This window comes from Kutzneria sp. NPDC052558 (genome assembly GCF_044547355.1).
Lineage (GTDB): Bacteria > Actinomycetota > Actinomycetes > Mycobacteriales > Pseudonocardiaceae > Kutzneria.
The window spans coordinates 1-112,218 of sequence record NZ_JBIUAG010000002.1; the positions used below are offsets into that span (position 1 = coordinate 1).

114 protein-coding genes, 1 tRNA gene, 1 pseudogene and 1 riboswitch (1 of these 117 only partly in view) are annotated in these 112,218 nt (G+C 71.1%); of the genes and pseudogenes, 45 read left to right on the plus strand and 71 right to left on the minus strand.

Going from position 1 to position 112,218, the window contains the following annotated elements; genetic code table 11:
- The 3 genes and pseudogenes from ACIG5F_RS02945 to ACIG5F_RS02955 form a co-directional block, all read right to left on the minus strand.
- Positions 1-560: pseudogene (locus tag ACIG5F_RS02945) on the minus strand (IS1380 family transposase); the annotation flags it as partial.
- 215 nt (positions 561-775) lie between these two features.
- Positions 776-2,710 carry a YhgE/Pip family protein gene (locus ACIG5F_RS02950; protein WP_396515689.1) on the minus strand — a complete coding sequence of 645 codons (1,935 nt, stop codon included), beginning with the start codon at positions 2,708-2,710 and terminating at the stop codon, positions 776-778.
- Positions 2,710-5,382 (minus strand): MMPL family transporter, encoded by a 2,673-nt coding sequence (locus ACIG5F_RS02955; RefSeq protein WP_396515690.1) that lies wholly within the window; start codon positions 5,380-5,382, stop codon positions 2,710-2,712. Before ACIG5F_RS02955 ends, ACIG5F_RS02950 begins: the two co-directional genes overlap by 1 nt.
- 97 nt (positions 5,383-5,479) lie before the next feature.
- Here ACIG5F_RS02955 and ACIG5F_RS02960 point away from each other — a divergent pair, with 97 nt between their 5' ends.
- From ACIG5F_RS02960 to trpS, 3 genes are all read left to right on the plus strand, one after another.
- On the plus strand, positions 5,480-6,121 hold the full coding sequence (locus ACIG5F_RS02960; protein ID WP_396515691.1) for a TetR/AcrR family transcriptional regulator: 642 nt from the start codon (positions 5,480-5,482) through the stop codon (positions 6,119-6,121).
- Positions 6,118-7,089, plus strand: coding sequence for an amidohydrolase family protein (locus ACIG5F_RS02965; RefSeq protein WP_396515692.1), 972 nt, complete (start codon positions 6,118-6,120; stop codon positions 7,087-7,089). Before ACIG5F_RS02960 ends, ACIG5F_RS02965 begins: the two co-directional genes overlap by 4 nt.
- Before the next feature lie 149 nt (positions 7,090-7,238).
- Positions 7,239-8,267 (plus strand): tryptophan--tRNA ligase, encoded by a 1,029-nt coding sequence (gene trpS, locus ACIG5F_RS02970; RefSeq protein WP_396515693.1) that lies wholly within the window; start codon positions 7,239-7,241, stop codon positions 8,265-8,267.
- On the opposite strand, the gene ACIG5F_RS02975 is transcribed toward trpS, so the two are convergent.
- Entirely contained in the window at positions 8,264-8,758 is a 495-nt protein-coding gene (locus ACIG5F_RS02975) for a divalent metal cation transporter (protein WP_396516362.1), read from the minus strand. The two genes, trpS and ACIG5F_RS02975, sit on opposite strands and share 4 nt — an antisense overlap.
- Positions 8,689-9,936: an NADH:flavin oxidoreductase/NADH oxidase family protein gene (locus ACIG5F_RS02980; RefSeq protein ID WP_396515694.1), complete on the minus strand. Its 1,248-nt coding sequence runs from the start codon at positions 9,934-9,936 to the stop codon at positions 8,689-8,691. Before ACIG5F_RS02980 ends, ACIG5F_RS02975 begins: the two co-directional genes overlap by 70 nt.
- A 55-nt stretch (positions 9,937-9,991) precedes the next feature.
- Here ACIG5F_RS02980 and ACIG5F_RS02985 point away from each other — a divergent pair, with 55 nt between their 5' ends.
- Positions 9,992-10,669 (plus strand): TetR/AcrR family transcriptional regulator, encoded by a 678-nt coding sequence (locus tag ACIG5F_RS02985; protein ID WP_396515695.1) that lies wholly within the window; start codon positions 9,992-9,994, stop codon positions 10,667-10,669.
- A gap of 83 nt (positions 10,670-10,752) precedes the next feature.
- Here ACIG5F_RS02985 and ACIG5F_RS02990 read toward each other — a convergent pair.
- Positions 10,753-10,825 (minus strand) — tRNA-Asn (locus tag ACIG5F_RS02990).
- A gap of 144 nt (positions 10,826-10,969) precedes the next feature.
- Between ACIG5F_RS02990 and ACIG5F_RS02995 the strand changes: the two genes are divergently transcribed.
- Positions 10,970-11,137, plus strand: a complete 168-nt coding sequence (locus ACIG5F_RS02995; RefSeq protein WP_396516387.1) for a hypothetical protein — start codon at positions 10,970-10,972, stop codon at positions 11,135-11,137.
- Here the strand turns inward: ACIG5F_RS02995 and ACIG5F_RS03000 are convergent, their stop codons facing one another.
- From ACIG5F_RS03000 to dnaG, 3 genes are all read right to left on the minus strand, one after another.
- Positions 11,138-11,905, minus strand: coding sequence for a trans-aconitate 2-methyltransferase (locus tag ACIG5F_RS03000; protein ID WP_396515696.1), 768 nt, complete (start codon positions 11,903-11,905; stop codon positions 11,138-11,140).
- A gap of 93 nt (positions 11,906-11,998) precedes the next feature.
- Entirely contained in the window at positions 11,999-12,493 is a 495-nt protein-coding gene (locus ACIG5F_RS03005; protein ID WP_396515697.1) for a hypothetical protein, read from the minus strand.
- Positions 12,490-14,394 carry a DNA primase gene (gene dnaG / locus ACIG5F_RS03010; protein WP_396515698.1) on the minus strand — a complete coding sequence of 635 codons (1,905 nt, stop codon included), beginning with the start codon at positions 14,392-14,394 and terminating at the stop codon, positions 12,490-12,492. The genes ACIG5F_RS03005 and dnaG overlap by 4 nt, the downstream gene beginning before the upstream one ends.
- 43 nt (positions 14,395-14,437) lie before the next feature.
- On the opposite strand from dnaG, the gene ACIG5F_RS03015 reads away from it, so the two are divergent.
- On the plus strand, positions 14,438-15,334 hold the full coding sequence (locus ACIG5F_RS03015; protein ID WP_396515699.1) for a sigma-70 family RNA polymerase sigma factor: 897 nt from the start codon (positions 14,438-14,440) through the stop codon (positions 15,332-15,334).
- A 172-nt stretch (positions 15,335-15,506) separates the two neighbouring features.
- On the opposite strand, the gene ACIG5F_RS03020 is transcribed toward ACIG5F_RS03015, so the two are convergent.
- The 8 genes from ACIG5F_RS03020 to ACIG5F_RS03055 all read right to left on the minus strand — a co-directional run bounded on the left by ACIG5F_RS03020 (position 15,507) and on the right by ACIG5F_RS03055 (position 23,416).
- Positions 15,507-16,073 carry a carboxymuconolactone decarboxylase family protein gene (locus ACIG5F_RS03020; RefSeq protein WP_396515700.1) on the minus strand — a complete coding sequence of 189 codons (567 nt, stop codon included), beginning with the start codon at positions 16,071-16,073 and terminating at the stop codon, positions 15,507-15,509.
- Positions 16,074-16,109: 36 nt separating this feature from the next.
- Positions 16,110-17,303 (minus strand): serpin family protein, encoded by a 1,194-nt coding sequence (locus ACIG5F_RS03025; protein WP_396515701.1) that lies wholly within the window; start codon positions 17,301-17,303, stop codon positions 16,110-16,112.
- A 317-nt stretch (positions 17,304-17,620) separates the two neighbouring features.
- The gene (locus tag ACIG5F_RS03030) at positions 17,621-18,877 is read right to left on the minus strand and encodes a deoxyguanosinetriphosphate triphosphohydrolase (protein ID WP_396515702.1); all 1,257 of its coding nucleotides are present in this window, start codon (positions 18,875-18,877) and stop codon (positions 17,621-17,623) included.
- Positions 18,874-19,518, minus strand: a complete 645-nt coding sequence (locus ACIG5F_RS03035) for a YdcF family protein (RefSeq protein ID WP_396515703.1) — start codon at positions 19,516-19,518, stop codon at positions 18,874-18,876. The genes ACIG5F_RS03030 and ACIG5F_RS03035 overlap by 4 nt, the downstream gene beginning before the upstream one ends.
- Positions 19,519-19,522: 4 nt before the next feature.
- Complete coding sequence (locus ACIG5F_RS03040; protein ID WP_396515704.1) at positions 19,523-20,128, minus strand: DNA-binding response regulator; 606 nt, start codon at positions 20,126-20,128, stop codon at positions 19,523-19,525.
- A complete protein-coding gene (locus ACIG5F_RS03045) occupies positions 20,125-21,201 on the minus strand; it encodes a histidine kinase (RefSeq protein ID WP_396515705.1) in 1,077 nt (358 codons plus the stop codon). Before ACIG5F_RS03045 ends, ACIG5F_RS03040 begins: the two co-directional genes overlap by 4 nt.
- Positions 21,198-22,283: a sensor histidine kinase gene (locus ACIG5F_RS03050; RefSeq protein ID WP_396515706.1), complete on the minus strand. Its 1,086-nt coding sequence runs from the start codon at positions 22,281-22,283 to the stop codon at positions 21,198-21,200. Before ACIG5F_RS03050 ends, ACIG5F_RS03045 begins: the two co-directional genes overlap by 4 nt.
- Positions 22,280-23,416 carry a sensor histidine kinase gene (locus tag ACIG5F_RS03055; protein ID WP_396515707.1) on the minus strand — a complete coding sequence of 379 codons (1,137 nt, stop codon included), beginning with the start codon at positions 23,414-23,416 and terminating at the stop codon, positions 22,280-22,282. Before ACIG5F_RS03055 ends, ACIG5F_RS03050 begins: the two co-directional genes overlap by 4 nt.
- A gap of 80 nt (positions 23,417-23,496) precedes the next feature.
- Here ACIG5F_RS03055 and ACIG5F_RS03060 point away from each other — a divergent pair, with 80 nt between their 5' ends.
- Positions 23,497-24,222 carry a Type 1 glutamine amidotransferase-like domain-containing protein gene (locus ACIG5F_RS03060; RefSeq protein WP_396515708.1) on the plus strand — a complete coding sequence of 242 codons (726 nt, stop codon included), beginning with the start codon at positions 23,497-23,499 and terminating at the stop codon, positions 24,220-24,222.
- A gap of 1 nt (position 24,223) precedes the next feature.
- Here the strand turns inward: ACIG5F_RS03060 and ACIG5F_RS03065 are convergent, their stop codons facing one another.
- Positions 24,224-25,453 (minus strand): MFS transporter, encoded by a 1,230-nt coding sequence (locus ACIG5F_RS03065; RefSeq protein ID WP_396515709.1) that lies wholly within the window; start codon positions 25,451-25,453, stop codon positions 24,224-24,226.
- Between the two features lie 234 nt (positions 25,454-25,687).
- Between ACIG5F_RS03065 and ACIG5F_RS03070 the strand changes: the two genes are divergently transcribed.
- Positions 25,688-26,686, plus strand: coding sequence for a hypothetical protein (locus ACIG5F_RS03070; protein ID WP_396515710.1), 999 nt, complete (start codon positions 25,688-25,690; stop codon positions 26,684-26,686).
- Here the strand turns inward: ACIG5F_RS03070 and ACIG5F_RS03075 are convergent.
- From ACIG5F_RS03075 to ACIG5F_RS03085, 3 genes are all read right to left on the minus strand, one after another.
- A complete protein-coding gene (locus tag ACIG5F_RS03075; protein ID WP_396515711.1) occupies positions 26,656-28,041 on the minus strand; it encodes a glycine--tRNA ligase in 1,386 nt (461 codons plus the stop codon). The two genes, ACIG5F_RS03070 and ACIG5F_RS03075, sit on opposite strands and share 31 nt — an antisense overlap.
- Before the next feature lie 235 nt (positions 28,042-28,276).
- Positions 28,277-28,903, minus strand: a complete 627-nt coding sequence (locus tag ACIG5F_RS03080) for a class F sortase (RefSeq protein WP_396515712.1) — start codon at positions 28,901-28,903, stop codon at positions 28,277-28,279.
- 116 nt (positions 28,904-29,019) lie between these two features.
- Positions 29,020-29,403, minus strand: a complete 384-nt coding sequence (locus ACIG5F_RS03085) for an antibiotic biosynthesis monooxygenase (protein WP_396515713.1) — start codon at positions 29,401-29,403, stop codon at positions 29,020-29,022.
- 119 nt (positions 29,404-29,522) lie between these two features.
- Between ACIG5F_RS03085 and ACIG5F_RS03090 the strand changes: the two genes are divergently transcribed.
- The 3 genes from ACIG5F_RS03090 (at position 29,523) to ACIG5F_RS03100 (ending at position 30,818) form a co-directional block, all read left to right on the plus strand.
- Entirely contained in the window at positions 29,523-29,825 is a 303-nt protein-coding gene (locus ACIG5F_RS03090) for a hypothetical protein (RefSeq protein ID WP_396515714.1), read from the plus strand.
- A gap of 235 nt (positions 29,826-30,060) precedes the next feature.
- Complete coding sequence (locus ACIG5F_RS03095) at positions 30,061-30,405, plus strand: ArsR/SmtB family transcription factor (protein ID WP_396516363.1); 345 nt, start codon at positions 30,061-30,063, stop codon at positions 30,403-30,405.
- The gene (locus ACIG5F_RS03100; protein WP_396515715.1) at positions 30,402-30,818 is read left to right on the plus strand and encodes a Fur family transcriptional regulator; all 417 of its coding nucleotides are present in this window, start codon (positions 30,402-30,404) and stop codon (positions 30,816-30,818) included. Before ACIG5F_RS03095 ends, ACIG5F_RS03100 begins: the two co-directional genes overlap by 4 nt.
- A gap of 291 nt (positions 30,819-31,109) precedes the next feature.
- Here ACIG5F_RS03100 and ACIG5F_RS03105 read toward each other — a convergent pair whose 3' ends face one another.
- The 17 genes from ACIG5F_RS03105 to ACIG5F_RS03185 all read right to left on the minus strand — a co-directional run bounded on the left by ACIG5F_RS03105 (position 31,110) and on the right by ACIG5F_RS03185 (position 44,373).
- On the minus strand, positions 31,110-31,487 hold the full coding sequence (locus ACIG5F_RS03105) for a YciI family protein (RefSeq protein ID WP_396515716.1): 378 nt from the start codon (positions 31,485-31,487) through the stop codon (positions 31,110-31,112).
- Between the two features lie 122 nt (positions 31,488-31,609).
- Positions 31,610-32,734, minus strand: coding sequence for an epoxide hydrolase family protein (locus ACIG5F_RS03110; protein ID WP_396515717.1), 1,125 nt, complete (start codon positions 32,732-32,734; stop codon positions 31,610-31,612).
- A gap of 65 nt (positions 32,735-32,799) precedes the next feature.
- Positions 32,800-33,714: a TIGR03943 family putative permease subunit gene (locus ACIG5F_RS03115; protein WP_396515718.1), complete on the minus strand. Its 915-nt coding sequence runs from the start codon at positions 33,712-33,714 to the stop codon at positions 32,800-32,802.
- Complete coding sequence (locus ACIG5F_RS03120; RefSeq protein WP_396515719.1) at positions 33,711-34,721, minus strand: permease; 1,011 nt, start codon at positions 34,719-34,721, stop codon at positions 33,711-33,713. Before ACIG5F_RS03120 ends, ACIG5F_RS03115 begins: the two co-directional genes overlap by 4 nt.
- Before the next feature lie 199 nt (positions 34,722-34,920).
- Entirely contained in the window at positions 34,921-35,340 is a 420-nt protein-coding gene (locus ACIG5F_RS03125) for a hypothetical protein (protein ID WP_396515720.1), read from the minus strand.
- Positions 35,337-36,167 carry an isoprenyl transferase gene (locus ACIG5F_RS03130; RefSeq protein WP_396515721.1) on the minus strand — a complete coding sequence of 277 codons (831 nt, stop codon included), beginning with the start codon at positions 36,165-36,167 and terminating at the stop codon, positions 35,337-35,339. The genes ACIG5F_RS03125 and ACIG5F_RS03130 overlap by 4 nt, the downstream gene beginning before the upstream one ends.
- 12 nt (positions 36,168-36,179) lie before the next feature.
- Positions 36,180-36,794, minus strand: a complete 615-nt coding sequence (locus ACIG5F_RS03135) for a GNAT family N-acetyltransferase (RefSeq protein WP_396515722.1) — start codon at positions 36,792-36,794, stop codon at positions 36,180-36,182.
- Positions 36,775-37,602, minus strand: coding sequence for a DNA repair protein RecO (gene recO, locus ACIG5F_RS03140; RefSeq protein ID WP_396515723.1), 828 nt, complete (start codon positions 37,600-37,602; stop codon positions 36,775-36,777). Before recO ends, ACIG5F_RS03135 begins: the two co-directional genes overlap by 20 nt.
- 12 nt (positions 37,603-37,614) lie before the next feature.
- Positions 37,615-37,995, minus strand: coding sequence for a DUF2752 domain-containing protein (locus ACIG5F_RS03145; protein ID WP_396515724.1), 381 nt, complete (start codon positions 37,993-37,995; stop codon positions 37,615-37,617).
- A complete protein-coding gene (locus ACIG5F_RS03150) occupies positions 37,992-38,864 on the minus strand; it encodes an RDD family protein (protein WP_396515725.1) in 873 nt (290 codons plus the stop codon). Before ACIG5F_RS03150 ends, ACIG5F_RS03145 begins: the two co-directional genes overlap by 4 nt.
- Before the next feature lie 125 nt (positions 38,865-38,989).
- Positions 38,990-39,904: a GTPase Era gene (gene era / locus ACIG5F_RS03155; RefSeq protein WP_396515726.1), complete on the minus strand. Its 915-nt coding sequence runs from the start codon at positions 39,902-39,904 to the stop codon at positions 38,990-38,992.
- Positions 39,905-40,056: 152 nt separating this feature from the next.
- Entirely contained in the window at positions 40,057-40,392 is a 336-nt protein-coding gene (locus ACIG5F_RS03160) for a cytidine deaminase (RefSeq protein ID WP_396515727.1), read from the minus strand.
- The gene (locus ACIG5F_RS03165; RefSeq protein ID WP_396516364.1) at positions 40,385-41,650 is read right to left on the minus strand and encodes a hemolysin family protein; all 1,266 of its coding nucleotides are present in this window, start codon (positions 41,648-41,650) and stop codon (positions 40,385-40,387) included. The genes ACIG5F_RS03160 and ACIG5F_RS03165 overlap by 8 nt, the downstream gene beginning before the upstream one ends.
- A 37-nt stretch (positions 41,651-41,687) precedes the next feature.
- Complete coding sequence (gene ybeY, locus ACIG5F_RS03170) at positions 41,688-42,260, minus strand: rRNA maturation RNase YbeY (RefSeq protein WP_396515728.1); 573 nt, start codon at positions 42,258-42,260, stop codon at positions 41,688-41,690.
- Between the two features lie 5 nt (positions 42,261-42,265).
- Complete coding sequence (locus ACIG5F_RS03175; RefSeq protein WP_396515729.1) at positions 42,266-43,312, minus strand: PhoH family protein; 1,047 nt, start codon at positions 43,310-43,312, stop codon at positions 42,266-42,268.
- Positions 43,313-43,417: 105 nt separating this feature from the next.
- Positions 43,418-43,768, minus strand: a complete 351-nt coding sequence (locus tag ACIG5F_RS03180) for a histidine triad nucleotide-binding protein (protein WP_396515730.1) — start codon at positions 43,766-43,768, stop codon at positions 43,418-43,420.
- Positions 43,765-44,373: a TetR/AcrR family transcriptional regulator gene (locus tag ACIG5F_RS03185; RefSeq protein ID WP_396515731.1), complete on the minus strand. Its 609-nt coding sequence runs from the start codon at positions 44,371-44,373 to the stop codon at positions 43,765-43,767. Before ACIG5F_RS03185 ends, ACIG5F_RS03180 begins: the two co-directional genes overlap by 4 nt.
- Before the next feature lie 49 nt (positions 44,374-44,422).
- Here ACIG5F_RS03185 and ACIG5F_RS03190 point away from each other — a divergent pair, with 49 nt between their 5' ends.
- Positions 44,423-44,980, plus strand: a complete 558-nt coding sequence (locus tag ACIG5F_RS03190; RefSeq protein WP_396515732.1) for a hypothetical protein — start codon at positions 44,423-44,425, stop codon at positions 44,978-44,980.
- Between the two features lie 199 nt (positions 44,981-45,179).
- Here ACIG5F_RS03190 and ACIG5F_RS03195 read toward each other — a convergent pair whose 3' ends face one another.
- From ACIG5F_RS03195 to hrcA, 3 genes are read right to left on the minus strand one after another with little or no spacing between them, the layout of a single operon-like run.
- The gene (locus ACIG5F_RS03195; protein ID WP_396515733.1) at positions 45,180-45,911 is read right to left on the minus strand and encodes a 16S rRNA (uracil(1498)-N(3))-methyltransferase; all 732 of its coding nucleotides are present in this window, start codon (positions 45,909-45,911) and stop codon (positions 45,180-45,182) included.
- On the minus strand, positions 45,908-47,077 hold the full coding sequence (gene dnaJ, locus ACIG5F_RS03200) for a molecular chaperone DnaJ (protein ID WP_396515734.1): 1,170 nt from the start codon (positions 47,075-47,077) through the stop codon (positions 45,908-45,910). The genes ACIG5F_RS03195 and dnaJ overlap by 4 nt, the downstream gene beginning before the upstream one ends.
- Before the next feature lie 57 nt (positions 47,078-47,134).
- Positions 47,135-48,157, minus strand: a complete 1,023-nt coding sequence (gene hrcA, locus ACIG5F_RS03205) for a heat-inducible transcriptional repressor HrcA (RefSeq protein ID WP_396515735.1) — start codon at positions 48,155-48,157, stop codon at positions 47,135-47,137.
- Positions 48,158-48,519: 362 nt separating this feature from the next.
- Between hrcA and ACIG5F_RS03210 the strand changes: the two genes are divergently transcribed.
- A complete protein-coding gene (locus tag ACIG5F_RS03210; RefSeq protein WP_396515736.1) occupies positions 48,520-48,699 on the plus strand; it encodes a hypothetical protein in 180 nt (59 codons plus the stop codon).
- Between the two features lie 40 nt (positions 48,700-48,739).
- Here ACIG5F_RS03210 and hemW read toward each other — a convergent pair whose 3' ends face one another.
- Positions 48,740-49,957: a radical SAM family heme chaperone HemW gene (hemW, locus tag ACIG5F_RS03215; RefSeq protein ID WP_396515737.1), complete on the minus strand. Its 1,218-nt coding sequence runs from the start codon at positions 49,955-49,957 to the stop codon at positions 48,740-48,742.
- A gap of 167 nt (positions 49,958-50,124) precedes the next feature.
- Between hemW and ACIG5F_RS03220 the strand changes: the two genes are divergently transcribed.
- The 11 genes from ACIG5F_RS03220 to ACIG5F_RS03270 all read left to right on the plus strand — a co-directional run bounded on the left by ACIG5F_RS03220 (position 50,125) and on the right by ACIG5F_RS03270 (position 59,412).
- Positions 50,125-50,214: a putative leader peptide gene (locus ACIG5F_RS03220; RefSeq protein WP_396515738.1), complete on the plus strand. Its 90-nt coding sequence runs from the start codon at positions 50,125-50,127 to the stop codon at positions 50,212-50,214.
- A gap of 114 nt (positions 50,215-50,328) precedes the next feature.
- Positions 50,329-52,011 carry a nitrite/sulfite reductase gene (locus tag ACIG5F_RS03225; RefSeq protein ID WP_396515739.1) on the plus strand — a complete coding sequence of 561 codons (1,683 nt, stop codon included), beginning with the start codon at positions 50,329-50,331 and terminating at the stop codon, positions 52,009-52,011.
- Positions 52,008-52,154 (plus strand): Insertion element protein, encoded by a 147-nt coding sequence (locus ACIG5F_RS03230; RefSeq protein WP_396515740.1) that lies wholly within the window; start codon positions 52,008-52,010, stop codon positions 52,152-52,154. The genes ACIG5F_RS03225 and ACIG5F_RS03230 overlap by 4 nt, the downstream gene beginning before the upstream one ends.
- Positions 52,151-52,837, plus strand: a complete 687-nt coding sequence (locus tag ACIG5F_RS03235; RefSeq protein WP_396515741.1) for a phosphoadenylyl-sulfate reductase — start codon at positions 52,151-52,153, stop codon at positions 52,835-52,837. The genes ACIG5F_RS03230 and ACIG5F_RS03235 overlap by 4 nt, the downstream gene beginning before the upstream one ends.
- Entirely contained in the window at positions 52,830-53,771 is a 942-nt protein-coding gene (gene cysD / locus ACIG5F_RS03240; protein ID WP_396515742.1) for a sulfate adenylyltransferase subunit CysD, read from the plus strand. The genes ACIG5F_RS03235 and cysD overlap by 8 nt, the downstream gene beginning before the upstream one ends.
- Positions 53,771-55,099, plus strand: coding sequence for a sulfate adenylyltransferase subunit 1 (locus ACIG5F_RS03245; protein WP_396515743.1), 1,329 nt, complete (start codon positions 53,771-53,773; stop codon positions 55,097-55,099). Before cysD ends, ACIG5F_RS03245 begins: the two co-directional genes overlap by 1 nt.
- Before the next feature lie 17 nt (positions 55,100-55,116).
- On the plus strand, positions 55,117-56,196 hold the full coding sequence (locus tag ACIG5F_RS03250; protein ID WP_396515744.1) for an ABC transporter substrate-binding protein: 1,080 nt from the start codon (positions 55,117-55,119) through the stop codon (positions 56,194-56,196).
- Positions 56,197-56,225: 29 nt separating this feature from the next.
- Positions 56,226-57,011 (plus strand): ABC transporter ATP-binding protein, encoded by a 786-nt coding sequence (locus tag ACIG5F_RS03255; protein WP_396515745.1) that lies wholly within the window; start codon positions 56,226-56,228, stop codon positions 57,009-57,011.
- Entirely contained in the window at positions 56,998-57,876 is an 879-nt protein-coding gene (locus ACIG5F_RS03260) for an ABC transporter permease (protein WP_396515746.1), read from the plus strand. The genes ACIG5F_RS03255 and ACIG5F_RS03260 overlap by 14 nt, the downstream gene beginning before the upstream one ends.
- Before the next feature lie 3 nt (positions 57,877-57,879).
- Complete coding sequence (locus ACIG5F_RS03265; protein WP_396515747.1) at positions 57,880-58,629, plus strand: sirohydrochlorin chelatase; 750 nt, start codon at positions 57,880-57,882, stop codon at positions 58,627-58,629.
- A gap of 159 nt (positions 58,630-58,788) precedes the next feature.
- Complete coding sequence (locus ACIG5F_RS03270) at positions 58,789-59,412, plus strand: cyclase (protein WP_396515748.1); 624 nt, start codon at positions 58,789-58,791, stop codon at positions 59,410-59,412.
- A gap of 70 nt (positions 59,413-59,482) precedes the next feature.
- On the opposite strand, the gene ACIG5F_RS03275 is transcribed toward ACIG5F_RS03270, so the two are convergent.
- Positions 59,483-62,434, minus strand: coding sequence for a protease pro-enzyme activation domain-containing protein (locus ACIG5F_RS03275; protein ID WP_396515749.1), 2,952 nt, complete (start codon positions 62,432-62,434; stop codon positions 59,483-59,485).
- 316 nt (positions 62,435-62,750) lie between these two features.
- On the opposite strand from ACIG5F_RS03275, the gene ACIG5F_RS03280 reads away from it, so the two are divergent.
- Entirely contained in the window at positions 62,751-63,527 is a 777-nt protein-coding gene (locus ACIG5F_RS03280) for an enoyl-CoA hydratase family protein (RefSeq protein WP_396515750.1), read from the plus strand.
- Here the strand turns inward: ACIG5F_RS03280 and ACIG5F_RS03285 are convergent.
- From ACIG5F_RS03285 to ACIG5F_RS03295, 3 genes are read right to left on the minus strand one after another with little or no spacing between them, the layout of a single operon-like run.
- Positions 63,515-63,802, minus strand: coding sequence for a barstar family protein (locus ACIG5F_RS03285; RefSeq protein WP_396515751.1), 288 nt, complete (start codon positions 63,800-63,802; stop codon positions 63,515-63,517). The two genes, ACIG5F_RS03280 and ACIG5F_RS03285, sit on opposite strands and share 13 nt — an antisense overlap.
- A complete protein-coding gene (locus ACIG5F_RS03290; protein WP_396515752.1) occupies positions 63,799-64,245 on the minus strand; it encodes a ribonuclease domain-containing protein in 447 nt (148 codons plus the stop codon). The genes ACIG5F_RS03285 and ACIG5F_RS03290 overlap by 4 nt, the downstream gene beginning before the upstream one ends.
- Positions 64,246-64,255: 10 nt before the next feature.
- Positions 64,256-64,504, minus strand: a complete 249-nt coding sequence (locus ACIG5F_RS03295; protein WP_396515753.1) for a hypothetical protein — start codon at positions 64,502-64,504, stop codon at positions 64,256-64,258.
- A gap of 24 nt (positions 64,505-64,528) precedes the next feature.
- Here ACIG5F_RS03295 and ACIG5F_RS03300 point away from each other — a divergent pair, with 24 nt between their 5' ends.
- Positions 64,529-65,503, plus strand: coding sequence for a zinc-binding dehydrogenase (locus ACIG5F_RS03300; RefSeq protein ID WP_396515754.1), 975 nt, complete (start codon positions 64,529-64,531; stop codon positions 65,501-65,503).
- Here the strand turns inward: ACIG5F_RS03300 and ACIG5F_RS03305 are convergent.
- Both ACIG5F_RS03305 and ACIG5F_RS03310 read right to left on the minus strand, forming a co-directional pair.
- Entirely contained in the window at positions 65,484-66,536 is a 1,053-nt protein-coding gene (locus tag ACIG5F_RS03305) for an NAD(P)H-dependent flavin oxidoreductase (protein ID WP_396515755.1), read from the minus strand. The genes ACIG5F_RS03300 and ACIG5F_RS03305 overlap by 20 nt on opposite strands.
- Before the next feature lie 10 nt (positions 66,537-66,546).
- Positions 66,547-67,251 carry a M50 family metallopeptidase gene (locus tag ACIG5F_RS03310; protein ID WP_396515756.1) on the minus strand — a complete coding sequence of 235 codons (705 nt, stop codon included), beginning with the start codon at positions 67,249-67,251 and terminating at the stop codon, positions 66,547-66,549.
- 43 nt (positions 67,252-67,294) lie between these two features.
- On the opposite strand from ACIG5F_RS03310, the gene ACIG5F_RS03315 reads away from it, so the two are divergent.
- The 3 genes from ACIG5F_RS03315 (at position 67,295) to ACIG5F_RS03325 (ending at position 68,720) form a co-directional block, all read left to right on the plus strand.
- Positions 67,295-67,744, plus strand: coding sequence for an HD domain-containing protein (locus ACIG5F_RS03315; protein WP_396515757.1), 450 nt, complete (start codon positions 67,295-67,297; stop codon positions 67,742-67,744).
- A gap of 15 nt (positions 67,745-67,759) precedes the next feature.
- Entirely contained in the window at positions 67,760-68,152 is a 393-nt protein-coding gene (locus ACIG5F_RS03320; RefSeq protein WP_396515758.1) for a DUF3224 domain-containing protein, read from the plus strand.
- 91 nt (positions 68,153-68,243) lie between these two features.
- The gene (locus ACIG5F_RS03325; RefSeq protein WP_396515759.1) at positions 68,244-68,720 is read left to right on the plus strand and encodes a hypothetical protein; all 477 of its coding nucleotides are present in this window, start codon (positions 68,244-68,246) and stop codon (positions 68,718-68,720) included.
- Here the strand turns inward: ACIG5F_RS03325 and ACIG5F_RS03330 are convergent.
- From ACIG5F_RS03330 to lepA, 3 genes are read right to left on the minus strand one after another with little or no spacing between them, the layout of a single operon-like run.
- On the minus strand, positions 68,708-69,316 hold the full coding sequence (locus ACIG5F_RS03330) for a hypothetical protein (RefSeq protein ID WP_396515760.1): 609 nt from the start codon (positions 69,314-69,316) through the stop codon (positions 68,708-68,710). The two genes, ACIG5F_RS03325 and ACIG5F_RS03330, sit on opposite strands and share 13 nt — an antisense overlap.
- Before the next feature lie 3 nt (positions 69,317-69,319).
- Entirely contained in the window at positions 69,320-69,976 is a 657-nt protein-coding gene (locus ACIG5F_RS03335; RefSeq protein ID WP_396515761.1) for a hypothetical protein, read from the minus strand.
- Between the two features lie 7 nt (positions 69,977-69,983).
- Positions 69,984-71,825 carry a translation elongation factor 4 gene (lepA, locus tag ACIG5F_RS03340; RefSeq protein ID WP_396515762.1) on the minus strand — a complete coding sequence of 614 codons (1,842 nt, stop codon included), beginning with the start codon at positions 71,823-71,825 and terminating at the stop codon, positions 69,984-69,986.
- 87 nt (positions 71,826-71,912) lie between these two features.
- Here lepA and ACIG5F_RS03345 point away from each other — a divergent pair, with 87 nt between their 5' ends.
- Positions 71,913-72,338, plus strand: coding sequence for a type II toxin-antitoxin system PemK/MazF family toxin (locus tag ACIG5F_RS03345; protein WP_396515763.1), 426 nt, complete (start codon positions 71,913-71,915; stop codon positions 72,336-72,338).
- A gap of 216 nt (positions 72,339-72,554) precedes the next feature.
- Here the strand turns inward: ACIG5F_RS03345 and ACIG5F_RS03350 are convergent, their stop codons facing one another.
- The 7 genes from ACIG5F_RS03350 to ACIG5F_RS03380 all read right to left on the minus strand — a co-directional run bounded on the left by ACIG5F_RS03350 (position 72,555) and on the right by ACIG5F_RS03380 (position 81,406).
- Positions 72,555-73,703, minus strand: coding sequence for a Fic family protein (locus ACIG5F_RS03350; RefSeq protein ID WP_396515764.1), 1,149 nt, complete (start codon positions 73,701-73,703; stop codon positions 72,555-72,557).
- A 77-nt stretch (positions 73,704-73,780) separates the two neighbouring features.
- Entirely contained in the window at positions 73,781-74,623 is an 843-nt protein-coding gene (locus ACIG5F_RS03355) for a transglutaminase domain-containing protein (protein ID WP_396515765.1), read from the minus strand.
- Positions 74,620-75,567 carry an alpha-E domain-containing protein gene (locus ACIG5F_RS03360; RefSeq protein WP_396515766.1) on the minus strand — a complete coding sequence of 316 codons (948 nt, stop codon included), beginning with the start codon at positions 75,565-75,567 and terminating at the stop codon, positions 74,620-74,622. The genes ACIG5F_RS03355 and ACIG5F_RS03360 overlap by 4 nt, the downstream gene beginning before the upstream one ends.
- A gap of 10 nt (positions 75,568-75,577) precedes the next feature.
- The gene (locus ACIG5F_RS03365; protein WP_396515767.1) at positions 75,578-77,176 is read right to left on the minus strand and encodes a circularly permuted type 2 ATP-grasp protein; all 1,599 of its coding nucleotides are present in this window, start codon (positions 77,174-77,176) and stop codon (positions 75,578-75,580) included.
- Between the two features lie 96 nt (positions 77,177-77,272).
- Positions 77,273-78,850, minus strand: coding sequence for a hypothetical protein (locus tag ACIG5F_RS03370; RefSeq protein WP_396515768.1), 1,578 nt, complete (start codon positions 78,848-78,850; stop codon positions 77,273-77,275).
- The gene (locus tag ACIG5F_RS03375; protein ID WP_396515769.1) at positions 78,835-79,647 is read right to left on the minus strand and encodes an ABC transporter ATP-binding protein; all 813 of its coding nucleotides are present in this window, start codon (positions 79,645-79,647) and stop codon (positions 78,835-78,837) included. The genes ACIG5F_RS03370 and ACIG5F_RS03375 overlap by 16 nt, the downstream gene beginning before the upstream one ends.
- A gap of 196 nt (positions 79,648-79,843) precedes the next feature.
- Positions 79,844-81,406: a peptide-N4-asparagine amidase gene (locus ACIG5F_RS03380; RefSeq protein ID WP_396516365.1), complete on the minus strand. Its 1,563-nt coding sequence runs from the start codon at positions 81,404-81,406 to the stop codon at positions 79,844-79,846.
- Between the two features lie 453 nt (positions 81,407-81,859).
- Here ACIG5F_RS03380 and ACIG5F_RS03385 point away from each other — a divergent pair, with 453 nt between their 5' ends.
- Positions 81,860-84,178: a glycoside hydrolase family 3 N-terminal domain-containing protein gene (locus ACIG5F_RS03385; RefSeq protein ID WP_396515770.1), complete on the plus strand. Its 2,319-nt coding sequence runs from the start codon at positions 81,860-81,862 to the stop codon at positions 84,176-84,178.
- Positions 84,179-84,285: 107 nt separating this feature from the next.
- On the plus strand, positions 84,286-84,549 hold the full coding sequence (rpsT, locus tag ACIG5F_RS03390) for a 30S ribosomal protein S20 (RefSeq protein WP_211762775.1): 264 nt from the start codon (positions 84,286-84,288) through the stop codon (positions 84,547-84,549).
- Between the two features lie 73 nt (positions 84,550-84,622).
- On the opposite strand, the gene ACIG5F_RS03395 is transcribed toward rpsT, so the two are convergent.
- A complete protein-coding gene (locus ACIG5F_RS03395) occupies positions 84,623-87,304 on the minus strand; it encodes a hypothetical protein (protein WP_396515771.1) in 2,682 nt (893 codons plus the stop codon).
- A 352-nt stretch (positions 87,305-87,656) separates the two neighbouring features.
- Positions 87,657-88,628 carry a DNA polymerase III subunit delta gene (gene holA, locus ACIG5F_RS03400; RefSeq protein ID WP_396515772.1) on the minus strand — a complete coding sequence of 324 codons (972 nt, stop codon included), beginning with the start codon at positions 88,626-88,628 and terminating at the stop codon, positions 87,657-87,659.
- Positions 88,629-88,737: 109 nt separating this feature from the next.
- Positions 88,738-88,852, plus strand: a riboswitch (SAM riboswitch).
- A gap of 10 nt (positions 88,853-88,862) precedes the next feature.
- Between holA and thrC the strand changes: the two genes are divergently transcribed.
- Positions 88,863-90,125, plus strand: a complete 1,263-nt coding sequence (gene thrC, locus ACIG5F_RS03405) for a threonine synthase (RefSeq protein ID WP_396515773.1) — start codon at positions 88,863-88,865, stop codon at positions 90,123-90,125.
- 13 nt (positions 90,126-90,138) lie between these two features.
- Here the strand turns inward: thrC and ACIG5F_RS03410 are convergent, their stop codons facing one another.
- Complete coding sequence (locus ACIG5F_RS03410) at positions 90,139-90,870, minus strand: cache domain-containing protein (protein WP_396515774.1); 732 nt, start codon at positions 90,868-90,870, stop codon at positions 90,139-90,141.
- A gap of 13 nt (positions 90,871-90,883) precedes the next feature.
- Positions 90,884-91,678 (minus strand): FadR/GntR family transcriptional regulator, encoded by a 795-nt coding sequence (locus tag ACIG5F_RS03415; RefSeq protein WP_396515775.1) that lies wholly within the window; start codon positions 91,676-91,678, stop codon positions 90,884-90,886.
- Positions 91,679-91,813: 135 nt separating this feature from the next.
- Between ACIG5F_RS03415 and ACIG5F_RS03420 the strand changes: the two genes are divergently transcribed.
- The 7 genes from ACIG5F_RS03420 (at position 91,814) to ACIG5F_RS03450 (ending at position 100,278) form a co-directional block, all read left to right on the plus strand.
- Positions 91,814-93,235, plus strand: coding sequence for a gamma-aminobutyraldehyde dehydrogenase (locus tag ACIG5F_RS03420; RefSeq protein ID WP_396515776.1), 1,422 nt, complete (start codon positions 91,814-91,816; stop codon positions 93,233-93,235).
- Positions 93,236-93,387: 152 nt separating this feature from the next.
- On the plus strand, positions 93,388-94,464 hold the full coding sequence (locus ACIG5F_RS03425; RefSeq protein WP_396515777.1) for an ABC transporter ATP-binding protein: 1,077 nt from the start codon (positions 93,388-93,390) through the stop codon (positions 94,462-94,464).
- A 10-nt stretch (positions 94,465-94,474) separates the two neighbouring features.
- Entirely contained in the window at positions 94,475-95,674 is a 1,200-nt protein-coding gene (locus ACIG5F_RS03430) for an ABC transporter substrate-binding protein (RefSeq protein WP_396515778.1), read from the plus strand.
- 93 nt (positions 95,675-95,767) lie between these two features.
- Positions 95,768-96,619, plus strand: coding sequence for an ABC transporter permease (locus ACIG5F_RS03435; protein ID WP_396516366.1), 852 nt, complete (start codon positions 95,768-95,770; stop codon positions 96,617-96,619).
- 136 nt (positions 96,620-96,755) lie between these two features.
- Complete coding sequence (locus ACIG5F_RS03440) at positions 96,756-97,562, plus strand: ABC transporter permease (protein WP_396515779.1); 807 nt, start codon at positions 96,756-96,758, stop codon at positions 97,560-97,562.
- A gap of 106 nt (positions 97,563-97,668) precedes the next feature.
- A complete protein-coding gene (locus ACIG5F_RS03445; RefSeq protein WP_396515780.1) occupies positions 97,669-98,973 on the plus strand; it encodes an epoxide hydrolase family protein in 1,305 nt (434 codons plus the stop codon).
- 51 nt (positions 98,974-99,024) lie between these two features.
- The gene (locus ACIG5F_RS03450; protein ID WP_396515781.1) at positions 99,025-100,278 is read left to right on the plus strand and encodes an epoxide hydrolase family protein; all 1,254 of its coding nucleotides are present in this window, start codon (positions 99,025-99,027) and stop codon (positions 100,276-100,278) included.
- 14 nt (positions 100,279-100,292) lie between these two features.
- On the opposite strand, the gene ACIG5F_RS03455 is transcribed toward ACIG5F_RS03450, so the two are convergent.
- Entirely contained in the window at positions 100,293-100,820 is a 528-nt protein-coding gene (locus ACIG5F_RS03455; RefSeq protein ID WP_396515782.1) for a MarR family winged helix-turn-helix transcriptional regulator, read from the minus strand.
- A gap of 67 nt (positions 100,821-100,887) precedes the next feature.
- On the opposite strand from ACIG5F_RS03455, the gene ACIG5F_RS03460 reads away from it, so the two are divergent.
- Positions 100,888-101,796 (plus strand): alcohol dehydrogenase catalytic domain-containing protein, encoded by a 909-nt coding sequence (locus ACIG5F_RS03460; RefSeq protein WP_396515783.1) that lies wholly within the window; start codon positions 100,888-100,890, stop codon positions 101,794-101,796.
- Between the two features lie 431 nt (positions 101,797-102,227).
- Here the strand turns inward: ACIG5F_RS03460 and ACIG5F_RS03465 are convergent, their stop codons facing one another.
- Complete coding sequence (locus tag ACIG5F_RS03465) at positions 102,228-102,608, minus strand: hypothetical protein (RefSeq protein ID WP_396515784.1); 381 nt, start codon at positions 102,606-102,608, stop codon at positions 102,228-102,230.
- A 17-nt stretch (positions 102,609-102,625) separates the two neighbouring features.
- Complete coding sequence (locus tag ACIG5F_RS03470; protein ID WP_396515785.1) at positions 102,626-103,873, minus strand: helix-turn-helix transcriptional regulator; 1,248 nt, start codon at positions 103,871-103,873, stop codon at positions 102,626-102,628.
- A 183-nt stretch (positions 103,874-104,056) separates the two neighbouring features.
- Here ACIG5F_RS03470 and ACIG5F_RS03475 point away from each other — a divergent pair, with 183 nt between their 5' ends.
- From ACIG5F_RS03475 to ACIG5F_RS03490, 4 genes are all read left to right on the plus strand, one after another.
- The gene (locus ACIG5F_RS03475) at positions 104,057-104,647 is read left to right on the plus strand and encodes a DUF4254 domain-containing protein (RefSeq protein ID WP_396515786.1); all 591 of its coding nucleotides are present in this window, start codon (positions 104,057-104,059) and stop codon (positions 104,645-104,647) included.
- 4 nt (positions 104,648-104,651) lie between these two features.
- A complete protein-coding gene (locus tag ACIG5F_RS03480; protein WP_396515787.1) occupies positions 104,652-104,906 on the plus strand; it encodes a hypothetical protein in 255 nt (84 codons plus the stop codon).
- A gap of 497 nt (positions 104,907-105,403) precedes the next feature.
- The gene (locus ACIG5F_RS03485; RefSeq protein ID WP_396515788.1) at positions 105,404-105,856 is read left to right on the plus strand and encodes a glycine-rich domain-containing protein; all 453 of its coding nucleotides are present in this window, start codon (positions 105,404-105,406) and stop codon (positions 105,854-105,856) included.
- A gap of 77 nt (positions 105,857-105,933) precedes the next feature.
- The gene (locus tag ACIG5F_RS03490; protein ID WP_396515789.1) at positions 105,934-106,560 is read left to right on the plus strand and encodes a class I SAM-dependent methyltransferase; all 627 of its coding nucleotides are present in this window, start codon (positions 105,934-105,936) and stop codon (positions 106,558-106,560) included.
- A 61-nt stretch (positions 106,561-106,621) separates the two neighbouring features.
- Here ACIG5F_RS03490 and ACIG5F_RS03495 read toward each other — a convergent pair whose 3' ends face one another.
- The 6 genes from ACIG5F_RS03495 to ACIG5F_RS03520 all read right to left on the minus strand — a co-directional run.
- Positions 106,622-108,919, minus strand: a complete 2,298-nt coding sequence (locus tag ACIG5F_RS03495) for a DNA internalization-related competence protein ComEC/Rec2 (RefSeq protein WP_396515790.1) — start codon at positions 108,917-108,919, stop codon at positions 106,622-106,624.
- Positions 108,912-109,169 carry a hypothetical protein gene (locus tag ACIG5F_RS03500; RefSeq protein ID WP_396515791.1) on the minus strand — a complete coding sequence of 86 codons (258 nt, stop codon included), beginning with the start codon at positions 109,167-109,169 and terminating at the stop codon, positions 108,912-108,914. The genes ACIG5F_RS03495 and ACIG5F_RS03500 overlap by 8 nt, the downstream gene beginning before the upstream one ends.
- Positions 109,166-109,912 carry a helix-hairpin-helix domain-containing protein gene (locus tag ACIG5F_RS03505; RefSeq protein ID WP_396515792.1) on the minus strand — a complete coding sequence of 249 codons (747 nt, stop codon included), beginning with the start codon at positions 109,910-109,912 and terminating at the stop codon, positions 109,166-109,168. The genes ACIG5F_RS03500 and ACIG5F_RS03505 overlap by 4 nt, the downstream gene beginning before the upstream one ends.
- Before the next feature lie 197 nt (positions 109,913-110,109).
- Entirely contained in the window at positions 110,110-110,970 is an 861-nt protein-coding gene (locus tag ACIG5F_RS03510; RefSeq protein WP_396515793.1) for a DegV family protein, read from the minus strand.
- Between the two features lie 11 nt (positions 110,971-110,981).
- A complete protein-coding gene (gene octT, locus ACIG5F_RS03515; RefSeq protein ID WP_396515794.1) occupies positions 110,982-111,698 on the minus strand; it encodes a diglucosylglycerate octanoyltransferase in 717 nt (238 codons plus the stop codon).
- On the minus strand, positions 111,695-112,218 hold the 3' portion of the coding sequence (locus ACIG5F_RS03520) for a histidine phosphatase family protein (RefSeq protein ID WP_396515795.1). It continues 85 nt past the right edge of the window; 524 of the gene's 609 nt are visible here — the last part of the coding sequence; the start codon falls outside the window, past its right edge; the stop codon is at positions 111,695-111,697. Before ACIG5F_RS03520 ends, octT begins: the two co-directional genes overlap by 4 nt.

Consider the following 112,218-nt stretch of genomic DNA (forward strand, 5'->3'; position numbering starts at 1 on the left):
AGGGAACGGGTGGCGAACGAGGTGATCTTGCGGCGGGTGTCGGCGTTGCCGCCGCGGAGCCGGGTCGCGACGATCACCGGGGCGGCGGTGGGGGTGGACAGGGTCGCGGCCAGGAAGTCCAGGCCGCGGATCTTCTTGTGGCCGAAGCGAGCGCCCTGTTTCTTACGGCCGTGGACCCGGGTGGTTGTGGAGTCCAGATCGAGGAACGCCAGTTGTGGTAGGCCGGGTAGCAGCGGGGTCTGGGCGGTCAGCCGGGTCAGGCAGGTCGCGGCCAGTTTCTCGAGTTGGGCGTTGTGTCTGACGGTGAACCAGCGCAGGAACGTGCCGATGGTGGACGGGGCCCGGATGCTGGTGAACAGCCTGTGCGTCGCGCCGTGGCGGAGCTGGTCGAGATCGTCGATGCTGTCCGCGCCGGCGGCCATCCCGGCCAGGATCGTGGTGATTTTCGCGCCCGGGTTGGCCCCGGCCGGGCCGCCGAGCCGGACCAGGTCGTCGGCCAGGCCGGGCAGGTCGATGGTCTCGGTCAGCCGGATCAGGGGCACCAGTCCGGCGTGCGACACGAGGTTGGGGTCGTCAAAGGTCGCGGCGGTTCGGGCGGGGGTATGGGAGGATCGCATCCAGCAGATGCCCTCTCACTCGGGTCCGGTTGGTTCTGTCGCAAGAACAATCGTCCCAAGTCAGAGGGCATCTGTGTGTCTAGGACACGGTCACACCATCAAGATTTTCGGTGGATCCAGGTTGAACGTGAGGAAGGGGCCCTTCATGACGGTGGGGGTCAGGCCAGTCGGAGTTGGCGGGTGGAGAGGTACCGGCGGCGGTCGGTGACGAGGATCGTCGCCAACATGCCGACGATCAGCCACCCGAAGAGCTCGGCGATTCCGGTGTAGAGGCCGGCGTCGCCGGTGACGGCGGCGCGAAGGGCTAGCACGGCGCCGTGGGTCGGCAGGTAGTCGGCGAGGGCGTAGAACGGGCTCGGCAGCGTGGAGACGATGCCGGTGGCCGCGCCGAGGACAAGCACGGCAAGGGAAGCGAGCCGCCCGGCACGGCCGAAGATGGCGGTGACGGCCTGGTTCAGTGACACGAAGGCGAAGGCCGCCAGCAGGGCCACGCCGAGGAACTCGAACGAGCCACCAACTCCCAGCCCCAGCGCGGGAATGGCCATAGCGGTGATGGCCACCGCGGCCAGCGCGGCGGCGGTCGCGCCGGGCAGGGCGGCGCGGGCGATGATCTGCCACGTGGGCTCACGGGCGGTCAACACGGCGTCGGGGACGGCCCGGGTGACCAGGTAGGTGGCCAAAGCCAAGGCCCACAAGGCGAGGACGGCGAACAGCGTGATCGCCAACGCTCCGGACGAGGCGCTGTCGGCGGCGAGCGTGGTCGGGTCGGCGGCGATCGTCTTGAGGTGGCTGCGTTCCGCGTCGGTGTAGTTGGGCACCTGGTCGCGCCCCTTGTCCAAAGAGGACGAAAGCTGCTGGGCGCCGTCGTTCACCTTGCCGGCGCCGGCGCTGAGCTGCTGTGATCCGCTGGCCAGCTGCTGGGCGCCGGAATTGGCCTGTTGCACGCCGGTGTTCAGCTGCCGTGCCCCGTCGGCGGCGGTGGCGATGCCGGACGCCAGCGCGCCGGATTGCCTGGCCAGTTGGGCGTTTCCGTTGGCCACCTGCCGCGCCCCGCCGGCCAGCGCCTGGATGCCGTCGCGTACCTGCACGGCCTGGGCGCGAATGCCGGCCTTGGCTCCGTCGATCTGGTCGGCATCGGCGGTGAGACGGGCGGCGGCCTGTTTGAGGCTGTCGCAGAACTGGGCGTCGCCGCCGCATTGGTCGGCCAGCTTCTGGACATCGGCTGCTGCGGCAGCAGCCGAGGGCAGCGCGTCGATGGCGGCGATGATCTTGTTGGCCAGCGGCACGATGGCGCCGGCCAGTTTCTCGTTGCCCTGCGCCACTTGCTCGGCCCCGTCGGCGAGCTGCCTGGTCAGCGCCGGCAGCTGCGCGGTCTGCTGCTGGGCCTGGGTCAGGCCGCTGGACAGCTGGGCCGAGCCGGTGGCCAGCTGCGCGGTGCCGCTGGCCAGCCTGGCCGCGCCGTCGGCGACCTGTTGCGCGCCAGGCACCAGCTGCCGGGTGCCGTCGGCCAACTGACCGGCGCCGTCGGCGGCTTGGTTGATCTGGCCGTGGATGGTGGAGAACCCGACGTAGATGTTGTCCAGGTAGGTCTCGACGATCTGGTTGTTCAGCGTCTGTTGGGTGCCGTCGGCGATGCGTTGGGACAGCGCGGGATCGACGACGCCGGAGCTGGCCGAGGTCTTGATGTCGACCACGGCCCGACTGGCGTCCAGAGGCTTGCCACTGGCTGAAGACGTTGCCCGGGCGGAGAAGTCGGACGGGATCGTCACCACTGCGGCGTAGGTTCCGTTGTCCAGCCCCGAAGCGGCGTCGGAGGCGTCGGTGAGCACCCACTTGTAGGCCGAGTCGGAGCTGTGCGTGAGGTCGCCGGTGAGCTGGCGCCCCAACGGAATCAGCTGTCCGTTCACCTTGACCGGCTCGTCGTTGTTGACCACGGCCGCGGTGGCGGTGCCGTGATCGGTGTCCGGGGACCACAGCGCCCAGGTGAGCAGACCCATGATCAGCACCGGCACGGCGATCAGCCCGGTCCAGGTCTTCCAGGTGAGCGGACCGGCGGCCAGCGCACGCGCGGAGTTGGCGAACGGCTTGAACATCAGTGCACCTCAACGGGCTGGGCGAGGGAGAACAGGCGGGCGTCGGCCGGCAGCAGGTCGGCCAGGCGGTCCGGGTCCTGGCAGGTCAGCACGAACGTGGCCGGCCGGCCGGAAGCGGTGCGGCGACGGGAGATCAGGTCGCGCAGCACGTCGCGCTCATCGGTGCGCAACACCAGATCGGCGTCGTCGACCAACACCAGCTCGATGTCGTCGGCGAGCGCGGCGGCGACCTCGGCCGACGGCGCGGTGACGTCCCGGCAGCCGATCACCGTGACCTCGCGGCGCAGGGCGTGCACGTGCTGCGGCAGGACCCGGCCGAGCACCTTGAGATCGCCGGTGAGCTTGGTGACGCGGCCGCCGAGCGTATACAGCAGCGCGGTCTTTCCCTGACCGTGCACCACAAGCACGCCACCGCGCGGCAGGTGCAGCTCGATGTCGCGGTACACCGGCCGGCCCCGATCGTCCTCCACGCCGAGGCCGTGCGCGCTGATCGCCTCGTCCACGCCCGGCCAGTCGGCCAGCCGCAGCTCGTGCACCAGGGAGTCGCCCTCGGCGTCGAACACCGGCAGCATTCGGTCCAGCTTCGGCGGCAGGCCCCAGGCCCGATGTCCGAGCAGCGCCAACACGGCCGGCACCAACGTCATCCGCACCACGAAGGCGTCCACGAACACGCCGACGGCCAGGCTGAAGGCGATCGGCTTGATCGTCGCGCTGCCCTCCGGCACGAACGCGGCGAACACCGCGAACATGATCACCGCCGCCGAGACGACCACCCGGGACGCGGCGACGAAGCCCGACTCGATGGCCTCGTCCGGATCGCCGTTGTGCACGTAGTGCTCACGGATCCGGGACACCAGGAAGACCTCGTAGTCCATGGCCAGTCCAAAAAGGACACCCATCAGGATGATCGGCAGGAAGCTGATCACGCTGCCGGTGTGGGACACCCGCAGCGCGTCGGCCAGATGCCCCTGGTCGAAGACGAACGCCGTGGCGCCGAAGGCCGCGCCGACCGACAGCAGGTAGCCGACGGTCGCCTTGATCGGGACCCAGATCGACCGGAACACCATGGCCAGCAGGATCAGCGACAGGCCGACGACGAGAAGGCCGAACGGCAGCAGGGAACTGCCGAGCTGGGCCGACACGTCGATGCCGACCGCGGTGATGCCGGTGACTGCGGTCTGCGTGCCGTAGGCGGACAGGAAGTGGGCTTCGGCGTCGCGCAGCCGGTGCACGAGGTCGTCGGTCTGCGGTGAGTCCGGCGCGGTGGTCGGCACCACCTGGATGATGCCGGTGTCCCCCTTGGGGTTGGGCGTGGCCAGCGGCACGGCGGCGACCCCGGGCATCGCCTTGATCTCGTCGGCGATCTTGTTGACCAGCCCGATCGGGTCGGTGCTGGTGACGATGTCGGCGGTGACGATCAGCGGCCCGTTGTAGCCGGGGCCGAAGTGCTCGCTGACCACGTCGTAGGTGTCGCGGGCCGGGCTGCCCGGCTCCTCGGTGCCGTTGTCGGGCAGGGCCAGCCGCAGGTCGGCCGCCGGGAGCGTGGCCACGGCCAGCACGCCGACCACCAGAACCACCGTGAGCAAAGGAATCTTCGTCACGGTCCGGACCCACCACCGGGCGATCTGGGGCTTGGCCCGGCGCTTCTTCCGGCGGGAAACGCGTGGCCGCAATCGCTGCCCGGCCAACGCCATCAGCGCCGGCACCAACGTGATGGCGATGCAGACGGCCAGCGCGACCGCGACCGCGGCGGCGATGCCCATGGTGGTGAGGAAGGGAATCCCGGCCACCGCCAGGCCGATCAGGGCGATGACCACGGTCAGCCCGGCGAAGATCACGGCCGAGCCGGCGGTGGCGGTGGCGCGGGCGATGGACTCCTCGACGTCGAGCCCCTCGGCCAGCTGGTCGCGATGTCGTGACAACAGGAACAGGGCGTAGTCGATGCCAACGGCCAGCCCCAGCATCACCGCGAGCATCGGGGCGGTGGAGGAGATCGGCACGACCAGGGTGGCGGCGTAGACGAGGCTGATCGAGATGCCGACGCCGAGCACGGCGGTGAGCAGCGGCATGAACGCGGCGATGATCGACCGGAACATCAGCAGCAGCACCATGAGCGCGATGACCAGGCCGATGCCCTCGGTCGGGCTGAGCTTGGGCACACGGTTGGAGAAGGCGTCGCCGCCGGTGTAGACGTGCGTGCCGGTCTTGGCCGCGAGATCGTCGGCGATGGCGGTGAGCTGGGTCTTGGTCGACGGGTTGAGCTGAGCCTGTTGGACGGTCAGCGGCACGGCGATCAGTGCCGCCCGGCCGTCGCCGGAGACCCCGGCCGACTTGTCGAACGGGTCCACGGCCGTCGCGACCTGGTCCACCTTCGTGATCCGGTTGATCGCATCGGCCACGGCCTGCTTGGTCGTCGCGGTGTCGACCCGCTGCCCGGCCGGGGCCAGCACGACCAGCTGGGCCGAGACGCCGGCGGTCTGCGGGAAGACCCGCTTGAGGTGGTCGAGCGCGTCCTGCGACTGCGAGCCGGGAATGGCGAACGTGTCGTCGGTCCCCTGGTTGAGCAGCAGCGCACCGCCGCCGGCGGCGGCCAGCACCGCCAGCCACAGGGCCAACACCAGCACCCGGGCCCGGGCGGCGGCCCGGCCGAGGCGGTAGAGGAACGAGGACACGATCGGTTCTCCCGTCGGGTTGGATACGTGATGTATCGTAATACGCGGTGTATCCGATGCACTGTGTATCCTCAGTCACGCGATCGGGTGAGACAACATGGCAGGTGTGACCCGGAGACGGGCGCAGACACGGGAACGGCTGGTCGAGGCCGCGTACGAGGTGTTCGCCGAGTTCGGCATCCGGGACGCCCCGGTGGAGCTGATCTGCGAGCGGGCCGGCTTCACCCGCGGCGCCTTCTACTCCAACTTCGCCAGCAAGGAGCAGCTGTTCCTGGCCGTGCACGAGGTGCAGGCCCAGGAGCGCGTCGACCGGCTGCGCACGGCCGTGGCGTCGGCGATCAACAACGCCGACATCGCCGATCCCGACGTCGCCACCCGGGTGCTGCGGCACACCGGCGAGCTGTTCATGGCGGCGCTGGCCTCGGACCGCACGTGGTACCAGCTCAACGTCGAGTTCAGCGCCCAGGCCCTGCGCCAGGACGAGCTGCGCCCGCTGACCGCGGCCGCCGACGAGCGGTTCCAGGAGGCCCTGGCCGAGATCCTCGTCGACACGCTGGCCAAGCTGGGCCGGCGGTTGACCGTGGACGTGGACAGCGCCGTCCTGACGATCATCGCCCTGTACGAGGCCACCTTGAAGCGCGCCATCCTGCGGGGCGCCGACGACCGGCACTACGTGACCGAAGTGCTGCCGCGGCTGTTCGCCGCCCTGATCGTGCCCGCCGAGGAGGAAACCCGATGACCCGCGCCCGCCGCATCGACACCCACCAGCACGTGGTCCCGCCGCGTTACGCGGAATGGATGCGCGAGAAGGGAATCCGGCCCGGCAGCATCGACCTGCCGTCCTGGTCGGAGTCCGCGGCGCTGAAGTTCATGGACGGCCAGGACATCCAGACCGGGGTGCTGTCGCTGTCCACGCCCGGCGTCTACTTCGGCGACGTGCCCGAGGCCCGGTCCTGGGCCCGCGAGATCAACGAGTTCTGCGCCGCCCTGGTCACACGGCGGCCGGACCGGTTCGGGTTCTTCGCCACGCTGACGCTGCCCGATGTCGAGGGCGCGCTGGACGAGGCGGCGTACGCGCTGGACGAGCTGCACGCCGACGGAATCGTGTTGCTGGCCAACAACGACGGCCGCTATCTCGGCGACCCGGCGTTCGAGCCGCTGCTGGAATTCCTGAACCGCCGGCAGGCCGCGGTGTTCGTGCACCCGGGCGAACTGCCCGCGCCCGAGGTGCCAGGAATTCCCACCTTCACCGCGGACTTCCTGCTCGACACCACGCGGACGGCGATCAGCCTGATCCTGTCCGGGTCGATGGAGCGCTACCCGGACATCAAGTTCATCCTGGCTCACGCCGGCGGCTTCGTGCCCTACATCTCCTACCGGATCCTGCTGACCATGCTGAACGCCAAGAACAAGGCGCAGCAGCTGTGGACCCTGGTCGACCAGAAGCACCAGGTGCCCAAGCAGCTGGCGGTGATGCGGCAGTTCTACTACGACGTCGCCCTGTCGGCCACGCCGGCCGCGCTGCCCAGCCTGCTGGAGGTGGCCGACCCGGACCACATCACCTACGGCAGCGACTTCCCGTTCGCGCCGGCGCCGGCGATCGGGTTCATCACCAAGCAGTACGAGGACTTTCGCATGCACAGCTCACTGCGGGCGGCGATCGACCGCGGCAACTCGGAGGCGCTGTTCCCACGACTGAAGGTATGATGACCTGGTGACCTCGTCAGCGTGCCTGAACTGGTGGCGTCCCGCTTAGGGACGGCCACCTCGCACGCACACGCGCCGTCCGTCCGGACGGCGCGCCTCTCCTCGGAGCGGTTTGTCCGTCGGACGCCGATTCCGTTGGGAGACAAGACATGGACGCCATCACCCGCAGCGCCGAGCTGGAACTGGAGATCCAGGCCGACCCGGCCCGGTTCCGCGTGCTCACCGGGGACCGCCCGACCGGGCCGCTGCATCTCGGGCACCTGTTCGGCACGCTGCGCAACCGGGTCCGCATGCAGGACCTCGGCGTGGAGCTGTTCGTCATCGTCGCCGACTACCAGGTGCTGACCGATCGGGACGTGGCCGACCGGTTGGCCGAAACCGTCGAGGGGCTGGTGCTGGACTACCTGGCCGTCGGCATCGATCCCGAGCGGGCCACGGTGTTCACGCACAGCGCCGTGCCCGCGTTGAACCAGCTGCTGCTGCCGTTCCTCAGCCTGGTCACCGTGCCCGAGCTGCAACGGAATCCGACCGTGAAGGACGAGATCGCGCATTCGCGGCAGTCGTCGGTGAGCGGGCTGATGTTCACCTATCCCGTGCACCAGGCGGCGGACATCCTGTTCTGCAAGGGAAATCTCGTGCCGGTGGGCCTGGACCAGCTGCCGCACGTGGAGATCACGCGGACCATCGCACGCCGGTTCACCGAGCGCTACGGCCCGGTGTTCCCGGAGCCGGACGTGCTGTTGTCGGCCGCTCCGGTGCTGCTCGGCACTGACGGCACGAAGATGAGCAAGAGTCGGAACAACGCGATCACCCTTGGTGCCACCGCGGATGAGACCGCCCGCCTGCTCAAGGGCGCCCGCACCGACGCCGACCGGCACATCACCTACGACCCGGTCAACCGCCCCGAGGTGTCGAGCCTGGTGCTGCTGGCCGCCCTGTGCCAGGGTCGGGATCCGGTCGCGGTGGCCGCCGAGATCGGCGACGGCGCGGCGGCCCTGAAGCGCACGGTCATCGAGGCCGTCAACGAGTTCCTGGCCCCGATCCGCGCCCGCCGCGCCGCCTACGCCGCCGACCTGGCCTACGTGCGCAAGATCGTCCAGGTCGGCAACGAGCGGGCCAACGCCATCGCCGAGCAGACGCTTTCCGAGGTCCGCCGGGCGATGGGCACCGTCTACTAGACCGTGCTCCAGATCAGGGCCAAGTTGAGCCCGATCACGGTGGCGGCGATCGCCGAGGCCGCCACCGTGAGGCCGGCGCGGTTGGCCCAGCGGCCCATCAGCCGCCGCCGCGCCGCGAACACGATCAGCGGCACGAGGGCGAAGGGGATGCCGAACGAGAGAACCACCTGTGACCACAGCAATGCCTGGTCCGGATCGACGCCGGCGGCCAGCAACGCCACGGCCGGCAACGCGGTCAACGCCCGGCGGGCCAGCATCGGGAGGCGGTAGTCGAGCAGCCCGTCCATCGCGGCCGCCCCGGCGTAGCCGCGGTTTCGACCGGTTCGGAAAGCGCTTGCTCCTCCCGATCGTGTGACGAGAGCGGGCGGCGACCCTGCTGGCCATGACGACCACGCCGGTCGGTTCCGCCGCGGGACGGCCGTTAGCCCCGCCTGGGCCGCAGCGCGCCGAATCCGTTGCGGGCCAGCATGACCAGGGCCGCCCGGTGCCAGCTGCGCTCCGGATCGGGGTCGAGGCCACGGCCCATGCGGTGCAGCTGATCGGTGTGCCAGTTCAGGCTCAGGGCACCGTCCAAAGCGGACAGTTGCCCGAAGCGCCGCAGGATCGAACGGGCGCCGAACCGGACCGACGGGGCCTCCAGCCGTTCCCGGCCACGGTCGAGCAGTTCGACGGCCGCGTCGGGGTTGACCACCGTCGGCCGGCCGAGGCCGACCAGGTCGCAGTCGCGCTCGCCCACGGCGGCCGTCATCGCCTCCAGGGAACGGAAACCGCCGGTGACGGCGATGGGCACGGCGCCGGCCAGGCTCATGACCGTCCGCGCGTAGTCGAGGAAGTAGACCTCACGGGCGGCCGTGGACGCGCGGACGGCACCCATCATCGCCGGGGCCTCGTACGAGCCGCCGCTGATCTCGATCAGGTCGATGCCCTCCGCGACCAGGGCCCGGACCACGTCGCGCGATTCCTCTTCGGTGAAGCCACCGCGCTGGAAGTCGGCCGAGTTGAGCTTGATGCCGACCGCGAAGCCCGGCGAGACCCGGCGTCGGATGGCACGCAGGACCTCCAGCACGAAGCGGCGGCGGCGCTCGGCATCGCCGCCCCAGTCGTCGACGCGCCGGTTGGAGCGTGGGGAAAGGAACTGGGTCACCAGGTAACCGTGCGCGCCGTGGATCTGGACGCCGTCGAAGCCGGCCGCCTCGGCCACGGCCGCGGCGGTGCCGTAGCGCTCGATGATCTCCAGGATCTCCGGCTCGGTCAGGGCGCGCGGCCGGGCCATGCCGCGGATGTCGAGGGCCACCGCGCTCGGGGCCACCGGCCGGCTGCGACCGGCCAGCGGGTTCGCCTGCCGGCCCGGGTGGTTGATCTGCATCCACAGCGGCGAGCCCTGGTAGGCGTCGGCCCAGCGGCGCAGGCCGGCCAGGTGCCGGTCGTCTTCGATCACCACGTTGCCCGGCTCGCCCAGCTGCCGGCGGTCGACCATCACGTTGCCGGTGACGACCAGGCCGTAGCCGCCCGCGCCCCAGCGCCGGTAGAGCCGCTCAAGGCGGTCCGACGGGCCGTGGTCGCGGCCGGCGAGGGCCTCGCTCAAGGCCGACTTCATCAGCCGGTTGGGCAGGACCTGGCCGTTGGGGAGCGTGACGGCGTCGGCCAGTCGGCGGGTGGCGCTGAGCATGGGCACCCCTCCATAAACACCACAGTTTCCGATATAAACGGTACTGTTTCTGAACATGGAGGCAAAGTCAAGCTCTCCCCTCCGACCGAGGGTGTGGAGCCTGCCCGCCGGGCGGCACGGCCTGGCCCGCGAGCTCGTCAGCGGATCACAGCGCGAACGGCTGCTCTACGGCGTCATGATGGCCGCCGCCGAGCTTGGCTACGCCGCCACCACCGTCGCCGACGTCCTGGAACGCGCCGGCGTCTCGCGCAAGACCTTCTACCAGCACTTCACCGACAAGCTGGAGTGCTTCCTGGCCGCCCACGAGGTCGGCCGCGACGCCATGATGGCCGCCGTCTTCGCCGTCATCGAGCAGCCCCTGGCCGACCCCGTGGCCCAGCTCCGGGCCGTGAACCTCGCCTATCTCTGCGCCGTCGCCGACGAGCCGGCGTTCGCCAAGGCCTTCTTCATCGAGATCTACGCCGCCGGCCCCGAGGCCCGGGACCGCCGCGTCGAGTGCCGCCGCCAACTGGCCGACCTGCTCCGGCTCTGGCACTCCAGCCTGCCCGGCCGCCACCCCGAGTACCGCCCCGTCCCCGCCAGCGCCTTCGACGCCGCCATGGGCGCCGCCGACACCCTGGCCACCGACTACCTTCGCGCCCACCCGGCCGACGGCCTCGCCGCCCTCGAACCCGACATCAGCTACGCCATCCTGGCCGTCCTCGGCCTCCCCGAGGCCGCCGCCGCCCTGTGACCATCCCTATAGGAGCCCACCGATAAATCCCGACAACAAGCAAGGCCCCATCCATTGTGGATGGGGCCTCACCTGGTTAAACGCTCCTCCAGCTGGACTCGAACCAGCAACCCTGCGATTAACAGTCGCATGCTCTGCCAATTGAGCTATGGAGGAATGTTCTGTTGTTCTTCGCCTCGCGGTCTCCCGCTCGACTGGTGATAACTGTAGCGCATGCGGGCGAGGGGGTTTCACACACCCCCCTCCAGCGGGTACGCACAGGGGGTCAGGACGGCGGGCGGCGATGCGGAGGAACCGACCATGAAGACTTTCCTGCTGGGCGTTGCTGTCGGCTACGTGCTGGGGACTCGCGCTGGTCGGGAACGGTACGACGAGCTCGTGCGGGTCTACCGCCGGCTCAAGGACCACCCCGCGGTGCAGGGCGTCGCGGGGGTGGTCAGGGCCAAGCTCGGCGGCCAGGAGGCGTGATCAACGTCGCACCCGGGCCACGGCGAACACCCGCCGGAACGGGAACCAGGTGGCGCCGTCGGCCCGGGGCGGATACTGCTTGCGCAGCTCGACGGCGAGTTCGGCGCGGAATTCCGTCCACGCGTTCTCGTCGAGGGCTGCCCTGATCGGGCGAAGGGCCGTTCCCGTCACCCATTCGAGGACGGGATCGGGCCCGGACAGCCGCTGGAGATAGGTCGTCTCCCAGGCGTCGACCTCGCAGCCGGCCTCCACGAGCACGTCGGCGTAGCCGGCCGGGTCGAGCACCGCCAGAGGTTCGCGCAGCGCCAGCTCGGCCAGCTCGCGCTGCCACCTCGGCCGGCCCACGACCTCCCGGATGGTGGTGTGCGACGGCGACGAGAAGTTGCCCGGCACCTGCATCGCCAGCCAGGTCCCGTCCGGCAGCGCACGGGCCCACCGGCTCAGCAGCGCCGCGTGGCCCGGGACCCACTGGAGCACCGCATTGGTGACCACGACGTCGGTGTCGGGCTGCGGCGTCCAGTCGTTGACGTCGACGACCTCGGCGTCAATCCCCCGCTCACGCGCGGCCGCCACCATCTCCGGCGAGGAGTCCGAGGCCTCCACCACCGCCTCCGGCCAGCGCTGCCCCAGCGTCACGGTCAGATTGCCCGGCCCGCAGCCGAGATCGACCACCCGGCGCGGCTTCTCGGCCGCCACCCGGCCGACAAGATCGTGGAACGGACGCGCCCGGTGATCGCCGAACGCGAGGTACTTGGCGGGATCCCACATCGTCAGCCTCCCTGCAAACCGTACGTACGTCTTTTATAGCGCCTACGGGGGTGCGCCACCAGACCTCGTGCCCGTTGGTGCGGCCGGCCGGGCTCAGGACAGCCGGGCCGCCACCTTCTCGGCCAGCCTCGCCACCGCCGCCGGATCAGCCCCGACATCGGCCCTGACCTGGAGAATCGTGCCGTCCTGGCCGGGCACCCGGCGCCGCACGAACCACGCGCCGCCGCCCGCCAGCTCGTGCCGGTGCCGATCGACGATCGACTGCGTGACCCGCCGCTGCACCGCCTCGGGCAGCTTGCCCGGCTGCTCCAGCGGGTACCGGCGCGGCGGCTGGTCGGTCAGCAACACGGCCGCGCCGGCGGCGCCGCTCTCCACCGCCGCGATCACGGTCAGCGCCGCGCCGTCCCAGGTCGCCTTGCTGACGAGATGCCAGCCCAGCCGCTCCTCACCGGGCAGCCACAGCCCCAGCGACGTCGCCACCACCGGCTCGCCGCCGGAAGTGCAGCTCGCCGCCACGCTCTCGTTCTCGGCGAGCCGGCCGGCGAACCCCTCCGGGGCCCCGGTCAGCCGTCGGCGCAGCCAGCTCAAAAGCCACCGATCCCCTGCTCACGCAACGCCTTCTTGTACTGCTCCAACGCCACCAGGTCGCCGAACAGCTCCCGGTACTCGTCGGGCTGCTCCACCGGCGACAGCCGCTGCAACCGGGACTTGAGGTCGGCGACCTGCTTGCCCACCAACGTCTCCTGCAACCTCGCCACGATCACCTCGACGTAGCGGATGTCCACTTCGGACTTCACCTGGAGCGGCTCCACCGCGAGCTCGGTCAGCAGCGACTTGAGGCTCTGGTGCTGCAGCCCCTGCCCGACCGCGTCCACGAACGCCGGCCCGGAGATCCCGCAGGACGCCCCGCCGGCCGCGATCACCGCGCGGTGCAACTCCAGGTAGGCCGGATCGCTGAACGAGTCCTCGGGCAGCGAGTCGTAGTACGGCCCGGCCAGCGCCGGCGCCTGCAAGGCGACCTTGAGCGCCTCACGCTGCGTCCACAGCGCCGGGTCGTCCCGCCGCGGCCGTGCCGGCCCGGAGACGTCCAGGCCGAGGGCGCCCTGGCTCGGGTCGGCCTGCTGCACCCGACGGCCCCGCCGCGCGGGCTCACCGCCGCCGCCCGCGGACTCTCGCACCCGCCGCACGACGGTGTTGGTGTCCTCCCAGCCGACCCAGCCAGCCAGCTGCCGCGCGTACTCGTCCCGCAGCGAGACGTCCTTGATCTGGGCCACCATCGGCACCGCGCGGCGCAGCGCGTCCACCCGCCCCTCGGCCGTGTCCAGATCGTGCTCGGCGAGCAGGGCCTTGATGGCGAAGGTGAACAGCGGCTGTCGCCGCGCCACCAGATCGCGCACCGCCGTCTCGCCCTTGTTCTGCCGCAGCTCGCACGGATCCATGCCGTCCGGCGCGATGCAGACGAAGGTCTGCGCGGCGAACTTCTGCTCGTCCTCGAACGCTTTCAGCGCCGCCTTCTGTCCGGCCGCGTCGCCGTCGAAGGTGAAGATGACCTCGCCGCGGAACGCGTCGTCGTCCATCAACAGCCGCCGCAGCACCGAGATGTGGTCGCTGCCGAACGCCGTGCCGCACGCCGCCACCGCCGTCGGCACGCCCGCGGCGTGCATGGCCATCACGTCGGTGTAGCCCTCGACCACCACCACCTGGTGCCGCCGAGCGATCTCCCGCTTGGCCAGGTCGATGCCGAACAGCACCTGTGACTTCTTGAAGATCGGCGTCTCCGCCGTGTTGACGTACTTCGCCTCGATGCGGTCGTCGTCGAACAGCCGCCGCGCGCCGAAGCCCACCACGTCGCCGCCGAGATCCTTCAACGGCCACAGCAGCCTTCGGTGGAACCGGTCGATCGGCCCGCGCTGCCCCTCCCGGGACAGGCCCGCCTTGTACAGCTCCTCCAGCTCGAACCCGCGCCCGAGCAGATGCTTGGTCAGCAGATCCCAGCCGGCCGGCGCGAAGCCGCAGCCGAACGTGCTCGCCGTCGCCTCGTCGAAGTCCCGCTCGGCCAGGTACTCCCGCGCCTTGAGGGCGTCCGGCGTGCGCAACTGCTCCATGTAGAACTCCGACGCCGCCCGATGCGCGTCCAGCAGCCGGCTGCGCGTGCCGCGGTCGCGCTGCACGCTGGCGCCGCCGCCCTCGTAGGTCAACTGGATGCCCACCCGCTCGGCCAGCCGCTCCACCGACTCCACGAAGCTGAGGTGATCGATCTTCATCACGAAGGCGATCACGTCGCCGCCCTCGCCACAGCCGAAGCAGTGGAAGGTGCCGTGCGTCGACCGGACGTTGAACGACGGGGTCTTCTCGTCGTGGAACGGGCACAGCCCCTTCAGCGCGCCGCCGCCGGCCCTGCGCAGGGCGACGTACTCGCCGACCACCTCGTCGATCCGGTTGCGGTCGCGCACCTCGGCGATGTCACTGTCCCGGATGCGTCCTGCCACAACAGTCGAGTGTAGGCGGCCGTCCATGCGGCAGGATCGGCGCATGTCCGTCGACCTCGCCGCCGAGTTCAGCACGCACCGCACGCACCTGCTCGGCGTCGCCTACCGCATCACCGGGCGCTTCGGCGACGCCGAGGACGCCGTGCAGGAGGCGTGGCTGCGGCTGGCCGCGCACCCCGACGGCATCCGCGACCTGCGCGCCTGGCTGACCACCGTCGTCGGCCGGATCTGCCTGGACCAGCTCAAGTCCGCCGCCGCCCAGCGCGAGCGCTACGTCGGCTCCTGGCTGCCCGAGCCCCTCGTCACCCCGCTCGACGGCGGCGACCCCTTGGACCTCGTCGTGCGTGACGACGGCGTGCGGATGGCCGCCCTCGTGGTCCTGCACACCCTCACCCCTGAACAGCGCGTCGCCTTCGTCCTGCACGACGCCTTCGGCGTGCCCTTCCCCGAGATCGCCGCCACCCTCGGCTGCACCCCCGCCGCCGCCCGCCAGCACGCCTCACGGGCCCGCCGCATCGTCGAGGACGCCGACGTGCCCCCTCGGGCCGAGCTCGACACCCAACGCGCCGTGCTGACCGAGTTCATGGCCGCCGTCGCCTCCGGCGACATCGACCAGGTCCTGCGGGTCCTGCACCCCACCGCCATCGTCGTCGGCGACGGCGGTGGCCAGGCCCGCACCGCCATCAACGTCATCACCGGCCACGACAAGGTCGCCCGCTTCCTCCTCGGCCTGCGCACCATGTACGGCCCGCAGGCCCTCGCCGCCTTCCGCCTCTCACTCGTCAACGGCGACCTGGGCCTCGTCCTCCCCGCCGGCCACGGCCCCGCCGCCCGCGTCGCCACCTTCGCCCTCCGCGACGGCCGCATCGCCGCCTTCTACGACGTCGCCAACCCCGACAAGCTCACCCACCTCGCCCTGGACACCCCGCCCCAGCCCTGAACCCCTGCCGCCAGTTGCCCGACTTGTCCACAGCCCCCGAGTTGTCCACAGGCACCCCGCTATCAAGATCGACTAGCCCCCGCCTCGGGTAGGCTGGCGACGGGGCGGCCACCCCAGGGAGTGGCGGGGGATGCCTGGTCATAGGTGAGATATGCCTATTTGTGAGCAATCCTCACACGCGCGGCACCTGGCAGGCCTCGCCCGAGGTGAAGCCCTGGTCGACCAGGCCCAGGGCGTGGTTGAGGCGGCTGCGCTGGTTCTCCAGCGCGATCAGGTAGGTCAGCTCGATCACACCGGCGTGCCCCAGTTCGGCGTCGAGCTCCGCCACCTGCTCGTCGGTGACGGTGCCCGGCGTGGCCGTCATCGCGTCGGCGTAGGCCAGAGCCTTGCGCTCGAGGTCGGTGTACCGGGGCGACGTCGGGTAGTCGTCGATCTCCCGCAGCCGGTCGATGTCCAGCCCGTCCAGCCGCTGGAGCATGGTGCCGAAGTCCACGCACCACGAGCAGCCCAGCACCACGGCCACCCGGAACTGCACCAGATGCCGAAGGCTCACCGGCAGCTTCGTCGCGGTGCGCTCCACCGCCAGCTCGTGCACGCCGGCCGCCTTGAGCAGGCCTCGGTGCTGGGCGAAAACCGCGTAGGGCTCCGGCACCGCGCCATAGCGCCGCTTCGCGTACCAGTACATGCCCCGCACCAGCAGGCCGGCCTTGTCTTTGCTCACCACAGGAATCCTCGTCATGCCCATGGGACGAGCGAGCGGCCGCCGGTGTGACAGCTACGGGTGCACAACCCTCGCGACGAAGTACGGCACGCCCGTCTCACGGTGCAGCACGACCACCAGGAACGGCCGGTCCACGTCCACGACGACCGGCTCGGTCGGCGCCGCCATGGACATCATCCGCATCGTGACGGCGGTCGCCGCGGCCCCCTCAAGGCCCTCCTCGTCGAACTTGAGCACGGACTCGTGCAGCACGTCGTCCACGTACAGCCGCGGATCCGGGCACAGCCGGGTCAGCCCCGCATGCCCGGCCACGAACGGCGTCCGCACCCCGAGGTCCAGCAGCGGATGCTTGAAGCTGGCCCGCGTGCTGACGTTGATCTTCGGCATGGTCAGCTGCACCCGCTGCGAGGACGTGGTGTCCAGCAGCGCCCGCAGCTTGGCGGCGTTCAGCTCCGGCTCCGCCACGGTCAGCGGCTCGTCCGGCAGCAACACCACCGCGTCCACGCCGCCGGCCGCCGGCAGCGTCACGATCTGCCATCCGTCCCGGTGCGCATAGCCGAGGCGCTCGGTCTGCCGCATCGTCGCCGGCTTGTACGTGCCCGTCGGCGCGTGAAACGGCCGCGGCTCCGTCCCGCCCTCGGCGAACCGATGCCGCCACGCCACCTTCAGGTACAGCGCGTTCACCAGCGCCGCCACCGTCGTCGGCCGAATGCTTCCCGGCGGAATCAGCTCGGGGATCAGCCCCCTGGTCGTCTCGGCCACATCGGTGTTGATCAGCTTCCGGGCGTCCTCCGGGGCGTCGCCGAACGGCGCCCCCTTCACCGCGCCGTTGGGCCACCGCCCGAGCTCGTCGGCGAACTCACGCCGGATCGGCAGCTCCTCGGCCGCCCACAGCGTGTTGGACACCGCCAGCACCGGCGCCTCGCCATGCCCGGTGTCGGCCAGTTCCGCGGCCGCCGCGAGCAGCGCGGCCTGCGACTTCAGCCGGCCGTCCCGATCGCCACCGACCGATGCGACGCCTTCCGCGCGTTCACTCCCGGGACTCCCACCCACCGCCGCCGCGCCACCCGCGACGACTGCCGGGCTCTCGCCGAGCAGCGCGCCGACGAGCTCGTCCCGGCTGGCGCCCTCGGCGCCCTCCGCGGTCAGCCCGAGCGCGCTCAGCACCGAGAACGGCGACCAGCACAGGTCGTTGTCCGGGTCCGGATCGACCGCGCGGTGCAGGGCGAGGGTGAACGCCAGGTCCACGACACCTCCTGGGGTGGGGGTGTCCCGAGTCTGCCATCCGCCCGCCGCTAACGCCGGGGGTCGCGCAATTTGACGTCCGCAGATTCCTCCGGAAGTGGACGCGCCCCGGCCCCGCGCGGCCCGTTCGGCAGCGGCACGCGCGGCTCACGCACGCCGGCGGCGCCACCACCGTCCGACCAGCCGTCCCCGCGGCCACCCCGTCGACCGACGCCGGCCGACACCCGGCGGCGGAACAGCCGCCGCAGTCCCTGTCGCACTGCTCCAGCTATGCCCATGGGACCGAGGGTCCCACCGGAAACACCGGCAACGCAGGCGGTTCACCCCAGGCAGAACCGGTCGTACCAAGCGACTGCTTGAGCATCGGTCAGCGAGGCCAACTGGTCGACAACCACCCGCAGCCGAGCGGCGTCGTCCCCGGCCGCCAGCCACGCGGGCCGGAACGCCGGGTCCAGCGCGTCCGGCGCGCCCGCCGACAGCACCTCGGCCAACTCGACGAGCTGCTGCCGCTGCACCCGCTGCAAGGCCAGCCGGTGCGGATCGCTCATCACGTAGTGCAGGGCGACGGCCTTGAGCAGCGCCACCTCGGCCGCCACCAGCGGCGGCACGGCGAGATCGGCGGCGTACCGGTTGAGCGGCCCGTAGCCGTGCAGCCGCCGGGTCTCGGTGATCGCAGCCGCGGCGAATCGGCCGACCAGCTCGCTGGTCAGCACCTTCAACGCCACCTGCGCACCCAGCGAGCCGTCGTAGTCGTGCTCGGCCAACTCGGCGACGGCCGGCAGCCGCAGCAGCTCGGTCGCGGCATCCTCCAACGCGCCGACCGGCTCGTCGGAGAAGTGCTTGGCGGCCAACTCGGCCACCGCGGCCCGCTCCACCGGGCTGGCCAGCTCGCTGAGCGAGATGCGCCCGGACAGCACGCCGTCCTCGACATCGTGCACCGAGTAGGCGACATCGTCGGCCCAGTCCATGACCTGCGCCTCGAGACAGCGCCGACGCTCCGGCGCTCCCTCGCGCACCCAGTCGAAGACGGCCAGGTCGTCGGCGTACACGCCGAACTTGACCATGCCGGCGGTCCGCGGCCACGGGTACTTGGTGGCAGCGTCCAGCGAAGCCCGGGTCAGGTTCAGCCCGTAGCCACGCCCGTCGGCCAGCACCTTCGGCTCCAACCGGGTCAGGATGCGCAGCGTCTGCGCATTGCCCTCGAAACCGCCACACGGCTCGGCGATCGAGTGCAGCGCCCGCTCCCCGTTGTGGCCGAAGGGCGGGTGCCCGATGTCGTGGGCTAGGCCGGCCGTGTCGACCACGTCCGGATCACAGCCCAGCTCGGCGCCGATGCCCCGGCCGATCTGCGCGACCTCCAGCGAGTGCGTCAGCCGCGTCCGCGGCACGTCGCCCTCGCCCGGCCCGACCACCTGCGTCTTACCGGCCAGCCGGCGCAGCGCCGCCGAGTGCAGCACGCGGGCCCGGTCCCGGGAGAAGGCACTGCGCTGCTCGGCCAGCGACCCCGGCAGGGCCGCGCGTTTCGGCGTGTCCGGCAGCAGCCGCGCGGTGTCGTGCCCGGTGTAGCCGCCGGTCAACTGGCGCTCGCCCCGAACTCGTCCGCGGGCGCCTTGGACAGCCGGTAGAACAGCAGCGCCCCGGTCTCCCGGACGATCTGGCTGAACTGCGTCTCCCTGGTGCGCACCATCGGACCGGTGTGCGTGGGCGACACCCCGGCGTCGATGCCGGTGTCCCGCGCCATGGTCTGGGCCCGGAACGAGTGCCACGGATCGCTCACCAGCACCGCCGAGGTCCAGCCGTGGTTGCGGTACACCGGGGCCACCGCGCGCAGACTCTCCAGCGTGTCGCTGCCGGTGCCCACGGAGACGATCCGATCCTGCGGAACCCCGTTGTCGGCCAACCACATCTGGCCCGACTCGGCCTCGGTGTAGTGGTCGCCCGGCTGCCGGCCGCCGACAGTGAGCACGTACTTCACCACACCGTCGTCGTACAGCGTCTTCGCGTGCTGGAGCCGGGCCTCGAGCGCGTCCGACGGCGTGCCGTCGTACTGCGCGGCGCCGAGCACGATCGCCACGTCCACCGGTGACCGGTCGTCCAGTCGCGCCACCTGCCAGACCCGCACGGCGGTGCCGCCGATCACCAGTCCGACCACTAGAAGCGCGCCCAGCACGACCCGCAGGAACATCCGGCGCACGGTCGACCCAGTCACGAGCCCCATCGTGTCACAGCCAGCCGCGGTCCTCCGCGAGACGGGCCGCCTCGGCCCGGGTCCTGGCCCCGGTCTTGCCGATGGCCGACGACAAGTGGTTGCGCACCGTGCCCTCGGACAGATGCAGGGTCCTGGCCACGTCCGACACCGTGCCGCCGTCGCTGGCGGCGAGCAACACCTCCCTCTCCCGTTCGGTCAGCGGGCTCGCCCCGCTGGCCAGCGATTCCGCGGCGAGCGCGGGATCGACCACCCGCAGCCCGGCGTGCACCCGCCGGACCGCTTCGACCAACTGCTCCGGCGGCGCGTCCTTGACCACGAAGCCGGCCGCGCCCGCGGCCATCGCCCGCGCCAGGTAGCCGGGCCGGCCGAACGTGGTGCACACCACCACCCGGCAACCGGGCATCGCCTTGCGCAACTCGGCCGCCGCGGTCAGCCCGTCCTTGCCGGGCATCTGCACGTCCAGCAGCGCGACATCCGGACTGGTGCGCCGCGCCGCCGGCACCACGTCGTCGCCCGAGCCGACCTCGGCGACCACCTCGATGTCCGACTCGATGCTGAGCATCGCGGCCAACGCGCCGCGCACCAGCGCCTGATCGTCGGCGAGCAGAACCCTGATCACGACGGCACCGCCACTCTCAACCGGAATCCCCCTTCGGCGCACGGCCCGGTGTCGATCCGACCACCGATGCCCGCAACCCGTTCGACCAGTCCACTGTCCATCGCACACCCGTCCGTCGACGGCCCGCCCACGGTGCCGTTGTCCCGGACTTCCAGCCAGGATTCCCCCAGCCGGACCTCGCACCGCGTCGCGCCGCTCGCGCGCCGCAGCACCGCCGTGACACCGTCGCGCAGCACGTACGCGAAGGTCTCGCGGTAAGCGGGGGCCACCCGGTCCACGGCGGCCGGCAGGTCGGCCATGATGCCGGCGGCATCCAGCGCGGCCCGTGCTCCGACGACCTCGGCGGCCAACGATGCCGTGCGGTAACCAGACACGGTCGCCCGCACCTGTGTCACCGCTTCGCGGGCCAGGTCCTCGACCTCGCGCACCTGCGCCACCGATGCGCCACCCCGCTCCAGCTCGGCGCACACCGTGCCGGCTCGCGCGGTGATCGCGGCCAGGCTGTAGCCGAGATCCTCGCGTAACTCCTCGGCCAGCCGCGCCCGCTCCTCGGCGGCGGCCAGCCGTGCGATCTCCTCCTGCGCCGTCGCCAGCGCGTAGTTGGCCCGGATCAACCGGCCCATGAACCAGGTCGCCGCGAACACCGAGGCGAGCACCACCCAGTCGCTGAACAACTGGTCGAGACCCTCGTACACGAGGATCAGCACGGCCGTCACGGCCAATGTCGGCAGCCCCACCGCGAACGTGATCGCGGTCGGCAGCATCATCGAGATCACCGACAGGCCGTAGACGAACACCCAGGTGGACGACAGCCCGAGCAGCAACACCAGCACCGTCGGCACCGCGAGCATCACCGCTGTCAGCACCAGCTTCGCCCGCAGGCCCAGCTCCCACATCCTGGTCGAGGCGAACACGTAGAGCGCGGCGTAGCCGGCGAACACCACCAGCCCGCTCGTGATCCGCCAGGTCGGCGCCCCGCTGGTGACCAGCTGATACAGGCTCGGCAACGCGAACAGCAGGAAGAAGCAGCTGACCTTCCAGCCCATCCGGCGGTCGAACTGGGGTCGGATCACGCCGCCACCTCCACCCGCAGCCGGAAACCCTGGCTGGGCAACGGTCCTGCCTCCAGGCGGGCGCCGATTCCGCCCAGCCGCTGGGAAAGTCCGCTCAGGCCGTTGCCACCGCCGTTCACCCGGGACGGCGCGGCCGCGGCCGGCCCCGGGTCGCCGTCGTCGCGCACCTCCAGCCAGCGGTCGCCGAGCCGAACCTCGCACCGGGTCGCGCCCGCGCTGTGCCGCAACACATTCGTGACGCCTTCCCGCAGCGCGAAGGCGAACGCTTCCTGATAGGCCGGCTCGACGTCGTCCACCGCGAGCGGGAAGTCGGCGTCGATGCCGGCGGAGCGCAGCGCCTCCTTGGCGCCGACGAGTTCGGCCGCCAGCGACACCGCCCGATCACCGGACACGGTGGCCGTGATGTCGGCCAGGGCCTGTCGGGACAACCGCTCCACGTCGCGCATCTCGGCCAGCACCCGATCGGTCGCCACCCCGGATTCGAGCATTCGTCGCGCCAGCCCGGCCTTGACGGTGACGGTGGTGAGGCTGTGTCCCAGCACGTCGTGCAGGTCCCGGGCGACGCGGCCGCGCTCGTCGGCCACCGCCAGCGCGGCGACCTGGTCGCGGACCAGCCTGAGGGCACGGTTGACGTCGATCATGTGCACCACCGACCGGCACAGCACGGCGACCGAGAGCAGGATGACCAACAGCCCCAGGTAGTCGCCAGTCAGCGCCGCCGCCAGCACCACGAACGCCGCGCCGTCGACCACGACGAACCACCAGCCCGGCACGGTCACCGCGCACAGCGCGAAGGCCCAGATGAAGACGTACGGCGTGCACACCGGCGACAGCGCCGCCGCAAGCCCCATGTAGGCGATGCCGCAACCCAGCTGCCAGGTCAGCGACGAACGCCACAGCATCACCGGCAGCGCGATGTAGCCGGCTCCGTAGACCACGATGCCGCCCACAGCCAGCGCCGTCGACCATCCCGGCCGGCCCGCGTCGAACTGCATGACCAGCATCGGCAGCATGAACAAGGCGAAGAAGGACGCCGAGAACACCCAGCCACGATGGATGATCCGGTTGATGTCGTCGGTCATGCCGGCACCGGCCTCGCCACGCTGGCTCTCAGCAGGAAACCGCCGCCCGGCACCGGACCCGCGTCGATCCGGCCACCGATCGCGGCCAGCCGGTCGGCCAGCCCGGTCAGGCCGGCGCCACCGCCGTTCGCCCGCGACTCCCCCGCGTCGCACGACGCCGAACCGTTGTCCCGCACCTCCAGCCAGGACTCCCCCAGCCGCACCTCGCAGCTGGTCGCACCGCTGTGCCGCAACACGTTGGTGACCCCCTCTCGCAGCACGTAGGCGAACGACTCCTGGTACTCGGGCAGCACGTTGTCCACCGCCCGGGGCAGGTCGGCGGCGATGCCGGCGGAAGCCAGCGCCGCCCGCGCCCCGGCGACCTCGGCGCTCAACGAGGCACTCCGATACCCGGACAGCGTGGCCCGCACCTCTGACAACGCCTGCCGTGACAACTGCTCGGCCTCCCCCACCTCGATGATCAACCGCTCCACCTCCCCCGGTTTCGTCTCCAGCAGCCTGCGGACCAACCCCAGCTTCAGGGTCACCGTGGTCAGGCTGTGCCCCAGCACGTCGTGCACGTCCCGGGCCACCCTGGCCCGCTCCTCGGCCACCGCGAGCCTGGCGACCTCCCGGTTGGCCGCCCGCAGGTCCCCTCCGACCTTGGCGAAGTTCGCGATCCCGACGGTCAGGATCACCATCAGCACCAGGTCGGCCCAGTCGGGGCCGGTCCGGGTGAGCCAGGAGGCGCCGAACGCCACGACCGTGACGCACCCGGCGAACACGAACGCGACGCGCCTGGTCAACATGATGGCACCGAGCGCGAGGACGTAGATCAACATGACGCTGGAGTCCGGTCCGTCCAGCCCCAGCACCGCCAGGCCGAGGGCCGTGACCACGGCCACATACCACACCTTCGGCCGGGGTCCGATCGCCGACGACAGCCAGATGCCGAACGGGTAGCTGAGCAGATAGGCGATCGTCACCGCGAGCTGCGCGACCTTCAGGCCGACGGGAGTGCTCGCCGAGACGATGTCCCCGAGGCCCGGCACCGCCCAGGCCAGGAAGATGCTGGCGAAGGCGGTCGCGCCCCAGCGCTGACGGCGTTCGGCCCGCTCGCCGTCCGCCCGCGTCGAAGTGCGTCCGTCCACCATGGCCATCACCGTAGGACAGGAACCTGGCAGTCCCCCATGACAACTGGCACGGGTGCGGCCGCGGCTGCCAGGATCCGGGCATGGCAGCCGATCAACCGACCATCGTGGCGACCTCGGGCGGGTGGGTCCGGGGCGAGCGGACCGAACTGGAGTTCGGGCCGCTGATCCGGCTCGCGCTGGACCTGTCCGGGGCGACCGGCCGACCCCGACTGTGCCACGTGGGCACGGCCAACGGGGACAACCGCACCATGAACGCGATGGTGACCGAGGCCGGGCGGGTCGCCGGCGTCGAGGTCACGCACCTGAACCTGTTCCCGATGCCGCCGGCCGCCGACCTGGCCGGCTTCGTGCTGGACCACGACGTGGTGTGGGTCAACGGCGGCTCCGTGGCCAACCTGCTCGCGGTCTGGCAGGTGCACGGCCTCGGCGAGGTCATGCGCGCCGCCTGGGAGGCCGGCGTCGTGCTCGGCGGCGTCTCGGCCGGGTCCATCTGCTGGTACACCAGCGGTGTCACCGACTCGTTCGGCCCGGAGCTGCGGGTCGTCGCCAACGGCCTGGGCCTGCTGCCCTACGCCAACGGCGTGCACCTGGACTCGGAGGAGCAGCGTCGGCCGACGATCCACGAGGCGGTGGCGGCCGGCAAGCTGTCGGAGACCCACTGCACCGACGACGGCGCCGGCCTCGTCTACCACGGCACGACGCTGGTCGAGGCAGTCTCGGAGCGGCGACGTGGCGGTGCCTATCTGATGCGGCGCGACGAGGCCGGCGAGGTGGTCGAGACGGCTCTCGACGTCCGCCGGCTCTGACTCAGGATCGTGCCGGCTCGGCGACCCGCTGCGCCGAGGCCGGCACGATCCGCTCCAACATCAGCATCCCGGCCAGCGCGGCCAGGTTGAGCGCGCCGAGCGCCAGCCAGGGCAGCGAGCGGTGCAGCGCGAACAGGATGGAGAAGAAGGCCGGCGCGATCATGTTGGCGATGGTGAAGGAGTACTGGAAAACCGCCAGGTAGCGGCCACGGGCGGCAGCCGGCGACAGCGCCGTGGCCAGCCCCATCGACACGGGCGCGTGCATCACGTCCGCCGCCGTGTACAGCAGAGTGGCCACGATCAGTGCCGGAATCACCCATCCGAGTTGATTCGGCGGCAGCAGCGCGAAGGCCAGGCACCAGGCGGCCCACAGGCCCCCGGCCGCGACGAGCACCCGGGTCCGCCGGTACGGCGCGACCCGCTTGATCACCGGCGCGCCCAGCAGGGCCAGCAGAATCGTGTTGCCGGCCAGCACCGGCGGCGTCAGCCACGTGGGGCCGCCGAGACCCTGAGTCACGAACAGCAGCAGCCCGAGCGAGAGCATGCCGGTCGAGACAGCGAAGACGGTATTGATTGCGGTGAACGCAACGAAGGGCCGATCTCGCAGCATGGTCGCGTAGCCGACGGCCTCGCCCGTCTCATGGGCGCGGCGCGGGGCCCGCACGAACACGGCGATCGCGACGGCGGCTGCCAGAAAGCACGCGCCGGAACTGTTGGAGATCACCCGATAGAGGGCGTCGCTGCCGCCGGCGACGGCCAGCGTCGTGATCAGGCCGCCGATGCCCAGTCCACCCGTTCGGGTCATGTTGGCCCAGGCGTACCAACTGTCCTTGCTCATCGTTGACGTGCTGCCGTCGGAGAAGTCGGCGATCGCGGTGAACACGGTCGACCAGAAGAACCGCACGCCGATCGAGACCAACGAGGACGACAGGAAGATGCCGACCGGGCCGTGCACCTGGCCGAATGTGAGGTAGCCGATGCCCTGCGCCACCTGCGACGCCACCACCAGCGGCAGCGGGCCCACCCGGTCGGCCAGCCACCCCGCCAACACCGGAACCGGGAGCGTCAACACGGTCGCCAGGCTGACCAGCACGCCGATCAGAGGCAGCGACACCGGCGTCAGCTTGAAGAAGTAGAAGAGCGACAGCGGCTGGAACATGCCGTTGCCCGTCGAGTCCAGGACCAGTGCGGACAGCAGCACAACGCCGCCACGGCTGCGGTTGACTGACACGAAATCCCCCTTGGTGGCGCCTCCGGCCACGAAGTCCGCCTTGACAGCCCACCATCGCGACAACGCCGAGCCAGCGTCAACTCGATTCCGGCGAACCCTCCAGAGTAGCGCGGCCTGTCCGGAAAACCGTCCGATGTGGATCTTCCAGACCCGAGTTGTCCACAGGGCCCGAGTTGTCCACAGGTGGGGCCGAATCGGCCCCCGCCGCGAGGGTGCATGGCGCAGGCTTGCCCCATGCGCACTTGCAGCCCGAGCGGGACACACATCCAGCTCGACAAGCTCAGCAACCTCTTCCCGCACCACGTCGCGCGGGCCGAGCAACTGGTCGAACTCGGTCTCTGCGGCAGCTCCGTCTACCGGAGATGCCAGCCCGGCGGCCCCTGGCAGCGATTCCTGCCCGGGGTGCTGGTGCTCGGCAGCTCGCCGCCGACACTGGCGCAACGCATGCAGGCCGCGCTGCGCTACGCCGAACCCGACGGCATGCTCACCGGGCGACATGCCCTGCTGCTGCACGGGATGAAGACCGTCCCGCCCATGCCGTACAGCCCCGTGCACCTGCTCGTCCCGAAAGGACGGTCGCTACAGGGCTCCCCCGAGGTGCGGGTCGAGCGCACCACGAGGATGCCGAAGCCCTTGATGCGCAAGGGTTTCCTCGTCGCACCGCTGGAGCGGGCGCTGCTGGACACGGTTCGCCACTTCCGCGTTGCCGAGCACGTCCGGGCCCTGGTGACCGAGGCGATCTGGGAGCACGGTCTATCGCCCGAACAGATCAAGGCCGAGCTCGTCGCCGGCAACGGCCGTGGCAGCGCGCTGCCGCGGCGGGTGCTGGCCGAGGTGGCGAACGGCATCCGCACCGAGGTCGAGGCGCTGGCCGCCTCGCTCATCGGCACCGCCCGACTGCCCAGGCCGAAGTGGAACATGCAGCTGGATGACGAGGAGAACGCCTACCTGGGGCCGGTCACCGCCTGGTGGGACGACGTGGCGATGGCCCTCGACATCGACATGGGCCAGGACCCGCTGGAGCACACCGCCGACCGACACGCCGCGCTCACCGCCGCCGGCGTGGTGGTCGTGCGCACCTCACCGCAGCGGCTGCGCGACCACCCCGGCCTGTTCGTCCAACGGCTCAAACAGGCCCACGTGTGTGCGGCCAAACGCGACCGCCCGCCGGTGACCGCGAACGCGCGGCACCCCGTGGTGGCTCAGCAGCCGAGGAGCTGCGGTGCCAGGTAGGCCTCCAGGCGGTCCATCGACACCCGCTCCTGGGTCATCGAGTCGCGCTCCCGCACCGTCACCGCGTGGTCGGTCAGGGAGTCGAAGTCCACCGTCACACAGAACGGCGTGCCGATCTCGTCCTGCCGACGGTAGCGGCGGCCGATGGCGCCCGCGTCGTCGAAGTCGATGTTCCAGTTGCGCCGCAGCGCCGCCGCGAGGTCCCGGGCCTTCGGCGACAGCTCGGCGTTGCGGGACAGCGGCAGCACCGCCACCTTGACCGGGGCGAGCCTGCGGTCCAGGCGCAGCACCAGCCGCTTGTCCACGCCACCCTTGGCGTTGGGCGCCTCGTCCTCGGTGTAGGCGTCCAGCAGGAACGCCATCATGGGACGGCCGACGCCGGCCGCCGGCTCGATCACGAACGGCCGGTAGCGGGAGTTGGTGGCCTGGTCGAAGTACGACAGGTCCACGCCGGAGTGGTTGGCGTGCGTGGTCAGGTCGAAGTCGGTGCGGTTGGCGATGCCCTCCAGCTCGCCCCACTCCTGGCCGGCGAAGAGGAACCGGTACTCGATGTCCACGGTCCGCTTGGAGTAGTGCGACAGCTTCTCCTGCGGGTGCTCGTACAGCCGCAGGTTGTCGCGGTTGACACCGAGGTCGGTGTACCAGCGCAGGCGCTCGTCGATCCAGTACTGGTGCCATTCCTCGTCGCTGCCCGGCTCGACGAAGAACTCCATCTCCATCTGCTCGAACTCGCGGGTGCGGAAGATGAAGTTGCCGGGGGTGATCTCGTTGCGGAACGACTTGCCGATCTGGCCGATGCCGAACGGCGGCTTCTTGCGGGAGGTGGTGATGACGTTGAGGAAGTTGACGAAGATGCCCTGCGCGGTCTCCGGCCGCAGGTAGTGCAGGCCCTCCGCCGACTCGACCGGGCCGAGGTGGGTCTTGAGCAGGCCGTTGAACATCTTCGGCTCGGTGTACTGGCCGCGGTTGCCGCAGTTGGGGCAGGGCACGTCGGACAGGTCGTTGTCGATCGCCGGCTTGCCGGTGCGCTCGGCGTACTCCTCGGCCAAGTGGTCCGCGCGGAACCGGCGGTGGCAGGAGTTGCACTCCACCAGCGGGTCCACGAACGCGTCGATGTGGCCGGACGCGGCCCACACCTCACGCGGCAGGATCACCGAGGAGTCCAGGCCGACCACGTCGTCCCGGCCCTGCACCATGGTGCGCCACCAGGCCCGTTTGATGTTGTCCTTGAGCTCCACGCCCAGCGGCCCGTAGTCCCACGCCGACTTTGTGCCCCCGTAGATCTCTCCGCACGGGTACACGAAACCCCTGCGCTTGCAGAGGCTGACGACGGCGTCGATGCGGTCCGCGGGCACGCCAAACTCCATCCGGCCGAGACTCGAACTGACAGGCAATTCCTGGGAAGGGAGCAAGAATAGTCGGTTCCGCCACCGCGCGGGCGAGGCAGGGCCACAACTGCCGCGGGATCCAGCCGGCGATCACGGCCCCGGTCGATGAGCGCCGCGGCGCCACGAGTCCCTGAGCCGCTGGCCTGTGCTCCTGTGGCAGGCCCTCAACAGCGGGCCACTCGCCAGGCGGTTGCCCTGGCGGCTATGGACGAGTGACCAGCGTGGCCACCGCGAAGCGGTTGTCGTCGTAGCCCTCCGTGCCGCCGACGAACTCGCCGCCGCAGGTGGCGAGGACCAGCCGGTGGTCGCCGTCCAGGCCGTAGAGCTGCTTGGCCCGGTTGGGCAGTTCGGCCTTGGGGACCGTCACCAACTGGGTGATCCGGTACACCCAGTCGCGGCCGGCGTTGTCCACCACGGTGACCTGCTGGCCGACCTGGTCCTGCCACAGTTCGGCGAACGGCCCGGTGCGGCCCTGCCAGTTCACGTGGCCGGCGAGCAGGGTGGCTCCTTGCGGGGCCCCGAGGGTGGCGCCCCACCAGGTGGCCTGGTCGAGCTGGTCCGGCACCGACATCGTGCCGTCCTTGCTCACCTGGGCCGCAATCAGCTGGGCCGTGCCGCCGTCAGGCAGGTGCACGGAGCCGGTGGTCGGCACGCCCGTGGGGTGCACCGCGGTCGTGGAGTCGGCCGCCAGTGGTGCGGAGCTCGCGGTCGCCGGCGCGGCCGTGGAGGTCGACGTTGTGTCCATGGGAACGAAGAACAGGAGGCCGACAAGGACTACGACAACGGCAGCGGCCGCGGAGGCGAGCAGAATGATCCGTCGTCTCGGCATGGTCCGTTCCCTTCGTGCCGGCTACCACCGATTGTCCCTCGGCGGGCGAAGGACGGCGGGCCAAGGGCGGGGCCAAGGCGGGCGGGGGCGGGGGCGGGGGCCAGTGTGATCTCTCGTCAGCGGGGGCTGGCGGCGGGGCCGGCGGCTTCGCCCAGGCGGACCGTGCCGGCGTCGCCGGCCAGCAGGCTCACGTGCGCGTCGGCGACGCCGTCGGCGGCAGAGACCGCCAGCTCGAAGGCGGCGGGCTCGTCGGCCAGCGCGCGGGACAGTAGCGGAACCACGACCTCGCGGACCGGGAAGGGCGACATGGCGCGTCGGTAGGCGACGACGGACTCGAACTCGATCACCAGGACCCAGCGGTCCGCCTCGTCGGTCGCCCGGCCGAGCCGGCCGGTGCGGCAGCCGGGCTGGGCGGTGAGCAGCTCCAGGGCATGGCGGGCGGTCGCGGTGAACTCGGCCGCCTCGGCCTCGGGCACCTCGAACCGGCAGACCAGCAGCACGGTCGGACTCCTCGGGTGGTTCCGGCGGTCGGTTATGGTGGCGCATCCTCGCACCAGCGGGGACCCGCCCGCCGCCGGGGTGCGGCTCGGGCGTCGGCGTCGGCGGATCGAGTGGGGACATGGCCGGAGGACAGCAACCGGGTCGCGGACGTGGTCGGCGCGACCTGAAGGCGCCGCTGCTGCCGGGCAACGGGCCGTTGGCCCGGGTGCCGGCGGCGGCCGTGTTCGGGCTGGTGCTGGTGCTGTTCGTGGTGGGCGTGGTGGTGCGCGGGCCGGTCGGCGCCGGTCTGCTCGGCGCCCTCGTGCTGATCGTTCTCGGGCTGCTCGGCGCCACCTGGCGGGTGCTGTCCTCGGCCGACCGGGTGGTTCGGATCGTGGTGCTGGCGGTCCTGGTCGCCGTGCTGGTCTCGGTGCTTCGCTAGCAGGTCCGATAGCATCTGCTTCGATAACCATTGTCAGGACCGCCGGCACCGGAGGACATCGTTCACCTACCATGGTGGTGACGACCGACTGTTCTTCCGCCCTGTTGCCTGCCGTGTCGGAGAGGACGATGCCCCAGTGAGCCCGGACGCCGCGAGTCCCGTCCCGGAGCGTCCGGACGGCCGGGCCGGTTCCGGCACCGCGCTGGCGGACTCCCCTGAGCACGCGCCGCGCGAGCTGGCGACCACCAGTGCCCCGCGCCGCACCGCCGGCACCCTGACCGCCGCCGGTGACCTGCTGCGGGCGCTGGCCGCGCCGGTGCGCATCGCCATCGTGCTCCAGCTGCGCGAGGGCGAGCGGTGCGTGCACGAGCTGGTGGACGCCCTAGCCGTAGCCCAGCCGCTGATCAGCCAGCATCTGCGGGTGCTCAAGTCGGCCGGGGTCGTGCACGGCGAACGACATGGCCGGGAGGTCATGTATCGGCTGGTCGACGAGCACTTGGCGCACATCGTGGTCGACGCCGTCACTCACGTCGAGGAGGGCGGCTCCGCCGCCCGGGCCGAGCACCGGGAGGAAGCGTGACCACCAGCGAGCGTCCCTCGGCGACCGTGCCCGGCCTTCGGGCCACCAAGCAGCGGGCTGCCGTGTCCAAACTGCTCGACCAGCTCGACGACTTCCGCTCCGCGCAGGACCTGCACGAGGAGCTGCGTCGGCGGGGCGAGGGCATCGGCCTCACCACCGTCTACCGGACCCTCCAGTCGCTGGCCGACGCCGGCGAGGTCGACGTGCTGCGCACCGACAGCGGCGAGGCCATCTACCGGCGCTGCTCCAGCCATCACCACCATCACCTGGTGTGCCGGGCTTGCGGCCGAACCGTCGAGGTCGAGGGCCCGGCCGTGGAGAAGTGGGCCGATCGCATCGCCGCCGAGAACGGCTTCAGCGAGGTCAGCCACACCGTGGAGATCTTCGGCACCTGCGCCGGCTGCACCGCCTGACCGCGCGCCCCCGCCGAGGCCGACCGGACAAGCGCCATCTGGATCGCATCGCCGAGCCGGGCCGCCTGGTGCAAGCCCACACGGCCCGCAGCAACCGGGATGAACCAGTCGGGTCGAGCAAGCGCGCGCAACCCACAGACCGCACGAACCACATTGGGTCGAGCAGGCGCACGCCCGCCTGGCAAACCGGAGGGGCCACCCTGGCCATGAGGACAGGGGAGGCGCGCCGGATCGGGCAGGCACGCGTCGACATGGGGAAGCGAGTGGGCCATGTCGGGCGTGCGGGCGATCTCACTCCATGATCGGGCGGACCTCCACCCGGCCGAAGCGGGCGTCGGGGAAGCGGGCGGCCAACTCGGTGGCGCGGTCGATATCGGCACAGTCGAGGACGAAGTAGCCGGCCATCTGCTCCTTGGATTCGGCGAACGGGCCGTCCGTGGTCACGGTGGCGCCGTCCTGCACGCGGACCACGCGGGTGGTGTCGGGGGCGGCGAGCGGGGTGCCGGAGACGAGTTCGCCGGAGGTCGACATCTCGCGCATCAGGTCGGCGAACTGGGCGTCCATTTCGGCGCGCTCGGCCGGGGACGCGTCGCGGTAGTAGTCGGTGTGCTCGAAGGTTGGGTGCGCCCAGCTGGTGGGATTGCTGTAGATCAGGACCAGGTACTTCACGGGAGCTCCTCGGCGAGATGGGCGTCAGGCTAGCGCCGGGTGGCGAGTCGCTGGCGATCGGCGATGTCGGGGACCAGGGGTGGCAGCTGGGCGAAGCATCGGTGGGCGTCGTCGTGGCGGGATCAGTGGCGGAGTTGGGCGAAGAACTGCTGGAGGTCGGCGACGTACAGGTCGGGGGCCTGCTGGGAGCCATAGTGGCCGCCACGGTCGAAGAGGTGCCAGGACACGATGTTGGCGTGGTCCCGGCGGGCGTAGGTCCGGATGGCCTGCGCGTCGTCGGGGAACTGGGCGAGCCCAAGGGGCACGGTGGTGGGCGTGGTGGGCACGGGGTGGCGGAAGTCCTCAAGGTAGATCCGGGGCGCGGTGCCGGCCGTGCCGGTGAGCCAGTGGATGGAGACGTGGGTGAGCAGCGCGTCGGGGTCCAGACCGCCCATGACCTGGCTGTTCCAGGCGAGCAGCCCGACCGGGGAGTCGCTGAGGGCGTAGGCGAGCGTCTGGGGCTGCTCGGCATGCACGTGGTGATACGAGGCCATGGTGCGCTGAAAGTGGCGCAGGCCTTCGACCAGGGCGCGTTCGTCGGGAGGCAGGGCGGCGACGCTGGCGGGCTCGACGGTGGGCGGATGGAAGGGCACGTCGCCCTCGGGGCCGGAGAAGATCTGGGTGACGTGCACGCCGACGACGGAACTGGCGGCGACGCGGCCGACCTCGGGTGAGATGACGGAGCCCCAGTCGTTGCCGGCGGCGCCGTAGCGGCGATAGCCGAGCCCCCGCATCAGCACGGCCCACGCGGCGGCGATGCGGCACGGGCCCCAGCCGGGCTCGGTGACGGGGCCGGACCAGCCGAACCCGGGCAGCGACGGGATCACCAGGTGGAAGGCGAGGGCGGGGTCGAGGCCATGGGCCCGGGGATCGGTGAGGGGGCCGATGACGTCCAGGTACTCGGCGACGGAGCCGGGCCAGCCGTGGGTGAGGATCAGCGGCAGGGCGTCCGGTTCGGGCGAGCGGACGTGCAGGAAGTGCACGTTGGCGCCGTCGATGGTGGTGGTGAACTGCGGATGGGCGTTGAGCCGGGCCTCGACGGCCCGCCAGTCGTAGCCGTCACGCCAGTGCTCGACGAGCTTGCGGATGGACGAGCCGGACACGCCGTAGCCGTCGGCGGGCGGCTCGGGCGCCCAGCGGATCCGGGCCAGCCGGTCGCGGAGATCGGCCAGCTCGGCGTCCGGGACCTCGATGCGAAACGTCTCCATGGCCGGCTCCTCGGCGTCGGGGGCTCTCACACCCCATGGTCGGAGCCGCCGGCGGCGTCTCTACATCAGTACTCGTAGGGATCGCTGGGCGTGCCGATCTTCTTCACGGTGGTCACGTCGAACTCGGGCACGTAGTTGTCGGCCTGCACGGCGGAGTCGGGCCGCACCTGGCCGGTGACGGTGATCCACTCGTCGTCGGCCAGGCCCTCGGCGCCGACCAGGCGGGCCTTGACCGGCATGGCGTCGGCGGCGCAGCAGGTGATCACCAGCCGGGCGACGTACACGCCCGCGGCGTCGTGCACGACGAAGCCGGTCAGCTCCAGGGTCCGGCCGTTGAGGGAGTTGGTCGAGTCCCAGGCGGCGCGGGTGGCGACGTCGGCCATCCGCATCGGCACCACCGAGCCGGCCGGCAGCGGCGGGAACTTGGTCTTGACCACCTGGTCCTGCCGCTGCTCGCTGGCCACGGTCCGGCCGCCGGCCCGGTTCACCGAGTCGGCGCCGAGCGCGGGCGGGGCGATCAGGAAGATGGCCAGCACCGGCATCAGCAGCATCCACGCGCTGCGGGCAGCCCCGTGCGAGTGGCCGTGGCCGTCGTCGTGGGAGTGGGAGTGGGGGTCGGAGCCGCCGGCGTGTGCGAGAGCGAGTTCACGGTCAGGGGCATGGGCGGTCGCAGCGGCGGGGTTCGAGGCGGGATCGGCGTCGGCAGCCGCGGTCGACACGGCGGATACCGCCGTGTCGGAAGCCGAGGGAACAGCGACCGGGTCGGAAGAGACCGGGGTGCTGGGAGCCGAGGCGCGGCGGGCCTTGAGGATGTCGGTCACGATGGCGACGCCGGCCAGCAGGACCATGATCGCGCCGGAGAGGATCAGCCAGGGTTGCAGGGCGGGCTTGACGTAGTTCAGGTACGTGCCGTTGAGGGCGATCTTGAGCAGGGCCCCGCCGAGCAGGACGAGCAGGATGTTCTGGGTTTCCCGCCTCACGAGACGCCTCCCAGGAGCACGAGGCCGGCGACGGTGCCGGACACGACGGCGACGGTGAACGCCAAGGGGGCGAACCGCAGGGCGAAGGCCTTGCCGAAGGTGCCGACCTGGAGGGCGATGAGCTTGACGTCGACAGCGGGGCCGACGACCAGGAACACCAGGCGGGGCAGCAGGGGCAGGGCGGACAGGGAGGCGGCGACGAAGGCGTCGGCCTCGCTGCAGATGGCCAGCACGACGGCGAGCAGCGCCATCACGAGGATGCCGAGGACCCACTGGCCCGACAGCGATTCCAGCAGGGACGAGGGCACCAGCACGTTCAGGGCGGCGGCGGTGAGGCCGCCGATGACGAGGAAGCCGCCGGCCTCGACGAGGTCGTGACGGGCGGTCTCGGCGAAGACGGCCCACTTCGGCCGGCCGCCGGCGGGAAGTCGTTCGAGGGCACGGGCGGCGATCCACGAGGCCTTGCCGAAACGGGCCCACAGCCAGCCGGTGACGACGGCGGTGAGCATGGAGCCGCAGAACCGGGCGAGGACCATCTCGGGCCGGCCGGGGAAGGCGACGGCCGTGGCCACCAGCACGACGGGGTTGACCGCCGGGGCGGCCAGCAGGAAGGCCAGGGCCACGGAGGGGGCGACGCCCTGCTGCATGAGCCGCCGCGCCACGGGCACGGAGGCGCACTCGCAGCCGGGCAGGGCCACGCCGGCCAGGCCGGCGACGGGCACCGCCAGCGCGGACCGCCGGGGCAGCACCCGCCGCAGGACCTCCGCCGGCAGGAAGGCGGCGATGGCCCCGCTGATCAGCGTGCCGAGCACGAGGAACGGCATGGCCTGCACGCAGACGGCCACGAACACAGTGGCCCCGGTCCGCAGCGCCGGAATGTCCAACGCGTCGACGAGCTGGCTCTGGAGCAGCAAGGCCAGCACCAGCACGACACACAGCACCTCAAGGGAGCTGATGCGCCGGCGCTGGGGCCGCTCGACCGGCCGGACCTCGGTGTCGGCGGTCATCGCGCACCACCCGACGCAGGCACGGACGCCGCCTTCGAGGCAGGGAGCCGCTGGCGATCGGGCCGCGCCGGAAGGCGGGTGCCTGAGGCGGCGGCCGCGTGGGCCGTCCCCAGGGCGAGGCCCCGCGGCGGCGCGGCGAGACGGGACCCGGCGCCGGCCAGCGGGGGTGGGGTGACGCGCCGGGGCGCCGGGGCGGGGGTCATTCGACGCTGGCCAGGAGGTCGGCTCGGAGCTGGGAGGCGGTGGAGACGACCAGCATGAGGATGGTGGACAGGGGCGCGGGCTCCAGGTTGTCGGCGGGGAAGGCGTACCGGAGGGTGACGTCCATGCCCCGCTCGGTGTGCACGACGCCGAGGGTGCCGAACAGGCCCTGACCGGCGCGTTCGGCGGCGGAGACGGCGAGGGCGGGATCGTCGGGCAGGTCCCAGGCGACGACGCAGGTGAGGCTGAGCAGGGTGAGCCCCTCGGCGATCTGCATGGCCTGCACGGCGCAGGGCACGTCGCCGTGGCGGAAGCTGAGGGCGCCGTCGTCGTCGACGTGGACCTCGTGGAACATCTCCAGGGCCTCGCGGGCGGCGGTGAGCAGCCGGGCGGTGGTCTGCGCCTCGTCGTCGGTCATCGGCCCGCCTCCTGGAGGTCCTCGCTGGGAGCGTCCTCGGCGCCGCCGAAGCGGCGGTCCCTACGGGCATACGCCTCGCAGGCGGCCCAGAGGTCACGCCGGTCGAAGTCCGGCCACAGGATGTCCTGGAACACCAGCTCGGCGTAGGCGGACTGCCAGAGCATGAAGTTGGAGATGCGCTGCTCGCCGGAGGGCCGGATGAACAGGTCCACGTCGGGCATGTCGGCCTGGTAGAGGTGCTTGGCCAGGGTGCGCTCGTCCACCTTGTCGGGGTTGAGCTTGCCGGCGGCGACCAGGCGGGCGACCTCGCGGGCGGCGTCGCCGATCTCGGCGCGGCCGCCGTAGTTGACGCACATCGTCAGGTTGAGCACATCGTTGTTCTTGGTGCGCTCCTCGGCCTTCTGCAGCTCGTTGACCACGCTGGGCCACAGCCGCGGCCGACGTCCGGCCCAGCGGATGCGCACGCCCATCTCGTCGAGCTCGTCGGTGCGCCGGTGGATCACGTCCCGGTTGAAGTTCATCAGGAACTTCACCTCGTCGGGGCTGCGCTTCCAGTTCTCGGTGGAGAAGGCGTACAGCGAGATCCACTTGACGCCGAGCTCGATGGCCCCCTTGGCCACGTCGAGCACGACGGCCTCGCCGCGCTTGTGCCCCTCGACCCGGGACAGCCCCCGCATGTTGGCCCAGCGGCCGTTGCCGTCCATAACCAGGGCCACGTGCTTGGGCACGAACTCCAGCGGAATCTTGGGCGGACGGGCGCCGCTGGCATGCGGGTCGGGCGGCCGCACAGTGGGGTCGTTGCGTCCGCGCAGCTGCCTACGCAGCATCAGGCCTGCTCCTCACGATCGGGACGGGGATGACTCCATCCTGCCCGAACCGTCGAAGCGCAGTCCCATCACGGTCCCTTCGTCGGGCTGATCCAGCACTTCGAAACCGAGAGTGTGGTAAAAGGCGATGGCCCGGGTGTTGCTGGTGGACGTGGTCAGGTGCACGCCCGGCGACCCGGCCGCCCGCTGCCGGTCGAACAGCTCGGCCAGCAGCTTGGTGCCCCAGCCCTGCCGCCGCGCCCGGGCGTCGAGGTTGATGTGCAGGTGGGACGGATACTCGGCGACCGCGGCCGGCAGGAACCGGTCGGGGTTGTGCAGCGCCGACACCAGCGACTCGAAGCGGTTGGTCTCCTGCGCCGGTTTCGGGTAGCGGTCGGCGAAGCGCGGCGTCCACTCGGCCCGCCAGCGCCGGTAGAAGTCCACGGTGTCGGCCGCGCCGACGGTGAAACCGGCGACGCCCTCGTCGTCGGCGATGACGAAGCACATCTCCGGCGCCAGCGTGAGGTACGGGTCGGCGAAGATGTAGCCGATCAGGTCCAGGTCGTCGAGGTCGCGCTGGGTGGCCGTCTCGACGCAGATGTCGTGCACGGCCTGGAGGTCGCCGGGCTCAGCCGGTCGCAGGATCAAGGTTCTCCCCCACTGGTTGACGATCCGCCACCACGGTGCGGATCTGGGCGGCCAGCCGGTCGATGGCGGTGGCCGACACGCGGCGCTCCACCAGCGGCAGCGAGTGCAGCTGCCGTTCGAGGTGCCACTGGAGGTGCGCGGCGACCAGGCCGCTGGCCTCGCGCTTGCTGGACGCCTGGGTCCGGTCCACCAGCTCCCAGTCGCCGTGGGTGAGCGCGTCGAGCAGGCCGAGCGTCTCGCCGGCCGGGCTGGCCGAGCCGGGCGGGCGGCAGGTGCCGCACACGGAGCCGCCGGCGGGCACGCTGAACGCGGCGTGCGGTCCGGGCGTGCCGCAGCGGGCGCATTCGGTGACGGCCGGGGCCCAGCCGGCGAAACCCATGGCGCGCAACAGGAAGGCGTCGAGCACCAGGCCGGCCTCGCGCTGCCGGCCGGACAGCGCCCGCAGCGCGCCGACGACGAGCATGTACAGCCGCAGCACCGGCTCGCCCTCCTCGGCGGTGAGCCGGTCGGCGGTCTCCAGCACCGCGCAGGCGGCCGTGTACCGGGCGTAGTCGTCGACGAGGCCGACGCCGAACGCGTCGACCGTCTCCACCTGGGTGATCACGTCCAGCGTGCGCCCGGTGTAGAACTGCACGTCGACATGCCCGAACGGCTCCAGCCGGGCGCCGAAGCGGGAGGACGTGCGGCGCACCCCCTTGGCAACGGCGCGGATCTTGCCGTGCCGCTGGGACAGCAGGGTGATGATCCGGTCGGCCTCGCCGAGCTTCTGCACCCGCAGCACGACGCAGGTGTCTCGGTACAGGCTCACGCGTCCATTGTCTCAGACCTGGAGTCCGGGAAACGCGACGTCGCGGACCAGCCACCAGGCCATCGCGGCGACGGCCAGCAGAATAAGCGCCGTGCGGCGGACCGGCCAGGACGGGATGCGCAGGCCCAGCTCGACACGGGCCAGCAGCACCAGGCCGGCGACGGCGGCCGGCAGCAGCAGGATCACGGCGAAGGCGTTGAAGCGCAGCGCGCCGGCCAGGTCGCCGTGCAGCAGCGCGCCCAGCGCCCGGCTGCCGCCGCAGAACGGGCAGTCGGCGCCGGTCAGCGCGTGGAACCAGCACGGGATGCTGACGATCCCGGTGCCCAGCAGGGCCCCGGCCGCCGCCGTCACGGCGACGACGGCCGGGGTCACCCGCAGCCGTGTGAGGATCACCTGGTCGCGATCACCAGGGTCTTGACCGCCTTGTCGTGCCAGCCCTGACGGCGCTGGTTGTCGAACAGCGGCGAGAGGTAGCACAGCAGGATCCAGATGCTGCCCAGGCAGGGCACGATCCACGGGCCGAACATGGTGCCGACGCGGCCGAAGCCCTTGCCCATGCCGGGGATCTGGCCGCTGTCCTCGCGGACCACCCGCACGCCCATGGCCATCTTGCCCAGGGTGGCGCCCCTCAGGCCGAGCATGATCGCCTCGTAGAGGCACTGGAGCACGACCATGATCACCGGGGACAGGATCAGGATGGTGAAGAAGCCGAGGCCGGCCGACGCGACCGCGTTGGGGTCCCCGACGTACTGACCGGTGTTCGGGTCGTAGTGGTACTGGCTCTGGATGTCCGCCGCCGTGCTGGTGGCCGTCGAGGTGATGATGATGAACAGGATGATGCCGAACGGGATGCCGACCACGAAGGTGTCGATCAGCCGGGCCACGAAGCGGCTGCCCATCGAGGCCAGCGGCACGGTGCCCAGGCCCGGGATCTGGGCGTAGATCCCGCCGGCCTGGTACTGGAGCGGCTGCTGGCCGTAAGGCTGCTGCTGCGCGCCGTACGGCTGCTGACCGTAGGGCTGCTGGCCGTAGGCCGCCTGCTGGTTCGGGTCGTAGGGCTGCTGCGGCGTGCCGTAGGGCGGCGAGGCCTGACCGTAGGGCTGCTGGCCGTAGGCCTGCTGCTGGTTCGGGTCGTACGGCTGCTGCGGCGCACCGTACCCCGGCTGGCTGAAGCCCGGCGGCGGGGTCTGCGGCTGCTGGCCGTAGGGCTGCTGCTGACCGTAGGGCTGGTTCGGGTCGAAGCCGGGGGGCGGTGTGGTCACGAAGTACTCCTGGACTGGGATTTACCTGCCAAAGCGCGAGGAACTATAGGGCGCTCGGTGGCTCCAGCCCGGCTAATTGGCGCAACTCGCGGCCTGATCTTTATTGATCCGCCCCAACGTGTGACCTAGAAGCCCAGCCGGCGGAGCTGTTTGGGGTCGCGCTGCCAGTCCTTGGCGATCTTCACGTGCAGGTCGAGGTAGATCCGCGAGCCCAGCAGGCGCTCGATCTGGCGGCGGGCGGTGGTGCCGACCTGCTTGAGCCGCTCGCCCTTGTGCCCCAGGATGATCGCCTTCTGGCTGGTGCGCTCCACGAACAGGTTGGCGTGCACGTCGATCAGGTCGTCGCGGCCCTCGCGCGGGCGCATCTCCTCCACCACCACGGCGATGGAGTGCGGCAGCTCGTCGCGCACGCCCTCCAGCGCGGCCTCCCGGATCAGCTCGGCGACCAGGGTGGCCTCGGGCTCGTCGGTCAGCTCCCCGTCCGGGTACAGCCGAGGGCCCTCGGGCAGCCGGGCGACCAGCAGGTCGGCCAGCGTGTCGAGCTGGTAGCCGTCCTGGGCCGACACCGGGATCAGGTCGGCGAAGTCCATCACCTTCTGCAACGCCAGCAGCTGCTCGGCGACCTGCTGCTGGGACACCAGGTCGGTCTTGGTGACGATGCCGAGCACCGGGGTGCGCTTGGCCACCTTGGCCAGCTCGCCGGCGATGAACTTGTCGCCGGGGCCGACCTTCTGGTCGGCCGGCACGCACAGGCCGACCACGTCGACCTCGGACCAGGTCTCCATGACCAGGTCGTTGAGCCGCTGGCCGAGCAGGGTGCGCGGCCGGTGCAGGCCGGGGGTGTCCACGATGATCAGCTGCGCGTCGGTCCGGTGCACCACGCCGCGGATGGTGTGCCGGGTGGTCTGCGGCTTGCTGGACGTGATCGCCACCTTGGCGCCGACCAGCGCGTTGGTCAGCGTCGACTTGCCCGCGTTGGGCCGGCCGACGAAGCAGGCGAAGCCGGAGCGGTGCCCGGCAGGGATGCTGTCGCTGGTCATCCTGCCATTCTCGCTGGTCGCCCCGAACCCGCTCAGCGGGGGCCGCCCACCGCCCCGAACCGGCTCCGACGCTTGGAAGGGGGCTTTCCTCCACTCGGAGTGAAGGAAAGCCCCCTTCCAAGCGGGGGATCGGGGTTGCGGGGGGTCGGGGGTTAGGGGAGGGGGTCGAAGAGGGTGCCGGTGGGGTCGGCGATCAGGATGTGGGCGGACTCGGTGAGGTCGCGGACGGCGGCCCGGGATTCGTCGTCGACCTTGCCGGCCTCGGTGACGACTGCCGCCGCCTCGAGCCCGGGGGCGCCGCTGGCCACGGCGGCGGCCACGGCGGCCTGGAGCGCGGTCAGCTTCAGCGACGGCAGCGAGACGGTGCAGGCGGCGTAGGTGCGGCCGTCGGTGTCGCGGACCGCGGCGCCTTCGGCGGCGCCGGTGCGGGCGCGGGCCGACCGGGCAAGGGTCACGATCTTGGCGTCCTCGGGGTCCAGTTCAGCCACGCTCGCCGTTCCTCTCACGTTCGCCGCGCCGGGCCACCACGGTGGTGATCCGGACCCGGCCCCTGTTGTCCTTGCCGCCCTCGGCCCGCAGCCACAGGCCGGCGATCTCGGCCTCGGCCCCGGGCAGCGGCACCCGGCCCAGCCGCTGGGCCATCAGCCCGCCGACGGTCTCCACGTCGGAGTCGTCCAGCTCCACGCCGAACAGCTCCGCGAAGTCCTCCACCGGCAGCCGGGCGCTGACCCGGTAGGTGTCCTCGTCGACCTGCTCGACCGGGGGCCGCTCGTCCTGGTCGTACTCGTCGGTGATCTCCCCGACGATCTCCTCCAGGATGTCCTCGATGGTGAGCAGGCCGGCGGTGCCGCCGTACTCGTCGACGGCGATGGCCAGGTGGTTGTGGGTGACCTGCATCTGCCGCAGCAGGTCGTCCAGCCGCTTGGTGTCGGGCACGAACACCGCCGGCCGCATCAGCTCGCGCAGGGTGGCCGCGCCGCCCTCGACGGTGGCCCGGGCCAGGTCCTTGATGTTGACCACGCCGACCACGTCGTCGACGCTCTCGCCGATCACCGGGACGCGGCTGTAGCCGGTGCGCAGGGACAGGGCCAGCGCCTGCCGCACCGACTTGGCCTGCTCGATCCAGATGATCTCGGTGCGCGGCACCATCACCTCGCGGGCGATGGTGTCGCCCAGCTCGAAGACGGAGTGGATCATCTCCCGCTCGTCCTCGTCGACCACGCCGCGCTCGCCGGCCAGGTCGACCAGCTCGCGCAGCTCGACCTCGGTGGAGAACGGGCCCTCGCGGAAGCCGCGGCCCGGGGTGATCGCGTTGCCGATCAGGATCAGCAGCCGGCTCAGCGGCCCGAGCACCCGGCCCAGCACCCGCACCGGGCCGGCGGCCAGCAGCATCACGCCGTACGGGTGCTGCCGGCCGACCGTGCGCGGCCCCACGCCGATCAACACGTACGAGACGATGACCATGGCCACGCCGGCGACCAGCAGGGCCAGCCAACCCGGGGTGACGGCTTGCAGGCAGAACGCCGTGATCAGCACGGTCGCGGCCAGCTCGCAGCCCAGCCGCAGCAGCAACAGCAGGTTGATGTGCCGCGGACGGTCCTCGATCAGCAGCTGGAGCTGGTGGGCGCCGGCCCGGCGCTGCCGCACCAACTCCTCGACCCGGGCCCGGGACACGGTGCCCAGCGCGGCGTCGGCGCCGGCGAACGCGCCGGCGGCCAGCACGAGCACGACCGCGCACAGCAGCATTGGCACGGCTCCCCCGAAGCTCATCACCCGGCGCCCTTCAGTCGGTGTCGGGGCTGTCCGCGACCGCGGGCTTGTCCTCTTCCTCGGCCAGGCCGACGGCGCCGAGCACCCGGTCGTCGTTGCTGCGCTGCTGGGCGGCCCGGGCCGCCGACTCCTTGGTGTCCCGGTAGTCGGCCAGGATGCGGTTCTGGAGCGTGAACATCTCCCGCTCCTCGGCCGGCTCGGCGTGGTCGTAGCCGAGCAGGTGCAGCACGCCGTGCACGGTGAGCAGGTGCAGCTCCTCGAGCAGGCCGTGGCCGGCCTTGCGGGCCTGGTCCTTGGCGAAGGCCGGGCACAGCACGATGTCGCCGAGCAGGGCCGGGCCGACGCCGGCGGCGTCGGGGCGGCGGGCCGAGTCCAGCTCGTCCATCGGGAACGCCATCACGTCGGTCGGACCGGGCAGGTCCATCCAGCGCTCGTGCAGGTCGGCCATCACGTCCAGGTCGACCAGCAGCACGGACAGCTCGGCGAGCGGGCTGACGCCCATCCGGTCCAGCGCGAAGCGGGCGACGGCGACGATGCTGGCCTCGTCGACGCCGACGCCGGCTTCGTTGGCGATCTCGATACTCACGGGCCCTATCGTCCCCGGCCGCCCTGCTTGGCCTGCACACCGGGTCCGGCGTCCTGGCTGGACTGCCACTTGTCGTAGGCGTCCACGATGTCCCCGACCAGCCGGTGGCGCACCACGTCCTGGCTGGTCAGCACCGAGAAGTGGATGTCGGGCACGCCGGCCAGGATCTCCTGCACCACCCGCAGGCCGCTGCGCTGCCCGCCGGGCAGGTCGACCTGGGTGATGTCGCCGGTGACCACGATCTTGGAGCCGAAGCCGAGCCGGGTGAGGAACATCTTCATCTGCTCGGGCGTGGTGTTCTGCGCCTCGTCCAGGATGATGAAGGCCTCATTGAGCGTGCGTCCCCTCATGTACGCCAGGGGCGCCACCTCGATGGTGCCGGCCTGCATCAGCCGCGGGATCGACTCGGGCTCGACCATGTCGTGCAGCGCGTCGTAGAGCGGCCGCAGGTAGGGGTCGATCTTGTCGAACAGGGTGCCGGGCAGGAAGCCCAGCCGCTCGCCGGCCTCGACCGCGGGGCGGGTCAGGATGATCCGGCTGACCTGCTTGGCCTGTAGCGCCTGCACAGCCTTGGCCATGGCCAGGTAGGTCTTGCCGGTGCCGGCGGGGCCGATGCCGAACACGATGGTGTTGGCGTCGATCGCGTCGACGTAGCGCTTCTGGTTGAGCGTCTTGGGGCGGATCACCTTGCCGCGCCGGGACAGGATGTCCAGGCTGAGCACCTCGGCCGGGGACTCGGCGTCGCCGCCCTCCAGCATGGCGATGGTGCGGCGGACCGCGTCCGGGCCGACCTGCTGGCCGCCGCGGGCCAGGGTGACCAGCTCGGCGAACACACGCTCGGCGAAGGCCACGTCGGCCGGGCGGCCGGTCAGCGTCACCTCGTTGCCGCGGACGTGCACATCGGCTTCCAGCAGTTCCTCGGCCTCGCGCAGGCTCTCGTCGCGGGAGCCCAGCAGGGCCAACACCGCCTCGTCGGGCACGGTGAACCGGGACTGGGCGTCCGTGTCGGCGAGGGAAGCCGGCGACGAACCGTTCTTGGGTGTTGACGGCACCTGGCCTCGGGCCTGCTTCCTGCGCGGCGCGCGCTGTCGGTGGACGTGGTCAGTCGCTTCCGATGCTAGTCGGGGGCACCGACAACGCGCATTCGAGTTGACTCCTTAGAGCTTGCCGAACAGACCCAATTGTTCTCCGCCGAGCACGTGCAGGTGGGCGTGGAACACGGTGCGGCCGGCGTCGTCGCCGGTGTTGAACACCAAGCGGTAGCCGCTGTCGGCGATGCCCTCGGCCTTGGCCACCTCGGCCCCGGTGCTGATCACGTCGGCCAGCAGCTGGGGATCGGCGGCGGCCAGCGCGGCGGCGTCGCAGTGGTGCTGCTTGGGCACGACGAGCACGTGCACCCGGGCCTGCGGGTTGATGTCGCGGAACGCGAGGGTGCGTTCCCCGTCGTGGACGACGGTCGCCGGGATGTCGCCGGCGACGATCTTGCAGAACAGGCAGTCCGCGGTCATGCGGGCAGGGTAGACGCCGGGCCGAACAGGTCGTCCAGATGCCGGTCGACGGCCGCCATCGCGAGGTCGTCGCCGATCCACTCCGCGGAGTAGACGCAGGCCAGGGTGAGGCCGTCGATGGCGGCGGCCAGCCGGACGGCCTCCAGGTCGGGGTCGCGGCCCTCGGTCAGCTCCCCCTTGGCGGCGGCCCGCCACAGCAGGCCGGACAGGGCGGTGAGCAGGTCCTCCCGGTTGCGCCGCTCGGCCCGCCGCAGCTCGGGGTCGACCTGGGCGCGGGCCAGCAGGGCCAGCCACACCTCGACCTCGACGCGGACCTCGGACGTGCCCGGCAGCAGGATCTCGGCGAACCGGCGCAGGACGGCCCGGACCTCGGTCTCCTCGATGGCCGCGAGCCGGGCCCGGGTCCGGTCGGCCAGCAGTTCCATGGCGAAGACCAGCAGCGCGTCCTGGGTCGGGAAGTAGTGCCGCAGCGAGCCGGTGGACCAGCCGGACTCGGCGGCCACGGACCGCACCGACACCCGGTGCACGCCGTCCGTGCTGACCACCCGCCAGACCGCTTCGGCCAGCTCGCGGCGGCGGGCTTCGTGATCGACAGCCTTGGGCACGGCACCGTTTTAACACACCTGGTATAAATACACTCGTACTAACACGGTTGTGTCAGAACGGGGGAACGGTGTGCTGCTCACGCTCGTGATCGGCTCGGAGATCGGCTTCTTCGTGCTGCTGCTGGCCGGCCTGGCCGTGCGATACCTGGTGAAGATGCCGAAGACGGGCGCGGTGCTGCTGGCGCTGTCCCCGGTCGGCTACGTGGTCGTCCTGATCGTCGGGGCGGTCGAGCTGGCCCGCGGCGGCGCCGCCGACATCGCGCACGTGTTCGGCGCGATCATCATCGGCATCGTGGCCGTCTCCGGGCGGCACCACCTGCACACGATGGACGGCTGGGTGCGGCGCAGGCTGGCCAAGCAGCCCAAGCCGCGGCTGCACGGCCGGGAGTTCGCGCACAAGCAGCGCACGGACTTCTACCGGCGGACCGGCGAGTGGGCGGTGGTGGTGGCGCTACTGGCCGGCGGCTACGCGCTCACCGGCTTCGACCCGGCCCGCGGCGGACAGCTGCTCGGCGGCGCCTGGTTCTGGACCGTGGTGCTGATCATCGACTTCTTCTGGTCGTTCAGCTACACGGTGTTTCCCCGGGCCGAGAAGCAGACGGCCTGACAACAAAGCGCCGCGCCGCAGCGGAGCCTGGGGGTCACTCCGCTGCGGCGCGGCTCCCGTCGGACCGAGGGGGGAGGTGTCCGACGGTTGGCGCCAACACCCTGTCGGGTGTCGGAAATTCTTGGTTGCCAAAGGGTAGACCCTGCTCACGGCTTCGCGCCATACCGGATTGACCCCTCAACCATCTTGATCGCTCTGGTCAGCCCCATCGGGTAGAGAGCGCGCCAATGGCCCCCAAGGCGACCGCGGCCGCGGTAGAAGCCCGCAGCACCGACGGCCCCAGCCGGACCGCGACGGCCCCGGCGTCGGTCAGCACGGCCAGCTCCTCGTCGCTGATGCCACCCTCCGGACCCACCACGAGCAGCAGATCTCCGTCGGACGGCAGATCGGCGAGCCGTCCGGCGGCCGACTCGTGCAACACCATCGCCTTCGCCGCCTTGCCCGCCAGCGCGGCCAGTTCGGCCGTGCCCACCGGCTCGGAAACCTCCGGAACCCAGGCCCGCCGGGACTGCTTGGCCGCCTCGCGAACCGTGTTGCGCCACTTGGTCAGGGCCTTTACGCCGCGGGGACCTTCATCCCATCGGGCTACACACCGTGCGGCCCGCCAGGGGATGATCGCGTCCGCGCCGGCCTCGGTGGCCATCTCCACCGCGAGCTCGCCCCGGTCGCCCTTCACCAACGCCTGGGCCACGACCACACGCGGCTGCGGCGGCGGCACCACCGTGCGCTCCCGCACCGCGAGGCGGAGCGTGTCCCGCTCCACCGCCTCGATGCCGCAGCGCACGCGGCCACCGCGTCCGTCGGCCAGCACCAGCTCCTCGCCGACCCGCAGCCGTCGCACCGACGCGGCGTGATGGCCCTCCGGGCCGTCCAGCACGCCGTCGTCCCCCGCCGGCAGGCTGTCGACCAGGAAGACCGGCAGCGTCGTCACCGGCGGTTGCTGCGCAGGCGCGAGAACAGGCCGCCGTGGCCGCGGCCGTTGGTGGAGGCCAGCTCCGGCTCCTCCTCGCCCCGCAGCGCCGCCAGCTCGCGCAGCAGGTCCGCCTGCTTCGGGTCCAGCTTCGTGGGCACCTCGACCTGGAGGTGCACGTACATGTCGCCGCGGCCGTCGACCCGGCCCGACGAGCGCAGCTTCGGCATGCCGCGGCCGGTCAGCACCAGCTCCGTGTTCGGCTGCGTGCCCGGATCGATGCGCAGCTCCTCGGTGCCGTCCAGCGTCTTGAGCTGGAGCACCGCGCCCAGCGCCGCCGTCGTCACCGGGATGCGCAGCGTGCCGTGCAGGTTCGCGCCCTCCCGCTCGAACGTGTCGTGCGGCAGCTCGTCCACCTCGACGTACAGGTCGCCGGCGGGGCCGCCGCCCGGGCCGACCTCGCCCTGGCTGGCCAGCCGCACCCGCATGCCGTCGGCCACGCCGGCCGGGATCTGCACCGTGATCGTGCGGCGGGCCCGGATGCGGCCGTCGCCCGAGCACTGCTGGCACGGGTCCGGGATCACCTCGCCGTAGCCGCGGCACACCGGGCACGGGCGGGCCGTGACCACCTGGCCGAGGAACGAGCGCTGCACCGACTGGATCTCGCCGCGGCCGTGGCAGGTGTCACACTGCTGCGGCTTCGTGCCGGGGGCGCAGCCGCCGCCCTGGCACTGGTCGCACAGCACCGCCGTGTCCACCGTGATCTCGCGGCTGACGCCCGTGAGGCAGTCCTCCAACGTCAGCTCCATGCGCAGCAGGGCGTCCGAGCCCGGCTGCACGCGGCTGCGCGGCCCGCGGCCACCGCCGCCGCCCGTCGCCGCGCCGAAGAAGGCGTCCATGATGTCGCCGAGGCCGAAGCCCGCGCCGCCGAACGGGTCGCCCATCCGACCGCCGCCACCACCGGCGCCGCCGCCCAACGGGTCGCCGCCGAGGTCCACGATCTTGCGCTTCTGCGGGTCGGACAGCACCTCGTAGGCGGCCGTGACCTCACGGAAGCGCGCCTGCGCCTGTTCGTCCGGATTGACGTCCGGGTGCAGCTCCCTTGCGAGCTTGCGATAGGCGCGCTTGAGCTCCTCGGGGGTCGCGTCCTGGCTGACCCCCAGCGTCCCGTAATAGTCCCTGGCCACCTGTTTTCCAGTCCTCCTGCCGGTGTCCCCCGGACCCGGCCCGTTGCCTGTGCCGGGCTAGCGCCCGGTCAGGATGTCGCCCACGTAGTTGGCCACGGCGTGCACGGCGGCCATGGCGCCCGGATAGTCCATCCTCGTCGGCCCGACAACGCCCATCCCCCCGAGCAGGGTTCCCTTGCCGCCGTAGCCGATCGACACCACCGAGGTGCTGCGCAGGTCCTCGGCCTCGTTCTCGTTGCCGATGCGCACCGTCACCGTGCCCGGGTCGCGCACCGCCGCCAGCAGGCGCAGCACCACCACCTGCTCCTCCAGCGCCTCCAGCACCTGGCGCAGCGAGCCCGGGAAGTCCGCCACGTTACGCGTCAGGTTCGCCGTGCCGCCCAGCAGCAGGCGCTCCTCCGGGTGCTCCACCAGTGTTTCCACCAGCACCGTCGACACCCGCAGCATCGCGTTGCGCAGCTCCTCGGGCACCTGGCCCGGCAGCTCCGCCACCCGGGCCGAGGCGTCGGCCAGGCGCTGGCCGCACATCGCCGCGTTGAGCAGGCCCCTGATCTGCGCCGCGCCCTCCTCGTCGATCACGTCGCCCAGGTCCACCATGCGCTGGTCCACCCGGCCAGCGTCGGTGATCAGCACCAGCATCAGCCGAGCCGGTGTGAGCTGCACGACCTCGAGGTGGCGGACCGTCGAGCGGGTCAGCGTCGGATACTGGATCACCGCCACCTGGCGCGTGAGCTGGGCCAGCAGCCGGACGCTGCGCCGCAGCACGTCGTCCAGGTCCACCGCGCCTTCCAGGAAGCTGTCGATCGCCCGCCGCTCCGCCGGCGACAGCGGCTTCACCTCGCTGAGCCGGTCCACGAACAGCCGGTACCCCTTGTCCGTGGGCACCCGCCCCGCGCTCGTGTGCGGCTGCGTGATGAATCCGTCCTCCTCCAGCACCGCCATGTCGTTGCGCACCGTCGCGCTCGACACCCCCAGGTTGTGCCGCTCCACCAGCGCCTTGGACCCCACCGGCTCCTGGTTGGAGACGTAGTCCGCGACGATCGCGCGCAACACCTCGAAGCGGCGCTCATCAGCGTTCACGCGGCGTCACCTCCGGGCCGGTCGACAACGGTGCTCACGACAAGTTTACGGAGCGGACCGGGCTCAACGGTCACCTGTTGCCGACTTCGCAGCTCAGCCGTAGTAGACACGGGCGATCGAGGACACGCCGGCGAGGTCGACGGCTCCGGTGCAAGCGTCCGGCACACTGCGGTCCATGGGGATCGAGGCTTGGCGGGACCGGGCGCGTGAGGACGGATACCGGCAGCTGGCGACCGACGCTGACGACACGGTCGCGGTCCGGACCGCACGCCGTCGGCAGATCGTGAACTGGGATGAGGAAGGATCCCGAACCGGTCCATGTCCGCCCAGCGAGTCCACCACACGAGCGACGAGGGCCCGACATGAACCAGAACGACGTGGCGGCCAAGCCGCGCGCCGAGATCGAGGACCTTCGGGCGCAGGCGGCGGCCGAGCTGGATCCGGTACGCCGGGCTGACCGGCTTCGCCTCGCCGATGCGCGGGTGGCCGTGATCGAGGACGAAGCCGAGGCCATCGCCGCGGAGCTCGCCGGGCGGGGGTGAATCCGCTGGGGCTGAGCCCCCGGCCGGCGCATCTCGCGGGTCAGGGCAGGAGGCGGTGGACTACGGCGTCGGCGAGGAGGCGGCCGCGGGGGGTGAGGACGCAGCGGCCGGTGGCGAGGGCGGCGGGGTCGAGGAGGCCGTCGGCGGCGCACTGCTGGGCGGCGGCGAGGCCGGCGGGGTCCAGGGCCGAGGCGGGGAGGCCGGTGGAGAGGCGGAGCTCCAGGAGGACGCGTTCGACGCGGCGGTCCTCCGGGGTGAGGGTCTCGCGGCCGGCGGCGGGAGAGCGGCCGGCGGAGAGCTCGGCGGCGTACTTGGCGGGGTGTTTGACGTTCCACCAGCGGACGCCGCCGACGTGGCTGTGGGCCCCGGGCCCGGCGCCCCACCAGTCGCCGCCCTGCCAGTAGATGAGGTTGTGCCGGCAGCGGGCGGCGTCGGAGGAGGCCCAGTTGGAGACCTCGTACCAGTGCAGCCCGGCGGCGGAGAGCGCGGCGTCGACGGTCTCGTAGTACGACGCCAGCACGTCGTCGTCGGGGGCGGGGAGTTCGCCGCGGTTGACCCGACGGGCCAGGGCGGTGCCGTCCTCGACGATCAAGGCGTAAGCGGAGACGTGGTCGACGCCGGCGGACAGGACGGCGTCGAGGGAGGCCGACAGGTCGGCGGGCCGCTCGCCGGGAGTGCCGTAGATGAGGTCGAGGTTCACGTGCTCGAAGCCGGCGGCGAAGGCCTCGCGGGCGGCGGCGACGGGACGGCCGGCGGTGTGCTTGCGGTCCAGGACGGCCAAGACGTGCGGGGCGGCGGACTGCATGCCCAGGGACACCCGGGTGTAACCGGCGTCACGGATGCCGGCGAAGAACTCGACCGAAGTGGACTCGGGGTTGGACTCGGTGGTGACCTCGGCGTCGGCCGACAGACCGAACGAAGTGCGCACGGCGTCCAGAACCGACGAAAGCCCGTCCACGCCGAGCAAGGACGGCGTGCCGCCGCCGACGAAGACGGTGTCGACCGCGGGCGCGGAGCCCAGCACGGAGGCGGCGAGGTCGAGCTCCCGGCGCAGGCCCTCCAGCCAGCTCTGGGGAGAGGCGGAAGACCCGAGTTCCCCGGGCGTGTAGGTGTTGAAATCGCAGTAGCCGCAGCGCACGGCGCAGAACGGAACATGTACGTACATTCCGAACGGGCGGCGACCGAGACCGTCCAGTGCGGACGCGGGCAGGCAGCCGTCGGCGGGGGCGGGATCGGCTACGGGCAGAGCTGAGGGCACACCCCCAGTCTCCCCGACGACGCTGGGCGATCGGGCCGTCACCCAAGGAAATCGGACTGCCATATGTCGGGAACCGCCATATAGCACCTCACCAGGGGCTTAGCGAACCACGTCCCACCATCCGGTTGGCGGTGGACCACACCGTGGACGCGTGGCACGCTGGGAGCATGTCTGCGCTGGAGCTCCGTCTCGTGGTTCGCCGCCACGTCGACTTCCAGCGCGTCTCCAGCGCGATGTGCGGGTCTGCCGACAGGTAGCCCGTCGCCGTTCGTTTGATCCTCGCCGGCGCGGGTCACGCCGGCGGATGTCCCCCACCACAATCCGGGACCCGTTCGTCGTGCCCAGCGCCCCGAACCCCGGAGGACGCCAGCATGGTCCCCCCAGCAGCACCCCCGAAGCGCGGTCACGCCCGCCGGGGCGAGGGGCAGTGGGCCCTTGGCTACCGCGAGCCGCTCAACCCGAACGAGCGCAGCAAGAAGGACGACAACCCGCTCAACGTCCGGGCCCGCATCGAGAACATCTACGCGCACGGCGGCTTCGACTCCATCGACCCGGCCGACCTGCGGGGCCGGTTCCGCTGGTACGGCCTCTACACCCAGCGCAAGCCCGGCATCGACGGCGGCCGCACGGCGGTGCTGGAGCCGGAGGAGCTCGACGACCGCTACTTCATGATGCGGGTGCGCATCGACGGCGGCGCGCTGACCACCGAGCAGCTGCGGGTGGTCGGCGAGGTCGGCGAGCTGTACGCCCGGGACACCGCGGACATCACCGACCGGCAGAACATCCAGTACCACTGGATCCGGATCGAGGACGTGCCGGCCATCTGGCAGAAGCTGGAGGCGGTGGGCCTGTCCACCACCGAGGCGTGCGGCGACTGCCCGCGTGTGGTGCTGGGCTCCCCGGTGGCCGGCATCTCCAGCGCCGAGATCATCGACGGCACCTGGGCCATCGAGGAGATCAACCGCCGCTACATCGGCGACCCCAAGTACTCCAACCTGCCGCGCAAGTTCAAGACGGCCATCTCCGGCCAGCAGGACATCGTGCACGAGATCAACGACGTCGCCTTCGTCGGCGTCGTGCACCCCGAGCACGGCCCGGGCTTCGACCTGTGGGTCGGCGGCGGCCTGTCCACGAATCCGATGCTGGGCAAGCGGCTGGGGGCCTGGGTGCCGCTGGAGGAGGTGCCGGACGTGTGGGAGGGCGTGGTCAGCGTCTTCCGCGACTACGGCTACCGCCGGCTGCGCCACCGCGCCCGCATCAAGTTCCTGATCGCGGACTGGGGCCCGGAGCGCTTCCGCGAGATCCTCGAGACCGAGTACCTCAAGCGCGCGCTGGTCGACGGCCCCGCGCCGGAGGCGCCGCCCATCCCGATCGACCACATCGGCGTGCACGAGCAGAAGGACGGCAAGCGCTACGTCGGCGCGGCCCCGGTCGTCGGCCGGGTGTCCGGCTCGATGCTGGTCGAGTTGGCCAAGGCGGCCGAGCGGGCCGGCTCCGGCCGGGTTCGCCTGACGCCGCAGCAGAAGGTGGTCGTGCTCGACGTCGCCGAGAGCGAGGTGGAGCAGCTCAGCTCCGACCTGGTCAAGCTGGGCCTGCAGAGCAACCCGTCGCCGTGGCGGCGGTCCACGATGGCCTGCACCGGCATCGAGTTCTGCAAGCTGGCCATCGTCGAGACCAAGAAGCGCGCGGCCGACCTGATCACGGCGCTCGAGGAGCGGCTGGCCGACCTCAACTCGCGGCTGGACGTGCCGGTGAGCGTGCACATCAACGGCTGCCCCAACTCCTGCGCCCGGATCCAGACCGCGGACATCGGCCTCAAGGGCCAGATCGTCACCGACGCGAACGGCAACCAGGGCGAGGGCTTCCAGGTGCACCTGGGCGGCGGTCTCGGCCTGGACTCGGGCTTCGGTCGCAAGCTGCGCGGCCACAAGGTGACCGCGGCCGAGCTGAACGACTACGTGGAGCGGGTGGTGCGCCGCTTCGTGGAGCAGCGCGCCGAGGGCGAGCGGTTCGCGCAGTGGGCCGCCCGGGCCGAGGAGAGTGACCTCCGATGACCGAGCGCGCGGTGCCCATGTACTGCCCGTACTGCGGGGACGAGGACCTTCGTCCCGAGGAGGAGCCGCACTCGGCGTGGCGCTGCGCGGCGTGCTGCCGGGTGTTCACCGTGAAGTTCGTCGGACTGGTGGTGACGAAGTGAGCGCGGATCTCAGGCAGTTCGCCGAGAAGGCGTCGGTCGAGCTGGCCGACGCGACCGCGGCCGAGGCGCTGGCCTGGACGGCGGAGAACTTCGGCGACTCGTGGATCGTGGCCTCCAACATGCAGGACGCGGTGCTGATCGACCTGGCGGCGCAGGTGAAGCCGGACGTGGACGTGCTGTTCCTGGAGACCGGCTACCACTTCCCGGAGACCATCGGCACCCGTGACGCGGTGGCCACCGTGTACCCGAAGCTGACCATCGTCAACGCCGAGGCCGAGCAGTCGGTGGCCGACCAGGAAGCCGAATTCGGGCTGCTCAACCAGACCGCCCCGGACCGCTGCTGCTTCCTGCGCAAGGTGGTGCCGCTGCGCACCACGCTGGCGAAGTACGACGCCTGGGTCACCGGCGTGCGGCGGGTCGACGCGCCGACCCGGGCCACCACGCCGATCGTGCAGTGGGACGACCGCAACGGGCTGGTGAAGGTGAACCCGATCGCGCCGTGGAGCGACGACGAGTTCAACGCCTACATCGCCGATCACGGCATTCTGGAGAATCCGTTGGTGAGCGAGGGATATCTGTCCATCGGCTGCGCGCCGTGCACGGCCAAGCCGCTGCCGGGCGCGGACCCGCGCAGCGGACGCTGGGCCGGCCAGTCCAAGACGGAGTGTGGTCTGCATGGCTGAAACCCTGGCTGTCGCCGACAACGACAATGGCCCCATCCTGCAAGCAGACGGCGCGTTGGACGCGCTGGAGTCCGAGGCCATCCACATCTTCCGTGAGGTGGCCGGCGAGTTCGACCGGCCGGTGATCCTGTTCTCCGGCGGCAAGGACTCCACCCTGCTGCTGCACCTGGCGATCAAGGCGTTCTGGCCGGCCCCGGTGCCGTTCGCGCTGCTGCACGTGGACACCGGCCACAACTTCCCGGAAGTCATCGAGTTCCGGGACAAAGTGGTGGCCGAGCACGGTTTGCGGCTGGAGGTCGCGGCCGTGCAGGACTGGATCGACGACGGCCGGCTGACCGAGCGCCCCGACGGCACCCGCAACCCGTTGCAGACCGTGCCGCTGCTGGACTCCATCACCACGCACAAGTTCGACGCGGTCTTCGGCGGCGGCCGCCGCGACGAGGAGCGGGCCCGGGCCAAGGAGCGCATCTTCAGCCTGCGCAACGCCTTCGGCCAGTGGGAGCCGCGCCGGCAGCGCCCGGAGCTGTGGAACCTCTACAACGGCCGGCACCGCCCGGGCGAGCACGTGCGGGTGTTCCCGCTGTCCAACTGGACCGAGCTGGACGTCTGGCACTACATCGAGCGGGAGAACATCGAGCTGCCGGCCATCTACTACGCCCACCAGCGCGAGGTGTACCTGCGCGACGGCATGTGGCTGGCCGAGGGCCCGTGGGGCGGTCCCCGCGACAACGAGGCACTGATCAGCAAGACCGTGCGTTATCGCACCGTGGGCGACGGCTCGTGCACCGGGGCCGTGGAGTCCACCGCCGCCACCATCGCCGAGGTCATCGCGGAGGTCGCCGCCTCGCGGCTGACCGAGCGCGGCGCCACCCGCGCCGACGACCGCATGTCCGAGGCGGCCATGGAGGATCGCAAGCGGGAGGGCTACTTCTGATGTCGCAGCTGTTGCGATTGGCCACTGCGGGCAGTGTGGACGACGGGAAGTCCACACTGGTCGGACGGCTGCTGTACGACACCAAGTCGGTGCTGGCCGACACCCTGGACGCGGTGCACCGGGCCTCGGCCGACCGCGGACTGTCCACTCCGGACCTGTCGCTGCTGGTCGACGGCCTGCGCTCGGAGCGGGAGCAGGGCATCACCATCGACGTGGCCTACCGGTACTTCGCCACGCCGAAGCGGTCCTTCGTGCTGGCCGACACGCCCGGCCACGTCCAGTACACCCGCAACACGGTCACCGGCGCGTCCACCGCGCAGTTAGGCGTGCTGCTGGTCGACGCCCGCAACGGCGTGGTCGAGCAGACCCGCCGGCACGCGGCGGTGCTGGCGCTGCTGGGCGTGCCGCAGCTGGTGCTGGCGGTGAACAAGATCGACCTGGTCGGCTACGACGAGCAGACCTACACCCGTATCGCCAAGGAGTTCTCCGCGCACGCCACCGAGTTGGGCTACCCGGAGGCCAACGTGGTGACCATCCCGGTGTCGGCGCTGGTCGGCGACAACGTGGTGGACCGCTCCGAGCAGACCCCGTGGTACACCGGCCCAACCCTGTTGGAGCACCTGGAAACCGTGCCGGTGCATGCCGACGCCGAAGACGCGCCGTTCCGGTTCCCGGTGCAGTACGTGATCCGGCCGCGCACCGCGGAGTTCCCGGACTACCGCGGCTACGCCGGCCAGATCGCCGCCGGGCAGATCAGCGTGGGCGACGAGGTGGTCGTGCTGCCCTCGGGCATCTCGACCACGGTCACCGGCATCGACACGCCGCACGGCCCGAAGCAGTCGGCCGAGTCCGGCGAGTCGGTGACATTGTTGCTGGCCAACGATGTCGACATCAGCCGCGGCGATCTGATCGCGGCGGCGGCCGCCCCGCCGCGGCTGTCCGACGAGTTCGACGCGACGCTGTGCTGGCTGGGCGACAAGCCGCTGCGAGCCGGCGCACGGGTGCTTGTCAAGCACGGGGCCCGGACCGTCCAGGCCTTGGTCACCCAGTTGCGGACCCGTTTCGACGAGCAGACCCTGTCCAGTGTGGACGCACCGAAGTCCTTGTCACTAAACGATATCGGTCGGGTCGTCGTGCGTAGCGCGGAGCCGCTGCCGATCGATGACTATGCGGACAGCCGGCGCACCGGGGCCTTCCTGGTTATCGACCCGGCCGACGGCAGCACGCTGGCCGGCGGTCTGGTCGGCGCGCCGCTGAACCAGCTGGACCAGCCTGAGATCACCGAGGCCGAGCCGGCCGCCCAAGACCTCGTCTCCCCCGGCCCCTGAAAGGGACTGAATCCGCCATGCGCAGCAGCAGAAGAAGCCTTGCCCTGATCGCCGGTGTCTCCGCGTTAGCCCTGCTGTCGGCCTGCTCTCGGGCCGGCGGCAGCGACGCCCAGGCGCCGGCCGCCGCCGACCAGGGGGCGGCCACCGAGATCCACCTCGGCTACTTCCCCAACGTCACGCACGCGGCCGCGCTGATCGGCCTGGAGAAGGGCTTCTTCGCCAAGGAGCTGGGCAGCACGAAGCTGTCCACCCAGCAGTACAACGCCGGCCCGGACGAGGTCGGCGCGCTGCTGGGCGGCTCCCTGGACGCCGCGTTCATCGGCTCCGGCCCGGCCATCAACGCCTACGCCAAGTCCGAGGGGGCGGGCGTGCGGCTGATCGCCGGCGCGACCTCGGGCGGCGCGCAGCTGGTCGTGCGGGACGGCATCAGCTCGCCGGCCGATCTCAAGGGGAAGACGGTGGCCACCCCGCAGCTGGCCAACACCCAGGACATCGCGCTCAAGAAGTGGTTGGCCGACAACAAGCTCACCGTCGGCACCGGCGGAGGCGACGTCAAGGTGACCAACGCCGACAACGCCACCACGCTCGACCTGTTTAAGAAGGGCGACATCGACGCGGCCTGGGCGCCGGCGCCGTGGTCGTCCCGGCTGGTCATCGAGGGCGGGGCCAAGGTGCTGGTCGACGAGCGTTCGCTGTGGCCGGACGGCAAGTTCCCGACCACCGTGCTGGTGGTGCGCACCCAGTTCCTCCAGCAGCACCCGCAGACCGTGCAGGCGCTGATCAAGGGCGAGCTGGACGCGGTGGACTGGGCGAGCGCCAACAAGGCCGACGCCGAGACCGCGGTCAACAGCCAGCTCAAGAAGCTGACCGGAAAGTCGTTGGCGCAGAACGTGATCGACGACTCGTGGGGCCAGATCCTGCTCACCACCGACCCGCTGCCCGCGCAGTTCCCGCAGCTGGCGAAGGATCAGGTGACCGCGGGCGTGGTCAAGACCGCGCCGGCGGTGAAGGGCTTCGCCGACTTCACGTTGCTGAACAAGGTGTTGCAGGCCGCGGGCAAGCCGGCCGTCGACGCCGCCGGACTCGACCAGAAGTAACTGACCGGACTCTAGGCAGGGGCGAGGACATGACCGCGACGCTGGAGACCTCCGCCATGACCACAGCCGTGCGACTGACCGGCGTGCACAAGAGCTTCGGCTCCGGCCGGTCCGCCGTGGCCGCGCTGGAGGGCGTGGACCTGTCGGTCGCGCCGGGCGAGTTCGTGTGCCTGCTCGGCGCGTCCGGGTGCGGCAAGACGACGCTGCTCAACCTGGTGGCCGGCCTGGACCGGCCGACCGCCGGGGACATCACGCTGCGCACCTCCCGGCCGGCGGTGATGTTCCAGGAGGCCGCGCTGATGCCGTGGCTGACCGCCGCCCGCAATGTGGAGCTGGCGCTGCGCTTCAGCGGCGTGCGGCGGGCCGAGCGCCGCGAGCGGGCGGCCGAGCTGCTGGAGCTGGTGCGGCTGTCCGGTCTCGGCGACAAGCGGCCGCACGAGCTGTCCGGCGGCATGCGGCAGCGGGTCGCGCTGGCCCGGGCGCTGGCCTCGGCCGTGCAGGGGGCCGGCGACGGCTCGCCGGCGCTGCTGCTGATGGACGAGCCGTTCTCCGCGCTGGACGCGATCACCCGGGACGTGTTGCAGGGCGAGCTGCTGCGGGTGTGGCGGGCCACCAACACGGCGGTGCTGTTCGTGACCCACGACGTGCGCGAGGCGGTTCGGTTGGGGCAGCGCGTGGTTCTGCTGTCCTCGCGGCCCGGCCGGGTGGTGCGCGAGTGGCCGGTCGACGGGCTGAGCCCGGCCGACGAGCTGGTCGCCGTGGACGAGATCAACACGAGCCTGCGTGAGGTGATCAGCAGCCATGCCGCAGCCTGACGTCGTCGACGAGTCGGTCGCGGCGGTCGAGGCGGGCCTCGACGCGCTGGACACGCCGACTCAGCGGCACGGGTGGTCGTGGCGGCGGGCGGCGGCCGTGGTGGCCCCGCCCGTCATCGCCGTCGTGCTGCTGCTGGTGGTGTGGCAGGCGCTGTGGGCCGCCGCGTTCTGGCCCGAGTACCAGCTGCCCTCGCCGGCCTCGGTGTGGGCCGTGATCGCCGAGAACGCGCGGAACGGCCAGGCGTTCGAGGTCCTGTGGAACTCGGTGCACCGCGCCGTGCTCGGCTTCCTGGCCGGCGTGCTGATCGGCACACCGCTGGGACTGGTCGTGGCCAAGGTCCGGGTGGTCCGGGCGGCGATCGGGCCGCTGCTGTCGGGCTTGCAGAGCCTGCCCTCGGTGGCCTGGGTGCCGGCCGCGGTGCTGTGGTTCGGCGTCACACCGTCGACGGTGTACTTCGTGGTGCTGATGGGCTCGGTGCCCTCGATCGCCAACGGCCTGGTCGCCGGCATCGACCAGATCCCGCCGATCCTGCCGCGGGTCGGCGCGGTGCTCGGCGCGTCCCGGCTGGCCTCGGCCCGGCACATCCTGCTGCCGGCCGCGCTGCCGGGCTACCTGGCCGGGCTCAAGCAGGGCTGGGCCTTCTCGTGGCGGTCGCTGATGGCCGCCGAGATCATCGCCGTGTCGCCGCAGCTGGGCAAGGGACTCGGCGCGTTCCTTGAGGACGGCCGGGCGCTGAGCGACATGCCGACCGTGATCGCCGCCATCTTCCTGATCCTGTTGGTGGGCATCGGCATCGAGCTGCTGGTGTTCCGCCCGCTGGAGCGCTCGGTGCTGCGGGCGCGTGGACTGAGCGGAGCCTTCTGACCGATGACGCCGTTGATCAGCCCGCCGTTGATCGCTGTCGCCCACGGCAGCCGGGATCCCCGATCCGCCGCGACCGTGCACGAGCTGTTGGACGTCGTGCGGGCGCTTCGGCCGGGCCTGGATGTGCGGGCCGCGTTCCTCGACCTGTCCGCGCCCCGACTGACCGACGTGCTGTCGGCCGTGGCCTGGGACGGACACCGGGAGGCGGTCGTGGTGCCGCTGCTGCTCGGAAGTGCCTACCACGCCAAGGTGGACGTGCCGGCGGCCGCGCGGCACCCGCGACTGTCCATTCGCATCGCCGACGTGCTCGGGCCGGATCCGCGACTGGAGTCGGCGGCGCTGCGCCGTCTGGCCGCTGCCGGTGTGCGCCATGACGACCCTGAGGTCGGCATCGTGTTGGCGGCAGCGGGTTCCTCCCAGGCGTCGGCGAATGCCTTGGTGCACAACGTCGCGCGGCGCTGGGCCCGCGAATCCGGCTGGGCCGGGGCGACGGCGGCGTTCGCCGCCGCGGCCGACCCCGCGGTGCCGGCGGCGATCGCGCGCCTGCGGGCGGCCGGGGCCAAGCGCATCGCGCTCGGATCCTGGTTCCTGGCCCCGGGTCTACTGCCCGACCGGGTCATCGCGCAGGCCCGTTCGGCCGCGCCGGACGTGACGATCGCTCAGCCGCTGGGCGCGGACATCGACGTCGCGGAGCTGGTGCTGCACCGCTACTCGGCGGCCACGCTGGGCACGGTCGGCGTACGGTCGGCCTGAGCGTTGTTCACCCCCGCCAACCGGATGGGGGCGAACTGTCTTGTCCGACAACGGGTTTCGCTGTGAAGTGTTAACCCTTGTCGGCCTGTTACTCGCGGGTAACGCTGTGATCGTGAACACGTTTCACGTTGACCCTGCAACCACAGCGAGGTGGCTCCCGTGATCAAGACAAGCTCGCGCCTGCTGGCCGGCGCGGCCCTGGCGATCGTGCCGCTGCTGGGCCTGGCCGGCGTGGCCTCGGCCGACACCCAGTCGGTGAACTACTCCTGCCAGGGCAAGGCGGCCGGCACGACCTCGACGCTGAGCCTCCAGCAGAACGTCGACTCCAGCGCCCCGGCCACGGTGGCGCCCGGTGGCTCGCTGACGATCACGCTCGCCCCCGGCCTCAACACCGTGCCGACCAAGGCCGGCTCCTTCACGGTCAGCTCGGTCAAGAACCTGACGCTGGCCGTGCCGGTGCCGGCCAACGCCACCGTGAACTCGTTCAGCCTGTCCGGCGGCTCCGGCTTCGGCACCGCCTCGGTGGCCCAGGTGGGCAACAACATCGTCACCTCGGTGACCGGCCCGATCAACGGCGGCGCGCAGTTCCAGCTGCCGGCCCTGACGCTCAACCTGACCGCCGGCGCGTCCGGCGTCATCACCACCACGCTGGCCGGCACCAGCTTCACCGACGCCGGCCTGAAGTTCACCACCACGGTCTCGGTGTTCGGCTTCCCGATCGACGCCCCGACCACCTGCTTCCCCAGCCCGGCCCCGACGCTGACCAGCACCACCATCGGTTGACGCCAGGCCGAAAAAAAGCGTGTGCCCGGCCATCGTGCGGAGGCCGGGCACACGCTTTTCTGGTGTCAGATCAGGAGAAGTACCCGAACAGGTCGACCACCACGTCCACGTTGCCGACGTGGTTGAACAGGTTGATCGCGCCGCCGTTGGTCGGCACCACCACCGAGTTCGGGATCGTCAGACCCGGCGTGAAGTTCAGGTTCGACGAGGACGGCAGCGGCGTGCTGGAACCGTAGACCGTCAGGTAGCTGTTGGCCGTCGGGTTGGTCGCCGTCACGTTGAGCGCCAGCGCGCCGGCAGTGCCCAGCAGACCGTTGTTGCCGGCCTGGCCGTTGACGTTCTGGATCGCCAGCTGCGCGACCCCGCCCGAACCGATCGGCGAGCCGTTGTTGCCGATCAGGCCGGCGCCGGTGCGGCTGTCGGCCAGCCGGGCCGGGGCCGTGGCGTGGAAGCTCAGGCCGGTGCCGTTGGTCGTGTAGTACCCGAACACGTCGGCCACCACGTCCACCGTGCCGACGTGGTTGAAGAACGACACCGTGCCGTCACTGCCGACCGGGACCGTCACCAGGTTGGCGATGGTCTGGCCCGGGCCGAAGTTCAGGTTCGACGAGGCCGGCACCGGGGTGCCGCCCGGGTAGACCGAGATGAAGCTGTTCCCGGTCGGGTTGGTCGCCGTGACGTTGAGGATCACCGCCGTGACGTCGGTGGCCGGGATGCCCTGCTGGCCGGTCACCTGGAGCAGCCGGGTCCCGTGGTCGCCCAGCGACGGGCCGCTGCTGCGGGTGTCCAGCAGCCGGGCCGGGCCCGCCTGCTTGTAGCCGCTGGCACCGTCGGCCGAGTAGTAGCCGAACACGTCGGCCACCACGTCGGCGTTGCCGGCGTTGTTGTAGAAGTCGATCTTCCCGTTGGCCGGCAGCTGCACGGTGACCAGGTTCGGCACCGTCACGCCCGGCGTGTAGTTCAGGTTCGAGGAGATCGGCCGCGGCTGCCCGTCCGGGAACACCGTGAGGAAGCTGTTGCCCGTGGTGTTGGTGGCCGTCACGTTCAGCACCACCGCGGTCGCGCCGGTCGCCGGCACGCCGCCCTGACCCGCCACCTGCAGCGGCAGCGTGCTGCCCCCGCCGAGCGTCTGACCCGTCGACCTGGTGTCCAGCAACCGCGACGGCGCCACCGGCGTGTACTTCGCACCCGCCGGGGCCGGCTTGGCGTTGCACACCGCCTCCACAACCTGCGGCGCGTGCGGCGTGCCCAGCCCCGTGGTCAGGTCGTAGCCGCTGCCCGCCGAGTAGAGGACCTTGGTGTTGCCCGAGTCGGACACGTAGTTGCTGCCCTGGATCACGTCGAAGTAGGTGCTCGACGGGGCCGCGTACAGCGCCGGGTTGGCGAAGCCCACCGGGCCGGTCGCCGCACACGGGTGGCTGCTGTTGGCCAGCGCGAAGATGCCCGCCCACAACGGCGCGGACCCGCTGGTGCCGCCGATGATCGTCCAGGTCGGCACGGTCTGCCCGCCGTTGGTGAACGTGCCGTTGGCGATCAGGTAGCCCGTGTTCGGGTCGCCGATCGCCGCGACGTCCGGCACCTGCCGGCAGGCCGCGCCGGCCGGCGCGTTGCAGACGGTGCTCGAGTAGCCGGGACCGGTCCGCCCCGCCTGGTAGTTCGCCGCGCCGGACAGGACGGTGAAGGTCGACACGCCGCCACCGGTCGCGATGCCCGGTCGGCCGCCGCCGGCCGGCGTGTTCCACACCGACTCAGTGGTGTTCGGCCCGAACTTGCTCGTGCCGCCGACCGCGGTGACGTACTGCTGGTTGGCCGGGTCGCTCACGTTGAGCAGGCTCGAGTTGGGCGCGCCCTGGCCGTAGTAGCAGCCGGAGGAGCCCTGGTCGCCCGAGGAGGCCACCACGGTCTGTCCCTGCGCCGCGGCCTGCGCGAAGATGTTCTTCTCCGCGGTCATGTAGCTGGTCGTCAGGTCCGCCTCGCACAGGCCCCAGCTAGTGGAGATCACCTGGGCGGTGTCGTCGGTGACCATGCGCTGGTAGGTCTGGAGCACGTCGTTGTCGCTGGCCACGTTGGCGTCCGGGCCCTGGTAGACGTTGACCGTGGCGCCGGGCGCGATGCCGTTGACGTACTCGATGTCCAGCGCCGACTCCGTGCCGACGCCCCCGTTGGGGTCGGGCGCCGTGTGCGGGCCGCCGGCCACCGGGATCTTGTTGACGTTGGCGTGCGCGTTCATGCAGTTCTGGAACTCGACGATGTCGCCGTAGGAGAAGTCCTCGAGCTCGAAGATCCCCACCGTCACGCCGTTGCCGTTGTCGCCGTACTGGCCGAACAGCGGGTCGATGTTGTACGCGTAGGACTGCGCGAGGGAGTAGGGCTCCCAGTACTCGAAGGTGTCACGGAACCCGTTGCTGGACGCGAGATCCCGGATCTGCGGGCAGACCCCGGGCGTGTTCAGGTTCGGCTTGGCCGCGGCGGTGGCCGAGGCGCCGAAGCGCTTCGCCGTCGACGTGTTGCTCGGCGTCGGCTTCACCAGGTTGTTCAGGCCCAGCACGCCGGTCACCGACGGGGCCACCGAGGCCGGCAGCTTCGGCGCGCTCGTGTTGGCGTAGGTGAGCCGCCCGTCCGGCATCTTGTAGCCGGCGATGTCCACGCCCAACGCCGACTTCGCCTGCGCCACCGTGGCCGTCACCGGGATGCTCAGGCCGTCCGGCGTCGGCGTGCCCGGCGTCAGACCCGCGTCCCGCAGCGACTTCGTCACCGCGTCGATGGTCTTCTGCGTCGCGCCGAAAACGCCGCCGAACTGTCCCTTGCCCAGATACTGCTTGTACTGCGGGGACTTCGGGTCCGACACCCGCTGTACGAAGGCGTCCAATGCCGCCTGGTCGCGCGGTGCCAGCGCCACCGACAGGTTGAGCTTCGCGTCCGCTGCGGGCGCCGCCGCCGCGACCGCACCGTGGGGAACGGCCGGCGCCTGGCCGACCGCCTGCGGGACCAGGCCCGCCTGAGTGGTCTGCGCCGACGCCATGGGCGTCGCGATGACCGTGAGACCGACTGCTGCGATCGTGGCCGCCTGTAACCGGCGACGCCACGGTGACCCGGTCCAGGATCTACCGGTGTCCGTGTCTGACATGCATTCCTCCCTGGAACACGCGCGTACGTGAACCCCGACCAAGAGGAAGACGTGAAGCATCCAGCCGCCCTGCAACGGCGGTTTCACTCCCCGTGACTCCCCCTTGCCGGCGAGACACTACCAGCGGGTGACCCCGGACGGGACCGAAAACTTCGGGTATGTGAGCAACGGTGCCTCGGCCCCTGACAGGTGCTCCGAATAGAGTGCGGCCATGGCTGACGAGCTGGTGCACTACGAGGTGCGACGGGGCATCGCGACGATCACGCTGGACTCGCCGCACAACCGGAACGCGCTGTCCGCGCAGTTGCGGCGGGAGCTGCGGGACCACCTGGCGGCGGCGGTGGCCGACGACGGGGTGCGGGTGGTGGTGCTGGCCCACACCGGCCCGGTGTTCTGCGCGGGCATGGACCTGAAGGAAGCGGGCGGGGCCAGCACGGAACAGCAGGGCGTCAACGAGTTCCCGGCGATCCTGGAGCAGCTGTGGACCAGCCCGAAGCCGGTGGTGGCGAAGCTGGCGGGCCCGGCGCGGGCCGGAGGCGTGGGCATCGTGGCGGCCTGTGACATCGCGGTGGCGGTGGACACGGCCACGTTCGCGTTCTCGGAGGTGCGCATCGGCGTGGTCCCGGCGGTGATCTCGGTGACGGTGCTGCCGAGGCTGCTGCCGCGGGCGGCGCACGAGCTGTTCCTGACCGGGGAGACGTTCGGCGCGGACCGGGCGGTGCGGATCGGACTGATCAACGCCTCGGTGCCGGCGGACGGCCTGGACGCCGAGGTGGAGCGCTACACGGGCATGCTGGCCATGGGCGCGCCGAACGCGCTGGCGGCGACCAAGGAGATGCTGCGCGAGCCCCGGACCGGCGACATGGGCCAGGACTTCACCGACATGCTGGAGCTGTCGGCCAAGCACTTCGCCGGCGAGGAGGGCCAGGAGGGCATCGCCGCCTTCGTGCAGAAGCGCAAGCCGAGCTGGGTGCCTCAGGAAAGCTGATAGGAGAACTCAGGGTTCTCCGAGGCGGACTGCTTGAGGACGGCGACGATCCGCTCGTACGCGGCCGGGTCGTCGCCGCGCAGCACCTCGTGGTGCCGCCACACCAGGACATGCTCGCCGGCCGGCAGCCAGGACAGGTCGGTGAGGCAGTCTCGCAGGGCGTCCAGGTTGCGGCCGAAGTAGTCGGGAAAGGACAGCGCCGCGGCGATGGCGTCCAGCGCGGATCTTTTGTCGTGCAGGGCGGTGCCGTCGAGTACGTGCCGCATACCGCTCATTTCGTCGGGTCCACGACCACGAACGAGTCATAGTGGTCGTCGGTGTAGTACAGCTCACGTTGGGAGCCGGTGATCAGCCGGCGGGTGGCCCGGTTCTTCGCGCCCGGCGTGTCCACGGTGTACTCGTGGTAGTAGCCGTCCTTGTTGCGCGGCAGCACGTTCCCGTTGTTGTGGAACACCACGCCGTCGTTCTTGGGGTACGGGTACGGCCCGCCCTGCTGGATCAGCTTCCAGGTGGCGGCGGCCTCCTTGGGCAGCGTGGACAGCGCCTTGACCGGCAGGCCCGAGGACGCGCCCGGCACGGCGCCGGCGGAGGCGGCCGAGCTCGACGTGGTCGGGGCCGGGGAGCCCGAGCCGGTGGACAGGTCCCTGATCAGCCAACCGGCCAGCACCAGCACGATCAGGCCGACCAGGGCGAAGGTGATGCGTCGGCGCGAGGTCACGCCGCTGAGCCTACGAAGGCCGGCGGCCGCCCGCTCCGGCGGCCCGCTCCTTCTCCTCGATGCCCCACAGCGTCGGCTCGGCCCGGTAGCGCGGGGCCAGCCACGCCGACAGCCGGTCCACGACCCGTTCGATCAGCCACGCCACCGCCCGCAGCAGCGGCAGCAGCACCACCATCACCAGGGCGAACTGCAGCGGGAACCACAGCTGCGCGACCCACAGCTCGATCCCGTCCCAGGTGTCGGCGATCCAGTCGAACACGAATCCAGGGTATAGGTTCGGCGTATGTTCGCTGTTTACGCCTCCGAGCCGAACCCCGCCGACCCGCTGGCCTCGCTGGTGGTCGGCGAGCGCGACACCCCGACGCCCCCGCCCGGCTGGGTCAGCGTCTCGGTCCGCGCGGCCAGCCTGAACATGCACGACCTGTGGACGCTGCGGGGCGTGGGCATCAAACCCGAGCAGTTCCCGATGATCCTGGGCTGCGACGGCGCCGGCGTGCTGGAGGACGGCACCGAGGTGGTGCTGCACTCGGTCATCGGCGACCCGGACTGGGGCGGCGACGAGACCCTGGACCCGAAGCGCACCCTGCTCACCGAGAAGCACCAGGGCTCCTTCGCCGAGACCATCGTGGTGCCGCGCCGCAACGCGCTGCCCAAGCCGGCCGGGCTGACCTTCGCCGAGGCGGCGTGCATGGGCACGGCGTGGCTGACGGCGTACCGGATGCTGTTCGTGAAGTCGGGCCTGCGGCCGGGGCAGACCATGCTGGTGCAGGGCGCTTCCGGCGGCGTGGCCACTGCCCTGATCCAGCTCGGCGTGGCCGCCGGCTTCCGGGTGTGGGTGACCGGGCGCAGCGAGGAGAAGCGGGCCCTGGCCAAGCAGCTCGGCGCGCACGAGGCGTTCGAGTCGGGGGCGCGGCTGCCCGAGCGGGTGGACGGCGTGTTCGAGACGGTCGGCAAGGCCACTTGGTCGCACACCATGAAGTCGCTCAAGCCCGGCGGCATCGTGGTCATCTCCGGCGCGACCACCGGCGACGCCTCCGCCGCCGAGTTGCAGCGGCTGTTCTTCCTCCAGCTGCGGGTCGTCGGCTCGACCATGGGCACCCGCGAGGAGCTGGCCGACCTGCTCAAGTTCTGCGACCTGGCCGGCGTGCGCCCGCAGATCGGCGCCGAGCTGCCGTTCGAGCGGGCCGCCGAGGGCCTCAAGGCCATGCTGGACGGCGACGTCGCCGGCAAGATCGTGCTCAGCCGAGACGCCGGCTGACCCGCTCGACCGCGGCACGGGCCTCGCGGTCGAGCCTGGCCACCAGCTCGGCCGCGGGGAGCTCCTCGGCCAGCTGGTAGGTCTGGCCGGCCCACAGGTGCACCAGCTCGGGGTCGCCGGCCTTGGCCGCGGCCGCCCGCATCGGGCGAGTCAGGTGGTGGACCTGGGGATAGCCGACCGGGGCATCCTCGGTGTTCTCACTGAGGAACCGGTTGACCAGGCCACGGGCCGGCCGGCCGGTGAATGCCCGGGTGATCGCCGTGCGCCGCGTGCCGTCGCGCAGGGCCGCCTGGTGCGTCGCGGAGGTGCCGGCCTCCGGGCAGCGCAGGAAGGCCGAGCCGAGCTGGGCCGCGACCGCGCCGGCCGTCAACACCGCCGCCACGTCGGCGCCGTGCACGAGGCCGCCGGCGGCGATCAGCGGCAGATCGGTGACGGCCGAGACGCGGCGGATCAGCGCCAGCAGACCGAACTCCTCGCCGCCGCCGGGCGAGACGCCGTCGTCGGTCAGGGTGCCGCGATGGCCGCCGGCCTCGAAGCCCTGCACCGCCAACGCGTCGACGCCCAGCTGCGTCGCCTGCTGTGCCTCGGCCGGCGTCGTCACCGTGGCGACGATCTCCGCGCCGGCCGCGTGCAGCCGATCCACGTCGGCCGTGTCCGGCAGCCCGAACGTGAACGACACCACCGGGACCCGTTGCGCCAGCACGATTTCCAGCTTCGCCGGAAAGTCGTCGTCCTCCCAGCGCGGGTCGCCCGGCTCGACGCCCAGCCGCGCCGACTCGACCGCCACCCGCTCCGGATAGTCGCCGAGATCGGGCTTGGCGTTCGGGCCCGGCACGAACAGGTTCACGCCGAACCGGCCGTCGGTCAGCGCGCTGGTCTTCGCGATCTGCTCGGCCATCGCCTGGACGCTGAGATAGCCGCCCGGCGTGAAGCCGAAGCCGCCGGCCCCCACCACCGCGGCGACCAGTTCGGGAGTGGACCCGCCGCCCGCCATCGGGGCGACGATCACGGGGACGCGCAGCTGCTCGATCACTCCTTGGACACTAGTGCGGCAGCAGCAGCGTGGACCCGATGACCAGCGAGGCGATGCTCACCAATCCGAACAGCGTCACCCACAGGCCGCCCGGCACCCCGGTGATCTTGGCCAGCTGGTCGGCGTCCGAGTCCGGGGCCCGGCCGCGCCAACGCTTGCGCTGGAGTTCGAAGACCGGGCGGACGCCGCCGAGCAGCAGAAACCAGGCCAGCACGTAGCCGAAGACCGCCTGGACGTCGCTCGGGGCGTACCAGGACACGACGAACACCAGGCCGCCGGTGACCAGCACCGACAGCACGCCGAAGGCGTTGCGGATCATCACCAGCATGGCCGCCAGCAGCACGATCGTGACCCACAGCAGCAGGGTGATCTTGCCGGCGCCCAGCAGCGCGGCGACGCCCAACCCGAGCAGCGACGGCGTGACGTAGCCGGCGGCCGCGGTCAGCACCATGCCGGGGCCGCGCGGCTTTCCCCTGGTCAGGGTCAGGCCCGAGGTGTCGGAGTGCAGCTGGATCCCGGTCAGGCGGCGGCCCGTGAGCACCGCGACCAGGGCGTGGCCGCCCTCGTGCGCGATCGTCACCAGGTTGCGGGTGATCCGCCACACCCGCCAGGGCAGCACCGCCAGCAGCGCCACCGCGCCGGCGATCAGCACCAACGTCAACTGCGGGCCCGGCTGGCCGCCGAGCACCCGGTTCCAGACATCCGTGAGGTCCATCGAAACGGTGGACGTGCCAAAGGCCATCCCGTTGACTCCCGACATGGTCTTCTCAGTTTCGGACGCGGTAACGATCGCCACCGACGCGCACGACGGTCAGCTCGACAAGAGCGGCAAACCCTACATCGGGCACCCGGTGCGGGTGATGAACCGGGTCTCCGGCGAGCACGAGCGGATGGCCGCCGTGCTGCACGACGTGATCGAGGACACCCCGGTCACCGCCGAGGACCTGCGGGCCGCCGGCTGCCCCGAACGGGTGGTCGAGGCCGTCGTCGCGCTCAGCCATCTCCCCGACGAGCCGCAGGCCGACTACCTCGCCCGGGTCGCCGCCGACCCGATCGCCGTTGTCGTCAAGCACGCCGACATCGCCGACAACATGTCCCCCGCCCGGTTCGCCGCGCTCGACGAGGCCACCCAGACCCGACTGCGGCTCAAGTACGACACCGCGTTGCGACTGCTCGACTCATACCTGACAAAAGATGGCAGGGATTAGGTCCAAGCTGGGGCCATGACCACAGCACAGGGCACCTTCGACATCACCCGCTGGGACGACCAGACCTACCTGGACGCCGAGGGCGTCAAGCTCGGCGCCATCGACGTCGGCAAGGCCTTCGTCGGCGGACTCTCCGGCACGAGCACCGCTCGGCTGCTCACCGCCGGCGGCCCCGTGCCGACCTCCGCGGCCTATGTGGCCATCGAACGTTTCGTCGGCAGCCTCGACGGGCTCGACGGCTCCTTCGTGCTGCAGCACCACGCCGTGATGGCCGGCGAGTCCAGCGAGATGAGCGTGCGCATCGTGCCCGACTCCGGCACCGGCAAGCTCACCGGCATCACCGGCACGCTCCGTATCGACATCGCCGAGGATGGCACGCACAGTTACCGGTTGGACTACGAGGTCTGAACCAATGGCGTGAGCCACCCAATGGCCGTCTTCCCCATTTGCGCTGGTCCACGGCACGATCGAGGGGCTGCCCCTCGAACGAGGAGAAGACATGATGACCCGGATCGCCATCACCGGACACCGTGGGCTCCCGGGCCCCACCCGCGCCCTGGTCGACGCCGCTCTCCGGGCCGAGCTCCGCCGCCACCAGCCCCTCGTCGGCGTCAGCTGCCTCGCCGACGGCGCCGACGCCCTGTTCGCCCAGGCCGTGCTCGACGAGGGCGGCTCCCTCATCGCCGTGCTGCCCGCCCAGCGCTACCGCGAGCGGCTGCCCGCCGACTACCACCCCACCTACGACGCCTTACTCCAGCAAGCCAGCGAAGTCGTCACCATGGACTACGACCAGCCCGGCCGCGAGGCCTACATGGCCGCCAGCGTCCGCATGGTCACCGGCGCCGACCACCTCGTCGCCGTCTGGGACGGCCAACCCGCCGCCGGCCGCGGCGGCACCGCCGACGTCGTCACCCACGCCCAGCAACACGGCGTCCCCGTCACCGTCATCTGGCCGGACGGCTGTCAGCGGGGCTGAGTGGAGTCGGCCAAGCCCTTGTCGAGGGCCTCACGGAGCAGGTCACCGGACTGCCGCCGGCGGCAGTCCGCCCACGCATCGCTGCGGTGGATCACGTCGGCCATCTCGGCCAGGGTACGGCCGGTCAAGGTGTGGAGCGCCTGGACGCAGTCGGCCGGGGAGAAGCCGGTGGCACGCAGACGGAGCAGGACGTCGTTGACGGTGGCGCCGCGGGTCAGCGAGAGGCGGCACGCGGCGAGGGCGGCGTCGTGGTCCCAGGCCAGAAGCTCCTCCAGGTGGTCGACCTGCCATTCCGTGACGAAGTCGACCAACTCCTGGACGTGGGCCACGATCTCGGGACGGTCGTGGAACTCCTGCTCGGCGGCGGACATCAGGGCGTCGATGACGACCTGGACCAGCTCGGGCACCTGGTCCCGTTCGATCAGGTGGAAGCTCAGGAACTGGTACCCGCAGTCGGCAAGTTCACGCAGGCCAGCGGCGAGGGCAGCGTCGTCGGTGTGCTCGGCGACGACGGTCTCGACCCAATTGAGCATTCCTCGGGTGCTGTCCCACGCGTCCGGCCAGCGGCCGAACCCGATGGTGAAACTGGCGGACATCGTTCACTCCCCCGATGGGTCGCCGGCCGACCCGGATTCCGCGGCCAAGGTCTCCAGCGCCTCGACAAAGGTGGCCTGGAGAGCCAGGTTGAACTCACGCCGATCGGCCCACGCGCGGCTGAAGCGCACGACTCGATCTGCCTCGCCGAGGTCGCAGCCGGTCAGTTCCCGTACCGCGTGCAGGCATCTCACTTCGTCATAGCCGTCGGCGCGCAGGGAGAAAAGGACCTCCTCGACGGTGGCGCCGACGGCGGCCGGAGGGCGGCTGTCGGCGATCGCCTTGTCGCTGGTCAGGATGGTCAGCCACGCCACGTGTTCGGACCGCCAAGTGGTGACGAGGTCGACCAGTTCCCGGATGGCGAGCACGAAGCCGGCATCGTGTTCCCGTTCGGCGGCGGACAGGAGGACGTCGGCGAGCGCTTCGACGAACTCGGGGACCTGCCTCGGCTCGACGTCGTAGAAGTGCATCGACTGCGGGCCGGCGTCGGCCAGTTCGCGCAGGCGGGCGGCGAGGGCCGTGTCCTGGACATGGTCGGCGGCGGTGCGCTGGATCCACGCGAGCGTGGATCCAGCGCAGGGCCAAGCCTGTGTGTGCGGGCGGATGCCAACCTGGAATTCGACCCACATACCGATCACTCCCTCCCCGAGGTGATCGACCAAAGCGAAGCTACTTCTTGCCCTTGCTGCCCGAGTCCTCCGTCGACAGCGCGGCGACGAAGGCTTCCTGGGGGACCTCGACGCGGCCGACCATCTTCATGCGCTTCTTGCCCTCCTTCTGCTTCTCCAGCAGCTTGCGCTTACGGGTGATGTCGCCGCCGTAGCACTTGGCGAGGACGTCCTTGCGGATGGCGCGGATGGTCTCGCGGGCGATGATGCGGGAGCCGATGGCGGCCTGGATGGGGACCTCGAACTGCTGGCGGGGGATGAGCTCGCGCAGCTTGGTGGCCATGCGGGTGCCGTAGCCGTAGGCGGCGTCGCGGTGCACGATGGCGGAGAAGGCGTCGACGGCCTCGCCCTGGAGCAGGATGTCGACCTTGACGAGGTCGGCGGACTGCTCGCCGGACTCCTCGTAGTCCAGCGAGGCGTAGCCGCGGGTGCGGGACTTCAGGGAGTCGAAGAAGTCGAAGATGATCTCGGCGAGGGGCATGGTGTAGCGCAGCTCCACGCGGTCCTCGGAGAGGTAGTCCATGCCGAGCAGCTGCCCGCGCTTGGACTGGCAGAGCTCCATGATCGCGCCGATGAAGTCGCTGGGGGCGATGATGGTGCACTTGGTGATCGGCTCGTAGACCTCGGCGATCTTGCCGTTCACCCAGTCCGACGGGTTGGTGACGATGTTCTCGGCGCCGTCGTCGGAGATGACCCGGTAGACCACGTTGGGCGCGGTGGAGATCAGGTCCAGCCCGAACTCCCGCTCCAGCCGGTCCCGGGTGATCTCCAGGTGCAGCAGCCCGAGGAAGCCGCAGCGGAAGCCGAAGCCCAGCGCGGCCGAGGTCTCGGGCTCGAAGGTCAGGGCGGCGTCGTTGAGCTGGAGCTTCTCCAGCGCCTCCCGCAGGTCCGGGTAGTCGGAGCCGTCCATGGGGTACAGCCCGGAGTAGACCATGGGCTTGGGGTCGCGGTAGCCAGCCAGCGGCTCGCTCGCCCCGTGCCGCTCGGACGTCACGGTGTCGCCGACCTTGGACTGCCGCACGTCCTTCACGCCGGTGATCAGGTAGCCCACCTCGCCGACGCCGAGGCCGGCCGAGGGCTTGGGCTCGGGGCTGATGATGCCGACCTCGAGCAGCTCGTGGGTGGCGCCGGTGGACATCATCCGGATCCGCTGCCGGGGCGTGATCTTGCCGTCGACCACCCGGATGTAGGTGACGACGCCGCGGTAGGTGTCGTAGACCGAGTCGAAGATCATCGCCCGCGGCGGGGCGTCGGCCTCGCCGACCGGGGCCGGCACCTTGCGGACGACCTCGTCCAGCAGCGCCTCGACGCCGAGGCCGGTCTTGGCCGAGACCCGCAGCACGTCCTCGGGCTCGCAGCCGATGATGTGGGCGAGCTCCTTGGCGTACTTGTCCGGATCGGCCGCCGGCAGGTCGATCTTGTTCAGCACCGGGATGATGGTGAGGTCGTTCTCCAGCGCCAGGTACAGGTTGGCCAGCGTCTGCGCCTCGATGCCCTGGGCCGCGTCAACCAGCAGGATCGCGCCCTCGCACGCCTCCAGCGCCCGCGACACCTCGTAGGTGAAGTCCACGTGGCCGGGTGTGTCGATCATGTGCAGCACGTGGTCCTGGCCGTCCAGCTGCCAGGGCAGCCGCACGTTCTGGGCCTTGATGGTGATGCCGCGCTCGCGCTCGATGTCCATCCGGTCCAGGTACTGGGCCCGCATCGCGCGTGCCTCGACCACGCCCGTCAGCTGCAGCATCCGGTCGGCCAGGGTGGACTTGCCGTGGTCGATGTGCGCGATGATGCAGAAGTTCCGGATCAGCTCCGGGGACGTGAACGTGCTGTCGGCGAACGTGCTCACTGGGGCGATTCCTCGGGAAAGCGGACGGGGGACACACCAATGGTCCCATGTGCCCGACGGTGGTCCTCACAGAATAGGGTGCGGGCCGTGTCCGAACACGGTCCGGTTCCCCGTCCCGCCCACGGCGCGGTCACCCAGGTGCACGGCGCCGAGCACCTCGGCCGCCTCGCCTACTCCCCCGACCTGGACGGCCTGGCCGATCCGGGCGAGGTGGTCTGGGCCTGGGTGCCCTTCGAGGACGACCCCGCCGTCGGCAAGGACCGCCCGCTGCTGGTGGTCGGCCGCACCGGTCGCTTCCTGCTGGCGCTGATGCTGTCCAGCAAGCCGCACGAGTCCCAGGACTGGCTCGACCTTGGCGCCGGCGCCTGGGACGACGACGGCCGCCCCTCCTGGCTCCGCCTGGACCGCGCCTACGAGCTGCACGAGAACGACCTGCGCCGGGAGGGCGCCGTGCTGGCCCCCGACCGCTTCGGCCGCGTCGTCGACGCGCTGCACGCCCGCGGCTGGCGCTGACCGGCCAACTTCCAACGAAAACGCCAGTTCTGTTGGAAGTTGGCCGGGAAGTTCCCACGTGGGTTGCACCGGGGTCTTGACGTTCCAACGATATGGGCGTTTGCGTTGGAAGTTGGCGGGGAAGTTCCAACGCGGGTTGCACCGAGACCTTGACGTTCCAACGATGTGGGACCCAACGTTGGAAGTTGACTCGGGTCGACGGCGCGGCCGACACGGTCAGTCGATGGCCCGGTAGACCTCCTCCGCCAGCCAGTACACCCGCCCACCCCGCCCGGAAGCGCCGAACTTGCGAAGAATTCCACTTCTTTCGAGCGTGTCGACAAGGTTTCGCGCACCCTGGTTGGTCACCCCGAGAGCGTTCTCCACGCGTTTCACCGTCACGAACGGATTCGAGAAGAGCAGCTCGGCGACCTCGATCGCCCTGCTTTTCCTTCCCTGCAACATCTCACGGTAGCGTTCCCGCAGGTCGACCAGTTTGCCGGCCCGCGACTCGGCGTCCAGGGCCTGCCGGTGCACCGCGGTGAAGAAGAACTGAAGCCACTCCTGAATCTCGCCCCGCTCACGCACCGCCTGGAGGCGGTCGTAGTACTCACGGCGATTCTCCTCCATATAGGCGCTGATATAGAGGAGTGGCAGCTCGAGCACCTTGCGCTCGATGAGCAACAGCATGATCAGCAATCGGCCGACCCGGCCGTTGCCGTCGAGAAAGGGGTGAATGGTCTCGAACTGGTAGTGCATGAGCGCACACACCACCAGCACGGGCAACCCGTCCGTCTCGTTGACGAACTTCTCCCAGTCCGTCAGCGCCACCGCCAGCAGCTCCGGCAGCGGGGGCACGAAGGCGGCCGTGTCGGGAGAGTCCGTGGGCGAGCCGATCCACACCGGCGACCTTCGGAACTCCCCCGGAATCTTCTCCTGGCCGCGCACACCCGACAACAGAACCTTGTGCACCTCGAGAATCAGGCGACTGCTGATAGGGAGGGTGGCCAGCAGCTCGATTCCCCGATTCAGGGCGCGCTGATAGTTGACGACCTCCTGAACGTCGTCGTCCTCGTCCACCCCATCGCCGGCCTCAGCCTTGAAAACGTCCGAAAGAGACGCCTCCGTGCCCTCGATCCGCGAACTCGCCACAGCCTCCCTGGCCAGATAGGGCTCGACGAGAATCGACGGGTTCTTGATCAACCGACCAACTCCGGACAGACGTCCGAGCGCGGCATCGGCCTTGGACAGAGCAAGCACGGTTCGTGAGTCCATGGCGAGGTCGCGAGGCATGGCGGCCGGCTCGAAATACCAGAACGCCCACTTGTCGCCCGGTTTTTTCGTGGCCCGGCCGAATTCGGGGGCTTGGAACAGGTCCGGCTTCACCGGCGAAGGATACAACACAGAGGGCACTTCCGTTGGAAGTAACCCCCTGTCGCACAATCAGCACCGAACGTAGCAGCTCAGGCCAGGCGGGTGAGTTCGACGGTGACGGTGAGGCCGGCGCCGGCGCCGCCGGTGTAGATGCCCTTGAACGGGACGACGTCGGCGTAGTCACGGCCGACGGCGACCCAGACGTGGCGTTGGCCGATGGGGATGGCGTTGGTAGGGTCGTAGGCCCACCAGCCGCCGGTCCAGGCCTCGATCCAGGCGTGGCTCTCGCCCTTGACGGTCTCCTTGGCGGCGCCGTCGGGGCGAGTGTGCAGGTAGCCGGAGACGTAGCGGGCGGGGATGCCCATGGCCCGCAGCAGGGCCAGGGTGAGGTGGGCGTAGTCCTGGCAGACGCCCTCCCTGGCCTGCCAGGCGTCGGCGGCGGAGCTGTGCACGCCGGTGCTGCCCTGGCGGTAGGTCATCTGGTCGTGCACCCATGAGGCGGCGGCGTGCACGGCGTCGACGGGACTGAGGCCCCGGCGCAGTTCCCGGGCCTTGGCGGCGAGCTCCTTGTCCCGGGGCACGTAGTCGGTCCAGCCGAGGTACTCGGTGTAGCGGTCGAGGATCTCGGAACCCCGCAGGTCGGTCCAGGTGGCGCCGCCGACGGGGGCGACCTCGCCGCCCGTCTCGACGACGGAGGAGCCGGTGACGGTGAGCTCGGTGTGCGGGGCGTGCAGGTCGAAGGAGGTGACGACGGTGCCCCAGTAGTCGGTGTAGCGGTAGGCCCTGGTGGCGGGATGGGTCTCGACGCGGCTGACGACGACGTTCTGCCGGCGGTCGCTGCGCGGAGTGAGCCGAACCTCGTTGTAGGACTGGGTGACCGGCGAGGCGTACCGGTACTGGGTCACGTGCGTGACCCGGAGCCGCCAACTCATGAACCCACCTCGGCATTGGTCCAGGCCACCCACGGCACGGAGTGGAAGTACTGCTGCGACACGGCCTCGCCGACGTCGCGAACGGTGGTCTGCAAGGACTTCAGCCGCCGGGGCAGGTCCTCCATCAGGTCGGAGACGCGCAGGAACTCCAGGTCGCTGCGGGCCTTGCCGAGCAGCCGGGACGCCTCGGCGGTGGCGCCGAGCCGCCGCCCGGGCATCCGGTCCAGGTGTTCCAGGCACCGCTCGGCCAGCGACAGGGCGTGGAACACCGAGCGCGGGAAAAGGCGGTCCAGCAACAGGAACTGCACCACACGGGAAGCGTCGAGGGCCCCACGGTAGGTCCGCAGGTACGTGTCGTGGGCGCCGGCGGACCGCAGCACGGTGACCCAGCCCGGGGAGGAAGCCTTGTCCCCGGAACGGGAAAGCAGCAGCCGCACGATCATGTCGACGCGTTCCACCGACCGGCCGAGCACGAGGAACCGCCAGCCGTCGTCGCGGCTCATGGTGGAGTCGGCCAGCCCGGCGAACATGGCGGCCCGCTCCTCCACGAAGGAGAAGAACGCGTGCGGCCCCACCTGGCGGGCGTAGCGCTGCCGCTCCGGCACGGCGTTCCACATGCTGTTCAGGCACTCCCACATCTCGGTGGACACGACTTCCCTCGCGCCACGGGTGTTCTCCCGCGCGCTGGTCACCGAGGCGACGATCGAGCCGGCGTTGGTGGCCGAGTACGCCACCAGCTCGGTCAGCGACCAGACGTCCAACGGGTCCCCGTCGGGCGGGGTGATGCCCAGGACGGCCAACAGCTGCCGGCTTTCCGCGTCGGGATTGACGGTCGCGTCCTCCAACAGTTGGTGCACGGACACGTCGAGAATGCGCGCGGTGTCATCGGCGCGTTCGACGTAGCGGCCGATCCAGTACAGGGATTCCGCGTTCCTCGCCAGCACGACGCCTCCCTCACTGCTGCTGTTGTTGCTGTTGCGATGCCGTCAGTTCCGGGCCCTGCTCGGTGGCCACGCCGTTGAGCTGCCCGGCGTGCACGAGCTCGGGCCCGGACAGCTCACTGTCCACCGTGGACGACCGAGGGGCCAGCACCCAGGTGTCCTTGGAACCGCCGCCCTGAGAGGAGTTCACCACCAGGCTCCCCTCCGGCAGCGCGACCCGGGTCAGCCCGCCAGGCAGCACAAACACGAAGTTGCCGTCGTTGACCGCGAACGGCCGCAGGTCCACGTGCCGTGGCGAGAGCTGGTCGCCGATCTTGGTCGGCACGGTCGACAACTGCACCACGGGCTGGGCGATCCAGCCCCGCGGATTGCCGCGCACCTTGCGCCGCAAGGCGTTCAGCTCACGGGTCGAGGCCTCCGGCCCGAACACGATGCCGTAGCCGCCGGAGCCCTCGACCGGCTTGACCACCAGCTCCGACATCCGGTCCAGCACGTGGGCCCGCTCGTCGGGCAGCCAGCACCGGAAGGTGTCCACGTTGGGCAGCAACGGTTTCTCGTTCAGGTAGTACTGCACGATCTCCGGCATGTAGGTGTAGACCAGCTTGTCGTCGGCCACGCCGGTGCCGACCGCGTTGGCGATCACCACGTTGCCGGCGCGGGCCGCGTTGGCCAGGCCGGCCACTCCGAGCACCGACTCCGGCCGGAAGTGCACCGGGTCCAGATACGGGTCGTCGATGCGCCGGTAGATCACGTCCACCTGCCGCTCGCCCTCGGTGGTGCGCAGGTAGATGGTGTGGTCGCGGCAGAACAGGTCCCGCCCCTCCACCAGCTCCACGCCCATCTGCCGGGCCAGCAGGGAATGCTCGAAGTAGGCCGAGTTGTGCACGCCGGGCGTCAGCACGACCACGTTGGGGTCGGCGGCGTTGGGCGCGGCGGCGTTGCGCAACGCCCGCAGCAGATGCACGGCGTAGTCGCCGACGGCGCGAACCCGGTGCCGCGCGAACAGGTCCGGGAACACGCGGGCCATGGTGCGCCGGTTCTCCATCACGTACGACACCCCGGACGGGCAGCGCACGTTGTCCTCCAGCACCCGGAACGCGCCGGCCTCGTCGCGCACGATGTCGATGCCGGCGACGTGGATGCGCACCCCGTTGGGCGGCACGATGCCCGCGGCCTCGCGGTGGAAGTGCTCGCACGAGGTGATCAGCCGCCGGGGCAGCACGCCGTCGCGCACGATCTGCGCGTCGCCGTACACGTCGGCCAGGAACGCCTCCATCGCCCGCACCCGCTGCACGATGCCGCGTTCCAGCTTGGACCACTCGGAGGCGGTGATCACCCGCGGCACCAGGTCGAGCGGGAACGGCCGCTCCTGCCCGGACAGCGAGAAGGTGATGCCCTGGTCCACGAAGGCCCGCCCGAGCGCGTCGGAGCGGGCGCTCAGATCGGCCACATCGGACGGTGCCAGCATCTCGTGCAGCGCCCGGTAGGCCGACCGCACCGACGAGTCGGCCGCGAACATCTCGTCGTACGCGCCGGCGTGCGGCCGCGACGCGTCGAGGTATCCGCGGAACAACTCGCCGTTGCCGCGCCCGTTCCTCGCCGACCTGGTCATGGTCGACATCTTCACCCAGCGAAGCGGCCCAAAGCACTACTCCATACCACTGGTTACCTCAACGAAACACCAGCTGAACACTACGGAGAGCCATTTCTAGGCGGACGCCCGCACCTGGGCCAGCAGCTCCGGACCGCGATCAAGCAAGCGCTGCTCGGCAAGTCTGCCCAGCCACCACGCCACAACTGCCCCCGCGGCCACCCCGACCGGCACCGCCAGCCAGCTGACCAGCGGGTTCGAATCGAGCTGGCCGACGATCAGGCACGCCAGCGAGGGCAGGGCCGTCACGAGGAGCAACAGCCAGGACACCAGCCGCACCAGGGCCCGCGAGCAGCCGGGCCGGCTGCCGGAGTTGAACGGGTTGCCGCCGCGCTGCACCGGCATCGGGTACGCCCAGTACACCGACAGCAGCAGCATGAAGCCGGCTCCGCCGCCGAGCAGCGCCGGCAGCAGTCCCAGCACCCACGGGTAGGCCCACTCGGCTCCGGCCACCGGCGGCAGCGCCAGGCCGGCCAGGATCGCGATCGGTCCGACGATCAGCGCCCAGGCCCACTGCCGGCCGCGCACGTCGGCCCGGGCCGCGCCGGGCGTGACGATGGTCTGCCACACCGAGGTGCCGTCGAAGCCGTACAGGTTGCTGACCTGGAGCATGGAGAAGGCCACGACCCACAGCCCGGCGAAGGGAAGCATGACCAGCCCGCGGTTGCCGGCCGCCGAGAAGACCGGGATGAGCAGGCCGATCAGCACGGAGGTCAGCAGCATGGCCCGGCGGCGGGCGTCCCGCCACCACATGCGGAGTTCCTTGCCGATCACCGCCCCGACCGGGGTCGCCGGCAGCAGGCTGCGCCCCGACGCCTTGGCCCGCCCGGCCCGGGCCGGGCCGACGCTGGTCTGGGGCGTGGTCAGCCGCCGCACCAACAGCCGCCCGTACGCCCACAGCAGGGCACCGTCCACAACGGCCAGCGCGAGCAGCGCGCCGATCGCCTCCAGCCAGTTGCCGGTGGCCGCGCCCTCGACGGCCGCCGGCGCCCAGCCGGTCGGCAGCCACCGCACCGGGTTGGCCAGCTCCGGATCGTTCTGGAGCAGGACCGGGGCCACCGCCTGCGCCGCGTAGCGCAGCGGCAGGTAGGACAGGGCGACCAGGGCCGCCAGCAGGACGCCGAGGTCCTTGCCGCGGCGGGAGCCCAGCACGGCGCCGATCAGGCTGATGACCACTCGCGACAGCAGCACCGTGAAGCCCAGCGCCAGCAGGGTCGTGACCACGGCGACGATCGCCGGCAGCACGCCCAGCGTGACCGACCCGACCACCACACCGAAGAACGCGAGCACCGTGGCCACCGGGGGCACGCCGGCGACGGACGCGGCGAGCAGCCCGAAGGCCAGCTTCGTCGGGGACAACGGCAGCAGCGCGAAGTTCTCCGGCCGCAGGGTTTCGTCGCCGCCGCCCATGAGGACCGGGCCGACCAGCCAGCCGACCGTCCACACCAGCGTCATCGCGGCGGCGATGGTCGTGCCGACGGACACGTTCTGGCCGTAGCCGAGCACCACCAGGAACAGGGACACGACGCCGGCGGCCACACCGACCAGCGCGCCGAACGCGAAGCTGGCGGCCTTGGCCCCGGTCAGCGAGTGCGAGAGCACCCGCAGCTTCATCCGGATCAGGACGCCAACCACGACAGCCCTTCCCCACCGCCGGTGCGACCGCCGACCAGATGGACGAACGCCTGCTCCAACGTCTGATCGCCGCGCACCTGCGCGACCGGGCCGCTGGCCACGACCCGACCCCGCGTGATCACCGCGACGTGGTCGCAGAGCTTCTCCACCAGATCCATCACGTGACTGGACAACACCACCGCGCCACCGGAGGCGACGAAGCGTTGCAGGATCGTGCGGATCGTCGACGCCGACACCGGGTCGACGGCCTCGAACGGCTCGTCGAGCACCAGCAGCTTCGGCGCGTGCAACAACGCCGTCGCCAGGCCGATCTTCTTGCGCATGCCGGCGGAGTAGTCGATCACCAGCGTCCGCTCCGCGCTGGTCAACTCCAACACCCCCAACAACTCCTCGGCCCGGGCGGCCACCGTCGCCGCGTCCAGACCCCGCAGCAGGCCCGTGTACGTGAGCAGCTCACGCCCGGTCAACCGCTCCGGCAACGCCATCCCGTCCGGCAACACCCCCACCAGGGACTTGGCCCGCTCCGGCGACTCCCACACGTCCACGCCGAAGATCCGCACCGTCCCGCCGTCCGGGCGCAGCAGGCCGACGGCCATGGACAGGGAGGTGGTCTTGCCCGCCCCGTTCGGACCGACCAGACCGAAAAACGACCCGCGGGGCACGGTCAGCTGCACGTCATCGACCGCGACCGTGGCCCCGAACGACTTGCGCAGGCCGGACATCCGCAACGCCGGCGCCTGCTCCGCCGACTGCGCCCCCTGCTGCTGCCCGTAGACGGGCAGCCCTCCCGTGTCCAACTCGTTCCCCTCCCGGCCGGTTCAGACCACCCATCATGCACCCGGACAGGCCGCCGCGCCGCTGTTCACCGCGGTAGAGTTCTGATATCACATTGATAGATGAACGAGGATGAACGCCGGCGCCCCGCACTCAGGCTCGGCCCCATGTGCGCCACATTCCGCGTCTGAGCGCGAATGTGGCGCACGTGTGGCACAACTAGTGCGAGCTGACGTCCCTGGTGACGTAGCCGTGGGCGGTGTCGATGTCGCGGAAGTAGAAGCGGCCGGTGTCGGCCAGCCCGCTCCACTTCTCGCTCGACGTGCCGTCGGCGTAGGTGAGAACGCCGTTCGTACGGCCGAATCCGCCGCTGGTGTCGATGCTGTCGTCGCTCAGCGCCGGCGCGCCGCCGCCGACCGTCCACAAGCGACGTCCCTGGTGGACGGTCGCGTCGATCCGATAGTTGTTGTCGTTGACGATGTTCTGCGTGACATCGGCGGTCAGCGCGAAGTCGAAGCCGTCGACCCGGCCGGTGGATCCGTAGCTGCCCAGCACATGCTGGTCGGTGTTCTGCTTGCTGGCCGAGTCGGCCAGGGTGGTGGTGTTGTCGAAGGTCCACTGCCCGGACGAGCTCACCGGCACGGCTCCGGCCGAGGTGTGCAGCACGCCGGCGGTGCGCCAGGACCGGTTCACGTGGGTGACGATCTTGTCGTCGAGGCCGCTGCCGGTGACGGTGGTGCGCACGTCGGCCGCCGGCACGTCGTCACGCAGCAGGCTGCCGGTGACCCGTGTGACGTGCGGATCGGCAGTCGCGAACAGGTTGCCGCCCAAGGTCCACAGGTCGACGATGCCCTTCGGCGGAATGAGCTGCACGGTGTGCGGCTTGCCGTCGGTGAGCTGCCCGAGGAACGGGCTCAGGTCGATCGTGTACGGCAGCGTGACGATGGAGTCGATCGCGGTGATCGGCCGCCACAGCATCGGCGCCACGCCGCCGGTGTAGATCACCGAGTACGGCGACACCACGCCGGCCGGCTGCCCGTCGACGGTCACCTCGACCTCGCGGTAGGTCCCGCCGCCGCACAGCCCGGCGCTGGGATTGGCCTGGGCCAGCGAGGTCGGCACGTTCGACCACCAGAACTCCTCGCAGCCGCCGCCCCGCGCGTAGATCTCGGCGGTCAGCTTCGCGGTGTTGGCCGGCACCGTCACCGACGCGGTGTAGTTCTGGCCGTCGGACAGGTCCTGCCACCCCGGCTTGGTCCCGTCGGCGGCCAGCGGCAGCACGGTGTCGGCCTGCTTGGGCGCGGGATGGGCCCGGTCGGCCCGGTAGTAGGTGACCGTGACGGTCACGTCGTAGGAGCCGGTGTAGGTGTCGTTGACGGTGTTGCCGAGGTCGACCACGAACGGCTGGGCCTGTCGCAGCAGCGGCGCGAACTCGGTGATGTCGCGGTCGAAGCTCCAGGTGATGCCGGTCGGGTCCGGCTCGGGGGTGGACGTCCGCAGCACCTCGGCCCCGCCGATCCACAGCCCGGCCAGCCGGTCGTACTGGCGCCCCTGGCTCTTGGCGGTCCAGTTCAGCACCACCTTGGCCCACGGCCCGGCGCAGGCGGGCGGCGGCGTGAGCGTGCCGACGAACGGCTGGCCGTAGGAGTTGGCGAACACGTGCTGCATCGCGGTGACGGTGCAGTGCTCGGTCGGGGGTCTGCTGACCGGCGGCAGCGCGGTCAGCGGATCCTGGTAGTCGGTGACCACGGTGTCGGCGCTCGCGGGGGCGGCGGTGACCACGCTCAATGCCGCTCCCCCAAATAGGGTCGTGGCTGCGAACAGGGCGATGAGATATCGGCGCACCCCGGGACGCTAGCGCCCGGCCGAGTGTTCGCGTGACCCCCCGGACGGCGGAAATAGTTCACAACCGTGGACGCCTGAGCCGAGGCCCGTTCACATCCGTGATCAGATGCTGGAACGTCCGGCGATCGCCGTCGATCCGGCGCTGAGCTGCGTAAATACCCTTGACCGGGATGGCCACATCCCCACCCTGCGTGACGACCGCACGGGTTGTCCACACCACTGCCGGCCAGAGAAAACTGTTGGCAGCACTGAAAAATCTCTGAAACATGTCACGGTGCGTGCCCAGATCCCGGGATGGGAGCGCTTCCAAATCCCCCGATCGGCGCTACTGGTCACGGGGCCTCTCGGACAAAGGTGACAACTGCGTTACCTGGAACAACAGGAGGCACAGTGGCCCGAACCCGCCCCGGCTTACGCGCCGCCCTCGCGGTGACCGCGGTCATCGCGCTCACCACGGCGCTGGCCCAGTCCAGCAGCCAGGCGTCCCCCACCGGACCCCTCGGCTCCGACGACCACGGCAGACCCATCTACCTCAACCCGACGATCCCCACCCAGTACCGGGTCAACGACCTGCTGCGCCGGATGACGCTGGCCGAGAAGGTCGGCCAGATGACGCAGATCAGGGTCGGCAAGCTGCGCGGCGACTGCAACAACGCCAACGGCCCACTGGTCGCCTCGTGCGAGCAGCAGGTGCTGGTGGACGCGCACGTCGGCTCGATCCTGTCCGGCGGCGGCGACTACCCGGTGGACAACACCGCCAAGGGCTGGGCCCAGATCACCAACGGCATCCAGCACTACGCCCTGGACAACAACCGGCTCAAGATCCCGGTGCTGTACGGGGCCGACGGCGTGCACGGCGACAACAACCTGGTCACCGCCACCATGTTCCCGCAGCAGATCGGCGTCGGCGCCACCTGGGACCCGGCGCTGGCCGAGAAGATGGGCGCCGCCACCTCCTCCACCATGCGCGCCACCGGCGTGTTCTGGAACTTCGCGCCCGTCTCCGACCTGTCCCGCGACACCCGCTGGGGCCGCTACTACGAGACGCTGAGCGAGGACCCGACGCTGGCCGGCAGCCTGTCCGCGGCGCTGGTCAAGGGCATGCAGGCCTACGACGGCAAGGGCGCGACGGCCAAGCTGACCGCCACCGCCAAGCACTTCGCCGGCTACTCCGAGCCGATCAACGGCCATGACCGGGTGCCGGCCCAGATCCCGATCCGCGAGCTGCAGGACGTGTTCCTGCCGGCCTTCCAGCCGCAGATCGACGCCGGCGCGAAAACCGCGATGGCCAACTCCGGGGCCGTCAACGGCATTCCGGTGCACGCCTCCAAGTTCATGCTCACCACCGAGCTGCGCCAGCGCTTGGGCTTCGACGGCGTGACCGTCAGCGACTGGTCGGACATGGCCAGCCTGGCCACCAGGTACCACGTCGCCCCGGACTACCCGACCGCCATCGCGATGAGCGTGAACGCCGGCGTGGACATGGCGATGGAGCCGGCCGACGCCGCCGGCTACACCAAGGCGCTCATCGACGACGTCCACAACGGACTGATCAGCCAGCGGCGCGTCGACGAGGCCGTGGGCCGGATCCTCAAGCTCAAGTTCGACCTGGGCCTGTTCGAGAAGCCGTTCGTGGACGAGAACGCGGCCGACGGCATCGTGAACGGGGCCGGCCTGGACCTGGCCCGGCAGGCCGCCACCGAGTCGACCGTGTTGCTGCGCAACGACAACAAGACACTGCCGCTGTCCACCGGCGTGCACAAGATCGTCGTGGCCGGCGACAGCGCGAACAACCCGCCCCAGCAGTTCGGCGGCTGGACCGTGAACTGGCAGGGCGTTGACCCCAAGGGCCCGACGCCGCCGGTCGTCACGCCGGTGCAGGGCATCAAGGAAGCCGTGCCCAACGCCAACGTCGTCGCCGCGACCGACCAGGCCAGCGCCGTCGCGCAGGCCGCCGACGCCGACGCCGTCGTGGTGGTGCTGGGCGAGAAGGCCGGGGCCGAAGGCAACAACGACAACGAGAACCCGGCCCTGACCGCCGCCCAGCAGTCCCTGGTGGACTCGCTCAAGGCGACCGGCAAGCCGGTGGTCGTGGTGCTCATGCTGGGCCGGCCGCTGGTGCTGGGCTCCGTGGCCAGCGCGCCGACTCTGCTGGCCGACTGGCTGCCCGGCTCCGAAGGCGGGCACGCCCTGGCCGACATCCTGTTCGGCAAGGCCAACCCGAGCGGCAAGCTGTCGGTGTCGTGGCCGAAGACCGTCGGCGACGAGCCGATGTCCTACGACCAGCTGCCCGGCACCAACGGCGGCCCCAGCTCCGGCTACGACCCGCTGTTCCCGTTCGGCTACGGCCTCTCGTACACCACCTACGCCACCTCCGCGCCGACGCTGAGCGCCCCGACCGTGCGGGCCGACGGCAAGCAGACGGTGTCGGTGACGGTGACCAACACCGGTGCGGTGGCCGGCACCGATGTCGTGCCGGTGTACGTGCACCAGCCGGTCAGCCCGGTGCTGGTGCCGGACAAGCGGCTGGTCGGCTTCACCCGCGTGGACCTCAAGCCCGGTGAGTCCAAGACCGTGCAGGTCACGTTCGACGTCAGCAAGCTGGCGGTCACCGTCGGCGACGTGGACGCCACCGGCAAGCGGGAGGTCGAGAAGGGCGCGTACAGCGTGGTCGTGGGCAGTGCGCAGGCGCCGTTCACGGTGCGTTAGACTGGCTGCTCGTGTCGTGCGGCGTTCCGCTGTGGAGGAAGACCCGGTCTCCGGGTGCCGTGTGAAGTGCGACACGGACAAGCCGTGAGGAACTGAGAGGTAGACGCGTGGCGAACATCAAGTCGCAGCAGAAGCGGATCAAGACCAACGAGGCTGCCCGCCTGCGCAACAAGGCGGTCAAGTCCGGTGTGAAGACCGCGATCCGCAAGGTCCGCGAGGCCGTGGCCGCCGGTGACAAGGACAAGGCCACCGAGCTGGTGCGCGCCGCCTCTCGCAGCCTGGACAAGGCGGCCAGCAAGGGCGTCATCCACGCCAACCAGGCCGCCAACAAGAAGTCGGCGCTCGCCGCGGCCGTGAACAAGATCGGCTGAGCACGCTGCTGTTGTCATGAAGGGCCCCTTACTGACGTTGAACGTCAGTAAGGGGCCCTTCATGACATCGGGGTCAGTGGGCGGTGACCGTGCCGGTCACCGTGGTGTCCACCCCCAGGCCGTCGGGGTAGGCCCCGATGTGCAGCTGGACCTGCTTGTCCGGGGTCGTCGCGCCGGTGGCCACGGTCTTCAGCGTCAGGTCGGCGTCGGTCGTGCCGGCGGGCATCACCTGCTCCAGCCAGATCTGCCCCACCGACGACAGCGGCCGTGACGGCAGCGGATCGACGCCCCACGTCTTCAGCCAGGCCGGGTCCACGTCCGTGGTCGTCAGCTCCGGCCCGGTCGCCGGCGCCGTGAACGCGCCTTCGAAGTAGACGCTGGTGTCGGCCGCCTCGGACAGCGACACGTGCCAGGTCAGGGTCCCGCCGGCGACCGCGGTGGCCGACGGCGTCAGGGTGACCTTGGGGGCCGGGTCGTCGTTGAGGACCTGCACCCCGCCCCGGTAGGCGCCCACGACCGTGCCCCTGGCCGCCTTGACGATCGAGCCGACGAGGTAGTCCCCGCCCCAGCGGGTGTTCCCGACCACCGTCACGGACAGGTTCAGCGTGTGCTGCCCGGGCGCGAGGGTCACGTCCTTCTCGGTCCAGGTCCGGCCGGTCGAGTCGCTCTGGAACACCTTCAGCGCGCCGCCGCCGTCACCGGTCACGGTCACCGGGACCTGGTAGTCCCTGGAACCCGAGTTGCCCTCGGGAACCGACAACTGGCCCAGGTCGACCCGGGTCAGCGGGGCCGGATCCGGGTCGGGCAGGCCGGGCCGCCAGCCGTTGACGTCGAGCACCCAGGCCTGGCCGCTCGCGGTGGACGGCGTCAGTTCGAGCTTGGCCACCTGCAATACGGGCGGCACCGGGACCCGAACCTCCTGGGCCCAGTAGGACATCGTGCGGGCCACGCCGGGCAGGCCGTTCACCGTGACCTTGCCGAGTTTGGTCCGATGACCGCCCGCGTCCACGGCCGCCACGTCGAACGCCGTGCCGGTCGAGTTCTCCGGGACGATCACCCGCAGCGCCAGGGACTGGTTGCCGACCAGCAGCACCGGCTTCGGCGGCTGGATCACCGCGGCCGTGCCGGCCGAGGACCAGCTCACGTCGATCGCGGACCGGCCGGACTCGGTGGGGGCCGGCGTGAGCCGCACGGTGTTCGGTGACTTGAAGCCGACGGACTGCGGCAGGCAGGCGGTGTCGGCGTTGATCTCGTCGCACAGCTTGCCGCTGCCGCTGATGGCGGTGTTCGCGTCCGGAATCACGACCGGCGTGCGGTTGGCGCCCAGCGCCGCGCCGAGGACCCGGGCCGGGTCGGCCGACGGGGCCCGCACGCCGGAGCCGTCCAGCAGCGGCTGCACCCGCGGGTCGTGGTCGATGAACAGGCGCGCCGCCGCGGCCACGTAGGTCGCGCCGACCGCCCGCTGCTGGGTGCCGGTCAGCCGGGCCGGCTGTCCCGGGTCGCACAGCGGATTCGGGTCGCCGCCGGCGAAGTAGTCGTCGATGGCCGGCGCCACGGCCACGCCCGGCGTCCACTCCGAGTTGAAGAAGTTGTGGTTCGCACCGGCCACGTACAGGGCGCTGTGCAGGGCCCTGCCCCGGCTCACGCCCCGTGCCGAGTCGATGTACTGCTGCCCCTGGAGGTTGGACACGTCACCGTCGCACGCCGGTAGGAAGGTCACCGACGGCACGTCCGGGGTCGGGTTCTGGCCGAAGATGGTCGGCGCGATGAACACGTCGCCGCGGATGGTCCAGCGCACCGGGCCCGAGTAGCCCGTGTCGTACGGCGGCGGGGCCAGACTGTCCAGCGCCGCCTGGTTGACGCCCTCGCCACCGCGCGAGTGCCCGACCAGCAGGACCTTGGACATGTCGGCGACCGGGGCGTCCTGCACGATCTGCGGGGCCGAGCCGCGACCCGCGCCGGCCCAGTCCGCCCAGTGCGCCAGGTGCAGCCGGACCAGGGTCGAGCGGGCCTGCGCGCCCGCGTCCGTGGTCAAGGCGTCCTGGGCGTTGATGCCGTTGGCCGAGATGGAGACCGTGTCGTAGCCCTGCGACGCCAGCAGCTGCTGGGTCTGCAGGTAGCCCCGGTAGCTCGGGATCGACAGCGTGCCCGCCGGGCAGGGCCAGGTGAAGGGCTGGTTGTCGACGTTGGTCGGGTCGTAGCAGGTGCCGTGGCGGCCGTGCAGGAACAGCACCAGCGGGCGGTTGCCCGGGGCGTCGCGCGGCCCCACCACGACGGCCTTCATCTCGATCGGCTGCGCGTAACCCGGCAGCTTGACCGAGTCGAGCTCATATTCACCGGTCACGGTCTGGTACTGGCCCGGGGCTCCCGGATCCACCGCGCCCGCCGGCTGAAGCGGGGGCAGGGCGGACGGAGTCCGCTGGGGCCCGAAGGTCGTTTTCTCCGGGGCGTCCAGCCGCCGGCCGCCGGCCCGGACCTCGATCTTGCTGAGGTCGCCCAAGTTCGTGCCGGGAAAGGAGAAGGTGCGGCTGTCCGCGGAGGAGCGGGCCCGGCCGAGAAGCTGGCCGTCCGACCAGAACTCCACCGCCGCGTCGCCGGTCAGCGGCGTCGGCGAGGTCCAGGCCGGCTGGCCGTCCACCACCCGCCAGCCCGATCCGGACGCCGCCGTCGGCGTCGGCGCGGTCTGCGCGGACGCCGTCTGGGCGACGGCCACGAGCATGAACAACGCTGACAACAAAGGTAAGAGCTTGCGCATTCGACCTCGATCCACGGTCGCGGCCCCCCGCCCGGCACACTTCTCCCCCAGACGGACCACCGGGGCCTCGAGAGTTCACTGCGTACGATTACTGCGCGTGCATGTAGCTATCGGCTCACAAAGCCGCGAAATGCTATGAGAGTCCGTCACATACCCGCGACGGACTGCTCGAACGCCCCCTCATCACGGCACGAACCGCCCCCAAGAACCCAATTCCGGCCACTCCGTGCCGACAACCCGACCCTACGCCCGAGATCGCCCGTAACGGGCCGTGACGTGGCAGACTGCCCGATCGGGCAGCCATTCGCGGGATCGTTTATTGCCCCGTTGAGCCTAGCGGCGAATTCGGGATTCAGCCCATCTGATGGGCGGCGACCACCCTGAGCACGGCCCGTTCCAGCGCATAGTCCGCGTCGGCGGCGACACCCTTCACGTCGGCGTTGAGCGCCGCCACGACCTGCATCGCGTCGGCCAGCCCGGCCGGCGTCCAGCCACGGGCCTGGCCCTGCGCCCGCTTCACCTTCCACGGCGGCATGCCCAGGTCGCCGGCCATCCGGAACGGGTCGCCCCGGCCGGCCGAGGCCACCTTGGCCACCGTGCGCACGCCCTCGGCCAGCGCGTCGGCCACCAGCACGTGCGGCACGCCGAGCTGCATGGCCCAGCGCAGCGCCTCCATCGCGCCGGCCCGGTCCCCCACCACCGCCAGGTCGGCCACGGCGAAACCGGTCACCTCGGCCTTGCCCTGGTGGTAGCGGCGCACCGCCGCCTCGTCCACCCGGCCGTCGTTGTCGGAGACCAGCTGCGAGGCGGCCGAGGCCAGCTCCCGCAGGTCGGTGCCCACGGTCTCGACCAGCGCCGCCAGCCCGGCCGGATCGATCTTGCCGCCGGCCCGCCGCACCTCGTCGCGCACGAACGCGTCCCGGTCGGCCGGCTTGGTGATCTTGGCGCACTCCACCACCGTCGCGCCGGCCTTCTTCAGCGCGCCCGGCAGGTCCTTGGCCACCTTGGCCCGGCCGCCGCCGGTGTGCAGCACGATCAGCACGATGCCGTCGGCCGGCTCCTTGGCGTAGGACAGGACCGCCTCGGCGATCTCCTTGCCGACCTCCTGCGCGCCCTCCAGCACCACCACCCTGCCCTCCGCGAACAGCGAGGGGCTGAGCAGTTCGGCCAGCTCGGGCGGGGTGAGGTCAGTCACCCGGACCCGCGTCAGATCGGCCGACGCGTCGGCCTGGCGGGCCGTGGCCAGCGCGGTCCGCACGGCCCGCTCCACCAGCACTTCCTCATCGCCGAGCACGAGCAGCAGCGGATCGGGGGCGGCACTCACGGGGCCATCCTTCCACGTCCCCCTGACAGCCCATCGGCTCCCGCATGCTGGGCGGCCAACTGGCGTACGCAGGTTGCGGTGCCGTACCGTGCGAGTCACAACTGAACACCGCTCATCCAGAGGGGCAGAGGGAACGGCCCGTTGAAGCCCCGGCAACCGGCGACACACGTCTTCATGTGTCGATCACGGTGCCAATTCCGACCCACACGTGGGAAAGATGAGGAGACACCTCCCATGACCTCGACTGTCGACGCCCGCACCACCGCCGCGTTCAACCTCGGGCCCGCGCGCGCCCTGAGCTGCCGCGAGTGCGGACACCAGATCCCGCTGGCCGCGGAATTCGCCTGTAGCGAGTGTTTCGGCCCCCTTGAAGTCGCCTACGACTTCGGCCGCGTCACCCGCGAGAGCATCGAGGCCGGCCCCAAGTCGATCTGGCGCTACCGCGACCTGCTGCCGGTGCCGACCGACGTGCAGAGCTTCCCCAACACCGAGCCCGGCCTGACCCGCCTGGTCAAGGCCGACCGCCTCGGCGCCGCGCTCGGCGTGCGCAACCTGTGGGTGAAGGACGACACCGGCAACCCCACGCACTCGTTCAAGGACCGCGTCGTGGCCGTGGCCCTTGCCGCCGCCCGGCAACTCGGCTTCAAGGTGCTGGCCTGCCCCTCCACCGGCAACCTGGCCAACGCCGTGGCCGCCGCGGCCGCCCGCGCCGGCTGGGAGTCGGTCGTGCTGATCCCGTCCTCGCTGGAGCAGGCCAAGATCCTCACCACCGCCGTCTACGACGGGGCCCTGATCGCCGTCGACGGCAACTACGACGACGTGAACCGGCTGGCCACCCAGCTCGCCGCCGAGCACGAGGACTGGGCGTTCGTGAACGTCAACGTCCGCCCGTACTACGCCGAGGGCTCCAAGACCCTGGCCTACGAGGTCGCCGAGCAGCTCGGCTGGCGGCTGCCCGGCCAGATCGTGGTGCCGGTCGCCTCCGGCTCGCAGTTGACCAAGGTGGACAAGGGTTTCCGCGAGCTCGGCGAGCTCGGCCTTGTCGACGCCACCCCGTACCGGGTGTTCGGCGCCCAGGCCACCGGCTGCTCCCCGGTGTCCGCCGCCTACAAGGCCGGCACCGACGTCGTGTCGCCGGTCCGGCCCGACACCATCGCCCGGTCGCTGGCCATCGGCGCCCCCGCCGACGGTCCGTACGTGCTGGACACCGTGCGCCGCACCGGCGGCGCCGTCGAGGACGTCACCGACGAGGAGGTCGTCGAGGGCATCCGGCTGCTGGCCCGGACCGAGGGCATCTTCTGCGAGACCGCCGGCGGCGTGACCGTGGCGACCGCCAAGAAGCTCGTCGAGAGCGGCCGGCTCGACCCCGACGCCGACACCGTCCTGCTCATCACCGGCGACGGTCTCAAGACGCTCGACGCCGTCGCCGACCGCATCGGCCCCAAGGCCGTCGTGCCGCCGAACGCCGCCGCCGTGACCGAGGCCCTCGGCCTGTAAGAGGCTTCCCGTTCTAGGGTATTACCAGCACGATCGGGGCATCCCCACAGCGGCGAACGCCGGCGCGCGTCTGCGCGCCGGCGTTCCACCAGGCCGGCACGTCCGCCTCCCGCATCAGCGAGCCCGTCGGCAGCCGCGCGCTGTTGGAGACGATCACCCGGCCCTGCGCGTTCACGAGCGCCGCTCGCGATCCCAGGTGGCGCAGCTTCGGTTGCAGCACATGCTCGAACTCCCGGACGTACACGTCGGCGCCCACCACCCCCGCGAACGCCCCGTTCCGCCGCGCCGGGACCGTGAACGTCAGCGTGTACTCGTCCGTGCAGAGGTAGTCCACGTACGGTCCGTTCACGTGCCGGCGGCCCGTGTCCCTCGACACCGTGAACCAGGACTGCCTTGTGTAGTCCAGGAAGTTGGCGCTGCCCGGCTCCAGGCTGATGAACAGCTGCTCCGGCTGCGGGCCCGTGCCCGTCCACCACTCGAACCCGTACTCCTGGTCGGCCAGCACGTGCGGCGCCGCCACATAGCCCGCCCCGACCACCAGGCCGCCCAGCGCCTCGATCACCTGCGGCCGCACCCGGTCCAGGTCGCGGGCCCGGACCTCCGCCACGTCCGCCAGCAGCGACTCCACCGCCACCAGCACCGGCTTCAGCCGGTCGAAGACGTCCTCGACGATCGCTGAGACGTGTTCGACGACCTCGTCCTCGCGTTTCATGCCCACCTCGGCTGCTCCGGCCCAGTCAGCCATCCAGAGGGGAAGCTTAGGGCTCCAGCAGCTCCAGGTGCATGTCCACCAGCCGATCCACCGCCTGCAGAATGTGCTCCTCCGTCAACTTCCTGGCCAGCTCCCCGTCCTGGTGCGCGATCGCCTCCGCGATCGCCCGATGCTCGAGGTGCGCGTTGGCACTGTGCGGCAACCACAACAGCCCGCCCCGCTCCCCCTGCAACTGCACCTCCTGGTGCGTCAACCTCGGCGACTGCGCCGCCGCCGCCACCTCCAGATGAAACTGCCTCTCCGCCCTCGCCGCCGCCAACTCCCCCGCCACGCCATCGGCCGGGATCGCTCCCGCCGCACCGGCATGTTCCGCTGCGCCGCCCGCCCGCCCGCCTTCCGGTTCGGTCGCCCTGCGCAGGTCCTCCGTCGCCAGCCGCAGCCGCTCCACGTCCTCCGGCGAGCTCCGCTCCGCCGCCAGCCGCGCCGCCGCTCCCGCCACCGCCAGGTAGTGGTCCCCGATGTCCCTCAGCTCGCTCAGCGACACCTCCCGCAGCCGCTGCCGCCACGATGCCGGTGATCCGTCGCTCGGCGTGATGACAAAACTTCCGCCACCACGCCCCCGTCTCGTCGCCACCAGCCCCTGCTGTCTCAGCGCCACCAGCGCTTCCCGGACGGTCACGGTCGCCACCCCGAACTGCCCGGCCAGCTCCGCCTCGCTCGGCAACTGCTCCCCGTCGGCCAGCAGCCCCATCGAGATGGCGTCCACCAGCCGCGCCGTCACCGCCTCGGCCCGCCCGAGATCGCCCAGCGACGCGAACACGTGCGACCTCGCCTGCCCCATACCGACCCTCGCCCTTCCCGACTTCCATTCCGACCGGCACATCAATCCTGCCCCACCCTCTTGCCATATGACATATGGTCTCATATGTTTACCGGCATCCCGCTCCTCCGCCATCCGGGACCGCAGGGAGTCGCGATGCGACAGCTGCACCATTTCATCGACGGGGCCTACGTCGACTCCGTCTCCGAACAGCGCGTGGACATCGTGGATCCAGCGACCGGCCAGCCCTACTGCACCGCGCCGGTGGCCGGTGCGGCGGACGTCGACGGTGCGCTGCACGCAGCGAAGGCGGCCTTCGAGGCGTGGCGCGACACGACGCCGGCCCAGCGGCAGCTGGCGCTGCTGAAGATCGCCGACGCGGTGGAGAGCCGGGCCGACGAGCTGGTCCGCGTCGAGTGCGAGAACACGGGAAAACCGTTGGCGCTCACGGCATCCGAGGAACTGCCGGTGGTCGTCGACCAACTCCGCTTCTTCGCCGGCGCGGCCCGGGTCCTGGAGGGCAAGTCGGCCGGCGAGTACCTGGCCGGCCACACCTCGTTCGTCCGGCGCGAGCCGGTCGGGGTGTGCGCGCAGGTGACGCCGTGGAACTACCCGCTGATGATGGCGGTCTGGAAGATCGCGCCGGCGCTGGCGGCCGGCAACACCGTGGTGTTGAAGCCGTCCGACACCACGCCGGCCTCGACGGTGCTGCTGGCCGAGATCGCCGCCGAGTTCCTGCCGCCGGGCGTGTTCAACGTGGTCTGCGGCGACCGGGACACGGGACGGGCACTGGTCAGCCACGAGATCCCGGCGATGGTGTCGATCACCGGCTCGGTCCGGGCCGGCGCCGAGGTCGCCGGCGCGGCCGCCGCGGACGTCAAACGCGTGCACCTGGAACTGGGCGGCAAGGCGCCGGTCGTGGTGTTCGCCGACGCCGACATCGAGGCCGCGGCCGAGACGATCGCGATGGCCGGCTACTTCAACGCAGGCCAGGACTGCACGGCCGCGACCCGGGTGCTGGTCGCCGCCGAGGCGCACGACGATTTCGTCGCAGCCCTCACCGCCCGCGCCCAGGCGACCAGAACCGGCGGCCCCGACGACACCTCCGCCGACTACGGCCCGCTCAACAACGCCGGCCAACTCGACCGCGTCGCCGGATTCGTCGACCGGCTCCCCGCGCACGCGACCGTCCACAGTGGCGGCGAACGCGTCGGCGACAAGGGCTACTTCTACGGCGCCACCGTGGTTTCCGGCATGCGGCAACAGGACGAGATCAGCCAGCACGAGGTGTTCGGGCCGGTGATCACCGTGCAGCGCTTCGCCGACGAGGCCGAGGCGCTGGCCGCCGCCAACGGCGTGCCCTACGGGCTGGCGTCCTCGGTGTGGACCACCGACCACCAGCGCGCGATGCGGATGGCCGGCCGCCTCGACTTCGGCTGCGTCTGGATCAACACCCATATCCCCCTGGTCGCCGAGATGCCTCACGGCGGCTTCAAGAAATCCGGCTACGGCAAGGACCTCTCGCTCTACGGCCTGGAGGACTACACCCGCGTCAAGCACGTGATGAGCGCCCTGTAGCACGCCACATCGATCTCGTAGGACGCCGGCCCCACAGGACGTCCGGCCCGGAGAAGACAGGCCCAGCAGGAACATCAGCCCCCCGTGGAACCGGCCCAGCAGGAACATCAGCTCGGCAGGACATCGGCTCTGTAGAGATCCGGAGGCCCGCGATGCCCCACCAAGCCCCCGACATCGCACTCGGCGGCCCGCCGCCCGCGGCCGCCGACGTGCCCGCGGTCCGGCTGCGCGGCCTACGCAAGAGCTTCGGCTCGATCACCGCGGTCGACGGCGTCGACCTCGACATCCGACCGGGTGAATTCTTCTCGATGCTCGGGCCGTCCGGCTCCGGCAAGACGACCGTGCTGCGGATGATCGCCGGCTTCGAGCAGCCCACCGCCGGCGCCATCGAACTCGGCGGCCGGGACGTGAGCCGGCTGGCCCCGTTCGACCGGGACGTGAACACCGTCTTCCAGGACTACGCCCTGTTCCCGCACATGAGCGTGCGTCGCAACGTCGAATACGGGCTCAAGGTCAAGGGCGTGCCCCGGGCCGAGCGAGAGTCCCGCGCCGCCGACGCGCTGCGCTCCGTGCGCCTTGAGGACTTCGGCCGCCGGCGACCGTCCCAGTTGTCCGGTGGGCAGCGGCAGCGCGTCGCGCTGGCCCGGGCCCTGGTCAACCGGCCCCGGGTGCTGCTGCTGGACGAGCCGCTCGGCGCGCTCGACCTGAAACTTCGGCACGCGATGCAGAGCGAACTCAAGCAACTACAGAGAGATGTCGACATCACCTTCGTGTTCGTCACCCACGACCAGGACGAGGCGCTGACCATGAGCGACCGGATCGCGGTGTTCAACGCCGGCCGGATCGAGCAGGTCGGCACCCCGCAGGAGGTCTACGAGCGGCCCGCGACCGCGTTCGTGGCCGGCTTCGTCGGCACCTCCAACCTGCTCGGCGGGCACGCGGCGGAAACGGTGATCGGCATGGCCGGGCTGTTCAGCATCCGCCCCGAGAAGATCCGCATCGACGGCGACCTGGCCCGCCCGGCCGGTCCCGGCGAGACCAGCGCGACCGGCACCGTCACCGACGTGGTGTACGCGGGCGCGACCATGCGCTTCGAGGTGACGCTGGACGCCGGCGGACAGCTGTCCGTGGTCCGGCAGAACACCGACGGCGTGCCGGGCTTCAGCAACGGCCGGGTCCGGCTGACCTGGCGGCACGAGCACAACTTCCCGGTCACCGGCACGGAATGAAAGGTCGATCATGAAGAACACGGCGCTGCTGGCCGGGCTGCTCGCGGCGGGCCTCGCGCTCACCGCCTGCGGCACCACCGCCGGCAACTCGACGGCCACCGGCGGCACCCAGGGCTTCACCCCGCCGGCCCTGCCCGCACTCGGCAAGCTCGGCGCGGCCGAGGGCCAACTCTCGGTGCTGGCCTGGCCCGGCTACGCCGAGAACGGCTCCAACGACCCGAAGATCGACTGGGTGACCCCGTTCGAGCAGCAGAGCGGCTGCAAGGTCAACGTCAAGCCGTTCGGCACCTCCGACGAGGCCATCAGCCTGATGAAGACCGGCCAGTACGACGTGGTGTCCGCCTCCGGCGACGCCTCGCTGCGGCTGATCGCCTCCGGCGACGTGGAGCCGGTGAACACCTCGCTCGTGCCCAACTACAACGACGTGTTCGGCTTCCTCAAGAACCAGTCGTGGAACAGCGTCAACGGCGTCGCCTACGGCATCCCGCACGGCTGGGGCGCCAATCTGCTCACCTGGCGCACCGACAAGGTCACCCCGGCCCCCACCTCCTGGTCGGTGATGTTCGACCCGAACTCCAGGTACAAGGGCAAGATCACCGCCTACGACTCGCCGATCTACATCGCCGACGCCGCCCTCTACCTCAAGGCGCACCAGCCCGACCTGGGCATCAAGAACCCCTACGCGCTGGACAGCACCCAGTTCCAGGCCGCCGTCGACCTGCTCAAGAAGCAGCGCCCCCTGGTCAGCGAGTACTGGTCGGACTACCTCAAGGAGAGCCAGTCCCTGACCAGCGCCGACACCGTCCTGGGCACCGCGTGGCAGGTGACCGTCAACGTGACCAAGAGCGGCGGGGTACCCCTGGAGTCGGCGGTGCCCTCCGAGGGCGCGACCGGCTGGTCGGACACCTGGATGGTGGCGGCCAAGTCGCAGCACAAGAACTGCGCCTACCTGTGGATGAACTACATCATCAGCCCCAAGGTCAACGCCCAGGTCGCCGAGTACTTCGGCGAGGCGCCGGCCAACTCCAAGGCGTGCGCGCAGACCACCGACACCAAGCACTGCGACACCTACCACGCCGGTGACGCCACCTACGCGTCGAAGATCGCCTACTGGACCACGCCGATCTCCCAGTGCCTGGACGGCCGCACCGACGTCAAGTGCGAGGACTACGGCGCGTGGACCCAGGCCTGGACCGAGATCAAGGGCTGACCCGTGACCGCCGTGATCACGACCCCGCCGCAGCGCCCGCCGTCGGGCGCCTCCTCGCACCGCGCGGCGGCGGGCGCCTCACCGCGCCGCCGACTGTCGGCCTACTTGCACCGCACGCCGGGCCTGCGACTGGGCATCCTGCTGTCCGCGCCGCTGGCCTGGCTCGGCGTCGCCTACCTCGGCGCGCTAGCGGCGCTGTTCGTGACCGCGTTCTGGACCACCGACGTGTTCACCGGGCAGGTGGTGGTGAGCTGGTCCCTGGACAACTTCGCCACCCTGTTCCGGGACGCGGTGTACCGCACCATCACCATCCGCACCGTCGGCGTCGCGGTGCTCGTCACCGTCATCGACGCCGTGATCGCCTTCCCGATGGCGTTCGCCATGGCCAAGTTCGCCTCCCGACGGACCCAGCGGCTGCTGGTGATCGCCGTGATGACCCCGCTGTGGGCCAGCTACCTGGTCAAGGCCTACGCCTGGCGGTCCATGCTGTCCGGCAACGGCGTGCTGCACTGGCTGCTCGCCCCGGTCGGCCTGGACGGCCCCGGCTACGGCCTGCCGGCCACCGTGATCACGCTGTCGTACCTGTGGCTGCCGTACATGATCCTGCCCATCTACGCCGGCCTGGACCGGCTGCCCGACTCCCTCGTCGACGCCTCCGGCGACCTCGGCGCCCGCTCGGTGCGGACGTTCTTCTCGGTGGTGCTGCCGCTGGCCATGCCGGCGGTCATCGCCGGCTCGATCTTCACCTTCTCCCTGTCACTGGGCGACTACATCGCCGTCAAGATCGTCGGCGGCACCAGCCAACTGCTCGGCAACGTCGTCTACGACAACATCGGCGCCGCCAACAACCTGCCGTTCGCCGCCACGGTCGCCCTCGTGCCCGTGGTGATCATGCTGCTGTACCTGGCCGCGGTCCGCCGCACCGGCGCCCTCGACACCCTTTAGCTCGGGGATCCCCCCGGCCCACCTCCACCACCTGTTTCTGGCCTCGATCACCGGCCCCGACCGCTAGCCCGAGCCGTTGCGGCCCAACGGGTTCCAGCTCGGCACACCAGTCCCGACGTCCTCAGGAGGCGTGGCCGTGACCTTCTCCCGGACCACCCGGCGCGTGCTGCTGGCCGCGCTCGCGCTCGGCCTCGCCGTGATCTATTTCCCGCTGCTGGTCGTGTTCCTCAACTCCTTCAACGACGATCCGACGTTCGGCTGGCCGCCGGCCGGCTTCACGCTGGAGTGGTGGAGCCGGGCCGCCGCCAACGAGGGCGCGTTGGCCGCGCTGCGCACCAGCGTGATCGCCGGGCTGTCGGCCACCGCCATCGCGCTGGTGCTCGGCACCATGGCGGCGTTCGCCTTGCAGCGCTACCGGTTCATCGGCCGCAACCCGGTGTCGCTGCTCATCGTGCTGCCGATCGCGCTGCCCGGCATCGTCACCGGCATCGCGCTGAACAACGCGTTCCGCACCATCCTCGGCGTCAACCTCGGCCTGTTCACCGCGATCGTCGCGCACGCCACGTTCTGCATCGTCGTGGTGTTCAACAACGTCGTGGCCCGGCTGCGCCGCATGGGCAACAACCTGGAGGAGGCGTCGATGGACCTCGGCGCCGACGGCATCACCACCTTCCGGCTCGTCACGTTCCCGATGCTGCGCTCGGCCCTGCTGGCCGGCGGACTGCTCGCGTTCGCCCTCTCCTTCGACGAGATCATCGTCACCACGTTCACCCTCGGCGCGGGCCTGGAGACCGTGCCGATCTGGATCTACGACAACCTGTTCCGGCCCAACCAGGCCCCGATCGTGAACGTCGTCGCCGCCGTCCTGATCCTGGCCTCCACCGTGCCGGTCTACCTGGCCCAGCGGCTGTCCGGCGACAGCGCCTCCGGCGGCCGGCTGTAGACCGGGCGGCCCGCGCCCGCACTCCCGCGAGTCGCGTCTCCACATTACGTGACATGTCACGTAAACTCGCGCCGCCGAGGTGCCGACGCGAGGAGCTGAACGGGCGATGGCCCAGATCACCGAGCCAGAAGGCCTTCCCGACGCTTGGCGGTTCTCCCGCAGGGCGATGCTGCGCGCGGGCGGCGCCGCCACCCTCGCGGCCGCTGCGCCGGCCGCGCTGCTGCTGGGCGAGCTACCCGCCGAGGCGAGCGTCCCGCCCGACCTCGTGCTCCCGCCGGCGACAGCGGCCATCGAGCGGCTTCGCGTGCAAGCCCCGGAGCAAGCGTTGCGCGATCTCAAGGCACGCCTGGCCCGGACCAGGTGGCCCGATGCGGGCACGGTCAGCGGCTGGGAACAGGGCGTGCCGCTCACCCGTGCGAAGGCTGTCATCGACTACTGGGCCAAGGCATACGACTGGCGTCGATTCGAGCGGCGCGTCAACGCACTGCCTCAGCACCGGACCCTGATCGACGGACTGGGAGTCCACTTCCTGCACGTCCGCTCCCCACACCCCGGGGCGCTGCCGGTGATCCTCAGCCACGGATGGCCGGGCTCCTTCATCGAGTTCCTCGACACCATCGACCCGCTCACCGACCCCGTGCGGCACGGCGGATCCGCGGCCGACGCGTTCGACGTCGTCATCCCCTCACTGCCCGGCTTCGGGTTCTCGGACCGACCAACGGCCACTGGCTGGACGGTCGACCGGATCGCCGCGGCGTGGCACCAGTTGATGACGCGCCTGGGCTACTCCCGATACGTCGCCCAGGGCGGCGACTGGGGATCGGGTGTCACCCACGCGCTGGCCAAGCTGGCGCCGCCCGGACTGCTCGGCATCCACACCAACTTCCCGACGTTCCTGTTCGACCCCCCGGTCAGCGCCGTGCCGACACCGGAAGAAACCGCGGCACTGGCCCAGATCACCGCTTTCACCACCGACGGGGCGGGCTACCTGAGGGAGATGACCACCCGGCCGCAGACCGTCGGCTACGGGCTGGCCGACTCGCCGAGCGGCCTGGCCGCCTGGATCTACGAGAAGTTCGCGGCCTGGACCGACGGCGACCACGCCCCGGCGTTCGGCATCGACGCGGCCCTGGACGACATCACCCTCTACTGGCTGACCGACACGGCGGCGTCCTCGGCCCGGATCTACTGGCAGAACCCGGTCACCAAGCGGCCGTCGCTGGACCTGCCCGTCGGGGTCTCGGTCTTTCCCCGGGAGATCATGCGCGCGCCCCGCGTCTGGGCGGAGCGCTGCTACCGCAACCTGATCCACTTCAACGACCAGATCCCGCATGGCGGCCACTTCGCGGCGTGGGAGGTGCCGGAGATCTTCGTCCGCGAACTGCGCGACACGTTCAGGCCGCTGCGCTAGGCCCACGGCCGCAAATCCCACCGCGCCTCACGAACCTCAGGAGCTTCGGTCATGACCGCATCCGTCACCCGCCGCGGCATGCTGCTGGCAGCAGGAGCCGCGGCCCTCGCCGCGCCGGCCGGGGCCACTCGCGCCGGCGCGGCGACTCCGGCCGCGCGGCCCGGCGAGATCGTCCCGTTCCAGGTCCACGTGCCGCGCGGCGACATCGACGACCTGCACGCCAGGCTGGCCTCCGCCCGTCTGCCGGACCAGGAGACCGCCGCCGGCTGGATCCAGGGCGCCCCGCTGGCCCGAGTGCGGGACCTGGTCGACTACTGGCGGCGGGACTACGACTGGCGGCGGCTCGAACACCGACTCAACAGCCTGCCGCAGTTTCGGACCACGATCGACGGCCTCGCCTTCTACTTCATCCACGTGCGCTCGCCCCACTCCGGCGCGCTGCCGATCATCCTCACCCACGGCTGGCCGGGTTCCGTGCTGGAGTTCCTCGACGTCATCGGCCCGCTGACCGACCCCGTCGCCCACGGCGGCAACGCCGCGGACGCCTTCGACGTGGTCATCCCGGCGCTGCCCGGCTTCGGGTTCTCCGACAAGCCGACGGAGCCGGGCTGGCGGCTGCCGAGGATCGCCGCGGCCTGGGACACCCTGATGGGGACCCGGCTGGGGTACTCGCGGTACGTCGCGCAGGGCGGCGACTGGGGCGCCGGAGTCACCACCTGGATGGGTGTGCAGCGGCCGGCCGGGCTGGCCGCCATCCACCTCAACCTGCCCGTGCTGTTCGGCCCGCCGCCCCTGGACGGACCCCCGACGCCCGCCGAGCAGGCGGCGCTGGCCCAGCTCGCCACCTTCAACACCGATGGCTCCGCCTACGCGCTCCTGCAGGGCACCCGCCCGCAGACGATCGGGTACGGCCTCGCCGACTCGCCCACCGGCCAGGCGGCCTGGATCTACGAGAAGCTCGGCGCCTGGTCCGACAGCGGCCTCGACCCCGACAAGCTGTTCGGCCGCGACCGGATCCTGGACAACATCAGCCTGTACTGGTTCACCGACACGGCGGCCTCGTCGGCCAGGCTGTACGCCGAGAGCTTCACCACCGACTTCCGCACCCTCAAGGTCGACGTGCCCGTCGGGGTCAGCGTCTTCCCCCGGGAGACCTACCGGGCGCCGAAGATCTGGGCCGAGCGCACCTACAGCCACCTGTTCTACTGGAACGACCAGATCCCGCGGGGCGGCCACTTCGCGGCCTTCGAGCAACCGAGCCTGTTCGTCACCGAACTGCGCGACTGCTTCCGGCCCCTGCGATGACCGACACCCAGGGCTCAGTCCCGCGGGGGACGCCAGTCGACGGGCGGCGGCAGCGTGCCCTGCTTGATGATGTTGGCGTACACGCCCTCCAGCGCGTCGGTGAGCGGGCCGATGAGCTCGGCCGGCAATCCGTCGAAGAACAGCTGCCGGACGAGATCGGCATGGCCGGGCGCCGCCTGTTCGAGGACGCCGCGCCCGTGGCCGGTCAGGGCCACCTCGGTGACCCGCTTGTCGGCGGCGGACGGGCCGCAGGTCACGAGGTCCCGCGTGCCCATCCGCCGAACGTGGTGGGACAGCCGGCTGCGCTCCCAGCCGATCTGGGCGGCGAGCACGGTGATCGGCATCCGCCCGTCGTCGGCGACGGCCAGCGCCGTCAGCACGTCGTAGTCGGGCAGCGACACGCCGCTGTCCGCGAGCAACTGGCGGTTCATCTCATAAGTCAGGCGCAGCTGGATCCGGATGTAGGCCAGCCACGCCCGTTGCTCGTCGCTGTTGAGCCAGCCGCGCGCGGGCGCCGGCGCGGCCTGATCGTCACGTGACATCGCACCCAAGCCTTCTTCTCACCACCTCGACATCATCCCGCACACGCCGCCGCGACCAGGAGGAACCATGTACGCAGCAGTGCTGACGAAGTACGGGCCGCCCGATGTGCTCGCCTGGTCCGAGGTCGACACGCCCGAGCCAGGCCCCGGCCAGATCAGGATCCGCGTGCTGGCCGCCGGGGTCGGCCCGACCGACCTCAAGATCCGCCGCGGCGCCCTGCAACGGGTGTTCCCGCTGCCGCCCCTGGCTGTTCCCGGCTTCGAGGCCGCGGGCGCCGTCGACGCCCTCGGCCCCGCCGTCACCGGCGTCGCGGTCGGCGACGAGGTCGCGGCCTTGCTGCCTTCTCTCGGCGGATACGCCCAGTACGCCCTCGCCTCCTCATGGACGGCCAAGCCGGCGGCGGTGAGCTGGGCCGACGCCGCAGCGCTGCCGGCCTCGGCCGAAGCTGCCGTCGGTGTCCTACGGCAGCTGCGCGTAGCCCCCGGCGAGACGCTGCTCGTGCTCGGCGGCGGAGGCTCGGTCGGCCTGATCGCCACCCAGCTCGCCCTGTCCCAGGGCGTCACCGTCTTCAGTGCCACCGGGCCGCGCGACCAGGACCTCGCCCGCGAACTCGGCGCCATCCCCGTGCCGTACGGGCCCGACCTCCTCTCACAGGTGCACGCCCACGTCGGCAAGGTCGACGCCGTCCTCGACGCCGCCGGCAAAGGTGGGCTCGGCGACGCCGTCGACCTCGCTGGCGGGCCCGCGCGGGTGATCACCCTCGCCGACGAGCACGCAGCCGACCACGGCATCGCGTTCTCCGCCCCCACCCCGGACCGTGCACTGGACGCCCTCGACCAGACCATGCCGCTGCTCGCCTCCGGCGCACTCCGCCTACGCGACCAGCGCGTCTTGCCGCTACGCGAGGCCGCACACGCGCACCAACTCCTCGACACCGGTCAGGCACACGAGAAACTGATCCTCACCACCGAATAAGGCACGCTACTGGTGGACGACTCGTGGTGATCCGCGCCGGGATCCTCTCCAACCCGACTGCCCCCAGCTACCGGCCAGCCACAGGTAGCCCCGCGGGCCTCGCCCGCCTGTGTCGGGACGCGAGACGCCTGAGGCTGCCTGACCTGGTGCCCAGGCGGCCGCGACCCGGCATCGTCTACGAGCGCCAAGGCCGCACCCACGCTTCGGCTCACCGACGCCATCGACTGCGTAGGCTTCCGCTCGGTAGCCCGCCCTACCGCGGACCCCGCCGCAGCGCACCTCGGCACCGCGCCTCCCACCTGGGAAACGGTTCCGCCGCTGGCACTCGGACTGCGCGTCTCGCAGCTTCGATGCGGTACGCGATCATGATCGCTTCCGAGACGGTGCTCCGGTGTTCGGCGCCATCATCCGAACACCGCCTCCCGTGCCGCTTACTCGGCGATGTCGCAGTCCTGCTCAATGCGCTCGAAGATGTCGGCGTCGGTTTCCTGCTGCCATGCGGGCAGGTCGGTCCACTCGGCGACGTAGGACGGTTTGGGGTCGGGGATGCGCTGGTAGATCTGCCCGGTCCAGCAGGCGGCGACGAACTGCCCCTTCTGCGTGCGGCTGAGCTTGGCGGCGTTGCCGTCGGTGGCGTGGAGGAACGCGCGGACCTGCTCGTAGACGGTACCGGCGGCGGCGCGCTCCCAGTCCGGCGTGTCGGCCCACGGGGTGATGTAGCCGGCCTTGGGCTCACCGGGGAAGTGCTTGGTGACCCCGGCGATCCACGCCTCTCGGAACACCTGTCCACCCTCGATCTGCTGGTCCTGCACCACGTTCCTCCCTGTAGTCATCGGGCAGCCGATGCCCCGACCAGGCCGTTGATGTCGGAGTTGAGCCGGGCGATCTGCTTGTTGGCCAGCAACGGCGCCAGCTGGGGCTGCAACCCGCGCAGCTTGCTGGTGATTACGCCGGACTTGGTCGCGCGGGCCTGTGCGAGCACGGGAGCTGCGTGGACGAGCACCTGGTCGGGGTCGCGGCGCTGGGCGCCGATCGTGGCCAGGTCGGTCAGCACGCTGGCACGTCGCCGGGTGGACAGGTCCTGACGCAAGGCGTCGGTCAGCGCGGCCTCGGCCAGATCCAGGCGGCCAAGCGTGGCGTAGCAGGTGCCGCGTTCCTCAGCCAGCCGGGAGCCGTCGAAGCGCAGCCACCCGCCGTTGTGCATCGGCCCGTGCAACTCCAGCACGCCCTCCGCTCGGCCCAGAGCCCGCTGGCAGTCGGCGAGCTTGCCCTGGCCGGCGAAGGTCTCGGCCTGCACGACCGCGACCCAGTAGCGGGTCGACAGCTGGGAATCACCCCGGCGGGCAAGCCCGGCGGCGGCCTCCAGCATCGGCGCGGCGTCGGTGAACTTGCGCTCGTAGACGGAGATGAACGCGTGCCGGGTCAACGCGCACGCCCACTGGTCGAACGCTGCGGCTTTCTCGCTGGCCTCGGCGGCCAGGGTGTAGCAGTGGGCGGCGGCGGTGTAGTCGCTGGCGTCGAAATGGATCTCTCCGGCCAGCTGGAACAGGTCTCCGGCCAGGGCGCACAGCCGTCGTCGGGTGGCAGGCCCGTGCCGTTGGGACAGGCTGGCGGTCAGCATCCGCAGCTGCTCGCAGACCACGGCCCGCATCGTGGCCTTGGCGGAGGTCAGCGCGAACGTCTGCCACAGATGGCTGTTGAGCCGCACGTAGCCGGCCACCTCGTCGGTGTCGGCGAGGTCGTCCTCGACCGCTGGCAGAGCCAGCAGGGCACCGGCCAGGCTGATCATGCGGAGCAGATCACGACGGTACAGGGCCATGTCGTCATTCTCCGCGAGGTCGGGCCAGCCGGTGGCGGCCGGTCGGTCGTCGTCGGCCTCGGCGATCATGTCCCCGAGTTCGGTCCGAGTGATCTCCAACAGCTTCGCCAGTCGCGGCCGCAACCACAAGGCCGGAGCGGTCTCCCCGCTGTCCCAACGTCCGACTGTCGAGCGCTCCACGCCCAGCGACGCGGCGATGTCCTCCTGGGACAGGCCCAGGTCACGGCGACGCGTGATCAGTCTGCGTCGGGCTGCCATCGAGCCTCCCGCCACGGCGTCCGACCCGGGGGTCACCCGATCGGATCGCCGCTGGTCAGAGCGGTGGATGCGGCACAGATGCCGCACTCCTGCCGCGTGTCCGCTGTGGTTCCGGTACGCCGCTCGCGGTTGTGTAACCGACAGCGACGTGACGCGACTCTCACAGTAACGGAGGCAGCGGCGATGACCAGTACGAACACCCCTCTGGCCGCACCGGCCAATGATCATCAGCCGAGTCCGGTGCAGGATCCCGACCGCGCCGTTGTGGCCGCCGAGGTCCCCCGCCCCTCGGCGATCATCCGGACCTGCACCATCACCCCGGTCGACGGCCACCGGCACCCGGTCCTCGCCGCCGCGGCCGGTTTGGCCGCCCAGCACCGGCAGCGTGCCGAAGCACGCCAGGTGACAAGCGACCCTGCGGCCGACGACCACGTGCTGGCCGCTGCGGCCCGCGCGGTCGCCGCCGTCGACACCGGCCGCGCGGTGCTCATCGACCGCATCGACCAGTGGGCGCACGCGGCGCTGCCGGCGAACCGGAAGGCGCCGGTGCACACCGAGTCCCTCGGTGGGCTGGTCGACCGACTGACCGGCGCGTGGACGCAGTGGAACCTGGTCAAGGACCGCGACGACCCGGCCGGCGTCGACCTCGCCTCGGCCCTGCTCAACCACGTCAGCGAGTTGTCCATCGGCTACGACGACCTGATCGCCGACCTGCGCGGTGGCCGTCGTCGGCTGCCGCGCCACCAGAACCCAATCGCGCCGATCGCCGCCTGATCCGGTGGGCTGGTTGCGGGAGGTCACCGCTGTGGTCGTGGCGATCGACAGCCCGGCGGGCCAGGTGGTCGAGGCGATCGAGCAGCTCTCCGCGCACCTGCCCGCGCCCGACCAGCCAGCCGTGTGCCCGCTGTGCTTGCAACAGACCTGGCCGTGCGACGGCTTCGACGCCGCTGCCCGACACATCCAGGCCGCCGGGATGCCCATCGGCTTCCTGGTCCCGCTGGACCTGCACCCCACGCTCTGGCCGACACCGTGACCACCTGGGACGTCGGCGACGCACCTGGCACCAAGGAGCCGTGATCCCTCACCCTGCCGCGTTGGCGCTTCCCACCGAGGTCTACCGGCGCCTGGACTACCAGGACACGCTGGCCACCGACGGCGACACCGCCTCCCGCGCCGCGCTGATCGACACCGAGATCCTCCGCCTCACCACAGCCTGGCGTGACCTGCTGGACCAGCACCACCCCGACACCCGAGGCCGGTGCCTACGGTGTTCCGGATGGCGCCGACGCCGCCGGTATCCGTGCTCGGTCTGGGCCACCGCCCATCGCCACCTGCTCACCGCAGACACCCCGACACGCGCCGAAGATTCCCGGCGCTCCGGCCGCCGGCCCGTTCGCCTCCTCCCCGTCGGCGGCCATCTAACCGGTGGGCGCCGCGTCGGCCACCCCGACACGACGCGGCGCCCACCGCACCCCGACGCCACGGGCGCCACCGGCGCCCGTGGCCACCGAAATCGAAGGGAGTACTGGCATGACCGTTGCCGCAGTAGAACTTCGAGACCCCCGCACCTGTGTGTCCTCGGAGATGTGGGAGCGCGAGGTCCGCCTGATCATGCGCGACCACGACATGGATCGGGAGCTGGCCGAACGGACCTTCGGCCAGACCGTGGCCTACCTGGTCACCTCGGCGGAGAACCCAAACATCGCGATGGGCCCGACGCCGGCGGTGGACAAGGGCGTGCACTCCGTCGTGCTCGACACGCCCCGCTACATCGACTTCAGCCATCGTCACGCGGGCACCTACCTGCACCACGTGCCGCACCTGCCCGAGGAACGCGCCAGCCAGCCCATGGTGCTCCAGCAGACCATCGCCGCCATCCGCGCGGCCGGGTTCGCGCTGGACACCGAGCTGTGGGGCGCGCTGGAGGTCGACTGCCACCAGTGCCACGCCTGCTGCGCGGACAGCCCCGGCGGCAAGAAGTAGTTCCGGCGCTACGATCGCTGGTCTCGTGCCGTTGCGGGCACGAGACCAGCGGCACCACTGCTGAGAGGACACCCGAGGTGAGCGCCACCGAGGCGTGGGAACGCTACGCGAGCAACGCTCGACCCCGACGGTGGGTCAACACCGCCGGCGCGAGCACCTGGCTGAACTGGACCCAATACCCCGACCACGGCCCCAACGAGTCCGTGCTCGGCGAGCTGGCCGGTCGGCGGGTGCTGGAGCTGGGCTCGGGCACCGGCTCGAACCTCGCACACCTGGCCACGCTGGGCGCGATCTGCATCGGGGTGGACCTTGCTCCCAGCAGAACCGACACGGCCACCACGGAGTGGGGGCATCTGCCGGGCTTGGAGTTCGTCACCGCCGACGCCGTCACCTTCCTCACCGAGACCGACGAGACCTTCGACGTCGTGTACTCGATCTTCGGCGCGGTGTGGTTTACCGACCCGGCGATCCTGCTTCCCTTGGTACGCAAGCGGATGCGCCCCGGCGGTGTCTTCGGCTTCTCACACCTGCCCGCCACAGAGGCCGGCGTTACCTCCGGCCGTGCCGTCAGCAAGTGGAACTACCCCGCCCAGCAGTGGCAGCAGATGCTCACCACCGCGGGCTTCGCAGCCGACACCACCATCATTCCCGCGCCGGCTGGCAACCCGGTCGGCACGTTGTTGGTACACGCATCTGCCCTGTGAGGCCTGCCTGTGCTGGGAGACCTGCCTGTGCTGGTCCCGCAGCGGGGTTTACACGAAGGCGCTACCGGTGCGTGACGCGCTCGGATCCGCGCCGGGCGATCAGCGGGCCGTCACGGCTCGCGACGACCGCCACGTCACCGTCCTCATCGGTGCGCAACACCGTTGCTCCTTCCCGTTTCAGGGCGTCGACGATCATCGGACTGGGGTGCCCGAACGGGTTGCCGGCCCCGACACTGACCATCGCCACCCGGGGGCGCACCCGCTCCAGGAAGCGCGGCAGCGAGTAGCGGCTGCCGTGGTGCGGCACCTTGAGCACGTCGGCGGACAGATCCTCGTTGTCCGCCAACAGGTTGGCCTGCCCCTCCAGCTCGATGTCGCCGGTGAGCAGGATCCGGCCGCCCGGTGTGTCGGCGCGCAGCACCAGCGACGCGTCGTTCACCGGGGTGCCGTCGGCGTTGGGCCCCAGATGGCGGGGCGCGTCCTTCGGCGCGATGACCGTCATGCTCACTCCCGGTAACTCGAATCGTTGCCCCGCAACGATGTCCATCACCTTCACGCCCGCGTTCGCGGCCTGCCGCCGCACCTGGTCCCATGCCCACGCCGGCTCGTGCAGCGGGCCGACACCGACCACGCCGACCGGGTAGTCGCTGAGCACCGACGACAGGCCGCCGACATGGTCCGCGTGCAGGTGGCTGAGCACCACCAGCGGAATGCTGACCACCCCGAGCCGCCGCAGGCAGCCCACGATGGAGCTGAGATCCGGACCCGTGTCGATCACCACCACCCGGCCCGGATCGGACGTCGTCACCACATGCGCGTCGCCCTGCCCCACATCACAGCTCACCATCGCCCACCCTGTCGGCGGCCAGCCCGATCCGGCGAGCCGGGCCGGCATCAACACCACCACCGCACCGACCACGATCACCGCCACCACGGCCCGCAACCGTCGAGACCGCAGGACGGCCCAGCCGACCAGCAACACGGCCGTCAGCAGCGCCGCGCCGAGCAGTCCGCTCGGCCACCGCAGGCTCGCCATCGGCATCGACGACGTGAAGCGGGCGACGTGGATGAGCCACCACGCCTCCGGGCTCGTCACCCGGACCAGCAACTCCCCCAGTCCCTGGTTGACCGGCACCGCCGCGGTCACCAGCACGCCGATCACCGTGGCCGGCGCGACCACCGGCTCGGCGACCAGGTTGGCGATCACCGCCACCACGCTGACCTCGCCGGACAGGCCGGCGACAACCGGTGCGGTGACGAGGTGAGCGGCCAGCGGCGCCGCCACCGCCTCGGCGATGCCCGGCGGTATTCCCTTGCCCCGCAACCAGATCGCCCAGCCTGGCGCGACCAGCACCAGGGCGCCGGTGGCCAACACCGACAGCGCGAAGCCGGCGTTCAGCCCGAGCGACGGGTCGATCGGGACCAACACCACCACCGACCAGGCCAGCGCCGGCAGCAGCGATCTCTCTCGGCCGAGCACCAGCGCCAGCAGGGCCAGGCCGCCCATCACGGCCGCTCGCAGCACACTCGGCTCCGGACCGGCGAGGATGACGAACCCGATCACCGCCAGGCCCGCGCCTGCGCCGGCGACCCGAGGTCCCATACCCAGCAACCGGATCGTGAACAGCACCGCTCCGGCGACGATCGCCAGGTTCGCGCCGCTGACCGCGAGCAGGTGGGTCATGCCGGCGATCTTGAACTCGTCGGACACCCGCGGCGACAGCGTTGCGGTGTCGCCCACGACCAGTCCCGGCACCAGGCCCGCTTGCTCGTCCGGCAGCACCGCCGACGCTTGCCGCAGTCCGCTGCGCAGCACCGCCGCAGCCTGTTGCCACACCGGGGCCGATGTCACCTCGGCCGGCGATCCGCGGGCCTGCACGACCGCGACCGTCAGGTCGCCGCCCCGGGCCGGGGCCGCCCGCCCGGTGACGGTGAGCCACTGCCCCGGCAGCAGATCGGCCCAGTCCTTGGCCTGAGCCAACACGACCACGTCGCCGGCCGGCACAAGCACACGGTCCGCGCCGCCTTGACGGCTGCCGAATCCCTGCGTGCGCAGAGGTCTCGGCCGTTCCGACACCTCGACCCGAAGCCTGACGATCGAACCCCGCTCGGCCTCGTGCCGCAACGGATGCGTCGCCGAGGCGTGAATCACCGTCGCGATCCAGCACGTGGCCAGCGAACCGAGCGCGATCACCAACACCGCGTGCGGACGCCACCGCAGTGAGCGGAAGGCGACCACCAGGGACGTCACCACGGCCAGGACACCGAGCAGCCAACTGAGCTGCCAGCCCCAGGCCAGGCCCACTGTCGCGACCGCCCACACCACCAGGGCGACCGGCACCATCCGTGTGTCAGTCATCCGGCGGCCCCATTTCCTTGCCGGCGGGGAGGCGCATGCGCAGGAACGGCGGCGACCTCAGGTAGCGGACGACTTCGATCACCGCCGCGACGCCCGCGACGACGAGCGCCCACCAGAACTCCTGCCCACAAACGAGAGCGACCGGAAGGGCCGCCACCGCGAGGCGTTGCCGGCAAGCCTTGGCAAACCGGGCCGCGTGCCCCATCCGGCTTCGTTCGGCCGCTTCCGCGTCGATCCGAGCATCGGTCATGTCTGCACCAAGTCCTTGAGACGGTCGAATCTGGTGGGGCCGATGCCGTCGACCTCGCGGAGCTGATCGACGGACTGGAAACGGCTGTTCTTGGCGCGCCACTGGAGAATGTGTTGCGCCATGGTGGGGCCGACGCCGGGCAGGGTCTCCAACTCGGCCTGGTTGGCTGTGTTGAGGTTGACCTTGCCGGGCGGCTGCTGGCCCGGCGCGGCCGCCGGTTGCGGCACCCCGACGGCGATCTGCTCGCCGTCGGAAAGCTTGCGGGCCAGGTTGAGCTGAGTGAGGTCGGCGTCGGGCAGCGAACCGCCGGCGGCCTGTAGGGCGTCGGCGACGCGGGCGCCGTCCGGCACCTGGACGAGGCCGGGTCGGGCGACCTTGCCGACGACACTGACGACGATCGGGCCGCCGGCGGGCGGCCCGGCTCTGCCCGCCCCCGCACTGTGCGCGGCGGTTGGGGAGGCGGGGGCGGGCAGCGCGGGTGGCTGTTCCAGCACGGGCCGGGTCAGCCACATGCCCAGGGCAGCGGCCAGCGCGGCGAGCACCGCCACGCCGGCGAGGGCGAGCACCGCCGTTCGGGGGCGGCGGACTCGGGCGCCTCCGGGCAGCCAGCGCTCGACCGACGGACCGGCCCGGTCCTCGGGCGGGTCCTGCGGTTCGGGCACGGCGCCGCCGAGCACTTCGGCCAGGCGCTTGCGCACCTGGGTCGTGTGGTTGGAGGCGCCGGGGCGCAGTCGATCGAGCACGCCGTCGACGCTAGGGCGCGGGGGCCGGTCGAGGAGGCGCGTGAAGATCGAGATGTGGACAACTCGGGGGCTGTGGACAACTGCCCTGGAGGCGATCTTGGGGGCTGCGGGCCGGTGGGACGATGGTGGGTTCGGCTCGGCGCGCGAGGGGACATCGCGCGGTGTCGGAGCCAGGCCGGTAAGTCAGGCCATCTGGGTCAGGCCGGAGGCGTGAGGCCGCCGGGGACGACCACCACGCCCAGCACGCCGGGGCCGGTGTGGGCGCCGATCACCGCGCCCACCTCCGAAACCAGGCAGCCGGGTGAGTTGGGCAGGCGGGACTCGAGCTTGGCGGCCAGTTCGGCGGCGCGTTCGGGGGCGGCGAGATGGTGCACGGCCAGCTCGACGGGGCCTCGGCCGGCGGCGTTGGCGGCCAGATCGACGAGGCGGGCGATGGCGCGGCTGGTGGTGCGGACCTTCTCCAGCGGCACGATCCGGCCGTCCTCGACGTGCAGCAGGGGCTTGACCGACAGGGCGGTGCCGAGGAGGGCGGCGGTGGCGCCGATGCGGCCGCCGCGCCGAAGGTGTTCCAGGGTCTCGACGGAGAAGAACGTCCGGGCCCGGGCGGCGACGCGGGTGGCGGCGCGTTCGACCTCGGCGGCGGAGGCACCGGCGGCCGCGGCGTCAGCGGCGGCCAGCACGGCGAACCCTAGGCCCATGGCGGTGGAACGGGAGTCGACGATCCGCACCCGGTCCGGCCCGACCTCCTCGGCCGCCATCCACGCCGCGTTCCACGTGCCGGAAAGCTCCCCGGACAGGTGCACGGCGACAACGGCCTCGGCCCCGTCCTCCAGTGCCTTGCGGTACTCGGCGGCCAGTTCGGCGGGGTTGGCCCGGGACGTGGTGACGGTCCGCCGGTCGCCGAGTGCCCCGGCCAGCTCGGCCGGCCCGAAATCGACGCCGTCCAGCCGTCCGACCCCGTCGACCAGCACATGCAGCGGGATCACCCGCACCGAGCGCCGCTCGGCGAAGCCTTCCGGCAGGTACGCGGTGGAGTCGGTGACGACTGCGACGGACACGGCCGCCCAGCCTACGTGCTGACGTGGTCGAGGCGGCGGACCATGTCCGCCAACGCCTGGCCCACGGCGCGGTGCGCGTCGAATCCCCAGTGAATCCCGTCCGGGTTGCCCTGCCCGCCGCGGACGTGGTCCCCGATCAGGCCGGGCAGGTCGAGCAGCGGAATGTCGTGCCGCCCGGCCCATCGCCGCACGGCGGCCTCCCCGGCTGGCCGCCCGGTGTGCACGTAGCCGTACACGGCGGCGTGGTGCACCGGCGGCAGCATGCCCACCACCGGCAATCCTGGACGCAGCGTCCGCACCGCCCGCACGCAGTCGTCCAGGTATCGCTCCGTCAACGGGGCCGGCAGCGCGACCGGTCGGCCGCCGAGCAGCCGCGACAACACCGGCTGCGCAGCCAGATACGCGGCCCTGACGCGCCGCCGCAGCGCATCCGGCCGCAGATAGCGCAGCCCCTCCCGCAGGTACGTCGGCAGCGGCGACGGCAGCGTGTCCATGCCGCCCACCGCCAGCACCAGCACGTCGGTCTTGGCCAGCGCCGCCCAGAACCGAGGATCCCCCGTCACCGCCCACCACGCGTCCCGCGCGGTCCACCCGAAGCCGGCGATCAGCTCCGAGGCGCCGCCCAGCTCACCGGCCGCCACCGACGGCCACAGCCGCGGATCGTCGGCGGCCAGCGGCCCGACCGGCCCGTGGAAGCTGAGCGAGTCGCCGAGGACGAGCAGGTTCACGCGCCGGCGTTGTACGTGAGCAGCCGCCAGCGGCCGTCGCCGCCGGGACGCCGCCCCAGCACCGCCCAGTGACAGTTGCTCAGCCCGCCCAGCTGCGGCCAGATCGGCACCGGCATGGTCAGCAGCTGCGCGGTCAGCGCGGTGATCAGCCCCCCGTGCGCGCACAGCAGCACGGTGCCGTCGTGCTCCTCGTCCAGCTCGTTGACGACCTCATGGGCCCGCGTGGCCACCTCGACCCGGGACTCCCCGCCGGGTGGGGCCCAGGTGGGATCGGCCTGCCAGGTCTTGATGCCGCCCGGGTACCCGGCGTCCACCTGGACCGAGGTCAGGCCCTGCCAATCGCCGATGTCGGTCTCCCGCAGCCGCTTGTCCAGCCGCAGCGGCAGCCCGCTGGCCTCGACCAGGATCTTCGCCGTGTCGGTGGCCCGCCGCAGGTCGGAGGCGACCACCAGGTGCGGCTCGTAGGCCAGCAGCGCGGGCGTCGCGGCCCGCGCCTGCTCCCGGCCCCGCTCGGTGAGCG

What these genes read in the sequence shown, in the direction of transcription:
- ACIG5F_RS03470 (WP_396515785.1), bottom strand. Translation starts at nt 103,873, where the DNA reads ATGGCAGCCCGACGCAGACTGATCACGCGTCGCCGTGACCTGGGCCTG.
- ACIG5F_RS03330 (WP_396515760.1), bottom strand. Translation starts at nt 69,316, where the DNA reads ATGTCCGCCAGTTTCACCATCGGGTTCGGCCGCTGGCCGGACGCGTGG.
- ACIG5F_RS03280 (WP_396515750.1), top strand. Translation starts at nt 62,751, where the DNA reads ATGGCTGACGAGCTGGTGCACTACGAGGTGCGACGGGGCATCGCGACG.
- ACIG5F_RS03110 (WP_396515717.1), bottom strand. Translation starts at nt 32,734, where the DNA reads ATGGAGACGTTTCGCATCGAGGTCCCGGACGCCGAGCTGGCCGATCTC.
- ACIG5F_RS03180 (WP_396515730.1), bottom strand. Translation starts at nt 43,768, where the DNA reads ATGACCGCGGACTGCCTGTTCTGCAAGATCGTCGCCGGCGACATCCCG.
- ACIG5F_RS03355 (WP_396515765.1), bottom strand. Translation starts at nt 74,623, where the DNA reads ATGAGTTGGCGGCTCCGGGTCACGCACGTGACCCAGTACCGGTACGCC.
- ACIG5F_RS03365 (WP_396515767.1), bottom strand. Translation starts at nt 77,176, where the DNA reads ATGACCAGGTCGGCGAGGAACGGGCGCGGCAACGGCGAGTTGTTCCGC.
- ACIG5F_RS02980 (WP_396515694.1), bottom strand. Translation starts at nt 9,936, where the DNA reads ATGCTCAGCGCCACCCGCCGACTGGCCGACGCCGTCACGCTCCCCAAC.
- trpS (WP_396515693.1), top strand. Translation starts at nt 7,239, where the DNA reads ATGGACGCCATCACCCGCAGCGCCGAGCTGGAACTGGAGATCCAGGCC.
- ACIG5F_RS03300 (WP_396515754.1), top strand. Translation starts at nt 64,529, where the DNA reads ATGTTCGCTGTTTACGCCTCCGAGCCGAACCCCGCCGACCCGCTGGCC.
- ACIG5F_RS03310 (WP_396515756.1), bottom strand. Translation starts at nt 67,251, where the DNA reads ATGGACCTCACGGATGTCTGGAACCGGGTGCTCGGCGGCCAGCCGGGC.
- ACIG5F_RS03080 (WP_396515712.1), bottom strand. Translation starts at nt 28,903, where the DNA reads ATGCCGAGACGACGGATCATTCTGCTCGCCTCCGCGGCCGCTGCCGTT.
- cysD (WP_396515742.1), top strand. Translation starts at nt 52,830, where the DNA reads ATGGCTGAAACCCTGGCTGTCGCCGACAACGACAATGGCCCCATCCTG.
- ACIG5F_RS03035 (WP_396515703.1), bottom strand. Translation starts at nt 19,518, where the DNA reads ATGGGGCTCGTGACTGGGTCGACCGTGCGCCGGATGTTCCTGCGGGTC.
- ACIG5F_RS03130 (WP_396515721.1), bottom strand. Translation starts at nt 36,167, where the DNA reads ATGCTGCGTAGGCAGCTGCGCGGACGCAACGACCCCACTGTGCGGCCG.
- ACIG5F_RS03445 (WP_396515780.1), top strand. Translation starts at nt 97,669, where the DNA reads ATGGCCCAGATCACCGAGCCAGAAGGCCTTCCCGACGCTTGGCGGTTC.
- ACIG5F_RS03460 (WP_396515783.1), top strand. Translation starts at nt 100,888, where the DNA reads ATGTACGCAGCAGTGCTGACGAAGTACGGGCCGCCCGATGTGCTCGCC.
- ACIG5F_RS03485 (WP_396515788.1), top strand. Translation starts at nt 105,404, where the DNA reads ATGACCGTTGCCGCAGTAGAACTTCGAGACCCCCGCACCTGTGTGTCC.
- ACIG5F_RS03230 (WP_396515740.1), top strand. Translation starts at nt 52,008, where the DNA reads ATGACCGAGCGCGCGGTGCCCATGTACTGCCCGTACTGCGGGGACGAG.
- ACIG5F_RS03245 (WP_396515743.1), top strand. Translation starts at nt 53,771, where the DNA reads ATGTCGCAGCTGTTGCGATTGGCCACTGCGGGCAGTGTGGACGACGGG.
- ACIG5F_RS03475 (WP_396515786.1), top strand. Translation starts at nt 104,057, where the DNA reads ATGACCAGTACGAACACCCCTCTGGCCGCACCGGCCAATGATCATCAG.
- ACIG5F_RS02985 (WP_396515695.1), top strand. Translation starts at nt 9,992, where the DNA reads ATGGAGGCAAAGTCAAGCTCTCCCCTCCGACCGAGGGTGTGGAGCCTG.
- ACIG5F_RS03055 (WP_396515707.1), bottom strand. Translation starts at nt 23,416, where the DNA reads ATGGTGGACGGACGCACTTCGACGCGGGCGGACGGCGAGCGGGCCGAA.
- ACIG5F_RS03220 (WP_396515738.1), top strand. Translation starts at nt 50,125, where the DNA reads ATGTCTGCGCTGGAGCTCCGTCTCGTGGTTCGCCGCCACGTCGACTTC.
- ACIG5F_RS03260 (WP_396515746.1), top strand. Translation starts at nt 56,998, where the DNA reads ATGCCGCAGCCTGACGTCGTCGACGAGTCGGTCGCGGCGGTCGAGGCG.
- ACIG5F_RS03210 (WP_396515736.1), top strand. Translation starts at nt 48,520, where the DNA reads ATGAACCAGAACGACGTGGCGGCCAAGCCGCGCGCCGAGATCGAGGAC.
- ACIG5F_RS03265 (WP_396515747.1), top strand. Translation starts at nt 57,880, where the DNA reads ATGACGCCGTTGATCAGCCCGCCGTTGATCGCTGTCGCCCACGGCAGC.
- ACIG5F_RS03455 (WP_396515782.1), bottom strand. Translation starts at nt 100,820, where the DNA reads ATGTCACGTGACGATCAGGCCGCGCCGGCGCCCGCGCGCGGCTGGCTC.
- ACIG5F_RS02960 (WP_396515691.1), top strand. Translation starts at nt 5,480, where the DNA reads ATGGCAGGTGTGACCCGGAGACGGGCGCAGACACGGGAACGGCTGGTC.
- ACIG5F_RS02965 (WP_396515692.1), top strand. Translation starts at nt 6,118, where the DNA reads ATGACCCGCGCCCGCCGCATCGACACCCACCAGCACGTGGTCCCGCCG.
- ACIG5F_RS03425 (WP_396515777.1), top strand. Translation starts at nt 93,388, where the DNA reads ATGCCCCACCAAGCCCCCGACATCGCACTCGGCGGCCCGCCGCCCGCG.
- ACIG5F_RS03430 (WP_396515778.1), top strand. Translation starts at nt 94,475, where the DNA reads ATGAAGAACACGGCGCTGCTGGCCGGGCTGCTCGCGGCGGGCCTCGCG.
- ACIG5F_RS03090 (WP_396515714.1), top strand. Translation starts at nt 29,523, where the DNA reads ATGGCCGGAGGACAGCAACCGGGTCGCGGACGTGGTCGGCGCGACCTG.
- ACIG5F_RS03255 (WP_396515745.1), top strand. Translation starts at nt 56,226, where the DNA reads ATGACCGCGACGCTGGAGACCTCCGCCATGACCACAGCCGTGCGACTG.
- ACIG5F_RS03495 (WP_396515790.1), bottom strand. Translation starts at nt 108,919, where the DNA reads ATGACTGACACACGGATGGTGCCGGTCGCCCTGGTGGTGTGGGCGGTC.
- ACIG5F_RS03165 (WP_396516364.1), bottom strand. Translation starts at nt 41,650, where the DNA reads ATGCTGCTGTGCGCGGTCGTGCTCGTGCTGGCCGCCGGCGCGTTCGCC.
- ACIG5F_RS02995 (WP_396516387.1), top strand. Translation starts at nt 10,970, where the DNA reads ATGAAGACTTTCCTGCTGGGCGTTGCTGTCGGCTACGTGCTGGGGACT.
- ACIG5F_RS03225 (WP_396515739.1), top strand. Translation starts at nt 50,329, where the DNA reads ATGGTCCCCCCAGCAGCACCCCCGAAGCGCGGTCACGCCCGCCGGGGC.
- ACIG5F_RS03000 (WP_396515696.1), bottom strand. Translation starts at nt 11,905, where the DNA reads ATGTGGGATCCCGCCAAGTACCTCGCGTTCGGCGATCACCGGGCGCGT.
- ACIG5F_RS03410 (WP_396515774.1), bottom strand. Translation starts at nt 90,870, where the DNA reads ATGGCTGACTGGGCCGGAGCAGCCGAGGTGGGCATGAAACGCGAGGAC.
- ACIG5F_RS03415 (WP_396515775.1), bottom strand. Translation starts at nt 91,678, where the DNA reads ATGGGGCAGGCGAGGTCGCACGTGTTCGCGTCGCTGGGCGATCTCGGG.
- ACIG5F_RS03420 (WP_396515776.1), top strand. Translation starts at nt 91,814, where the DNA reads ATGCGACAGCTGCACCATTTCATCGACGGGGCCTACGTCGACTCCGTC.
- thrC (WP_396515773.1), top strand. Translation starts at nt 88,863, where the DNA reads ATGACCTCGACTGTCGACGCCCGCACCACCGCCGCGTTCAACCTCGGG.
- ACIG5F_RS03285 (WP_396515751.1), bottom strand. Translation starts at nt 63,802, where the DNA reads ATGAGCGGTATGCGGCACGTACTCGACGGCACCGCCCTGCACGACAAA.
- ACIG5F_RS03500 (WP_396515791.1), bottom strand. Translation starts at nt 109,169, where the DNA reads ATGACCGATGCTCGGATCGACGCGGAAGCGGCCGAACGAAGCCGGATG.
- ACIG5F_RS03015 (WP_396515699.1), top strand. Translation starts at nt 14,438, where the DNA reads ATGTCCGTCGACCTCGCCGCCGAGTTCAGCACGCACCGCACGCACCTG.
- ACIG5F_RS03320 (WP_396515758.1), top strand. Translation starts at nt 67,760, where the DNA reads ATGACCACAGCACAGGGCACCTTCGACATCACCCGCTGGGACGACCAG.
- ACIG5F_RS03050 (WP_396515706.1), bottom strand. Translation starts at nt 22,283, where the DNA reads ATGACCGACGACATCAACCGGATCATCCATCGTGGCTGGGTGTTCTCG.
- ACIG5F_RS03395 (WP_396515771.1), bottom strand. Translation starts at nt 87,304, where the DNA reads ATGCGCAAGCTCTTACCTTTGTTGTCAGCGTTGTTCATGCTCGTGGCC.
- ACIG5F_RS03060 (WP_396515708.1), top strand. Translation starts at nt 23,497, where the DNA reads ATGGCAGCCGATCAACCGACCATCGTGGCGACCTCGGGCGGGTGGGTC.
- ACIG5F_RS03325 (WP_396515759.1), top strand. Translation starts at nt 68,244, where the DNA reads ATGATGACCCGGATCGCCATCACCGGACACCGTGGGCTCCCGGGCCCC.
- ACIG5F_RS03315 (WP_396515757.1), top strand. Translation starts at nt 67,295, where the DNA reads ATGGTCTTCTCAGTTTCGGACGCGGTAACGATCGCCACCGACGCGCAC.
- ACIG5F_RS03250 (WP_396515744.1), top strand. Translation starts at nt 55,117, where the DNA reads ATGCGCAGCAGCAGAAGAAGCCTTGCCCTGATCGCCGGTGTCTCCGCG.
- ACIG5F_RS03120 (WP_396515719.1), bottom strand. Translation starts at nt 34,721, where the DNA reads ATGACCGCCGACACCGAGGTCCGGCCGGTCGAGCGGCCCCAGCGCCGG.
- ACIG5F_RS03020 (WP_396515700.1), bottom strand. Translation starts at nt 16,073, where the DNA reads ATGACGAGGATTCCTGTGGTGAGCAAAGACAAGGCCGGCCTGCTGGTG.
- era (WP_396515726.1), bottom strand. Translation starts at nt 39,904, where the DNA reads ATGACCAGCGACAGCATCCCTGCCGGGCACCGCTCCGGCTTCGCCTGC.
- ACIG5F_RS03275 (WP_396515749.1), bottom strand. Translation starts at nt 62,434, where the DNA reads ATGGCGTCGGCGCAGACCACTCAGGCGGGCCTGGTCCCGCAGGCGGTC.
- ACIG5F_RS03450 (WP_396515781.1), top strand. Translation starts at nt 99,025, where the DNA reads ATGACCGCATCCGTCACCCGCCGCGGCATGCTGCTGGCAGCAGGAGCC.
- ACIG5F_RS02950 (WP_396515689.1), bottom strand. Translation starts at nt 2,710, where the DNA reads ATGTTCAAGCCGTTCGCCAACTCCGCGCGTGCGCTGGCCGCCGGTCCG.
- ACIG5F_RS03070 (WP_396515710.1), top strand. Translation starts at nt 25,688, where the DNA reads ATGCGCACTTGCAGCCCGAGCGGGACACACATCCAGCTCGACAAGCTC.
- ACIG5F_RS03125 (WP_396515720.1), bottom strand. Translation starts at nt 35,340, where the DNA reads ATGACCGACGACGAGGCGCAGACCACCGCCCGGCTGCTCACCGCCGCC.